Origin of the sequence: Kitasatospora sp. NPDC058032 (assembly GCF_042885845.1) — a bacterium.
Classification (GTDB): domain Bacteria; phylum Actinomycetota; class Actinomycetes; order Streptomycetales; family Streptomycetaceae; genus Kitasatospora.
In genome coordinates this window covers 114,290-227,798 of record NZ_JBHVRK010000001.1, presented here as the reverse complement: position 1 = coordinate 227,798, position 113,509 = coordinate 114,290, and the positions used below count along the sequence as shown (strand labels likewise).

At 75.0% G+C, this 113,509-nt stretch carries 101 protein-coding genes and 1 riboswitch (1 of these 102 only partly in view); of the genes, 60 read left to right on the top strand and 41 right to left on the bottom strand.

The features are described from left to right. Positions 1-259, top strand: the 3' portion of a protein-coding gene (gene aceB, locus ACFVUH_RS01000) for a malate synthase A (protein ID WP_387910289.1). The gene continues 1,418 nt to the left of window position 1, outside the view; 259 of the gene's 1,677 nt are visible here — the last part of the coding sequence; its start codon lies beyond the left edge, outside the window; its stop codon occupies positions 257-259. Between the two features lie 102 nt (positions 260-361). Here the strand turns inward: aceB and ACFVUH_RS00995 are convergent, their stop codons facing one another. Then, positions 362-1,459, bottom strand: a complete 1,098-nt coding sequence (locus tag ACFVUH_RS00995) for an ArsR/SmtB family transcription factor (RefSeq protein WP_387910287.1) — start codon at positions 1,457-1,459, stop codon at positions 362-364. 55 nt (positions 1,460-1,514) lie between these two features. On the opposite strand from ACFVUH_RS00995, the gene ACFVUH_RS00990 reads away from it, so the two are divergent. After that, entirely contained in the window at positions 1,515-2,777 is a 1,263-nt protein-coding gene (locus ACFVUH_RS00990; RefSeq protein ID WP_387910285.1) for an MFS transporter, read from the top strand. 110 nt (positions 2,778-2,887) lie between these two features. Here the strand turns inward: ACFVUH_RS00990 and ACFVUH_RS00985 are convergent, their stop codons facing one another. The 6 genes from ACFVUH_RS00985 to ACFVUH_RS00960 all read right to left on the bottom strand — a co-directional run bounded on the left by ACFVUH_RS00985 (position 2,888) and on the right by ACFVUH_RS00960 (position 6,983). Beyond that, positions 2,888-4,273, bottom strand: coding sequence for an 8-oxoguanine deaminase (locus tag ACFVUH_RS00985; protein WP_387910283.1), 1,386 nt, complete (start codon positions 4,271-4,273; stop codon positions 2,888-2,890). Positions 4,274-4,317: 44 nt separating this feature from the next. Beyond that, positions 4,318-5,235, bottom strand: coding sequence for a factor-independent urate hydroxylase (gene pucL / locus ACFVUH_RS00980; RefSeq protein WP_387910281.1), 918 nt, complete (start codon positions 5,233-5,235; stop codon positions 4,318-4,320). Positions 5,236-5,263: 28 nt separating this feature from the next. Further along, on the bottom strand, positions 5,264-5,599 hold the full coding sequence (uraH, locus tag ACFVUH_RS00975) for a hydroxyisourate hydrolase (RefSeq protein ID WP_355365857.1): 336 nt from the start codon (positions 5,597-5,599) through the stop codon (positions 5,264-5,266). 89 nt (positions 5,600-5,688) lie between these two features. Then, positions 5,689-6,192: a 2-oxo-4-hydroxy-4-carboxy-5-ureidoimidazoline decarboxylase gene (uraD, locus tag ACFVUH_RS00970; protein ID WP_387910279.1), complete on the bottom strand. Its 504-nt coding sequence runs from the start codon at positions 6,190-6,192 to the stop codon at positions 5,689-5,691. Between the two features lie 141 nt (positions 6,193-6,333). Then, positions 6,334-6,714 (bottom strand): helix-turn-helix domain-containing protein, encoded by a 381-nt coding sequence (locus ACFVUH_RS00965; protein WP_355365863.1) that lies wholly within the window; start codon positions 6,712-6,714, stop codon positions 6,334-6,336. After that, entirely contained in the window at positions 6,711-6,983 is a 273-nt protein-coding gene (locus tag ACFVUH_RS00960; RefSeq protein ID WP_387910277.1) for a thiamine-binding protein, read from the bottom strand. The genes ACFVUH_RS00965 and ACFVUH_RS00960 overlap by 4 nt, the downstream gene beginning before the upstream one ends. Before the next feature lie 222 nt (positions 6,984-7,205). Here ACFVUH_RS00960 and ACFVUH_RS00955 point away from each other — a divergent pair, with 222 nt between their 5' ends. The 11 genes from ACFVUH_RS00955 (at position 7,206) to ACFVUH_RS00905 (ending at position 18,621) form a co-directional block, all read left to right on the top strand. Continuing rightward, positions 7,206-8,351, top strand: coding sequence for a glycerate kinase (locus ACFVUH_RS00955; protein ID WP_387910275.1), 1,146 nt, complete (start codon positions 7,206-7,208; stop codon positions 8,349-8,351). Between the two features lie 90 nt (positions 8,352-8,441). Then, a complete protein-coding gene (locus tag ACFVUH_RS00950) occupies positions 8,442-8,924 on the top strand; it encodes a DUF6882 domain-containing protein (protein ID WP_387910273.1) in 483 nt (160 codons plus the stop codon). 114 nt (positions 8,925-9,038) lie between these two features. Beyond that, on the top strand, positions 9,039-10,415 hold the full coding sequence (allB, locus tag ACFVUH_RS00945; protein ID WP_387910271.1) for an allantoinase AllB: 1,377 nt from the start codon (positions 9,039-9,041) through the stop codon (positions 10,413-10,415). A gap of 524 nt (positions 10,416-10,939) precedes the next feature. Beyond that, positions 10,940-11,719, top strand: a complete 780-nt coding sequence (locus tag ACFVUH_RS00940) for an IclR family transcriptional regulator (RefSeq protein ID WP_387910270.1) — start codon at positions 10,940-10,942, stop codon at positions 11,717-11,719. A 207-nt stretch (positions 11,720-11,926) separates the two neighbouring features. After that, on the top strand, positions 11,927-12,841 hold the full coding sequence (locus tag ACFVUH_RS00935; RefSeq protein WP_387910268.1) for a metal-dependent hydrolase: 915 nt from the start codon (positions 11,927-11,929) through the stop codon (positions 12,839-12,841). Between the two features lie 188 nt (positions 12,842-13,029). Continuing rightward, positions 13,030-14,118, top strand: a complete 1,089-nt coding sequence (locus tag ACFVUH_RS00930; protein ID WP_387910267.1) for a PDR/VanB family oxidoreductase — start codon at positions 13,030-13,032, stop codon at positions 14,116-14,118. Positions 14,119-14,132: 14 nt separating this feature from the next. Further along, positions 14,133-15,083, top strand: coding sequence for a M24 family metallopeptidase (locus ACFVUH_RS00925; RefSeq protein WP_387910266.1), 951 nt, complete (start codon positions 14,133-14,135; stop codon positions 15,081-15,083). Next, positions 15,080-16,852, top strand: coding sequence for an SDR family oxidoreductase (locus ACFVUH_RS00920; protein WP_387910265.1), 1,773 nt, complete (start codon positions 15,080-15,082; stop codon positions 16,850-16,852). Before ACFVUH_RS00925 ends, ACFVUH_RS00920 begins: the two co-directional genes overlap by 4 nt. A 77-nt stretch (positions 16,853-16,929) precedes the next feature. Continuing rightward, positions 16,930-17,127, top strand: a complete 198-nt coding sequence (locus tag ACFVUH_RS00915; protein WP_387910263.1) for a type II toxin-antitoxin system VapB family antitoxin — start codon at positions 16,930-16,932, stop codon at positions 17,125-17,127. Then, positions 17,120-17,536, top strand: a complete 417-nt coding sequence (locus ACFVUH_RS00910) for a PIN domain nuclease (RefSeq protein WP_387910262.1) — start codon at positions 17,120-17,122, stop codon at positions 17,534-17,536. The genes ACFVUH_RS00915 and ACFVUH_RS00910 overlap by 8 nt, the downstream gene beginning before the upstream one ends. A 167-nt stretch (positions 17,537-17,703) precedes the next feature. Continuing rightward, entirely contained in the window at positions 17,704-18,621 is a 918-nt protein-coding gene (locus ACFVUH_RS00905) for an SDR family oxidoreductase (RefSeq protein ID WP_355365899.1), read from the top strand. Here the strand turns inward: ACFVUH_RS00905 and ACFVUH_RS00900 are convergent. Beyond that, positions 18,612-19,664, bottom strand: a complete 1,053-nt coding sequence (locus tag ACFVUH_RS00900; protein WP_387910750.1) for a helix-turn-helix transcriptional regulator — start codon at positions 19,662-19,664, stop codon at positions 18,612-18,614. The two genes, ACFVUH_RS00905 and ACFVUH_RS00900, sit on opposite strands and share 10 nt — an antisense overlap. A 116-nt stretch (positions 19,665-19,780) precedes the next feature. Here ACFVUH_RS00900 and ACFVUH_RS00895 point away from each other — a divergent pair, with 116 nt between their 5' ends. Together ACFVUH_RS00895 and ACFVUH_RS00890 are read left to right on the top strand one after the other, a co-directional pair. Then, positions 19,781-19,999 carry a cold-shock protein gene (locus tag ACFVUH_RS00895; RefSeq protein ID WP_380679176.1) on the top strand — a complete coding sequence of 73 codons (219 nt, stop codon included), beginning with the start codon at positions 19,781-19,783 and terminating at the stop codon, positions 19,997-19,999. Between the two features lie 79 nt (positions 20,000-20,078). Continuing rightward, positions 20,079-20,729 (top strand): LysE family translocator, encoded by a 651-nt coding sequence (locus ACFVUH_RS00890; RefSeq protein WP_387910261.1) that lies wholly within the window; start codon positions 20,079-20,081, stop codon positions 20,727-20,729. 25 nt (positions 20,730-20,754) lie between these two features. Here the strand turns inward: ACFVUH_RS00890 and ACFVUH_RS00885 are convergent, their stop codons facing one another. Further along, positions 20,755-21,048, bottom strand: a complete 294-nt coding sequence (locus tag ACFVUH_RS00885; protein WP_387910259.1) for a hypothetical protein — start codon at positions 21,046-21,048, stop codon at positions 20,755-20,757. 180 nt (positions 21,049-21,228) lie between these two features. Here ACFVUH_RS00885 and ACFVUH_RS00880 point away from each other — a divergent pair, with 180 nt between their 5' ends. Then, positions 21,229-21,525 (top strand): hypothetical protein, encoded by a 297-nt coding sequence (locus ACFVUH_RS00880; RefSeq protein WP_355365914.1) that lies wholly within the window; start codon positions 21,229-21,231, stop codon positions 21,523-21,525. Between the two features lie 11 nt (positions 21,526-21,536). On the opposite strand, the gene ACFVUH_RS00875 is transcribed toward ACFVUH_RS00880, so the two are convergent. The 4 genes from ACFVUH_RS00875 to ACFVUH_RS00860 form a co-directional block, all read right to left on the bottom strand. Further along, positions 21,537-22,766: an XdhC family protein gene (locus tag ACFVUH_RS00875; protein WP_387910257.1), complete on the bottom strand. Its 1,230-nt coding sequence runs from the start codon at positions 22,764-22,766 to the stop codon at positions 21,537-21,539. 191 nt (positions 22,767-22,957) lie between these two features. Continuing rightward, positions 22,958-25,330 carry a xanthine dehydrogenase subunit D gene (gene pucD, locus ACFVUH_RS00870; protein WP_387910255.1) on the bottom strand — a complete coding sequence of 791 codons (2,373 nt, stop codon included), beginning with the start codon at positions 25,328-25,330 and terminating at the stop codon, positions 22,958-22,960. Further along, positions 25,327-25,878 carry a (2Fe-2S)-binding protein gene (locus ACFVUH_RS00865; RefSeq protein ID WP_387910748.1) on the bottom strand — a complete coding sequence of 184 codons (552 nt, stop codon included), beginning with the start codon at positions 25,876-25,878 and terminating at the stop codon, positions 25,327-25,329. The genes pucD and ACFVUH_RS00865 overlap by 4 nt, the downstream gene beginning before the upstream one ends. Further along, positions 25,875-26,768, bottom strand: coding sequence for an FAD binding domain-containing protein (locus tag ACFVUH_RS00860; RefSeq protein WP_355365923.1), 894 nt, complete (start codon positions 26,766-26,768; stop codon positions 25,875-25,877). Before ACFVUH_RS00860 ends, ACFVUH_RS00865 begins: the two co-directional genes overlap by 4 nt. A gap of 372 nt (positions 26,769-27,140) precedes the next feature. Here ACFVUH_RS00860 and ACFVUH_RS00855 point away from each other — a divergent pair, with 372 nt between their 5' ends. Then, positions 27,141-28,751: a PucR family transcriptional regulator gene (locus tag ACFVUH_RS00855; protein ID WP_387910252.1), complete on the top strand. Its 1,611-nt coding sequence runs from the start codon at positions 27,141-27,143 to the stop codon at positions 28,749-28,751. A gap of 113 nt (positions 28,752-28,864) precedes the next feature. On the opposite strand, the gene ACFVUH_RS00850 is transcribed toward ACFVUH_RS00855, so the two are convergent. Continuing rightward, on the bottom strand, positions 28,865-29,989 hold the full coding sequence (locus ACFVUH_RS00850) for an alpha/beta hydrolase (protein ID WP_387910250.1): 1,125 nt from the start codon (positions 29,987-29,989) through the stop codon (positions 28,865-28,867). Positions 29,990-30,361: 372 nt separating this feature from the next. Between ACFVUH_RS00850 and ACFVUH_RS00845 the strand changes: the two genes are divergently transcribed. From ACFVUH_RS00845 to ACFVUH_RS00830, 4 genes are read left to right on the top strand one after another with little or no spacing between them, the layout of a single operon-like run. Then, positions 30,362-31,375: a substrate-binding domain-containing protein gene (locus ACFVUH_RS00845; RefSeq protein ID WP_380679236.1), complete on the top strand. Its 1,014-nt coding sequence runs from the start codon at positions 30,362-30,364 to the stop codon at positions 31,373-31,375. Then, a complete protein-coding gene (locus tag ACFVUH_RS00840; RefSeq protein WP_380679203.1) occupies positions 31,372-32,412 on the top strand; it encodes an ABC transporter permease in 1,041 nt (346 codons plus the stop codon). Before ACFVUH_RS00845 ends, ACFVUH_RS00840 begins: the two co-directional genes overlap by 4 nt. Further along, positions 32,409-33,335, top strand: a complete 927-nt coding sequence (locus ACFVUH_RS00835) for an ATP-binding cassette domain-containing protein (RefSeq protein ID WP_387910248.1) — start codon at positions 32,409-32,411, stop codon at positions 33,333-33,335. The genes ACFVUH_RS00840 and ACFVUH_RS00835 overlap by 4 nt, the downstream gene beginning before the upstream one ends. After that, the gene (locus tag ACFVUH_RS00830; protein WP_387790060.1) at positions 33,332-34,438 is read left to right on the top strand and encodes an ROK family glucokinase; all 1,107 of its coding nucleotides are present in this window, start codon (positions 33,332-33,334) and stop codon (positions 34,436-34,438) included. Before ACFVUH_RS00835 ends, ACFVUH_RS00830 begins: the two co-directional genes overlap by 4 nt. Positions 34,439-34,539: 101 nt before the next feature. Here ACFVUH_RS00830 and ACFVUH_RS00825 read toward each other — a convergent pair whose 3' ends face one another. After that, entirely contained in the window at positions 34,540-35,367 is an 828-nt protein-coding gene (locus tag ACFVUH_RS00825) for a hypothetical protein (RefSeq protein ID WP_387910247.1), read from the bottom strand. Positions 35,368-35,594: 227 nt separating this feature from the next. On the opposite strand from ACFVUH_RS00825, the gene ggt reads away from it, so the two are divergent. From ggt to ACFVUH_RS00810, 3 genes are all read left to right on the top strand, one after another. Next, complete coding sequence (ggt, locus tag ACFVUH_RS00820; RefSeq protein ID WP_387910245.1) at positions 35,595-37,385, top strand: gamma-glutamyltransferase; 1,791 nt, start codon at positions 35,595-35,597, stop codon at positions 37,383-37,385. Between the two features lie 146 nt (positions 37,386-37,531). Continuing rightward, positions 37,532-38,335, top strand: a complete 804-nt coding sequence (locus tag ACFVUH_RS00815; RefSeq protein ID WP_355365944.1) for an exodeoxyribonuclease III — start codon at positions 37,532-37,534, stop codon at positions 38,333-38,335. A 217-nt stretch (positions 38,336-38,552) separates the two neighbouring features. Continuing rightward, a complete protein-coding gene (locus tag ACFVUH_RS00810; protein ID WP_355365947.1) occupies positions 38,553-39,203 on the top strand; it encodes a hypothetical protein in 651 nt (216 codons plus the stop codon). A gap of 72 nt (positions 39,204-39,275) precedes the next feature. Here the strand turns inward: ACFVUH_RS00810 and ACFVUH_RS00805 are convergent, their stop codons facing one another. After that, on the bottom strand, positions 39,276-40,046 hold the full coding sequence (locus ACFVUH_RS00805; protein WP_387910243.1) for a lysoplasmalogenase: 771 nt from the start codon (positions 40,044-40,046) through the stop codon (positions 39,276-39,278). A 262-nt stretch (positions 40,047-40,308) separates the two neighbouring features. Between ACFVUH_RS00805 and ACFVUH_RS00800 the strand changes: the two genes are divergently transcribed. After that, positions 40,309-42,150 carry a DUF2398 family protein gene (locus tag ACFVUH_RS00800; protein WP_387910241.1) on the top strand — a complete coding sequence of 614 codons (1,842 nt, stop codon included), beginning with the start codon at positions 40,309-40,311 and terminating at the stop codon, positions 42,148-42,150. Between the two features lie 581 nt (positions 42,151-42,731). Here ACFVUH_RS00800 and ACFVUH_RS00795 read toward each other — a convergent pair. The 6 genes from ACFVUH_RS00795 to ACFVUH_RS00770 all read right to left on the bottom strand — a co-directional run bounded on the left by ACFVUH_RS00795 (position 42,732) and on the right by ACFVUH_RS00770 (position 47,948). Next, entirely contained in the window at positions 42,732-42,917 is a 186-nt protein-coding gene (locus ACFVUH_RS00795; RefSeq protein WP_387910240.1) for a hypothetical protein, read from the bottom strand. 147 nt (positions 42,918-43,064) lie between these two features. Next, positions 43,065-44,708, bottom strand: a complete 1,644-nt coding sequence (locus ACFVUH_RS00790) for a BCCT family transporter (RefSeq protein ID WP_387910238.1) — start codon at positions 44,706-44,708, stop codon at positions 43,065-43,067. A gap of 144 nt (positions 44,709-44,852) precedes the next feature. Further along, complete coding sequence (locus tag ACFVUH_RS00785) at positions 44,853-45,227, bottom strand: MerR family transcriptional regulator (RefSeq protein WP_387910237.1); 375 nt, start codon at positions 45,225-45,227, stop codon at positions 44,853-44,855. Positions 45,228-45,291: 64 nt separating this feature from the next. Further along, entirely contained in the window at positions 45,292-46,104 is an 813-nt protein-coding gene (locus tag ACFVUH_RS00780) for an alpha/beta fold hydrolase (protein ID WP_387910235.1), read from the bottom strand. A gap of 154 nt (positions 46,105-46,258) precedes the next feature. Continuing rightward, complete coding sequence (locus ACFVUH_RS00775; protein WP_355365967.1) at positions 46,259-46,912, bottom strand: TetR/AcrR family transcriptional regulator; 654 nt, start codon at positions 46,910-46,912, stop codon at positions 46,259-46,261. A gap of 127 nt (positions 46,913-47,039) precedes the next feature. After that, on the bottom strand, positions 47,040-47,948 hold the full coding sequence (locus tag ACFVUH_RS00770) for an acyl-CoA thioesterase domain-containing protein (protein WP_355365970.1): 909 nt from the start codon (positions 47,946-47,948) through the stop codon (positions 47,040-47,042). A gap of 147 nt (positions 47,949-48,095) precedes the next feature. Between ACFVUH_RS00770 and ACFVUH_RS00765 the strand changes: the two genes are divergently transcribed. The 5 genes from ACFVUH_RS00765 (at position 48,096) to ACFVUH_RS00745 (ending at position 54,505) form a co-directional block, all read left to right on the top strand. Next, positions 48,096-49,520 carry an SWIM zinc finger family protein gene (locus ACFVUH_RS00765; protein ID WP_387910233.1) on the top strand — a complete coding sequence of 475 codons (1,425 nt, stop codon included), beginning with the start codon at positions 48,096-48,098 and terminating at the stop codon, positions 49,518-49,520. Next, positions 49,517-52,261 (top strand): DUF6493 family protein, encoded by a 2,745-nt coding sequence (locus ACFVUH_RS00760; RefSeq protein ID WP_387910231.1) that lies wholly within the window; start codon positions 49,517-49,519, stop codon positions 52,259-52,261. Before ACFVUH_RS00765 ends, ACFVUH_RS00760 begins: the two co-directional genes overlap by 4 nt. A 276-nt stretch (positions 52,262-52,537) precedes the next feature. Then, positions 52,538-53,062 (top strand): TetR/AcrR family transcriptional regulator, encoded by a 525-nt coding sequence (locus ACFVUH_RS00755; RefSeq protein ID WP_355365979.1) that lies wholly within the window; start codon positions 52,538-52,540, stop codon positions 53,060-53,062. Positions 53,063-53,134: 72 nt separating this feature from the next. After that, positions 53,135-53,494 (top strand): hypothetical protein, encoded by a 360-nt coding sequence (locus ACFVUH_RS00750; protein ID WP_355365982.1) that lies wholly within the window; start codon positions 53,135-53,137, stop codon positions 53,492-53,494. Between the two features lie 63 nt (positions 53,495-53,557). Then, a complete protein-coding gene (locus ACFVUH_RS00745; protein WP_355365985.1) occupies positions 53,558-54,505 on the top strand; it encodes a DUF389 domain-containing protein in 948 nt (315 codons plus the stop codon). Between the two features lie 25 nt (positions 54,506-54,530). Here ACFVUH_RS00745 and ACFVUH_RS00740 read toward each other — a convergent pair whose 3' ends face one another. From ACFVUH_RS00740 to ACFVUH_RS00730, 3 genes are all read right to left on the bottom strand, one after another. Continuing rightward, complete coding sequence (locus ACFVUH_RS00740; RefSeq protein WP_387910746.1) at positions 54,531-55,718, bottom strand: MBL fold metallo-hydrolase; 1,188 nt, start codon at positions 55,716-55,718, stop codon at positions 54,531-54,533. A gap of 297 nt (positions 55,719-56,015) precedes the next feature. Continuing rightward, positions 56,016-56,468 (bottom strand): MaoC family dehydratase, encoded by a 453-nt coding sequence (locus ACFVUH_RS00735; protein ID WP_355365988.1) that lies wholly within the window; start codon positions 56,466-56,468, stop codon positions 56,016-56,018. A 254-nt stretch (positions 56,469-56,722) separates the two neighbouring features. Then, complete coding sequence (locus ACFVUH_RS00730) at positions 56,723-57,154, bottom strand: pyridoxamine 5'-phosphate oxidase family protein (RefSeq protein WP_355365991.1); 432 nt, start codon at positions 57,152-57,154, stop codon at positions 56,723-56,725. Between the two features lie 390 nt (positions 57,155-57,544). Between ACFVUH_RS00730 and ACFVUH_RS00725 the strand changes: the two genes are divergently transcribed. From ACFVUH_RS00725 to ACFVUH_RS00640, 18 genes are all read left to right on the top strand, one after another. Further along, positions 57,545-58,447, top strand: coding sequence for a hypothetical protein (locus ACFVUH_RS00725; RefSeq protein ID WP_355365994.1), 903 nt, complete (start codon positions 57,545-57,547; stop codon positions 58,445-58,447). A gap of 283 nt (positions 58,448-58,730) precedes the next feature. Beyond that, the gene (locus ACFVUH_RS00720; RefSeq protein WP_387910227.1) at positions 58,731-59,210 is read left to right on the top strand and encodes a hypothetical protein; all 480 of its coding nucleotides are present in this window, start codon (positions 58,731-58,733) and stop codon (positions 59,208-59,210) included. After that, positions 59,204-60,148, top strand: coding sequence for a hypothetical protein (locus ACFVUH_RS00715; RefSeq protein ID WP_387910225.1), 945 nt, complete (start codon positions 59,204-59,206; stop codon positions 60,146-60,148). Before ACFVUH_RS00720 ends, ACFVUH_RS00715 begins: the two co-directional genes overlap by 7 nt. 64 nt (positions 60,149-60,212) lie before the next feature. Beyond that, positions 60,213-61,118: an SAF domain-containing protein gene (locus tag ACFVUH_RS00710; RefSeq protein WP_387910224.1), complete on the top strand. Its 906-nt coding sequence runs from the start codon at positions 60,213-60,215 to the stop codon at positions 61,116-61,118. Between the two features lies 1 nt (position 61,119). Beyond that, positions 61,120-62,409, top strand: coding sequence for a hypothetical protein (locus ACFVUH_RS00705; protein WP_387910223.1), 1,290 nt, complete (start codon positions 61,120-61,122; stop codon positions 62,407-62,409). Further along, positions 62,399-64,063: a CpaF family protein gene (locus tag ACFVUH_RS00700; protein ID WP_387910222.1), complete on the top strand. Its 1,665-nt coding sequence runs from the start codon at positions 62,399-62,401 to the stop codon at positions 64,061-64,063. Before ACFVUH_RS00705 ends, ACFVUH_RS00700 begins: the two co-directional genes overlap by 11 nt. Beyond that, positions 64,060-65,103 (top strand): type II secretion system F family protein, encoded by a 1,044-nt coding sequence (locus tag ACFVUH_RS00695; RefSeq protein WP_387910221.1) that lies wholly within the window; start codon positions 64,060-64,062, stop codon positions 65,101-65,103. Before ACFVUH_RS00700 ends, ACFVUH_RS00695 begins: the two co-directional genes overlap by 4 nt. Next, positions 65,100-65,978 carry a hypothetical protein gene (locus tag ACFVUH_RS00690; RefSeq protein WP_387910219.1) on the top strand — a complete coding sequence of 293 codons (879 nt, stop codon included), beginning with the start codon at positions 65,100-65,102 and terminating at the stop codon, positions 65,976-65,978. The genes ACFVUH_RS00695 and ACFVUH_RS00690 overlap by 4 nt, the downstream gene beginning before the upstream one ends. Before the next feature lie 59 nt (positions 65,979-66,037). Then, a complete protein-coding gene (locus ACFVUH_RS00685; RefSeq protein ID WP_387910217.1) occupies positions 66,038-66,316 on the top strand; it encodes a hypothetical protein in 279 nt (92 codons plus the stop codon). A 41-nt stretch (positions 66,317-66,357) separates the two neighbouring features. After that, on the top strand, positions 66,358-66,735 hold the full coding sequence (locus ACFVUH_RS00680) for a TadE/TadG family type IV pilus assembly protein (protein WP_387910215.1): 378 nt from the start codon (positions 66,358-66,360) through the stop codon (positions 66,733-66,735). Continuing rightward, positions 66,732-67,259: a TadE/TadG family type IV pilus assembly protein gene (locus ACFVUH_RS00675; protein WP_387910213.1), complete on the top strand. Its 528-nt coding sequence runs from the start codon at positions 66,732-66,734 to the stop codon at positions 67,257-67,259. Before ACFVUH_RS00680 ends, ACFVUH_RS00675 begins: the two co-directional genes overlap by 4 nt. Positions 67,260-67,417: 158 nt before the next feature. Next, the gene (locus tag ACFVUH_RS00670) at positions 67,418-67,894 is read left to right on the top strand and encodes a hypothetical protein (protein WP_387910211.1); all 477 of its coding nucleotides are present in this window, start codon (positions 67,418-67,420) and stop codon (positions 67,892-67,894) included. Continuing rightward, positions 67,894-72,036 (top strand): LysM peptidoglycan-binding domain-containing protein, encoded by a 4,143-nt coding sequence (locus ACFVUH_RS00665; RefSeq protein ID WP_387910209.1) that lies wholly within the window; start codon positions 67,894-67,896, stop codon positions 72,034-72,036. The genes ACFVUH_RS00670 and ACFVUH_RS00665 overlap by 1 nt, the downstream gene beginning before the upstream one ends. Positions 72,037-72,879: 843 nt before the next feature. Further along, positions 72,880-74,883, top strand: coding sequence for a hypothetical protein (locus ACFVUH_RS00660; RefSeq protein ID WP_387910208.1), 2,004 nt, complete (start codon positions 72,880-72,882; stop codon positions 74,881-74,883). Between the two features lie 36 nt (positions 74,884-74,919). Continuing rightward, complete coding sequence (locus ACFVUH_RS00655) at positions 74,920-75,378, top strand: hypothetical protein (protein ID WP_387910206.1); 459 nt, start codon at positions 74,920-74,922, stop codon at positions 75,376-75,378. A gap of 132 nt (positions 75,379-75,510) precedes the next feature. Next, positions 75,511-76,590: a DUF6183 family protein gene (locus ACFVUH_RS00650; protein ID WP_387910204.1), complete on the top strand. Its 1,080-nt coding sequence runs from the start codon at positions 75,511-75,513 to the stop codon at positions 76,588-76,590. 404 nt (positions 76,591-76,994) lie between these two features. Beyond that, positions 76,995-77,876: a Scr1 family TA system antitoxin-like transcriptional regulator gene (locus ACFVUH_RS00645; protein ID WP_387910202.1), complete on the top strand. Its 882-nt coding sequence runs from the start codon at positions 76,995-76,997 to the stop codon at positions 77,874-77,876. Beyond that, on the top strand, positions 77,873-78,055 hold the full coding sequence (locus ACFVUH_RS00640; protein WP_355374709.1) for a DUF397 domain-containing protein: 183 nt from the start codon (positions 77,873-77,875) through the stop codon (positions 78,053-78,055). Before ACFVUH_RS00645 ends, ACFVUH_RS00640 begins: the two co-directional genes overlap by 4 nt. 51 nt (positions 78,056-78,106) lie before the next feature. On the opposite strand, the gene ACFVUH_RS00635 is transcribed toward ACFVUH_RS00640, so the two are convergent. The 4 genes from ACFVUH_RS00635 to ACFVUH_RS00620 all read right to left on the bottom strand — a co-directional run bounded on the left by ACFVUH_RS00635 (position 78,107) and on the right by ACFVUH_RS00620 (position 82,995). Next, positions 78,107-79,483 carry a S8 family serine peptidase gene (locus tag ACFVUH_RS00635; protein WP_387910200.1) on the bottom strand — a complete coding sequence of 459 codons (1,377 nt, stop codon included), beginning with the start codon at positions 79,481-79,483 and terminating at the stop codon, positions 78,107-78,109. 216 nt (positions 79,484-79,699) lie between these two features. Next, on the bottom strand, positions 79,700-80,458 hold the full coding sequence (gene fabG, locus ACFVUH_RS00630; protein WP_355374715.1) for a 3-oxoacyl-ACP reductase FabG: 759 nt from the start codon (positions 80,456-80,458) through the stop codon (positions 79,700-79,702). Positions 80,459-80,607: 149 nt separating this feature from the next. Beyond that, on the bottom strand, positions 80,608-81,795 hold the full coding sequence (locus tag ACFVUH_RS00625; RefSeq protein WP_387910198.1) for a thiolase family protein: 1,188 nt from the start codon (positions 81,793-81,795) through the stop codon (positions 80,608-80,610). Positions 81,796-81,846: 51 nt separating this feature from the next. Further along, positions 81,847-82,995 (bottom strand): acyl-CoA dehydrogenase family protein, encoded by a 1,149-nt coding sequence (locus ACFVUH_RS00620; protein ID WP_387910197.1) that lies wholly within the window; start codon positions 82,993-82,995, stop codon positions 81,847-81,849. Between the two features lie 125 nt (positions 82,996-83,120). Between ACFVUH_RS00620 and ACFVUH_RS00615 the strand changes: the two genes are divergently transcribed. Next, the gene (locus tag ACFVUH_RS00615; RefSeq protein WP_387910195.1) at positions 83,121-83,825 is read left to right on the top strand and encodes a TetR/AcrR family transcriptional regulator; all 705 of its coding nucleotides are present in this window, start codon (positions 83,121-83,123) and stop codon (positions 83,823-83,825) included. Here ACFVUH_RS00615 and ACFVUH_RS00610 read toward each other — a convergent pair. The 7 genes from ACFVUH_RS00610 to ACFVUH_RS00580 all read right to left on the bottom strand — a co-directional run bounded on the left by ACFVUH_RS00610 (position 83,768) and on the right by ACFVUH_RS00580 (position 92,017). Then, entirely contained in the window at positions 83,768-85,012 is a 1,245-nt protein-coding gene (locus tag ACFVUH_RS00610) for a nitric oxide synthase oxygenase (protein ID WP_387910194.1), read from the bottom strand. The two genes, ACFVUH_RS00615 and ACFVUH_RS00610, sit on opposite strands and share 58 nt — an antisense overlap. Before the next feature lie 116 nt (positions 85,013-85,128). Next, positions 85,129-86,577, bottom strand: coding sequence for a sugar porter family MFS transporter (locus tag ACFVUH_RS00605; RefSeq protein WP_387910744.1), 1,449 nt, complete (start codon positions 86,575-86,577; stop codon positions 85,129-85,131). Between the two features lie 117 nt (positions 86,578-86,694). Further along, entirely contained in the window at positions 86,695-87,669 is a 975-nt protein-coding gene (egtD, locus tag ACFVUH_RS00600) for an L-histidine N(alpha)-methyltransferase (RefSeq protein ID WP_387910192.1), read from the bottom strand. A gap of 91 nt (positions 87,670-87,760) precedes the next feature. Continuing rightward, positions 87,761-88,498 (bottom strand): ergothioneine biosynthesis protein EgtC, encoded by a 738-nt coding sequence (gene egtC, locus ACFVUH_RS00595; RefSeq protein ID WP_387910190.1) that lies wholly within the window; start codon positions 88,496-88,498, stop codon positions 87,761-87,763. After that, the gene (egtB, locus tag ACFVUH_RS00590; protein ID WP_387910188.1) at positions 88,498-89,973 is read right to left on the bottom strand and encodes an ergothioneine biosynthesis protein EgtB; all 1,476 of its coding nucleotides are present in this window, start codon (positions 89,971-89,973) and stop codon (positions 88,498-88,500) included. The genes egtC and egtB overlap by 1 nt, the downstream gene beginning before the upstream one ends. Next, positions 89,970-91,331, bottom strand: coding sequence for an ergothioneine biosynthesis glutamate--cysteine ligase EgtA (gene egtA / locus ACFVUH_RS00585; RefSeq protein ID WP_387910186.1), 1,362 nt, complete (start codon positions 91,329-91,331; stop codon positions 89,970-89,972). Before egtA ends, egtB begins: the two co-directional genes overlap by 4 nt. Positions 91,332-91,552: 221 nt before the next feature. After that, positions 91,553-92,017 carry an SRPBCC family protein gene (locus ACFVUH_RS00580; RefSeq protein WP_355374739.1) on the bottom strand — a complete coding sequence of 155 codons (465 nt, stop codon included), beginning with the start codon at positions 92,015-92,017 and terminating at the stop codon, positions 91,553-91,555. Between the two features lie 166 nt (positions 92,018-92,183). Here ACFVUH_RS00580 and ACFVUH_RS00575 point away from each other — a divergent pair, with 166 nt between their 5' ends. Then, on the top strand, positions 92,184-92,990 hold the full coding sequence (locus ACFVUH_RS00575; RefSeq protein WP_387910184.1) for an SAM-dependent methyltransferase: 807 nt from the start codon (positions 92,184-92,186) through the stop codon (positions 92,988-92,990). Then, complete coding sequence (locus ACFVUH_RS00570; RefSeq protein WP_355374745.1) at positions 92,987-95,104, top strand: EAL domain-containing protein; 2,118 nt, start codon at positions 92,987-92,989, stop codon at positions 95,102-95,104. The genes ACFVUH_RS00575 and ACFVUH_RS00570 overlap by 4 nt, the downstream gene beginning before the upstream one ends. Before the next feature lie 46 nt (positions 95,105-95,150). Here ACFVUH_RS00570 and ribA read toward each other — a convergent pair whose 3' ends face one another. Next, positions 95,151-95,807, bottom strand: a complete 657-nt coding sequence (gene ribA, locus ACFVUH_RS00565) for a GTP cyclohydrolase II (RefSeq protein ID WP_355374748.1) — start codon at positions 95,805-95,807, stop codon at positions 95,151-95,153. 329 nt (positions 95,808-96,136) lie between these two features. Between ribA and gdhA the strand changes: the two genes are divergently transcribed. From gdhA to ACFVUH_RS00545, 4 genes are all read left to right on the top strand, one after another. After that, complete coding sequence (gdhA, locus tag ACFVUH_RS00560) at positions 96,137-97,516, top strand: NADP-specific glutamate dehydrogenase (RefSeq protein ID WP_355374751.1); 1,380 nt, start codon at positions 96,137-96,139, stop codon at positions 97,514-97,516. A 202-nt stretch (positions 97,517-97,718) separates the two neighbouring features. After that, positions 97,719-98,585, top strand: a complete 867-nt coding sequence (locus ACFVUH_RS00555) for a GyrI-like domain-containing protein (protein ID WP_387910181.1) — start codon at positions 97,719-97,721, stop codon at positions 98,583-98,585. A 68-nt stretch (positions 98,586-98,653) separates the two neighbouring features. Beyond that, positions 98,654-99,562 (top strand): NADP-dependent oxidoreductase, encoded by a 909-nt coding sequence (locus tag ACFVUH_RS00550; RefSeq protein WP_387910179.1) that lies wholly within the window; start codon positions 98,654-98,656, stop codon positions 99,560-99,562. Positions 99,563-99,598: 36 nt separating this feature from the next. Next, on the top strand, positions 99,599-100,393 hold the full coding sequence (locus tag ACFVUH_RS00545; RefSeq protein WP_387910177.1) for a VOC family protein: 795 nt from the start codon (positions 99,599-99,601) through the stop codon (positions 100,391-100,393). Here ACFVUH_RS00545 and lnt read toward each other — a convergent pair. Then, the gene (lnt, locus tag ACFVUH_RS00540; RefSeq protein ID WP_387910175.1) at positions 100,345-101,982 is read right to left on the bottom strand and encodes an apolipoprotein N-acyltransferase; all 1,638 of its coding nucleotides are present in this window, start codon (positions 101,980-101,982) and stop codon (positions 100,345-100,347) included. The genes ACFVUH_RS00545 and lnt overlap by 49 nt on opposite strands. A 76-nt stretch (positions 101,983-102,058) precedes the next feature. After that, on the bottom strand, positions 102,059-105,673 hold the full coding sequence (gene cobN, locus ACFVUH_RS00535) for a cobaltochelatase subunit CobN (protein WP_387910173.1): 3,615 nt from the start codon (positions 105,671-105,673) through the stop codon (positions 102,059-102,061). Positions 105,674-105,834: 161 nt separating this feature from the next. Beyond that, positions 105,835-105,920, bottom strand: a riboswitch (cobalamin riboswitch). Between the two features lie 164 nt (positions 105,921-106,084). Between cobN and ACFVUH_RS00530 the strand changes: the two genes are divergently transcribed. The 3 genes from ACFVUH_RS00530 to ACFVUH_RS00520 are packed head-to-tail and all read left to right on the top strand — an operon-like array spanning position 106,085 to position 109,502. Next, positions 106,085-107,353, top strand: coding sequence for a cobalamin biosynthesis protein CobG (locus ACFVUH_RS00530; protein WP_387910171.1), 1,269 nt, complete (start codon positions 106,085-106,087; stop codon positions 107,351-107,353). After that, positions 107,350-107,976 carry a precorrin-8X methylmutase gene (locus ACFVUH_RS00525; protein WP_387910169.1) on the top strand — a complete coding sequence of 209 codons (627 nt, stop codon included), beginning with the start codon at positions 107,350-107,352 and terminating at the stop codon, positions 107,974-107,976. Before ACFVUH_RS00530 ends, ACFVUH_RS00525 begins: the two co-directional genes overlap by 4 nt. Next, positions 107,973-109,502, top strand: a complete 1,530-nt coding sequence (locus ACFVUH_RS00520; protein ID WP_387910167.1) for a precorrin-2 C(20)-methyltransferase — start codon at positions 107,973-107,975, stop codon at positions 109,500-109,502. The genes ACFVUH_RS00525 and ACFVUH_RS00520 overlap by 4 nt, the downstream gene beginning before the upstream one ends. A gap of 45 nt (positions 109,503-109,547) precedes the next feature. On the opposite strand, the gene ACFVUH_RS00515 is transcribed toward ACFVUH_RS00520, so the two are convergent. Beyond that, the gene (locus ACFVUH_RS00515) at positions 109,548-109,973 is read right to left on the bottom strand and encodes a cytotoxic translational repressor of toxin-antitoxin stability system (protein ID WP_387910165.1); all 426 of its coding nucleotides are present in this window, start codon (positions 109,971-109,973) and stop codon (positions 109,548-109,550) included. Then, positions 109,970-110,386, bottom strand: coding sequence for a prevent-host-death protein (locus ACFVUH_RS00510; protein WP_387910163.1), 417 nt, complete (start codon positions 110,384-110,386; stop codon positions 109,970-109,972). The genes ACFVUH_RS00515 and ACFVUH_RS00510 overlap by 4 nt, the downstream gene beginning before the upstream one ends. Positions 110,387-110,529: 143 nt before the next feature. Here ACFVUH_RS00510 and ACFVUH_RS00505 point away from each other — a divergent pair, with 143 nt between their 5' ends. Together ACFVUH_RS00505 and ACFVUH_RS00500 are read left to right on the top strand one after the other, a co-directional pair. Continuing rightward, positions 110,530-111,687, top strand: coding sequence for a cobalt-precorrin-5B (C(1))-methyltransferase (locus tag ACFVUH_RS00505; RefSeq protein WP_387910161.1), 1,158 nt, complete (start codon positions 110,530-110,532; stop codon positions 111,685-111,687). A 149-nt stretch (positions 111,688-111,836) separates the two neighbouring features. After that, positions 111,837-113,366, top strand: a complete 1,530-nt coding sequence (locus ACFVUH_RS00500) for a UDP-N-acetylglucosamine 1-carboxyvinyltransferase (RefSeq protein ID WP_355374783.1) — start codon at positions 111,837-111,839, stop codon at positions 113,364-113,366. Positions 113,367-113,509 lie beyond the last annotated feature (143 nt).

Here is a 113,509-nt window from a genome sequence, read left to right as displayed (position 1 = left end):
CACCGCCGAGATCTCCCGCTCGCAGGTCTGGCAGTGGATCCACAACGACGTCGTCCTCGCCGACACCGGCGAGAAGGCCACCGCCGAGTTGGTCCGTCGGATGGTCGCCGAGGAGCTGATCGCGCTGCGGGCCGAACTCGGCGACCGGACCTACGCCGCCGGGCGCTGGGAGGAGGCCGCGCGGCTCTTCGAACAAGTCTCCCTGGGCGAGGAGTTCGAGGACTTCCTGACGGTGCCCGCGCTGCCCCTGCTGGGCTGAGCCGCCCGGCGGGGCGCGCGGCCCGCCCGGGGAGCGGCGGACCCGGGACCGGGCTCAGGGATGGCCGGGCTCAGGGATGGCCGTGCTCAGGGACGGCCGTGCTCAGGGCCGGCCGGCCGCCAGCGCCTCGCCGAGGCCGCTGCGCCGGTAGAGCACCCGGCGGCCGTGCCGGGTGCGCTCCAGCAGACCGGCGGCGGCCAGTGCGCCCAGGTGCCGGCTGACCGCGCCCGGCGTCACCCCCAGCCGGTGGGCGAGTTCCGTGGTGCTGGCCGGGGCCGCCAGCAGCATCAGCAGCCGCGCCCGGGCCGGGCCGATCAGCCCCACCAGCCCGGCCGGCGCGGCCCGCACACCGGTCGCCACCGCGGCGCCCGCCCCGGCCGTCACCCCGACCCCCATCCCGCCCGCCACCGCGGGCGGACCGTCCGGCCCGGCGGTCCGCGGCAGCCCCTCCGCCATGGTCGCCCTGCCGCGTGCCGGGTAGGTGATCAGCGGCGGGTCGTCCTGGGTGATGTCGGTCTGCGCCCCGAGTCCGGCCAGCGTCGGGATCAGCACCAGCCCCCGCCCGGCCACGTCCACCGTGGTGCCCAGCGCCCGGACCGCCGGATTGTCGTCGATCAGCCGCAGCACGCCGTCCCGCCAGGAGATCCGGGCGTCCAGGTCCGCGAACAGGCCTTCCGCGCCGCGCTCCGACAGCAGCCGCGCCCGGTACGCGAGGTCCGCCTCCAGCACCGACCGCGCCCGCGGCCACCACACGGGGGCCAGGCACCGCCGCCAGTACGCCGACAGCGCCTCCGCCAGCCGGGCGGTCAGCGCGGTCAGCGCCGCCGGGTCGTCGATCGGCGCGGCGAGCACGGGGGGCAACGGGTTCCCGCCGCCCGGGTAGGCGGCGAGCAGGTCCGCCCGCACCACCTCCGGTGGGGTGCACGCCATCCGGGCGACCTCGCTGTCGAAGTCCGGCCGGGGAGCCGTCGGACGGGGCGTCAGGAAGTCGGGCACGAAGGCGTTCGGGGCGATGAGCACGTCCAGCAGTTCGGTGTCCAGGGTGGCGTAGCGGTCCTGCCAGCCGGCGATCCAGGGCTGCTGCTCCGGGTAGTACGACGTCCAGCGGCGGGCGCGCAGGCCCAGCACCGTCTCCTGCAGAGGGGAGTAGGCGAACCAGGTGGCGGCGAGGTCGTCCACGCCGAGTCGGAACTCGAACATTGACCGTAACGGTAAAAGAATTCCGCCCGCCCGGGAACCCCGCTGTGCTGGTGCCATGACCTCCTCCACCGCCGCGGCGGCGCGTCCGCGTGCCCTCGTCCGCCGCCTGCTGCCCACCGATCCGCTGCTGCGCAGGCTTGCGCTGATGACCCTGGTGAACGCCGTCGGCGACGGGCTGTTCGTCACGGTGAACGTGCTGTTCTTCACCCGCTCCATCGGCCTGACGCCCGGTTCGGTGGCGCTCGGCCTCACCGTCGCCGGGGTCTGCGGGGTGTTCGCCGGGGTGCCGATGGGGCGGCTCGCCGACCGGACCGGGAGCAGACGGCTGCTGCTCGTGCTCGGGCCGCTGGAGGCGGCGGCGGTGCTCGGCTACGCCTTCGTGCACTCCTTCGCCGCGTTCGTGGCGCTGGCCTGCGCCGCGACGGTGCTCTCGCGCGGGGCGGTGGCGGTGCGCAGCGCGCTGATCGCGCGGGCGCTGCCGGCAGAGGGGCAGGTGCGGTCGCGGGCGCTGCTGCGCTCGGTGGCGAACGCGGGCCTGGTGGTCGGCTCGGGCGGTGCGGCGCTCGCGCTGCAGGCGGACTCCTACGCCGGGTACGTGACGATGCTCGTGCTGGACGCGGTGGGATTCCTGGTGGTGACGGCGCTGCTGACGGGGCTGGCCGAACCCGCGACGGCCCTTCCCCGCAAGGGAGTTGAGGGGAGAAGCGCGGGCGGGCGCCGGACGGCGCTGCGGGACCGGCGGTACCTGCTGGTCACCGCGCTGCACGCCGTCCTGGAGTTGCAACTCGCGGTGCTGACCGTGGGGTTGCCGCTGTGGATCGTGCTCGGCACCGAGGCGCCGGCGGCGACGGTGGCGGCCGTGAACGTGGTCAACTGCCTGCTGGTGGTGCTGTTCCAGGTACGGGCGAGCCGGGGCGTCACGGACGTCCCCTCGGCGGCGCGGGCCTGTGCGCGCGGGGCGCTGCTGCTGGCGGCCGGCTGCCTGGGGTACGCGGCGGCGCGGTACGGCCCGGCCTGGGCGGCGGCCGCGGCGCTGCTGGCGGGCGCGCTGGTGCACACCCTGGGCGAGCTGCTCACCTCGGCGGGCGGCTGGACGCTCAGCCTGGATCTGGCGGACGCCGGTGCGCACGGCGAGTACCAGGGGGTGTTCCTGAGCGGGCAGGCGGGCGCGCACGTGATCGGGCCGCTGGTGGTCACGCTCACGGCGGTGGACCACGGGGCGGTCGGCTGGGTGGTGCTGGCGGGCCTGTTCGCGCTGGCCGGGCCCGCGTTGCCGGCGGCCGTGCGCGGGTCGGCTTCCGGGCCGCGGGCCTCGTGAGCCGGGGGCGGTGATGCGCGACCGGTGATGTGCGACCGGTGATCGGACCGCTGCCGGCGTCCCACGGGGGTGGGCGCCGGCGCCGGTCCGGCGGAGTCCGGGTGGCGCCGTCAGTTCCTCCGCGCGGCGAGGTCCCTGGCGGCGCGGGCGCAGGCCCGCGCGATCCGGTCCTCGTCCACCGTGGTCAGCCGCCCCCGCTCGACGACGGCCTTGCCGTCGACCAGCAGCAGCGCCAGCGGCGGCAGCGCGCCGAGGGCGAGCGCGGCGACCGGGTCGGCGATCGACGAGTGCATCAGGCCGTCGACCTTCCACAGCGCGAGGTCGGCGAGCTTGCCGGCCTCGATCGAGCCGATCTCCTCCTGCCGTCCGAGCACCCGGGCGCCGCCCATGGTGCCCAGCCGCAGCACCCGGCGGGCGGTGAGCGCCCGCGGCGAGCCGTGCAGGCGGTTGATCAGCAGGGCGTTGCGCAGTTCGGTGCCGAGTTCGCCGGACTCGTTGGAGGCGGTGCCGTCGACGCCGAGGCCGACCGGGACGCCGGCCGCCAGCATGGCGGGCACCCGCGCCACCCCGGCGGCCAGGCGGGCGTTGGAGGACGGGCAGTGCGCCACGCCGGTGCCGGTCTCGGCGAACTTGGCGATGTCGGCGTCGTTCATGTGGACGCCGTGCGCCATCCAGACGTCCTTGCCGAGCCAGCCGACCGACTCGAAGTAGTCGGTGGGGCCCATGCCGAACTGCTCCCGGCAGAAGGCCTCCTCCTGGGCCGTCTCGGAGCCGTGGGTGTGCAGCCGCACGCCCTTGCGGCGGGCGAGTTCGGCGGACTCCCGCATCAGCCGGGTGGAGACCGAGAACGGGGAGCACGGGGCGAGGGCGATCCGCAGCATGGAGCCGGGGGAGGCGTCGTGGTGGCGGTCGACGGCCTCCTCGGAGGCGGTGAGGATGGCGTCGAGTTCCTCGACGGCGTGGTCCGGGGGCAGGCCGCCGTCCTTCTCGCCGCGGTCCATCGAACCGCGCAGCGCGGTGAAGCGCAGGCCGAGTTCGCGTACGGCCTCGATCTCGGCCCCGAGGATGTCGCCGCCGTGCCGGGGGAAGACGTAGTGGTGGTCGGCGGCGGTGGTGCAGCCGGACTTGAGCAGCGCGGCGGCGGAGCCCTGGGCGGCGGCGTGCACCAGCCGGTCGTCGATCCGGGCCCAGGTCGGGTAGAGGGCGACCAGCCAGTCGAAGAGGTTGTCGTCCTGGGCGAGGCCGCGGGTGATCCACTGGTAGAAGTGGTGGTGGGTGTTGACCAGGCCGGGGGTGAGGAGGTGGCCCTCGGCGTCGATCCGGCGCTCCGCGCCGTCCGGCCGGGCCGGGGCGGGGCCGTCGCCGACCGACTCGATCCGGTTGCCGAGGACGACCACGTGCCCGCGGGAGTACTCGGTGTCGTGGGCGTCGACGGTGGCGATCGCCGCGTGCTCGATGACGATCCGTCGGCCGGCGGGCGGGTGCTGGACTGCCATGGTGACTCCAGGGGGAGGCCGGGCGGGCACGGGGCGTCCGCGGGTCAGGCGACCGGGATGACCGGGACGACGCCCTCGCGGTGCACGGTGCCCTCGATGAGGCCGTACATCCGGTCGGCGGCGTAGTAGACCTCGTTGTCGTTGTCGAGGCCGAACGGCTTCAGGTCGACCAGGAAGTGGTGCCTGTTGGGGAGTTCGAGGCGGATCTCGTCGACCTCGGCGCGGTGGTCGAGGACGCGGGTGCCCATGGCGTGCAGGGTCTGCTGCAGCGAGTGGGAGTAGGTGCCGGCGAAGGCCTCCAGCAGGTGTCGTCCGACCTGGGTGTAGCAGTGGTCCCACGGGGGCGGGGCCTCGCCGTCGCGACCGGTGAAGCCGTACTTCCAGCGGGCGGTGATCCGGGTGGAGAGGATCCGGTCGTCCGCCTCCTGGAGGGTGGTGTACCCGTCCTTGAGGTAGCCCCGGAACTCGGAGTCGGTGGAGTTCAGCACGACCAGGTCCTTGAGGCCGGAGACCACCTGGACGGAGCGGCCGTCGTGGACGATCTCGCTGGTGCGGATCTCCTGGCCGGTGCGGACGAAGGAGTGGTCGTGGCCGGCTTGCCCGGGGCCGGAGACGGGGCCGGGGCCGGGGATCCGTTGCCAGGCGTACTCCTCGATCCGGATCCGGGCCCGGTGGACGACGCCGCGCTCGATGTCCTCCACGAAGTGCCGGGCCAGCAGGATGCCGAAGGCCTCGGCGGATTCGATGCCGTACTGCTTGGCGAAGGCGTAGACGGTGTTCTTGGTGGAGTCGGTGGGCAGGCAGTTGGCGTTGGACCCGGTGAGGTGGACGTCCTCGAACTCGCCGGAGAGGGAGACCGAGACGTTCAGGTCCTTGATCTCGTGGCGGCCGGAGCCCCGCTGGACGCGGACGATGCGGTTCTCCGCCTTGCCGTACTGGTTCTGACCGAGCGCGTGGGCCATGACGCGGTTCCCCTGTCAATCGATCGGTCTAGCTTCCGCGGTAGACCGAGTAGCCGAACGGGTTCAGCAGCAGTGGCACGTGGTAGTGGTGCTGTGCGGGCGCGACCGTGAAGACGATCGAGACCTCGGGGAAGAACGGCGGGTCCTCGGTGGTCCGCGCGAAGTACGCGGTGGTGTCGAAGACCAGCCGGACGACCGAGCCCGCCCCGACGGCCGGCAGGCCCGCGGTCCGGCCGTCGGCGTCGGTGGTGGACGTGCCGAGCACCGTCCAGCCGCCCTCGGTGCGCAGGGCGAGCTCGACCGGGACGCCCTCGGCCGGGCGGCCGAGGCTGGTGTCGAGCACGTGGGTGGAGATGCCGGTCATGGGAGGGGTGGCCTAACTGGTGGTGGTGCGGCGGTGGCGCTGCGGGTGCGTACTGCGTGAACTGACGGTACGTCGGAGACGATGGGGCGTCAGTCACCGTCGAGCAGGCGGGTGATGCGGATGTCGTTGATCTTTCGCAGTTCACCCCGGGCGATCTCCGTCTCGGTGGCGGGGTCGTTGGGGTGGCGCTCGCGCAGGGCGGTGAGCATGGCGGCCGGGGTGCGGCCGGTCGCGCAGATCAGGAACACGTGGCCGAACTTGACCTCGTACGCGGCGTTCGCCCGGCGCAGTTCGTCGAGCAGGGCCTCGTCGGCCCCGCGGACCGCGGCCTGATCCCGCCGGGAGGCGTCATTGCCCGGCTCCGGTGCGCCGATCCGGGGGTGGGCGGCCATCGCCTCGTGCAGATCGGCGGCGGAGAGGGCCGCCATCGCCTCGGCGTTGGCGTCGAGCAGGGCCCGGCGGTCCCGCCAGGGGCGGGCCGCCGCGACGGCGTCGGCCCAGGCGGGGCTGGCGCAGACGTCCAGCAGGATCTTCCGCAGTTCGCCGGCGTCGGTGGCCGCCAGGCAGCCGAGCGTGAGGGGACGGTCGGTCACGGGTGGACCTCCTGGGGAGTGGTGCCACCCGCACAAGCTAGATCCGAGGGATCGGGCCGTCAACACTCTGTTGAACAGTTGGCGGTGCGTGTCGCGGCGCGCACCCGTTCGCGGCGGCGTGCGGAGCGGATCGGCTCCGGGTCAGCCCGATTTCGAGCCGTCCTGGCGGTTCAGGTAGTTGTACACGGTGAAGCGGCTGACGCCGAGCGCCGTGGCAACCGTCTCCACGCCGTGGCGGACGGTGAACGCGCCGCGCTCCTCCAACTGTGCGACCACGCGCTGCTTCTCCGAGCGGTCCAGCTCGGCCAGCGGCCGGCCGTCGAACCGGCGGGCCGTCTCGGCCAGCAGACGGTCCAGTGCATCGCCGAGGTGTGGCAGCCGGACGGCCAGCGCCCGCTCGCCCTCCCACTCCAGGACGATGTCCTCGGGCTTCGCCTCGCCGAGTGGGACGGGCGTCGCGCCGACCGCGTCCAGCAGCGGCTTGAGCGCCGCGGCGAGCGGGTGTTGCGGCTGCTCGGTCACGGCCGGCCGCCCGAGGCCGCTTCGTCGTCGCGCTGGCCGAGGGCGCTGACCTGGAGCGAGATCCGGGTCGCGCCGGCGTCCAGGCTCTCCCGGAGCAGCGCGGTCACGGCGGCCAGGACCTGATCGGCCCCGCCCTCGGCGCCGGTGCCGAACGGGCCGACCGAGACGGCCAGTCCGGCCTCGTCGACCGCCTGGCGGGCCGCCACGGCGTGCGGCGGGAATGTGTCCAGTTCGAACGGTTCTGTTGTGAACTCCACCATCAATCGCACCCGCTCACTCTAGCGATCACGGGCCGGGGTGGTGCTTCGCTTCGAGGGACTCGGGCGTTGGGCGGTCCGGAGGGCGCGCGGTGACAGATGACAGAATCTGTTATCTGCTATCTGAAATCTGTCAGCCGTCAGCTGTCAGCCGTCCCAAGGCATCGACCGGGGCCGCCGGGGCTCATGCTTGATGAACCATCGTCGGACCGGTTCGGAATCGAGGCCCACGCCATGCCCGCCACCCCCCACCAGGGCCATGTGGTCGTCGCTCCCGACAAGTTCAAGGGAACCCTGGAGGGCGCCGAGGCGGCAGCCCGGATCGCCGCAGGCTTCCGCCGCGCAGTGCCCGGCACCGAGGTGCGTGAACTGCCCGTCGCCGATGGCGGCGAGGGCACCCTGGCCGCCGCTCTCGCGGCCGGCTTCGCCCGCGTCCCCGCCGAGGTGGCCGGCCCCACCGGCCTGCCGGTGGACGCCGCGCTCGCCGTCCGTGGCACCACCGCCGTCGTCGAACTCGCCCAGGCCGCGGGCCTGGCCCGGCTCCCCGACGGCCGGACCGCCCCGCTGACGGCCGGCTCCTACGGGGTCGGCCAGCTGATCGCACGGGCCGTCGGCCAGGGGGCCCGGCGGGTCGTGCTCGGTCTCGGCGGCAGCGCGAGCACCGACGGCGGGGCCGGTCTGCTCCAGGCGCTGGGTGTCTCCCTGCTGGACGCGGACGGCGCGGAACTTCCTTCCGGCGGTGCCGCGTTGCGCCGGTTGGCGCGAATCGACCCCGGCCCGCTGGCCCGCACCCTGGCGGGCGTCGAGGTCGTCGTGGCCTGCGACGTCGACAATCCGCTGACCGGCCCGCGCGGCGCCGCAGCCGTGTACGGACCGCAGAAGGGCGCGAGCCGCGAGGACCTGGTGGTGCTGGAGGACGGCCTGACCCGGTTCGCCGAGGTGGTCGGCGCCGCGGTCGGCAGGGACGTCCGCGAGGCCCCCGGCGCCGGCGCTGCGGGCGGGGTCGGATTCGCCGCGCTGGCGCTGCTCGGCGCCACCGTGCGACCCGGCATCGAGTTCCTGCTCGACCTGCTCGGTTTCGACGAGGCGGTCCGCGGGGCGCGCCTCGTCGTCACCGGCGAGGGCTGCCTGGACGCGCAGACGCTCCACGGCAAGGCCCCCGCCGGAGTCGCGGCGGCAGCGGCCAGGGCGGGGGTGCCGGTGGCCGCCGTGGCGGGGCGGGTGGAGCTGTCCGAGCGCGAGTGGCGGGCGGCCGGCTTCGTCGCCGCCTACGCGCTCAGCGAACTGGGCGACGGCCCCGCCGACAGCCTGACCAGGGCCGGTGAGCTGGCCGAGGTCGCGGGGGAGCGACTGGCGGCGGCCCTGCTGCTGCGCGCCTAGCTCGGCGTTCGGCATCCGGGGCCGCTGACCTGGGCCGTCAGTCCGAAGGGGAGGATCTGGCCGACCGTTCCGGCGCGAGGAGACACGGCAGTGGACGACCGATCGAAGCACGACCACCGCGCATGGGAGGAGGTCGTGTTCGCAGCTCGCGAACGCGCCCGCACTCGGCAGGCCCTCATGATCGACCGCTTCGGACTGTCGGGTGACGTGCAGGACGAGTGGTCGATGGATGACGCGCGGATCACCTGGTCGCGCGCCGGCAAGGTCTTCCTCGCCGGTCGGCTCACGGTGATCGGCAGTGTCGGCATCCCCCGGCAGTCCTGGCTGCGGACGTGGGCGAACGAGTCACCTCCGCCCGCGGCCCTGGGCGACATCGAGCGGGTTCGGCGGTTCGGCGAGGAGAACGGCTACCCCGTCCTGCCGTGGCCGGGCTTCAACCACCACCCCGAACTCGTCGCCGAGGCCCGGATGGTCGCAGCATCCGTCCTCGACGCGGAAGGGCTGTGGGCGGATTCCACCGACGACGTGCAACTCCACTTCCTGGTCCATGACGTGGATCCCGTCGCCGGATGACGGCATGGGACTCGCCGCACCGCTGCCCGGTCCATTGACGTCCTGTCGAAGGCGGGCCTAGGCTCCGGGCCGTCCTTCGATCCACCCGCCCTCGTCCAGGCTTCGGAGGTCCCCGTGCCCCTGGGTGAAACCGTGGTGATCCGCTCCCGTCGGGTGGTCCTGCCGGACGGCGAACGCCCCGCCGACGTACTGGTCCGCGACGGGAGGATCGCGCGGATCGCCGCGCACGGCTCCGTCCCGGCCGACGGTGCCCCGACGGCCGACCTGGGTGGGACCGCCCTGCTGCCCGGCCTGGTCGACACCCACGTGCATGCCAACGAGCCCGGTCGCACCGAGTGGGAGGGCTTCGCCGCCGTCACCCGGGCCGCCGCGGCCGGCGGCGTCACCACCCTCGTCGACATGCCGCTCAACGCGGTTCCCCCCACCACCACGACCGCCGGCCTGGCGGCCAAGCGGAAGGCCGCCGAGGGGCGGGCCTGGGTGGACCTCGGCTTCTGGGGCGGGGCCGTCCCCGAGAACCTGGCCGACCTCGAACCCCTGCACCGTGCGGGCGTGTTCGGCTTCAAGTCCTTCCTCGCGCCGAGCGGCGTCGAGGAGTTCCCGCACCTGGACGCGGCCGGACTGGAGGCCGCGCTCGCCGAGCAGGCCCGGCTCGGCGCGCTGGCGGTCGTCCATGCCGAGGACCCGGCCGTGCTGGCCGCGGCACCGTGGCAACCCGGCGTCCGCTACCGGGACTTCCTCGCCTCCCGCCCCGCCGCCGCCGAGACCGCCGCCGTCGCCCGGCTGCTGGCGGCGGCTCGCCGCACCGGCGCCCGGGTGCACGTCCTGCACGTCTCCTCGGCGGGGGTGCTGCCACTGCTGCGCCGGGCCCGCGCGGAGGGCGTCGACGTTTCCGCCGAGACCTGCCCGCACTACCTCACCCTGGGCGCGGAGGAGGTCCCGGACGGCGGCACCGCGTTCAAGTGCTGCCCGCCGATCCGCGAGGAGGCCAACCGCGAGGCGCTCTGGGCGGCCCTGGCGGCGGGGGAGTTCGCCGCCGTGGTGTCCGACCACTCGCCGTCCACGCCCGACCTCAAGTTACTTCCCGCGCACGGCGGTAGCGGGGACTTCGCGGCGGCCTGGGGCGGCATCGCCTCGCTCCAGCTGGGCCTGCGGGCCGTCTGGACCGAGGCCCGGCGGCGCGGCCACACCCTCGCCGACGTGGTCCGCTCGATGTCCGCGGGGCCGGCCCGGCTGGCCGGCCTCGACGGGCGGAAGGGCGCCATAGCGGTCGGCCACGATGCCGATCTGGTCGCCTTCGACCCGGACGGCGAGTTCACCGTCCACGCCGCCGAGTTGCACCACCGCCACCCGGTGACCCCGTACGCGGGCCGTACCCTCACCGGCGCCGTGCGCACCACCTGGCTGCGCGGCCGCGTGGTGGACCTTGCCGGCGAGCCCTTCGGCGTCCAGCTCCACCGCCCCGGTTCCGCCCCGGCCCAGTGCGGGTGACCGCGCCCGCGGCCGGGGCGAGTCGGCTCGGGTGCGGTCGGCGACGATCGTCCGCACCGGCTGCACCGCGGTCACGGACCGCCTGCGGTCCGCTGCTGCGGCGGGCGCCCGGAGGCCGCCCGGTCCGGCGAGTGCTTGACGGCCTTCCCGTACAACACCGGGCTGTCGGTTCGCCGCCGGCCCGGCGGCCAGCCGCCCGACGGGCCGTGGGGCGCCGGCGCGATCGGGGGCGCGGTGGTGTTCTGCGAGTGGCCGGGCGTGCCGGCGGGACGGGCTTCGGCTTCCGCGACCTCGCGGTTTCGGAGGCCCGGGTCGGTACGGGCAGCAACGACCCCGTGGTGCCGCACCGCTGATCACCCGTGACCGCAAGGGGGTATGAGGGGGCGCGGTGGGGCATATGCCAGTCAAGTGTTCCACCGGGCCTGCCCGAATATCCCGCGAGGAGGCGATGGCGGCGTCCGCCGGTCGATAGGCTGGACCCTACCCGCCGGTCACGCCGCGGGGGGACATCGGAAGGGGACGACATGTCGACACCAGCCCCGGGCCGTCACGCCGTACCGGAGCAGGGCGTGCCCGGTTCGTTCGCCTCCCTGCAGCACGCCCTCAGACTGCTGGAGGCGGTCGACCGGCACCCCGGCGGTGCCACCCTGGTCACCCTGGCGAGGGAGACGTCCCTGGGGTTGCCGACGGTCCGCCGGCTCGCGGAGATCCTGGAGATCGAGGGCTACCTGGCCTGCCAGGACGGCGGTTGGGTGCTCGGCGGGACGTTCGCGCTGCTCGGCCAGCACAACCGGGAGCAGCTGGTCCGCGCCCGGCTGGACAGCAAACTCGCGCAGCTGCGGGACGAGTTGGGTGCCGCGGTGTACTTCGGCCGGTATCACGAGGGGGAGTTGTCGGTCGAGGCGGTCTCGGCGTCGGACGGCGCTCCGGCGGTGCAGGAGTGGGTGGACTTCCGCGCCACCGCGCACGCGAGTGCGATCGGCAAGTGCCTGCTCGGCCAGCTCGACCACGACGCGCGCCGTGACCACCTCTCGCGCCACCCGGTGGCCCGGCTCACCTCGCGGACGGTCACCGACGCCGACCAGCTGATGCACCGGCTGGAGCGCCAGCCGGCCACCGTGCCGGTGCTGGACATCCAGGAGTACGCCCTCGGCACGGTCTGCGCGGCCGTCCCGGTGACCGCCGGCAGCACGGTCGGCTGCCTGGCCACCTCGATGCCGGTGGACAACGTGCACCGGCTGAAGGCGGCGGCCGAACTGCTCGCCGCCCGCGCCGCGCCGCTGATGCTCGCGATGGCGGTCTGACCGGACCGCGTGCCCAGGGACCCCGCTCCGGCGGGGTCCTCGTGTTTCCGGGAGGCGGTTCGCCGGGCGGCCGGGCGTGGGTCCGTGTCGGGGGACACTTATTAGACTCGATGTCGATAAGGCGTGCCGAAACCCTTGTGGCGAGGGCTACCCGCGAGTACGTTGTGCCGGGTCGAGCCGCCACCCGCAGGTCAGGAGGGCCCTCCCATGCCCAGCCCCACCCCCGTCCCGGCCCTCACCGCGCCCGCCGCCCGGGTGCACGAGGGCCTCGTCCTGGAACCCCGCGACGTCCACTTCGACTGGGCCGGTCTGCCGCTGCACTGGATCCCCGACGAGCCGATGGCCACCCACGTCATCAACGTCCTGCACCTGCTCCTGCCCGAGGGCGAGCGCTGGTTCGTCAAGGTCTTCAAGGAGGCCCTGCCGATGGTCCGCGACGAGCAACTCCGGGAGGAGGTCCTGGGGTTCATCGGCCAGGAGGCCATCCACGCCGAGGCGCACCAGGAGGTCCTCGACCACCTGCTCGGCCAGGGCCTCGACCCGCGCCCCTACGTGCGCCAGATCGCCTGGCTGTTCCAGCGGGTGCTCGGCGACAAGCCCGGCCTCTCCGCCGCCCGGCAGCGCGAGAACCTCATCGAGCGGGTCGCCTTCGTCGCGGCGATCGAGCACTTCACCGCCTTCCTCGGCAACTGGGCGCTCAACTCGCCGGGCCTGGACCGCGCCAAGGCCGACCCGACCATGCTCGACCTGCTGCGCTGGCACGGGGCCGAGGAGGTCGAGCACCGCAGCGTGGCCTTCGACCTGATGGTGCACCTCGACCCCGGCTACGCGCGCCGGATCCGCGGCATGCTGGTCTCCGGGCCGCTGCTGGTCCACCTCTGGGTGCGCGGCGCCCGCTTCCTGCTCGCCGCCGACCCCACCCTCGACGGCCGGCTCAAGCCCACCTGGCGCGAGGCCGGCCGGATCGCCCGGCGCGGCCTGCTGCCCGACCCGGTCCGGTCGCTCCGCTCCGGCCTGCGCTACCTGCGCCCCGGCTACCACCCCACCCAGGAGGGCTCCTCCAGCCAGGCCCTCGGCTACCTCGCGACCTCCCCAGCCGCCCGCGCCGCCGCCGGCCGCTGACCGCCGGAGCCGACGGTCGAGCACCGACCGGGAACGGCTGACGGCCGACAGGTAGCAGATGACAGCTGACAGATTTCAGCTGACGTTATCTGTCAGCTGAAATCTGTCAGCTGTCGGTCGTCAGCCGTCAACTGTCAGGCCCCCAGGACCCGAGCCCGTACCACCCGAGCCCCCAAGGACCCCGCCGGATGGACCTGCGCACCCCGCCCCCCGATCTCTACGGCCGTCCCCGCGCCGACACCTTCTTCCGCTTCCTCACCGCGTTCGGCGACCGCTACGGCCCCGCCCTCGGCGGCCCGCTGCTGCGCCGCAACCCGCGACGCCCCCTCAGCCGCCCGGCCACGGCGCTCCACCTGGTCGTCACCGCCCGCCGGGCCGTCGCCGCCGACGCCGTCGAGCTGACCCTCGCCGACCCTTCCGGCGGCCTCCTCCCGGCCTGGCAGCCCGGCGCCCACCTGGGCCTCACGCTCCCCTCCGGCCGCCGGCGCCACTACTCGCTCTGCGGGGACCCCGCCGACCGCTCGGCCTACCGGATCGCCGTGCGCCGCCTGCCCGACGGTGGCGGCGGCTCCGTCGAGATCCACGACGGCGTGCACCCCGGCACCCGGCTCACCGTCCGCCGCCCGCGCAACGGCTTCGCCTTCTGCGCCGAGCCGGCCGTGCTGCTGCTGGCCGGCGGCATCGGCGTCACTCCGCTGTTCCCGATGGCCCGCGAGGCCCAGCGGCACGGCCTGGACTGGCAGTTGGTCCACACCGGCCGCGGCGCCGACACCCTCCCGTTCGCCGCCGAACTGCGCGCCCTCGACCCCCGCCGGGTCCACCTGCGCACCGACGAGGAGCACGGCGCCCCGCCCACCGGCGCGGAACTTCTCGCCCACGCCCCCCGCGGCGCCGCCGTCTACTGCTGCGGCCCGGCCCCGATGCTCGCCGCCGTGCAGCGGGCCCTCGACGCCTCGCCCGCCGCCTCCCTGCACTTCGAACGCTTCGGCGCCGCCCCGGTCACCGGCGGTGAGCGGTTCACCGTCCGCCTCGGCACCGACGGCCCCGAGCTGGCCGTCCCCGCCGACCGCTCCGCCCTGGACGTGCTCCGCGAGGCCCGCCCCGACCTCGCCTACTCCTGCAAGCAGGGCTTCTGCGGCACCTGCGAGGTCCGCCTGCTGGCCGGCACCCCCGACCACCGCGACCGCCGCCTCACCCCCGACCGGCGCGCCGCCGGCGCCCTGCTGCCCTGCGTCTCCCGCGCAGCCGAGGGCGAGACCCTCGTGCTCGACGTCTAGAAGGGAACCCCGCCGTGCCGCGCACCTCCGCCACCCCCGCCTTCCCGTTCACCGAGCGCGACCTCGCCCGCTTCCGCGAGACCCAGCAGCTCGCCTACGACTGCGCCGAGCAGGTCGCCGCCTGGATCGAACCCGGCGTCACCGAACGCCAGGCCACCGCCGAACTGCGCCGCCGTCTGGTCGCCGCCGGGGTCCAGGACTTCTTCCACGTCCCGTTCGCCTGGTTCGGCGACCGGACGGCGTTCCGCCACTTCCACACCCCGCTGCAGTTCTTCGCCGGCAACCGCCGCCTTCAGGAGGGCATGCCGTACGTGCTGGACTGCGCGCCCGTCGTCGACGGCTACACCGCCGACATCGGCTACGGCGGCAAGGTCGGCGAGAACCGCGTCTGGGACCGCCTCGCCGCCGACCTGCGGGTCTACCGCGAGCTGATCCTCGCCGAGGTCCGCGCCCGCAGGCCGCTCGCCGAGGTGTACGCGGCCGTCGACGCGCAGATCGAGGCGCACGGCTACGACAACCGCCACCGCGTCTACCCGGGCCGGGTGATCGGCCACCAGGTCACCCGGACGACGGCCCGCGGCCCGGCCGGGGTGAACGTCTTCGGCTTCGGCGTGCGCACCCTCCAGACGCTCGGGCGCGAACTCGTCAGCGAGCGCCTGCACGGCCGTTCCCCGCTCTGGGCGGACGGCCGGTCCTCCCGGCACACGCCCACCCCGGGCCTGTGGGCGGTGGAGCCGCACATCGGCTTCCGCGAGGTCGGCATCAAGTTCGAGGAACTGCTGGTGGTGACGGAGGACGACGCCTACTGGCTCGACGACGACCTCCCGCACGTCCGCCGCTGGAATACTGCCCCCATCGCGACCGGGACCGGCCCGACCGGCAGCGGCCCGACCGCGGCCGGCCGGACCAGTCCCGGCCCGACCGCGACCGAGCCCACCGCCGCCCCCGAGGGAGCCGTCCGATGAGCACCCCCACCCGCCGCCGCACGGTCCACTCCGGAGGCCTGCCGCTCGCCGTCCACGAGCAGGGCGACCCGGCCGCGCCCACCGTCCTGCTGGTCCACGGCTACCCCGACACCCACGCCGTCTGGGACGACGTCGCCGCCGACCTCGCCCGCGACCACCACGTGGTCCGCTACGACGTGCGCGGCGCCGGCGCCTCCGGCGTCCCCGCCGACCGGGCCGGCTACCGCCTCGAACAGCTGGCCGCCGACCTGTTCGCCGTCGCCGACGCCGTCAGCCCGGATCGCCCGGTGCACCTCGTCGCCCATGACTGGGGCTCACTGCAGTCCTGGGAGGCCGTCACCGCCCCCGGCGCCGAACGCCGCCTCGCCTCCTACACCACCATGTCCGGCCCCTGCCTGGACCACACGGGCTTCTGGCTGCGCGAGCGCCTGCGCCGCCCCACCCCGCGCCACCTGAGGCAACTGCTCGCCCAGGGCGCCCACTCCTGGTACATCACCGCCTTCCACCTGCCCTTCCTCGCCCCCGGCGTCTGGCGGCTCGGCCTCGCCCGGGCCTGGCCGCGGGTGCTGCGCGACCTGGAGGGCGTCACCCCGCGCCCCGGTCACCCGCAGCCCAGCCTGCGGCGCGACGCGGTGCGCGGCATCGAGCTCTACCGGGCCAACATGCGCCCCACCCTGCGCAACCCGCGCGAACGCCCCACCGAGGTGCCGGTCCAGCTGATCACCCTCACCGAGGACCACTACGTCGGCGGTTACCTCTTCGAGGGCCTGGAGCGCTGGGTGCCCAGGCTGACCCGCCGCACCCTGCGCGCCACCCACTGGTCCGCGCTGCTGGAGAAGGGAGCCACCGTGGCGGCCATGGTCCGCGAGCACGTCACCCGCACCGAGACCGGCGACACCGCCGCGTCCGCCGCATCCGTCGCATCCGGAGCGTCCGGAGCGTCCAGCGCACCCACCGTCGACGACGGCCGGCTGGTCGTCGTCACCGGAGGCGGCAGCGGCATCGGCCGGGCCACCGCGCTCGCCTTCGCCGAGGAGGGCGCCCGGGTGGTGGTCTGCGACCTCGACCTCGACGCGGCCCGCCGCACCGCCGAACTCGCCGGCCTGCTCGGCCCGACCGCGCACGCCTACCGCGTCGACGTCAGCGACGGCGCCGCCGTCGACGCCTTCGCCCAGCAGGTGGCCGCCGAGCACGGCGTGCCCGACGTGGTCGTCAACAACGCGGGCATCGGTCACTCCGGCACCTTCCTGGAGACCACCGAGAAGGAGTGGCAGCGGGTCCTGGACGTCAACCTCTGGGGCGTCATCCACGGCTGCCGCGCCTTCGGCACCCTGATGGCCGAACGCGACGAGGGCGGCCACATCGTCAACCTCTCCTCGGCCGCCGCCTACCTGCCGTCCAAGGCGCTCACCGCCTACGCGACCAGCAAGGCCGCCGTCTTCATGCTCTCCGACTGCCTGCGCGCCGAACTCGCCGGCCACGGCATCGGCGTCTCCACCATCTGCCCCGGCATCGTCAACACCAACATCACCCGCACCTCCACCTTCTCCGGCACCACCGCCGACGAACAGGCCGCCAAGCAGGCCCGCGCCGCCCGCCTCTACGCCCGCCGGGGCTTCCCGCCCGAGAAGGTCGCCGCCGCCGTCCTCGCCGCCGTCCGCACCGGCAAGGCCGTCGTCCCCGTCACCCCCGAGGCCAAGGCCGCCCGTTTCCTCAGCCGCCTCGCCCCGGGCCTGCTGCGCCTGGCCGCCCGCCTCAACGTCACCTGAGCGGCTCCCCAGGCCGTGATATCGGATAGGCTTGAGCCTGATATCGCAGGCGCTGTGCCGCTTCTGGGAGGTCGACCATGGCCCGTACCGTGATAGACGTCAATGACGCTCTGCTGGCCGAGGCCGCAGAGATCTTCGGCACATCGACCAAGGTCGCGACGGTCAACGCCGCCCTCGAGGACGCCGTCAAGCGCCGCAAGGGCAGGGAGTTCCTCGCGTGGCTCGCCGAGGGCGGACTGCCCGATCTCACCGGACCGGTGGACAAGGGTGAGTGAGCGCTTCCTGATCGACAAGTCGGCTTTCGCCCGCTACTCCAAGCCGGCGGTCCGGGTCGTGGTCGACCGGCTGTTCAATGAAGGGCTGCTCGCACTCTGCGGTGCCGTCGAACTCGAAATCATGCACAGTGCGCGGTCCAAGTCCGACGCCGACCGGATCCGCGAAGGCCTTTCCGGCTTCGACTGGCTGGCGACCCCGGACGAGGTGTGGGACCGGGCGATCGAGGTCCAGGCTCTGTTGACCGCCGCCGGCAACTGGCGGGCCCTCTCGGTGGCGGACCTCGTCATCGCTGCTACAGCCGAGCGCCACGGCGCGACCGTCCTGCACTACGACGGCGACTACGACATGATCGCCGCGGTGACGGGTCAGTCGACCCGGTGGGTGGTCCCGCCCGGTTCGGCGGACTGACCGACGGGCGACGGTGATCCGTTGGCGTGGCAGTCGTTCATCGTTCCACGGTTCTCGTCCCCGGTTCTTCCTGGTTCTCCCGGAATCCCGACAGGAGGTGTCGGGATTCCGGGGGAGCATCGGTGGTGACGGGTGGAGACACCACCGGACGCGAGGAAGGGCGAGGGATGACGGAGCAGCCGCTGAAGGGCAAGGTCGCGCTGGTGGCGGGGGCCACCCGGGGCGCCGGGCGGGGGATCGCGGTGGCGCTGGGGGCCGCCGGGGCGACCGTGTACGGGACGGGGCGAAGCGCCGGGGGGCACCGGGGCGAGTACGGGCGTGCGGAGACCCTGGAGGAGACGGCCGAGCTGGTCACGGCGGCCGGCGGGCACGGCATCGCGGTGCGCGCCGACCACCTGGTGCCCGCCGAGGTCGCGGCGGTGGCCGCGCGGATCGAGGCTGAGCAGGGCGGGCTGGACGTCCTGGTGAACGACATCTGGGGCGGCGAGCACCTGTTCGGGTGGGAGGAGCCGGTCTGGGAGCACGACCTGGACAAGGGGCTGCGGCTGCTGCGGCTGGCCGTCGAGACGCACGCGATCACCAGCCACCACCTGCTGCCCCTGCTGCTGCGCCGCCCCGGCGGGCTGGTGGTGGAGATGACCGACGGCACCGCCGAGTACAACGCCACCCGCTACCGGAACTCCTTCTTCTACGACGTCGCCAAGGCCGCCGTGCTGCGGATGGCCTTCGCGCTGGGGCACGAGCTGGGCCCGCGCGGGGCGACGGCGGTGGCGCTGACGCCGGGGTGGATGCGTTCGGAGATGATGCTGGAGCACTTCGGCGTCACCGAGGCGACCTGGCGCGAGGCGACGGCGGCCGAGCCGCAGTTCGGCATCTCGGAGTCCCCGGCGTACGTCGGGCGCGCGGTGGTGGCGCTGGCCGCCGACCCGGGGGTGGCGCGGTTCAACGGCGGTTCGTTCTCCAGCGGCGGGCTGGCGCTGGAGTACGGCTTCACCGATCTGGACGGCAGCCGGCCGGATTCCTGGCGCTACCTGGTGGACGTGGAGGCGGCGGACGGCCCCGTCGACCCGGCCGGCTACCGCTGAGGCGGGCCGTAGCGGGCGGCGGTGCGGGCCGCGGCCTCGGCCAGCCGCCGCCGCAGCTCCGGCGGTTCGAGGACCTCGGCCTCCGGTCCGAGCCGCAGCAGTTCCTCGTAGCCGACGTCCAGCGACTCCACGGGCAGCCGGACCGTCACCCAGCCGTGCGCGTCCGGTGGTCCGGCGGTGGCCAGCGCCTCCTGGACGGCGACCGGTTCGAGCAGGTGCGGCAGCCGGTCGAGGCCGTGCGGGCTGAGCCGGACGGTCACCCGCTCGCGCAGCAGTGAGCGGGCGAACCCGGCGGCCTTGGCGTCCCAGAACGCGGCGAGGTCGAACGCCTCGTCGCGCCGGAACGGCCGGTCGGCCAGCGCTTCGGCGGCGGCCAGCCGGTCGACCCGGTAGACCCGGTGGGCGGCGGCTCCGTCGTCGTCGGGCCGGGCGACCAGGTACCAGGTGCCCGCCTTCAGCACCAGCCCGTACGGCCGCAGCACCCGCATCCGCTCGACCGCGATCGCGTTCGCGTCCGCGTCGGCCGCCGGGGCCCCGGCCGAGGCCGAGGCCGCCTCCGGGCCGGCCCCGGGACGCCGCCGGTAGCCCGCCCGCAGCAGCCGCCCGCCCCACACCGCCCGCGCGACCTCGGCCAGCAGCGGCGGCACGGGCGCGTCGCGGAACCAACCGGGCGCGTCCAGGTGGAACCGCCGGGCCCCGGCGGCCGGCGCCTCGCCGAGTTCGCCGGCCACCTTGAGCCGGGCGGCCAGCGCCGGATCGGCGAGGCCCATGTCCCCGAGCGGACCGGGCAGTCCGGCCAGCAGCAGCACCTCCGCCTCGGTGCGGTCGAGGCCGGTCAGCCGGGTGCGGTAGCCGTCGAGCAGCCGGTAGCCGCCGGCCCGCCCGCGGTCGGCGTACACCGGGACGCCGGCCTCGGCCAGGGCCAGCACGTCACGCTGCACGGTGCGCTCGGAGACCTCCAGTTCGGCGGCGAGTTCGGCGCCGGTCATGCTGCGGCGCGCCTGGAGCAGCAGGAGCAGCGAGATCGCCCGGGCGGTGCGCATCGGCGGGCCGTCCTCCCGTTCGGGGCCGGGGCGCGCGCCCGGCCGGTTCAGCACCGATCATGGGTGCCGGGGGGTGTGCGGGCCCACGCGCCCATCACCGGAATCGAGGAGACCCGATGGCCACCGGCACCGTGCAGTCCTACCACGCGAACCACGGGTACGGTCTGATCACCCCCGACGACGACGGTCCGCCGCTGTACGTGTACTTCGACTCGATCCTGACGGCCGGCGGCGGCGACGGTGACCGGGTGCTGACCGAGGGTCAGCGGGTGGAGTACGACCCGACCGAGCAGGAAGGGCGCCGGGTCGCCGAGCGGGTGCGCCGGTCGGCCTGACCGGCCGCCGTTTTCCTGAGAATCCGCAGGTCAAAAACCGGTGCGGCCGACGATCCGTCCCCCCGTACGATGAGGGTCCATGGAAATGACGACTGCTCTCTGGTCCTTCGCCCTCGTCGTGGGACTGCTGACGCTCACCCCGGGGCTGGACACCGCCCTGATCCTGCGGACGTCGGCCCTGGGCCACCGGCGGCAGGCCTGGGGCGTGGTGCTCGGCATCCAGACCGGCACGCTGCTCTGGGGGACGCTCACCTCCGCCGGGGTGACGGCGCTGCTCACCGCCTCCCGGGTCGGCTACGAGGTGCTGCGCTGGGCGGGCGCCGCGTACCTGGTGTGGATGGGGATCGGGATGATCCGCGCCCGGGCCGGGGACGGCGACGCGGACGGGGACGAGCAGGCGCAGGGGGCGGCCGAGGAGAAGGCCCCGGCGGGCGGACTGGCGTCCGGCTGGCGGCGCGGCCTGCTGACCAATCTGCTGAACCCCAAGGTGGGCGTCTTCTACGTGGCGGTGCTGCCGCAGTTCATCCCGGCGGGGGTCCCGCACTTCGCCGCCGGGGTGGCGTTGACCTGCGTGCACGTCGTGGAGGGCCTGCTCTGGTCGCTGGTGCTGGTGGGCTTCGCCCGGGTGCTGCGCGGCTGGCTGCGCCGTCCGGCGGCGCGCCGGGCGATGGACCGGGTGACCGGTGTGGTGGTGGTCGGGTTCGGCGTGAAGCTCGCGGTCTCCGACTGACGCGGCGGGGCGGGTCTTCGGGGGCTCAGCGGCCCAGCCGCCGCAGGCCCTCGGCCAACTGCTCCGGGTCCATGCAGATGTGCATGTCGACATGGGCGTTGAACTCCAGCCAGAAGGGCTCGCAGACCGCCACCACGGCGGCCTCGTCGGGCACGTCCACGACGATGATCTGACAGCGCCGGCCGTGGCGGGGGAAGGCGTAGGCGGCCTCGGGCTTGAGGTCGGCCATGATCCGGCCGAACTTCTCCGCGACGGCGCCGTCGGCGACGGCCCCGTTGGCGGTCTGGGTGTCGAGTTCGATCTCCAGCAGCACACGCATGGCGGTGCCCCTTCCCGGGCTCGGGCGAGTCCTCGTCTCCAGCCTCCCGCCGCCGCGCGGGGCCCGCAATTCACCCGTTCGGCGGTACCGGGTTGGCCGACGCGGCGGCGAGCGGGCTGCACTGGGAGGCACCGAGCGGCGACGGACCGTCGGGCCGTCGGCAGGAACAGGAGCCGCCCCATGGCGATCATCGCGGTGCTCGACCTCCCCGGGGTGACCCTGGAGCAGTACGAGGAGGCGGTGGACCGGCTGACCGGCGGCGCCGGCCTGAACCGGCCCGAGGACTGGCCGGTGCGCGGCCTGCTGCTGCACGCGGCCGGTCCGACGGAGGACGGCGAAGGCTGGCACGTCACCGACGTCTGGGAGTCGCGGGAGGCGTACGAGCACTTCGCGGCGGTGCTGATGCCGATCCTGCGCGAGGTCGGTGTGCCGACGGCCGCGCCGCTGATCTGCGAGGCCTACAACGTCGTGAGCTGAAGCCGCACCGCTCAGGCGGCGTGCGGCTCACCAGGGCCCTCCGCCCGGCCCTTCGCCCGGCCCGCCACCCGGCCATCCGCCGGACCGTCCACCACCGCGGCGTGGTCGTGGTCGTGGTGGATCGGCCCGTCCCCGGAGCTCAGCGGCAGGCAGCCGCCGCCCCGCCGGTGCGCGACGATCTCGGCGGCGACCGAGACGGCCGTCTCCTCGGGGGTACGGGCGCCGAGGTCGAGGCCGATGGGGGAGTGCAGCCGGGCGAGTTCGGCGTCGGTCAGCCCGGCCTCGCGCAGCTTCGCCTCCCGCTCGCGGTGGGTGCGGCGCGAGCCCATCGCCCCGACGAAGCCGAGCGGCAGCCGCAGCGCGCGCTCCAGCAGCGGGAGGTCGAACCTGGCGTCGTGGGTGAGCACGCAGAGCACCGTGCGGCCGTCCAGCCGGTCCAGCTGGGAGTCCAGGTAGCGGTGCGGCCAGTCGACGACGACCCGGTCGGCCTCGGGGAAGCGCCGCTCGGTGGCGAAGACGGGCCGGGCGTCGCAGACGGTGACGTGGTAGCCGAGGAACCGGCCGATCCGCACCACCGCCGCGGCGAAGTCGATCGCACCGAACACCAGCATCCTCGGCGCGGGCACGTACGACTCGACGAACAGGGTGACGGTGCCCCGCCCGCGCTCGTCGCAGGGGCGCCCGTCGAGGCCGAGGACGAGCCGGCCGGTGCGGCCGGCGTCGAGCAGGGCGCGCGCTTCGGCGACGGCGGCCCGGTCCAGCGCGGTCGACACCGCGGGGGCGGGCGCGAGGGCGCCGTGGTGGTCGTCGGCGGTGACGGCGAGGGTGGCGCCGAGCAGTCCGGCCGGTCCGGCGACGACCCGGGCGAGCGCCACGGGGGTGCCGGCGGCGATGAGCGCGATGCCGGCGTCCAGCGCCGGGTCCGCGCCGGGCACGACCGGTTGGACGAGGACGTCCAGGGCGCCGCCGCAGGTCAGTCCGACGGCGAAGGCGTCCTCGTCGCTGTAGCCGAACCGTTCCAGCACCGGTTCGCCGGAGGCGAGGGCGGCCCGGCACAGCTCGTAGACGGCCCCCTCGACACAGCCACCGGAGACGCTGCCGACGGCCTCGCCGTGCGCGTCGACGGCGAGTGCGGCGCCCGGGTCGCGCGGGGCGCTGCCGGTGACCCCGACGACGGTGGCCACGGCGAACGGGCGGCCGGCCGCGTGCCAGGCCAGCAACTGCTCGGCGATGTCCTGCATGACGGGAGCTCCTTCGCGCTGTCGAGGGTGGGCGAACCGGGCCACCGGGGGCACCGCCGCCGTACGGGAGAACGATCCCGTACGGCGGCGGGCACCCGGGCGGCCAGGTCGCACCGTCCCGGCACCGGCCGTCCGGCGCCCGCACCGTCCCCGCGCCGTACGCTGCACCGGCGCCCGCGACCTCCCCGCGCCTACGCCGTCCCGGGCCGTTCGGTGGTCAGGTGCTCGGGCCGCACCGGGATCCGGTTCAGGGCCAGCCCGGTGGCCGCGCGGACGGCCGCCACGATCGACGGCGTGGCCGAGACGGTCGGTGCCTCGCCCACCCCGCGCAGCCCGTACGGGGCGTGCGGGTCGGGCAGTTCGAGGATCTCGACCGGGATCGGCGGGGTGTCCAGGATGGTCGGGACGAGGTAGTCGGTGAAGGAGGCGTTGCGCACCTTCCCGTCCCGCAGGACGATCTCCTCCATCACCGCGAGCCCGAGCGCCTGGGTGCAGGCGCCCTGGATCTGGCCGACCACCGCGAGCGGGTTGACCGCCCGCCCGACGTCCTGGACGGCGCTCAGCTCGACCACCTTGACCAGCCCCAGTTCGACGTCCACGTCGACCACCGCGCGGTTGGCGCAGAAGGAGTACTGGACGTGGCCGAAGCCCTGCCCGGTCTCCGGGTCGAACGGGGCGGTGGGGCGGTGGCGGTGCTCGCGGGTCAGGTCGATCGCCTCGTCGCCGAGCAGGTCGGTGATGGGGACCAGCGGCCCGGCCGACGCGGAGACGACCTTGCCGTCGGCGAGCGTGAGGTCGTCCCCGGTCCAGCCGTAGCGGCGCCGGCCGCGCTCGATCAGCTCCCGCCGCACGGCCTCGGCGGCCAGCTTGACCGCGCCGCCGGTCATGTAGGTCTGCCGGGAGGCGGAGGTGGAGCCGGCCGAGCCGATCCGGGTGTCGGCGGGCTGGATGGTCACCTGCTCGACGCCCAGCTCGGTGCGGGCGATCTGCGCGTGCACGGTGACACCGCCCTGGCCGACCTCGGCCATCGCCGTGTGCACCAGGGCGACCGGCTCGCCGCCGATCACCTCCAGCCGCACCCGCGCGGTGGAGTGGTCGTCGAAGCCCTCGGAGAAGCCGACGTTCTTGATGCCGACCGAGTAGCCGACGCCGCGCACGACGCCCTCGCCGTGCGAGGTGTTGGACAGCCCGCCGGGCAGCCGGCGCAGGTCGGGGTCCCGCGCCTCCAGCGGCGGGGGCAGCGGCATGTCCTTGACCCGCCGCAGCAGTTCGGCGACCGGCGCGGGCGCGTCGATCTCCTGGCCGGTGGGCATCCGGTCGCCCTGCCGCACGGCGTTGAGCTGGCGGAACCCGACCGGGTCCATGCCCAGTTCGGCGGCCAGCCGGTCCATCTGGCTCTCGTAGCCGAACGCCGCCTGCACCGCGCCGAAGCCGCGCATCGCCCCGCAGGACGGGTTGTTGCTGTACAGCGCGAGGGCGTGCATCCGCACGTTCGGGATCACGTACGGGCCGTTGCCCAGCGAGGCCGCGTTGCCGACCACGGCGGGCGAGGTGGAGGCGTACGCGCCGCCGTCCAGCACGATCCGGGCGTCGGAGTAGACCAGCCTGCCGTCCCGGGTGGCGCCGTGCTCGTAGGTCATCCGCGCGGGGTGGCGGTGGACGTGGCCGAGGAACGACTCGTCCCGGGAGTAGACGATCTTGACCGGTCTGCCGGTGCGCAGCGCCAGCAGGCAGGCGTGGATCTGCATCGAGAGGTCCTCCCGGCCGCCGAACGCCCCGCCGACTCCGGCCAGGGTGAGCCGGACCTTCTCCTCGGGCAGCCCGAGCACCGGCGCCATCTGCCGGCGGTCCGCGTGCAGCCACTGGGTGGCGACGTAGAGGTCGACGCCGCCGTCCTCGGCCGGCACCGCCAGCCCGGATTCCGGGCCGAGGAAGGCCTGGTCCTGCATGCCGACCTCGTAGCTGCCGCGGACCACCACGTCCGCCATCGCCCGCACCTCGTCGGTGACGCCCAGGCCGTGGACCAGCCGCTGCTCGTGGCAGATGTTGCCGTGGGCGTGCGAGCGGTACTCGTGCGGTTCGTGCACGTAGCCGTACGTCCGCGGGTCGAGGCACTGCTCCTCGGTGACGATCGGGGTGAGCACCTCGTAGTCGACCTCGATGTTCCGGGCCGCGCGCCGGGCGGTCTCCGGGTGGTCGGCGGCGACGAGTGCGACGGGCTCGCCGTGGTAGCGGATCCGGTCGATCGCCAGGGCCGGCTGGTCGGGGACGTCCAGCCCGTAGTACTTCTCGCCGGGGATGTCCTCGTGGGTGAGCACCGCGAACACGCCGGGCACGGCGAGCGCCCCGGAGACGTCGACGGAGCGGATGTTCGCCCGGGCGTGCGGCGAGCGCAGCGTCGTGCCCCAGAGCATCGACTCGTGCCACAGGTCGGAGGAGTACGCGAACTCGCCGCGCACCTTCAGCGTGCCGTCCGGGCGCAGCGGTGAGCCTCCGACACCGTGCGGGCTGCTCTGCCGGATGTCCTGCAGGTTCTTCTCGCCCTGCACGGTCCGCGCGCTCATCCGGTCACCGTCCCCTCGGCCGGGTCCGGCCGGTCCGGCCGGACCGCCCGGTCCGCCCCGTCGGCCCCGGCCCCCCGGCCCGCGCGGGTGCGGGCGGCGGCCAGCCGCACCGCGTCCATGATCGTCTCGTAGCCGGTGCACCGGCACAGGTTGCCCGACAGCGCCTCGCGGATGTCCGCGTCGCACGGCCGCGGGTCCCGGGCCAGCAGCGCGTCGGTCTGCACCAGCAGGCCGGGCGTGCAGAAGCCGCACTGGACGGCGCCGGCGTCCAGGAACGCCTGCTGGACGACGCCCAGCCCGCCGTCCCGCGCGCCGAGGCCCTCGACGGTGCGCACCTCGCGGTCCTGGACCTGGCCGGCCGCGACCAGGCAGGCGCAGACCGGCAGGCCGTCCAGGTAGACCGTGCAGGAGCCGCACTCGCCCTGCTCGCAGGCGTTCTTCGAGCCGGGCAGGCCGAGGCGCTCGCGCAGCACGTACAGCAGGCTCTCGCCCTCCCACACGTCGTCGGCCTCGACCGGCCTGCCGTTGGCGGTGAACGTGACCCTCATGCCCATGCCGCGCTCCCGGTCCGCTCGCGGTAGTCGTTCCAGGCCCAGGTGAGCGTGCGCCGCGCCATCACGGCGAGCGCGTGGCGCCGGTAGTCGGCGCTGCCCCGGACGTCGTCGATCGGGTCGGCGGCGGCGGCGACCAGCTCGCCGAACCGCCGGAGCTCCTCGGCGCCCGGCGGCTCGCCGCTGTCCCACCGGCCGCGTTCGGCGAGCACCTCCCGCAGGTACTGCTCGGCCTCGACGGCGCGCCGCGGGGTGGGGGCGGCCGAGCCGAGGCCGGTGCCGACGGTGCGGGTGCGCGGGTGCAGCGCGAGGGCGAACGCGCAGACCGCGATCACCATCGCGTTGCGGGTGCCGACCTTGGAGAACTGCTGCGGGCCGTCGGCGACCGGGATCCGCACGGCGCGGATCAGCTCGTCGGGTTCCAGGGCGTTGCGCTTCACCCCGCGGTAGAAGTCGTCGATCGGGATCAGCCGGGTGCCGCGCACCGAGTCCGCCTCGACGAGCACGTCCCGTCCGGCCGCCAGCAGCGGCGGGTGCGCGTCGCCGGCCGGCGAGGCGGCGCCCAGGTTGCCGCCGACGCTGCCCCGGTTGCGGATCTGCGGGGAGCCGACGGTGCGGGCGGCCAGCGCCAGACCGGGCAGCGGCCCGGACAGCTCGCCGATGATCCGGCTGTAGGGGACGGCGGCGCCGAGCCGGACCACCGCGCCGTCCCGCGACCACTCGGCGAGCTCGCCGACGCGGTTCAGGTCGAGGACCGCGGGCGGCCGGCGCAGACCGAAGTTCAGCTCGACCATGACGTCGGTGCCGCCGGCGACGGGCAGCGCGGCCGGGTGCTCGGCCTTCGCCGCGAGCGCCCCGGCCCAGTCGGAGGGGCGAAGGAACTCCATCCGGATGCCTCCTCACGTCGTCCCGTCCCGGCCCGGCAGGATCCGGCCGCGGGGCGTGTCCGGCACTGTCCGGCCAGTGAACCCGGTGACCTCCGCCGGGGGCAGTCACCGATGGCATGAATCCCCGGCGGCCGTGCCGTCCGGCATCCTGTACGTTCCTCCAAGGGGCCCGCGCGCGGGACGGCCGCCGCGGCCCGGCGTCCCCGCGGTCCCACCTACGACCGTAGTCCGCCCGTGATTCCCCGGCCACGGCCCGCGACCCGGGCACCCCGCGGACGTCACGCCGAGCACGGATGTTCGGGCAGACTGTGACCGCGGACCGAGCGCTCGGACCACCCCCACCCCACCCCCTGCCCCTGAAGGAGCCCGCGGATGCGTGTCCGTGACCTGCTCGCCCCCGGCGCCCCGCGCCTGCGCCTGCTCGCGGCCGAGGAGGAGCTGGACCGGCAGGTCAGCGGTGTGATGACGACCGACCTGCACGACCCCGGACGGTACCTGCACGGCGGCGAGCTGGTCCTCACCGGCATGCTCTGGCGCACCGCCCCGGCCGACTCCGAGCGCTTCGTGCGCACCCTGGCCGCCGGCGGCGCGGTCGCCCTGGCGGCCGGCGAGGCCGAGGTCGGGCCGGTCCCCGAGGACCTCGTCGAGGCCTGCCGCCGGCACCGGATGCCACTGCTCGCCGTGCCCGACGACATCGCCTTCGGCACCGTCACCGAGTTCGTCGGCCGCCAGGTCTCCGCCGACCGGGCCGCCGACCTGGCCGCCCTGGTCGACCGGCACCGGCTGCTGGTCTCGGCGGCCGGCGGCGGGGGCCTGGACGCCGTGCTCGACCTGCTCGGCGGCGACCTCGACCTCGACTGCTGGGTGCTCGGCCCGACCGGCGCGGTGATCGCCGGCCCCGCCGAACGGCTGCCCGCCGGGGACCGCGACCAGCTGGTCCGCGCCCACCTCACCGCCCGCCGCCAGCACCGCCGCCCCCCGCACCGGGTGCGCCTGGCGGCCGGCACCTACTCGCTGCTGCCCGCGCCCGCCGCCGCGCCGGCGCCGTCCACGCCGGCCCCGTCCCCGCTCGCCGACTGGGTGCTCGTGGTCGCCGGCGACGTCACCGAGTGGACCGCCAAGCGCCAGCAGCTCGCCGAGAACCTCGCCCGGCTGGTCGCCGCCGAGCGCCACCGCCGCGACGAGGGCCGCCGGCTGCGCCGCCGTCTCGCCGACGAGCTGCTCGCCCTGCTGCGGCGCGACGCCGAGCCGGCCGAGATCGGCCGCACCCTGTACGCGTCCTCGGCGATGACCGCCCGCGACGAGGGCCCCGGGTCCGGGGCGACGGCGGCGGCCGGCGCCTGGCTGGTGCTAAGCGCCGAGGGCACCGGCCTGCCCGAGGGCGCGGTGCGGGCCGTCCTGGAGGAGGCGCTGGACGGTGCCGCCGACCGCGCGCTGGTCGCCGGCGCCGGGACCGGTGCGGTGGTGGTGATGCCCGCGCCGCAGGACGGCCCGGTGGCCGCCGAGGCGCTGCGCGAGCTGCTGGCCCCGCTGGAGGCCGGGCTCGGCGCGGAGGGCCGGATCACCCTCGGCGTCTCCGCCCCCGCCCGCGAGGCGGCCGGCCTGCGCGGCGCGCTGGAGGAGGCCCGGCACGCCGGCCGGATCGCCGCCTCCCGGGCCGGCCGGGTCCGGGTCGCCGGGCCGGAGGAGCTGGCCTCGCACGTGCTGCTGCTGGCGGCCGTGCCGGACGAGGTCCGCCGGGCCTTCCGCAGCCGGCTGCTGGACACCGTGCTCGCCTACGACCTGGAGCACCAGGGGGACCTGGTCCGCACCCTGGAGGCGTTCCTGCGCTCGGACGGCTCGTGGACCAGGTGCGCCGCCCAGCTGCACGTCCACGTCAACACGCTGCGCTACCGGATCGGCCGCATCGAGGAGTTGACCGGCCGCGACCTGTCCCGCCTGGAGGACCGGGTGGACTTCTACCTGGCGCTGGAACTCGCCTAGCCGCCCGGCGGGAACGACGGCGGCCCCGGAGCGCGAGGACGCTCCGGGGCCGCTTCGCCTCGAACGGGCCGAACGGGCCGAACGGGCCGACCGGTCCGACCGGCCCGACCGGGCTACTGGACCGGGATGACGCCGGTCAGCCACTCGAAGACGCCCGGCACCATGTCCTTCCACACGTCGCTGGAGTGCGGGCCGGTGGTCTCGACCACCTGCACGGTGGTGGGCGCCTTGGCGGCGGCGGCGATCGCCTGGCCGTCCTCGTAGCCGTCGCCCTTGTTGCCGGAGACGTACAGCGAGACCTTCGGCGGCTGGGCGGAGCCCTTCAGGATGCTGACCGGGTTGTTGGCCTCGCGCAGCTTGGCGTCCTTGCCGACCAGCGAGTCCTTCTCGGTCGCCGGGTCGTTGTAGCCGGAGAGGCTGACACCGGCCCGGTAGCGGTTCGGGTGCGCCAGCGAGAGCTTGGCGGCGCAGTGGGCCCCCGCCGAGTAGCCGGCGATGCCCCAGCGGTCGGCGGACGGGTCGGCCCGGAAGTTGTCCAGGATCATCTGCGGCACGTCCCGGGTCAGCCAGGTGTCCGCGTTGACCTTGCCCGGCACGTCGGTGCAGCCCGCGTCGGTGTGGTTGCCCAGCAGCAGGGTGCGCGGGGAGACCAGGATGAACGGCGCCACCTTGCCCTGCTGCATCAGCGGCTTCAGCTGCTCGGAGACCTTGAGCGTGCCGTACCAGGTGGAGGAGGAGCCCGGGTAGCCGGGGATCAGCTCGACCACCGGGAACTTCTTGTCCTTGAACGCCGGGTCGTTGTACTGCGGCGGCAGCCAGACCAGCACCTCGCCGTCGACGCCGGACAACTGGCCCTTGAGATCGGTCTTCTGGACGTCGCCCGGCACCTTCGGGTCGTCCACGCCGCGGAAGGACTGCTGGACCTTGTTGGCCGCCGGGTGGGCCGCGTCGCCCGCCGGCGCACCGCCACCGCCGCCCGCCGGGGCCGCGGTGCCCTGGCCCGCCGCGGCCGGCTCCTGCGGCGGGACGGGGGGCACGGCCCGCACGTGGTTGCCGGTGCCGAGCAGATCGTCCCAGTTGCCGTAGATGAGGTTGGCGTTGTTGACCATGACGAACACCATGACCACCGCGGTGACCTGGCAGAACACCAGCATGGCGAGCCTGGACAGGACGCGCACCGGCTCGGGGCCCTTGACCCGGCCCCAGAACCACATCGCCACCGCGATGGAGATCGGCACGAGAACGACCGTGCAGATGAAGAATGGCGTACCTGTCAGTTGCATGAAGTTCTCGTATCCGGGTTCGAAGCCGCCCGGGCCCCACTCGCCCGGACCGCCACCTCAATGGCATCAGACGGCCTGAAACGGGGATCGGTTGCCGTCGGAATCTGTGCGGAACCTGAGAGGAACATCACGTTCACGCGAAGCCCCCCTTTTCGGGTCCGCCCTAGTCTGCCATCCTGGCGGGCTCCACCCGGACGCCGTACTCAGCGGACTCCCAGGAATCCCCCCGCAGGGCACGATACCGTCCGGACGGATCGGCCCGCCGGGCGAGGCGGTGCGAACGCGCGTCCGCGGGGAAGCGAGACTATGGGGATGAGCACAACCCGCATGAGTCCCGTCCGCCGGCTGAGGCCCGCCGCCGCCGCGCTGGCCGTCCTGGCCCTCACGGTCGCCGTCGCCGGCTGCAGCAGCACCGGAGGCAGACGCGCCGAGGAGGCCCGCGCCAAGGCCGCGGCCGCCGCCGGCGGCGCCGTCACCACCCCCCGCTGGAAGGTCGCGATGGTGACCCACGCGGGCGCCGGCGACGCCTTCTGGGACACCGTGCGCAAGGGCGCCGAGCAGGCCGCCGCCAAGGACAACATCACCTTCCTGTACTCCAACGACGCGCAGACCCAGAACCAGGTCCAGCTCGTCCAGGCCGCCATCGACCAGAAGGTCGACGGCCTGCTGGTCACCCTCGCCAAGGGCGACGCGATGGCCGACGTGCTGGCCAAGGCCAAGGCCGCCGGCATCCCGGTGATCACCATCAACTCCGGCCAGGAGTTCTCCGCGAAGTTCGGCGCGCTCACCCACATCGGCCAGGACGAGGCCACCGCCGGCCGGGCCGCCGGCGGCGCGCTGTCCGAGCGCGGCCGCAAGAACGTGCTCTGCGTGATCCACGAGCAGGGCAACGTCGGCCAGGAGCAGCGCTGCTCCGGTGCGCAGAGCACCGCCGGCGGCGCCTTCCAGGTGCTGTACGTCGACGGCGTCAACATGCCCGACGCCCGCGCCGCGATCTCCGCCAAGCTGCAGGCCGACCCGGCGATCGACACCGTGCTGACCCTCTCCGGCCCGATGGCCGCCACCGGTCTGCAGGCGATCCAGGACGCCCGCCGCCCGGTCGAGCTCGACACCTTCGACCTGGGCACCCAGGTGGTGGCCGGCCTGAAGGCGGGCACCGTCGGCTTCGCCGTCGACCAGCAGCCCTACCTCCAGGGCTACGAGGGCGTCGACCTGATCTGGCTCTACCGCTTCAACCTCAACATGCTCGGCGGCGGCCAGCCGGTGGCCACCGGCCCGCAGATCCTCACCAAGGAGAACGCGGACGCCCTCGCCGAGTACGTCGCGAGGGGGACCAGGTGAGCAGCACCGACGTCCTGGCCGCCGAGCGCCGGGAGCGCCCGGCCGCGCTGCGCCGACTGGCCGGCCGGCCGGAACTGGGCGCGCTGATCGCCGCCGCCGCGGTCTTCCTGGTCTTCGCCGCCGTCGCCGAGCCGTTCCTGCGGGTCTCCTCGCTGGGCACCGTGCTGTACGCGGCCTCCACCATCGGGATCATGGCCGTGCCGGTGGCGCTGCTGATGATCGGCGGCGAGTTCGACCTGTCGGCGGGCGTGCTGGTCACCACCGCCGCGCTGACCTCCTCGATGGTCTCCTACCAGCTCACCGCGGTGACCTGGGTGGGCGTGCTGGTCTCGCTGGCCGTCACGCTGGCGGTCGGCCTGTTCAACGGCTGGATGCTGGCGCGCACCAAGCTGCCCAGCTTCATCGTCACCCTCGGCACCTTCCTGATGCTGACCGGCGCCAACCTCGGCGTCACCAAGCTGGTCTCCGGCACCGTCTCCACCAAGCCGATCTCCGACATGCAGGGCTTCGCCTCCTGCCGCTGGCTGTTCGCCTCCGAGGTCACCGTCGGCGGGCTGACGATCAAGGCGACCGTGTGGTGGTGGCTGGGCCTGCTGCTGGCCGGCAGCTGGGTGCTGCTGCGCACCCGCTTCGGCAACTGGATCTTCGCGGTCGGCGGGGACGCGGCCGCGGCCCGCGCGGTGGGCGTCCCGGTCGCGCGGACGAAGACCGTGCTCTACCTGTTCGTCGGCTTCGGCGCCTGGGTGCTGGGGCAGCACCTGCTGTTCTCCTTCGACACCGTGCAGTCCGGCGAGGGCGTCGGCAACGAGCTGATCTACATCGTCGCGGCCGTCATCGGCGGCTGCCTGATCACCGGCGGCTACGGCTCGGTGGTCGGCTCCGCGCTGGGCGCGCTGATCTTCGGCATGGTCAGCAAGGGCATCATCTACGCCCAGTGGAACCCCGACTGGTTCAAGTTCTTCCTGGGTGCGATGCTGCTGCTGGCCGCCCTGCTGAACTCCCTGGTCAAGCGCCGTGCCGAACGGGGGCCCCGATGACCTCGCCCACCGAGTCGGCCTCGCCCGCCGCGCCGACCCCGCCCGCCGAGCTGCTCGCGCTCACCGGCGTCGGCAAGACCTACGGCACCGTGCGCGCCCTGGAGGACGTCTCACTGACCCTGCGGGCCGGTGAGATCAGCTGCGTGCTCGGCGACAACGGCGCCGGCAAGTCCACCCTCATCAAGATCATCGCCGGGCTGCACCGGCACGACGAGGGCACCTTCACGGTGGGCGGCGAGGAGGTTCGCCTGGACTCCCCGCGCCAGGCCCTGGACCGCGGCATCGCCACCGTCTACCAGGACCTCGCCGTGGTGCCGCTGATGCCGGTCTGGCGCAACTTCTTCCTCGGCTCCGAGCAGGGGTACAAGCGCTGGGGCGGGCTGCGGATCGACGCCGACGGCATGCGCGCCACCACCCGCCGGGCGCTCGCCGACATGGGCATCGACCTGCCCGACGTCGACCGCCCGATCGGCACCCTGTCCGGCGGCCAGCGCCAGTGCGTGGCCATCGCCCGTGCCGTGCACTTCGGCGCCAAGGTGCTCGTCCTGGACGAGCCGACCGCCGCGCTCGGCGTCAAGCAGTCCGGGGTGGTGCTCAAGTACGTCACCGCTGCCCGGGACGCCGGCCTCGGCGTGGTGCTGATCACCCACAACCCGCACCACGCGTACCTGGTCGGGGACCACTTCACCCTGCTCAAGCGCGGCCGGATGGCCGGCAGCCACCCCAGGGCGGAGATCGGCCTCGAACAGCTCACCACCGAGATGGCCGGCGGCTCCGACCTCGCCGAGCTCTCCCACGAGCTGTCCCGGGCCGACGCCCCCGGTCCCGGCCCCGTCGGCCCGACCGCAGGTCCCGTCGCCCCGACCGCCGATCCGACCGCCGGCCCGACCACCGATCCCGGCAAGGAGCGTCCGCAGCCGTGACCAGCCCCCACGGCGGCAACCGGCCGCCGGTCCTGCCCACCCTGCTCGGCCTCGGCCCGCGCGCCGAGCGCCGCCGCCGGGCGCTTCCCGCCGGCGTGCTGCGGCTGCCGACCATCGGCGTCGACATCGGCGGCACCAAGGTCGTCGCGGGCGTGGTCGACGGCGAGGGCAAGGTGCTGGAGAAGCTGCGCACCGACACGCCCCACAAGTCCAAGAGCCCCAAGGTGGTCGAGGACGTCATCGTCGAGCTGGTGCTGGAGCTCGCCGACCGGCACGACGTGCACGCCGTGGGCATCGGCGCGGCCGGCTGGGTCGACGCCGAGCGCTCCACCGTGCTCTTCGCCCCGCACCTCAACTGGCGCGGCGAACCGCTGCGGGAGGCGCTCAGTGCCCGGCTGCGGTTCCCGGTGATCGTCGAGAACGACGCCAACGCCGCCGCCTGGGCCGAGTGGCGCTTCGGCGCGGGCCGGGGCGAGGAGCACATGGTGATGCTGACCCTCGGCACCGGCATCGGCGGCGCCGTCGTCCGCGACGGCTACGTGGACCGGGGCAAGTACGGGCTGGCCGGCGAGTTCGGGCACATGCAGGTGGTGCCGGGCGGCCACCGCTGCCCGTGCGGCAACCGCGGCTGCTGGGAGCAGTACTCCTCCGGCAACGCGCTGGTGCGCGACGCCCGCGAGCTGGTCGCCGAGGAGTCCCCGGTGGTCCAGCCGCTGCTGGCCCGGGCCGGCGGCGCCGTCGAGGGCATCACCGGCCCGCTGGTCACCGAGGCCGCCCGGGCCGGCGACCCGACCGCCACCGAGCTGCTCTACGAGGTCGGCACCTGGCTCGGCGTCGGCATCGCCAACCTGGCCGCCGCCCTCGACCCGGGCCGCTTCGTCATCGGCGGTGGCGTCTCCGAGGCCGGCGACCTGCTGCTCGGCCCGGCCCGGGACACCTTCCGCCGCACCCTCACCGGCCGCGGCTTCCGGCCCGAGGCGGCCATCGTGCACGCCGCGCTCGGCAACGAGGCCGGGCTGGTCGGCGCCGCGGACCTGGCCCGCCAGGTCGCCCGGCGCTTTCGCACCATCAAGCGGCGGCGGGTGGAGCGCGCCGTGCCGTAGCGGCGGGGCGGGTGACAGCCGGCGAGTAACGGATAACAGCTGACAGATAACAGATGACGTTAGCTGTCAGCTGTTATCCGTCAGCTGAAAGTTGTCAGTTGTCAGCCGGCGCGCTGCCAGCGGTTGCGGCCGTTCGCGTCCGGGCCGCAGACCATCGGCGTGCCCGCGGTGGTGACGCCGGTCGCTCCGGCCGGCGCGCAGAAGGAGCCCTGGTGGACCGTCCCGGCGCTCCCGCCGGTGGACGAGCCGCCGGTCGTCGAGCTGCCGGGCGTCGAGCCGCCGGACGAACCGTCACCGCCTGTGCTGCCGCCCGTGGTGCCGCCGCTGGAGGTGGAACCGCCACCGCCCGTACCGGAGCCGCCGGTGGTGCTGCCGGCGCCTCCGCCGTCGGCGGGCGGGGCGGTGGGGGCCGCCTGGGTAGGCCTGGGGGCCTTCGAGGTCGGGGCGGGCGCTGCGGGCGGCGCCGGGGTCTGCGGGTGCGCGGCCGAGGTCGGTGCGGCCGGTGGGGCCGGCGGCGTTGCGACCGGCGGGGCGGTCGGCGTCGACTCCGGGGTCGGCTCCGGCGCCGCCGTCTCGGCGGGCGCGGGTACCGGGGCCGGGGCGGCCGTCTCGGTCGGCACGGCCGTCGGCGTCGGCGTCTCGGTGGGAGAGGGGCTCGCGGACGCGGTGGCGGCGGCCGGGGCCGACGGCTGCTCGGCGGGCTTGGGGTTGGTCACCGCGCCGATCCAGGCCAGGCAGCAGAACGCCGCCACCGCACTGCTGAGCAGCTTCCGCCAGAGCGGCCGGGCGGGCCGGGTCCAGGCGATCAGGAAGCTCGCGAAGGGGAAGACGAGGAAGCTCGCGACGTGCACGCCGCGCCGCTGCCACCAGGGGCGGAGCGGCACCGGGGGTGCGGCAGGCGGGAACGGCGGCGGAGGAGGGGGGTACACGGGGAAGTCGCGTCCTTCGGGTGCGGAAAGCGTGCGGTGCGAGCACAAGCTATCGCCCACATGAGCAGCTGTTCATTTCTTCACTCGTTTGGGTTTGAAATGTGATCGGCTGTTCGGTGAGTTCTCCCCGGGGTTGTCAACTACCCGTTGGTAGTGACGCGGCACGGTTGTCGGGGCCATGCCTCCTGTGAAACAACGGAGTTGACGTCGACTCAGAGGAGTATCGGATGAGAGCACTGGCCCGCATCGCCCCGCCGCTCCTGCTCACCACCGCCCTGGTGTGGTCCACCGCCGGACCCGCCGGGGCGGCGCCGCCGCCGGCCAAGGTGCCCGAGGCGGTCGGCTGGGGCGGGGCGGTGGCCAGCGTGGACGCCGACGCCACGGCCGCCGGCATCGAGGTGCTGCGCAAGGGCGGCAACGCCGTGGACGCGGCGGTCGCGGTCGCGGCCGCGCTGGGCGTCACCGAGCCGTACTCGGCCGGCATCGGCGGCGGCGGATACTTCGTCTACTACGACCACGCCACCGGCCGGGTGCACACCATCGACGGCCGGGAGACCGCCTCCCGCAAGGCCGACACGTCGCTCTTCCTGGAGAACGGCGCACCGCTGCCGTTCGCCGACGCCGTCACCAGCGGCCTGTCGGTCGGCGTGCCGGGCTCCCCGGCCACCTGGGAGACCGCCGTCGGACTCTGGGGCCGGCGCAGCTTCGCCGAGGCGCTGAAGCCCGCCCAGCGGATCGCCGAACAGGGCTTCACCGTCGACCAGACCTTCCAGGACCAGACCGCGCTCAACCAGGCCCGGTTCAAGGACTTCCCGGACACCGCCAAGCTCTTCCTGCCCGGCGGCGCGCTGCCCGCCGTCGGCTCCACCTTCCGCAACCCCGACCTCGCCGCCACCTACCGCCAGCTCGGCAAGGAGGGCACCGGGGCGCTCTACCGGGGCGCGATCGGCGAGGACATCGTCCGCACCGTGCAGCACCCGCCGGTCGACCCCGCCTCCGGCCGGACCGCCCGCCCCGGCCAGGTCGACGCCGCGGACCTGGCCGCGTACCGGGTCCGCCGCCAGCAGCCCACCCACGTCGCCTACCGGGACTACGACCTCTACTCGATCGCCCCCTCCAGCTCCGGCGGCACGACCGTCGGCGAGGCGCTCGGCATCCTGGAGGACGGCGAGGTCGCCGACTACGACGCCACGCAGTACTACCACCACTTCCTGGAGGCCTCCCGGCTCTCCTTCGCGGACCGCAACCGCTGGGTCGGCGACCCGGCGTTCAACGACGTGCCGACCGCGGAACTGCTGTCCGCGCGCTACGCGGCCTCCCGCGCCTGCCTGATCAGCCCCGACCGCGCGCTCACCAGCCCGGTCGCCCCCGGTGACCCGCGCCACCCGGCCGGCTGCCCGGACGCCGCCCCGGCACCCGCCGCCGAGCCCTACGAGGGCCTGAGCACCAGCCACCTCACCGTGGCCGACCGCTGGGGCAACGTCGTCTCCTACACCCTCACCCTGGAGCAGACCGGCGGTAGCGGCATCACCGTCCCCGGCCGCGGCTTCCTGCTCAACAACGAGCTGACCGACTTCAACTTCACCCCGCTGTTCCCCGGGGTGCCCGACCCCAACCTGCCCGGCCCCGGCAAGCGGCCGCGCTCCTCGCTCTCGCCGACCGTCGTGCTGCGCGACGGCGAGCCCCTGCTGGCGGCCGGCTCGCCCGGCGGCGCCACCATCATCACCACCACCCTGCAGGTGCTGCTCGGCCGCCTCGACCGGGGCCTGAGCCTGGAGCAGGCGATCGCCGCGCCGCGCGCCAGCCAGCGCAACACCGCCGCCACCCAGGCCGAGCCGGCCTTCCTGGCCCTGCCCGAACGGGCCCGGCTGGAGGCGCTCGGCCATGTGTTCACCGGCACGCCGGAGATCGGCGCCGCGACCGGCGTCGAGCGGCTGCCGGACGGGCGCTGGCGCGCCGCCGCCGAACCGGTGCGCCGCGGCGGCGGCTCGGCGGCGGTGGTCCGGCCCGCGCCGTGACGCCGGGCGGGACTGTCGGTGCCGTTCGGTAGATTCGGGGTGGGCGTCCATCGGGCCGCCGGTGCACCGGGGCAGCCGCCCACGGGCCGGCCGTCCACGCGGGCGTCCACCCCTGTACCGAACCGCCACCGGGAAGGCCGCCCGCCGTGACCGTCCGCATTGCCACCTGGAACATCAACTCCGTCACCGCGCGGCTGCCCAAGCTCCTCGAATGGCTGGAGAGCGCCAAGCCCGACGTGCTCTGCCTCCAGGAGCTCAAGTGCGCCGCCGACGCCTTCCCGTACGAGCCGGTCCGCGAGCTCGGCTACGAGACCGCCGCGCACGGCACCGGCCGGTGGAACGGCGTGGCGATCGTCTCCCGGATCGGCCTCGACGACGTGGTGCGCGACCTGCCCGGGCAGCCCGGCTACCTCGCCGACGACGCCCTGCTGCCCGACGTCGAGCCCCGTGCCGTCGCGGCCACCTGCGGCCCGGTCCGGGTCTGGTCGGTCTACGTGCCCAACGGCCGCGAGGTCGACCACGCCCACTACCGCTACAAGCTGGAGTGGCTGGAGGCGCTGCGCCTCGCCTCGCTGGAGGACGCGGCCGGCGAGCGCCCCTTCGCCGTGCTCGGCGACTTCAACATCGCGCCGAGCGACGAGGACGTCTTCGACATCGCCGCCTTCGAGGGCCTCACCCACGTCACCCCCGCCGAGCGGGCCGCGCTCGCCGCCCTCGACGCGGCCGGGCTGCACGACGTGGTGCCGCGCCCGCTGAAGTACGACCGCCCCTACACCTACTGGGACTACCGGCAGCTGGCCTTCCCGAAGAACCGGGGCATGCGGATCGACCTCACGTACGCCAACAAGCCCTTCGTGGACGCCGTCACCGACAGTTACGTCGACCGCGAGGCGCGCAAGGGCAAGGGCACCTCGGACCACGCCCCCGTCGTCGTCGATCTGGACCTCTGACCTGCTCCTCCGGCCTGATCCGCCGGCCTGGTCCGGGTGACGGCCGGCGGGTGACGGCTCGCGGGTCGCGGGGTGCCCGCGTCTCGCTCGAACGGGCCAGAGCGGTGGCCGGGTGTGGAGCGGGTGCCTACCGTCGGTGAGTGACCGGGTGCGGTTGATCGATCACGGGGACGTCGGAGTCCCCGGCCGCGCCCGAGAGAATTCCGGAGGTTCCGGTATGCGCCCCACGCGTACGGCCGCCGCCGCCCTGATCGGCGCGACGCTGCTGACCGGCCTGACGGCCCCCCTCGCGCTGGCCAAGGACGGCGCCGCCTCGGTCAGCCCGTCCCAGGCCGCACCGGGCCAGACCGTGACGGTCACGGTCGCCTGTGAGAAGTCCGACAAGCCCAACGCCAAGACGATCACCGCCAACTCCCAGGCCTTCGAGGGCGGCCCGGCCACCCTCACGCTCGGCTCCGACGGCAAGCACACCGGCTCCGCCCGGCTGGCGGACAAGTACGGCGGCGACAACAAGGTCGACGGCACCTGCCCCGACGGCGCCGTGTTCGCCACCAACGTCACGGTGACCACGGTCTCGGTGTCCACCGGGTCCGGCGGCTCCGGTGCGCACGGCGGGTCCGGCGCGGCCGGCGGTTCCGCGCCCTCGGGGATCGGCGGGTGGAGCCAGGCGGCCGGTGAGTGGGCCGGTTCGCTCGGGCAGTCCGGCGCCGGCAGTCAGCAGGTCGCCCCGCACGGTGCGGTGAAGACCGGCCTGGGCGGCTCGATCGCGGCGAACCCGGTGGAGCTGGCGGGCGGCGCGCTGCTGGTCGCGGGCGGGGTCGGCGGCTTCTGGCTGCTGCGGCGCCGCGCGGGCGCCGGGTCCGCCTGAGGGAAGGCGCCCACGGGTGCGGCCCGCGGGCGGGTGCCGCCGGACGAACCGTCCGGCGGCACCTTCGCGCGGTCAGACGGTCTGCTGGGCCTCCCGCGCCCGACGGTCCTCCTCGTCCTCCCGGCCCTCCCGGCCCTCCGGGGACTCCCGGTCCTCCTGGGCCTCGGCGGCCCGCAGCGCACCGGTCGCCAGCAGATACTGCGCCAGGATGTACGTGGCCATGATCCAGAACTCGTGGCCCGGCAGCTCCCGCCAGTGGGCCAGCTTGGTGGCGATCAGGGTGTCCGAGAGCAGGAACAGCGCCCCGCCCAGCCCGGTCCGCACGCCCAGCCCCGCCGAGGTCACCGCCGTCGACGCCAGCAGCAGGCTGTACCCGGCCACCGGGATCCGCAGGTCCCCGAGGTCCGGCCAGAGCAGGGCCACCATCGACGCCCAGGCCGTCGCGTACGCGGCTGCGACCACCAGCGTCCGGCGCCGGTCGGTCAGCGCACCCTGGCCGGCGAACATCGTCACGTAGCAGACGTGCGCCGCCGCGAACGAGCCCATTCCGGCCAGGAACGTCGCGTCCTGGCCGAACTGGAGCAGCACGTCCCCGCCCGCGCTCGCCAGCAGCGCCGGCGCCAGCAGCTTCGGTGCCTTCCGGCCGGCCGCGGCGGCACTGGCGACGCTCTGCGCGGCCAGCAGCGGCATCAGCGCCGGCTTGGTGGCGTGCCGCAGCGCCGGGGTGTCGCTCAGCAGCGCCCCCAGGTGGACGGCCGAGGTGGTGGCGAAGCCGGCGAGCAGGCCGGAGGCCGAGCGAAGCCGGCCGCCGAGAACGGCGCGGGTGGTCGTACGGATGCTCATGCGGCGGTGTCCTCCGGACGGGTGGGGGAGCGGGTGGTGGGGGCGGGTGGCCCGTGCCGGGCACGATAGGGGACGGGAAAGGGGTTCGGAAGAGATTGTTACCCGTGCGTAGGGCGGGCGGGGCCACCGGGGTGACGGGTCGCCGTCCTTCCGCCCTCCTCCTGCCGTCCTCCCGCCGTCCTCCCCGCCTCCGGCCGGATGTCGCCGCGCGTCGGGCGGCTGCCAGCGGGGGCCGCGCCCAGCGTCTAGTCTGGTCCCCGACATGAAGCAGCAGGAGTACGCGACCGGCGCCGCACGGACGGCCGGTGGCACGTCGGACGGACGCACGGGCGGGGCGGGGCGGAGCACCACCGACGCCGTCGTCGCCGTACGCGAACCCGCCTGCGGCCCCGTACCCGGCGCCGCGACCGGAGCTGACGCCCCGCAGGACCCGGACGCCCCGGCCGCGCCACCCGGGGAACTCTCGCCCGACCCGGCGCTGCTCCGGCTCGCACGCTGGTTCGCGGAGGCCGACCCCGGCACCGCCGACGACCTCTGCGCCGCCTCCTTCGGCCTCTACCCGGCCCGTCACTTCGGTGCCCCCGCCGAACCGTCCGCCGCCGAACCCGCCGGTCCCACCGCTCCCACCGATCCCTCCGATCCTGCGGAACCGTCCGCCGCCGAGGTCAGCTGGTGGCACGGCCCCACCGCGCACACCCCCGCGCCGCTGCGCACCCGCGAACCGCGCACCGCCCCCGGCCTGCGCCGCGCCCGCCGCGACGCCGCCGCGCTGCCCGTCGTGCTCTCCGGCGCCAAACCGGGCAGGCCCGGGCGGCACCGCAAACCCGAACAGTCGCGGGCCGCCGCCGCCGTCGTACCGCAGGATCGTTCCGCCGTCACCACCGCCTCCGAACGCCGGATCGCCGCCCGGCTGCTCCTCGCCCACCCGCTGGTCACCGCCTCCGGACCGCACGCCGACGGCTTCCCGCTGATCCGCCGTCACCGCGACTGGCTCACCGAGCGCTTCGACACCCTGCTCGGCTACCCCCTGGTGGTCGGCCCCTGGCACGCCCGTCTGCACAAGGCCGGCCCCGGCCCCGGCGCCGTCCGCCGCCTCGAACACCCTGCCACCGGCGCCCCGTTCACCCCCGGCGGCTACGCCCGGCTCGCCCTGGCCCTGGCCCTGCTGGTGGACGCGCCCGAACGCCTCCCGCTCGGCCGCCTGCTGGCCGCGATGGACGCCGCCGACCCCGGCATCGGTCCGGGCATCGGTCCCGGCCCGTCGACCGGGCCCGCCGACCTCGCCATGGCGTTCGCCGTGCTCGCCGACTGGCAGGTGCTCACCGACCTTCCGGCCGACCTTGTCACCGGCCACGCCACCGGCCTCGCCACCGGCCCCGGCGATGCCTCGGGCGTCCTGACGGTCGACCGGGAGCTCGCCCGCGCCGTCCCGGCCGGCCCGCCCGCACTCGCCGACGACGCCGCCGACCTCATCCGCCGCGCCGCCGAGGCCGAGCCCGGTACCGCCGTCCGCCGCCGCCTCGCCGAGACCCCCGCCGTCCTGGCCGCCGACCTGCCCGGGGACCAGCGCGCCTGGCTGCGCGACCACCGGCACTCCGGCCCCGCCGCGCTCGCCGACTTCCTCGGCCTGGAGGCGGAGCAGCGGGCCGAGGGCGTCGCCCTCCTCGACCCGGCGGAGGAACTCACCGACCTCGCCCTGTCCGGTGCCGGGACGGCCGCCCAGGCGGCGCTGCTGCTGGTCGAGCGCCTGGTCGAGGAGGTCCGCCCGCTGCCCGGCGAGACCACCGGCGCCGACGTGCCCGTCCCGGACGCGCTGATAGACGGCGTGCTCGGCGACATCGCCGACGAGTACGGCCTCCCGGCGGGCTGGCGCCGTGACTACCTCGCCGACCGCACCGCCCTGCGCCGCGACGCCCTCGACCTGCTGCACCGCATGGGTCTGATCACCACCCGCCCCTCGGGCTGGCTCCTGCGCGCCCCCGCCGCCCGCTACGCCCCGGCCCCCGATCTCCTCCCCACCCCGGGCACCGGCCGCCACTCCCGCCCCACCCCGGACATCACCATCCCCGCCCCTGCCGCCCCCCGAGCCGGCCAACCCGCCTGACCCCCCACCCGGCCCCGGCCGCCCGAGGCCCCGGGGCTCTGCGGCCCGAGGGCTGTCATCTGTGCCTCCGCGCCCGGCCGGATTCGGCCGGCCTGCCTGCTGGCGCGGCCCACAGCGCACCGTCGGCGCCCCGGTATCCCACTGGAGTCGGCCTGCTCGTCCGACCTTGCCGTTGAGTGGCCGGTCGCGGCGGGGCGGCCACGGTCCCGGGGCGGGGGCACCGTTGCGACCTCGGCTGCCATGTCTCGTTGCAGCCGCCGCCTTCGCGTCCGGTCCGTCAGGGCTTGTCGGTACGGTCCCGGTTGCCATGCCTGGTGCGGGCCGAGGGGCGCCTCTGGGGCCGGCGGGCCCGCCGGCCCCCGGTCGCCTCACTTCGCCGACGGCCGGGCCCGTCGCTGTGGCCCCGGTCGTGCGGGGTGGGCGGCTGGGCACCCTGCCGGGCTTGCCGGCGGTCGGGCAGCGGCTGTTTTCTCCCGGTGCCGTGTGCGCCCGTTCTCGGCTGCCGGTGGCGTTGCGGGGGCGGTGTCGTTGCTCGTGCCCGGCGGGGAGGGGGCGGTGCGGGCGGCGCGGCGCGCGGGTGCCTACTTCTGCACGGTGGCCGTGGCCGTGGCGACGGTGCCGTGCTGGACGGTCTCGACGGTGGCGGCGACGCCGAGGGTGCCGAGGGCGACGGAGGCGAGGACGGCGGCGCAGGCCAGGAAGCGGCGGTGGCGCTGGGGCATGGGGAAGCGCGGTTCCTGGAGGGTCGCCGTGAGGTTGGCGTTCATGTCACGGAGGGTTCCAGGCCGGTGTGAACGATCGCTACGTGCGGGTGAAGTCCGGATGGGAGGCGGGCGTCACTTTGGGCGAAATGTGCACCATGGCAGGTCATGGCCCCCGGGGACTGGCCCGTGGGGCCGTCCCCGGAGGGGTTTTCACCCGGTCGGGGGACGCTGGTTGCCCCGTCGGACATCGGCCAGGGCCTCGCCGACGGCGACCCGGACGGCGTCCCGCAGGCCGTGGGCGGGGTGGAAGCGGGGCGGTCCGGCGGAGGGGTCGGAGCGCAGTTCCTTCACCAGGGCGACGCACAGCAGCAGCATCACCACGACGAACGGCAGCGCGACCAGGATGGTGGCGTTCTGCAGTGCGGTGAGCCCGCCGGCGAGCAGCAGCGCGGCCGCGACGCCGCCCATCAGCACACCCCACACCACCACCAGCCAGGTGCGCGGGTGCAGTGAGCCGCGGCTGGAGAGCGAGCCGAGCACGAGGGAGGCGGAGTCGGCGCTGGTGATGAAGAAGGTCATCACCAGCAGCACCGCGACCACGCTGGTCACCGCGCCGGCCGGGAGCGCGCGCAGCATCTCGAAGAGCGAGGCCTCGGCGCCCTGCGGGATGGTCGCGACGAGGTCGGCGGCGCCGGTGGTGTCCAGCCGGATCGCGGTGCCGCCCATCACGCAGAACCAGATCACGGTGGCCCCGCTGGGCACCAGCAGCACGCCGAGCAGGAACTGCCGCACGGTGCGGCCGCGCGAGATGCGGGCGATGAAGGTGCCGACGAACGGGGCCCAGGAGAGCCACCAGGCCCAGTAGAAGATGGTCCAGGTGCCGAGCCAGTCCTCGTCGGTGAAGGCGCCGGTCTGGGTGGACATCACGGTCAGGTTGGAGAGGTAGCCGCCGACGGTGGAGGGGATGGTGTCCAGCACGAAGACGGTGGGGCCGACGAGGAACACGAAGACCATGATCAGCGAGGCCAGCACGACGTTGGCGGTGGAGAGCCACTTGACGCCCCGGTGCACGCCGGAGAAGGCGGAGACCACGAAGGCGGCGCTCAGCGCGCCGATGATCACCAGCTGGGTGCGCTCGCTGTTGCTGACGTCGGAGATGTGGCCGAGCCCGTCGGCCACCTGGAGGGCGCCGAGGCCGAGGCTGGTGGCGGAGCCGAAGACGGTCGCGAACACCGCGAGCAGGTCGATCGCCCGGCCCTTCCAGCCGTTGGCGCCGCGCTCGCCGATCAGCGGGACGAAGGCGGCGGAGATCCGGTTGCCCCGGCCCTTGCGGAAGGTGGTGTAGGCGAGCGCGAGGCCGCCGACCGCGTAGATCGCCCAGGGGTGCAGGGTCCAGTGGAAGAGCGAGAACTCCAGGGCCTGCCGGGCGGCGGCCGCGGACTCGGGTTCGAGGCCGGAGCCGGGCTGCGGGGCGGCGAACAGCTGGAGCGGTTCGCCGACGCCGTAGAACATCAGGCCGATGCCCATGCCCGCGCTGAACATCATGGCGACCCAGGCGGTGGTGGAGAACTCGGGTTCGTCGTCGTCCCGGCCCAGCCGGATCCGGCCGAACCGGCTGAAGGCGAGCAGGACGGTGAGGACGAGGAAGACGTCGGCGGCGACGACGAAGAGCCAGCCGAAGTTGTGCAGGACCCAGCCGAGGGCGGTGCCGGACGTCCGGCCGAGGGAGTCCTCGGCGAAGACGCCCCACGCGACGACCCCGAGCACCGCGACGGCGCCGACCCCGAACACGACCCGGTCGACGGGGAGGGTGGCGGCGGGCTCGTCCGGCGGCCCGGGCGGCTGACTGGTCATGGGGTACCTCTCGCGGCGAACTGGCGGGCCGACGGCGTGCAGGTGTCGACGACATGATCGAAATAGGAATACATGTCGTACTATGTCCAGTTCTCGCCGGGAGAGGCGGCAGGGCGCGCCGGAGAGGCGCGACCTGGGCGGGCGTCAGGCGGCCGCGTACGGGCGGGACGGCGGCACGGCGGCGTCCAGGTACCCGGCCAGGGCCCGCCGGCTGCGGGTCAGCTCGGTGATGCGCGCGTCGAGCTCGGCCAGTTCGCCGCGGAGGGTGCCGAGCAGATCGGGGCAGGCCTCCAGGGCGGGGAGCGGCCCGGTCGCGCAGGGGAGGATCCGCGCGATCACCCGGGTGGGCAGGCCGGCCGCGAGCAGGCTGCGGATCTGGCGGACCCGGACGGTGTCGCCCTCACCGTACTCGCGGTAGCCGGCGGCCGAGCGGGTGGGTTCGAGCAGGCCCTGCTCCTCGTAGTACCGCAGCAGGCGGGTGGACACCCCGGTCAGGCGGGCGAGCTCTCCGATGCGCATGACCGGGCAACATCGCCGCCGGGCCGGGTGTTCCCCTCCGCCGGGCCACCGGGCCACCGGGCCGTCAGGCCCGGGCGGCGTCCAGGCCGCCGTCGGCGTCCGCCAGGAAGCCCAGCAGCAGGTCCCGCAGCTCGGGCAGCCGCTCCACCATCGGCAGGTGGCCCGCCGTCAGCTCGGTCAGCCGGGCGCCGGGGATGCCCAGTGCCAGCGCCCGGTGCTGCTCCGGCGGCACCAGGCCGTCCTCGGTGGTGGAGACGACCAGGGTGGGCACGGTGACGCGGGCCAGCTCGGCGCGGACGTCGGCGCGGCCGGCGAGCTCGAACTGCCAGCGGAAACCCGCCGGGGCCGGTGTGGCGGCCAGGGCGGCGCGCAGCTCGTCGAAGCGCTCGGCGGGCAGCTCCTCCACCCAGGTGCGGCCGAAGGTGACGGCCAGCGAGTGGTCGGCCAGCAGCGCGGGGTACGCGGTGAGGGCGATGGCCTGGTCGGCGAGCAGCCGCAGCCGCCGCGAGCCGCCGGCCACCCCGGCGAGCAGCAGCAGCGAGCGGACCCGGCCGGGGTGGCGGGTGGCGATCCGGACGGCGACGGCGGCGCCGAGGGAGTAGCCGGCGAGGTCGAAGTCGGCGAGGCCGGCCGCGTCGGCGGCGGCCACCAGGCGGTCGGCCAGTTCGTCGAGCGAGTGCGGTGTGCCGGGCTCGTCGGGGCTGTCGCCGGAGCCCGGGTAGTCGGGGGCGACGACGGTGCGGTGGGCGGCGAGGTCGTCGAGCAGCGGGCCCCAGTTGTCGTGGACGCTGCCGCCCGCGCCGTGGGCGAGCAGCAGCCCGGGGCCGGTGCCCCGGACGGTCCGGGCGAGCGGAGCGGGGGCGGGGGGCGTGGCCATGGGGTCCTCCTGGGCGGACGGGGGTCCGGGGGGTTCGGGGATCGGGCCGTGGTCGACCCGCTCCGCACGGTAGGACTTCACATCGGTGTGAAGGTCAAGCCCGGGGAGCGCCACGGCCCCGGTCACCCGGTCACCCGGCCGGCTGGACCCGTGGTCAGGCCTTGGACGGGACGTCGTACGGGGCCGGGTAGGCGGTCTCGTACGGGGTCAGCACCAGCCGCACCACGTCCTCCAGTCGCCGTCGGGCGTCCCCGAGAGTGGTGCGGCCGGTCACCCAGGCCGTCAGCTCGCCCTGCCAGGCGTGGCCGACGATGTGCCGCACCAGGTCGCTCGCGGCGGCCGGCACCTCGTCGGCCATCACCGCCTGGAGCGCCGCGCTGTCGGCCCGGGCCATGCCCTGCAGGGCCTCGCTGGCGAAGGGGTCGGTGGAGGCGGCGACGGCCACCCGCAGCCGGGCCAGTTCGGGCTGGCGCTGGTAGGCCCGCATGCCGCCGCGGACGAACCGCACCACCCGGTCCGTGGCGCCCAGGCCGGCGCGCGGTCCGCGCAGCTCCGCCACCAGGTCGGCCAGCAGCAGCCGGTGCCATTCGGCGATCGCCGCCGCCAAGAGGTGGTCCTTGGAGGAGAAGTAGCGGTACGCCGTCCCCAGGGCGACTCCGGACCGCTCGCAGACCTGTTTCATCTGCAGCCGTTCGACGCCGATCTCGTTCACCAGGGCGAGCGCGGTCGCGATCAGGCTTTCGCGGCGTTCGAGCTGACGCGGAGACATCGCCTCCACCGGTCGTGGTGACAGGTCAACCTTGGTCACCCGCACCATGATACGGGCCGGGGCCGCTCAGGAATATGACGCCGACCGGCCGCCCGCCGTTCGCCCCCCGGCCACCGGGTGGTGGCGGGGTCCGGCGGGCGGCCGGCGGAAGGCCGGTCGGCCGTGGTCAGCGCGGTGCGACCAGGCGTTCGCGGATCAGCGCCTCCTGGACGGCGGAGGCCACCAGCCGGCCCTCGCGGTCGTAGAACTCGCCCAGCGCCAGCCCGCGGCCGTCCGAGGAGGAGGGGCTGCGCTGCGCGAACAGCAGCCACTCGTCGGCCCGGAAGGGGCGGTGGAACCACATCGCGTGGTCCAGCGAGGCCATCAGCAGCCGGGGCGGCTCGGTGCGCTGGAAGAAGTTCGGCTGGACGTGCAGTCCGGCCGTCGAGGCGAGCGTGAGGTCCGACAGGTAGGTGAGCGCGCAGACGTGCAGCAGCGGGTCGTCGGCGGGCAGCGGCGAGCCGGTGCGCAGCCAGACGAACTGCTGCGGCATGCCGGGCACGGCCGGCGGCACACCGGGTGCGTCCGGCGGGACGAACCGCATCTCCAGGTCGCCGAAGCCGCTGTCGGTCAGCGCGGCGCGGGCCTCGTCGTCCCAGGCCGAGAAGACGTCCGGCAGCTCCTCGGGGCCGGGCAGCCGCGGCACCTCGCGGTGCCGGTCGGCGGCGGGCTCGGGGCGCTTGAAGGAGGCGGAGAGGCTGAAGACGGCCTCGCCGCGCTGGACCGCGGTCACCTGCCGGGTGGCGTAGGAGGTGCCCTGGCGCACCCGGTCGACCCGGTACTCGATGGGGCGGCTCGGGTCGCCCGGGGTCAGGAAGTAGCCGTGCAGCGAGTGCACCGAGCGCTCCGCCCCGATCGTCCGTCCGGCCGCCGCCAGGGCCTGCGCGGCGACGTGCCCGCCGAACGCGCGCATCGGCGCACCGGCGTGGCAGCGGCCGCGGAACGTGTTCTCGTCGAGGCGCTCGATCCGCAGCAGTTCGGCGAACGGGCCGACCGTGCCGGTGGCTCGTCTGTCCTGTTCGGTCAGCTCTGTCACAGGCCCATACTGGCAGACGCGGGCCGTGCGCCGGTGTGACCTGGGTAACCTCGGACCCGAACATGCTTGCTAGAACGTGTTCCATTATTCGAAGACCGGGGGGTGTTCCGAGGTCGACTGTCAGTCCCCTGACCTAACGTGCTCGGCATGTCGCAATCCGCACACGCGTACGCCTATCTGCGCCCGTCCGCCGTCCTCGACGGCGAGGCCGGCCGGCGCCTCGCCCTGGAGACCTCCGGCGGCACCACCCCGCTCGGGGCGGCCGCCCATCCGCGCTTCTTCGCGGGTTTCCTGGCCGAGCCCGCGCCGGCCGCCGCCGCGCTGCTCGCCGTCGCCGACGTCGCCGCCGCCCGCTACTACCAGCCGCAGCTGCGCGCCTCGCTCGATCCGGTGGTCACCGCCAACGGCGACCGGCTCCGCTTCGAGTCCTTCTCCGGCTGCTGCGGTGTCTACGCCCGCCTCGACGTGCTCGCCGCGGGCCTGGACGGCGACGAGATCGGCCACGGCACCACCAACGTCGACGTCAACAACCCGCTGCGCGAGGCGCTCACCCGGATCGGCCCCGCCGAGCCGCTGCACCTCGCCGTCGGCCCGGACGCCCTGGAGGTCACCACCTTCGACGGGCCGGTCGTCGAGAAGAAGGTCCCGCTGCCGGAGCGCTGGCTGCGCGGCTTCGCGGAGACCCAGGTCACCGCCGCCGGGTTCGACCTGCGCGCCGAGCTGCCCGCCGTCGAGGCGGTCCGCTTCCTGCGCTCGCTGCCGCGCGGCGGGCGGGCCGGTGCGCGTGTCGCGCGGTGGGTGGTGCCGGCCGGGCGCACGCTGCGGCCCACCACCCGGCCGGTGCCCGGCGCGGTCTGCCTGCCCGGGCCCGAGCGGCTGGCCGCCCTGCAGCGGGTGCTGCGGCACGCGCGGGCGCTGCGGGTCTACGGCCCGCCGGTCGCCGGGGGCGGTCCGGCGGCCTCCGCCTGGGAGGTCGAGCTGCCCGGGATGCGGCTGACCCTCACCCTCTCGCCGGACGCCTCACGGGGCTTCAGCGGCGAGGGCGGGGTGCTCGGCGCGCTCGCCACCGGCACCGCCGAGCAGGACGCCGACCTGGTCGCGGCGCTGCTCGCCTGGGAGCCGCGGATCGAGATCGCCGAGCTCGCCGACCAGTCCGGGCTCGGCGCGGCCCGGGTGCGGGCCGCGCTGACCCGGCTCGGCACCGCCGGGCAGATCGGCTACGACGTCGCCGAGGCCGCGTACTTCCACCGGCAGCTCCCGTACGACGCCGGGCGCGCGGAGGCGGCCAACCCGCGGCTGAAGGCGGCCCGGGCGCTGGTCGAGGCCGGGGCGGTGCGGCTGGAGGAGGGCGGCGCGACGGCCGTCGTCACGGTGGACGACCACGTCCAGCGGGTGCGTGCGGACGCGGGCGGCGCGGCCGGCTGCACCTGCCTGTGGTGGGCGAAGTACCGGGGCGGGCGCGGGCCGTGCAAGCACGTGCTGGCGGTGGACATGGTCCGCGAGGCGCGGGCGCGGGGCGGGGCGGTCGACGGACTTCGGGAAGACGGACTTCGGGAAGGGACGGCGCGATGAGCACCGCAACGGCGAAGAGCACGGACACGGTGGCGCCGGCCGCGGCGCCGGACGCGGTGGAGGCCCTGCTGGCGGCGGTCCGCGAGGGCCGGACGGGCGAGGTGCCGGTGCTGCTCACCGCCCTCGGGCCGGCCGAGCGGCGCTCCTGCCTCCCGGCCCTCAAGGAACTGCGCCGGACCAGCCGCGGCGACTGGTCCAAGGAGGCCAACCGGCGGATGGGCGCGCTGCTGGTGGCCGGCGCCGGCTGCCACCCCGGTCCGGCGGGCGCCGCCACCTGGATCGGCGCCCGGGACTTCACCGGGCGCTCCTGGGCCCGCCACCCCGCCCTCGCCGACGTCGTCGAGGCCCAGCCCGTGGAGTGGCAGACCGAGGTGGTCGCCCGGCTCGCCGCCAAGCGCGGCAGCGGCTGGAGCTGGGACCTCTACCCGCTGATCGAGCGCGTGGTGCGGCGCACCGGCTGCACGGTGCCGGCCTCCGACGACTTCGTCACCGAGTGGCTGCGCTCGGCGGCCGGCGCGGACCGCGGCCCGCGCGGCACCGCCACCACCCTGCTGGAGCGGCTGCGGACGGACACCTTCACCCCCGTGATGCTCCCCCGGCTGTTCGAACTCGACGACGTCTCCTGGCCGCTCGACAACACGTACACCACCCGATCGGGTGACAACTGGCCGGCGGCCATCGCCGGACTCGCCGAGTCCGGGCACTTCGGTCGCGAGGAACTGATCGACCTCTGCCTCGCCCGGCTGGTGCGCGGCGGAAAGACCGCCGACCAGCGCTCGTTCCTCGCCGTGCTGACCGCCTTCGCGCCCACCCCGCAGGAGTACGCGGCCCGGGTCCGCGACCTGCTGGTGCTGCTCGACGGGCCCTCGGCGCTGGCGGGCCACGCCCAGCAGGTGCTCACCGGGCTGGACGAGGCCGGGCTGATCGAAACGGAGGCGGTCGTCGAGGCCTCGGCGGTGGTGCTGTTCCGCAGCGAGAAGAAGCTGGTGCGGGCCCAGCTCTCCTGGCTGGAGCAGGCCGCGAAGCGCACGCCCGAGCGGTCGGGACCGGCGGTGCTGGCCGCCGCCGGGGCCTTCGGACACCCCGACAGCGCCCTCCAGGAGCGGGCGCTCAACCTGGTCGCCCGTCGGCTCAAGGCCGCCGGCGAGGCCGTGCTGCCGGAGCTGCGGCTCGCCGCCGAGGCGCTCAACCCCGCCCACCACGCCCGGGCCGGCGAGCTGTTCGGCGCACCCGTCGGCGGCGCGGCGGAGGACGACGACACCGCCTGGGCCGAACTGCTGCCGCCGGTCCCGGTGCCCGCCCCGCTCGGCGAACCGCTCGCCGGCCCGGTGGAGGTCGCCGAGGAGCTGGCGGTGCTGCTGGCCGGCGGGCGGCCCGACGTCGCCGTCTTCGAGCGCGTCCTGGACGGCCTGGTCCGGCACGCCCACCGCGACCGGACGGCGCTCGCGCGGGCGCTGGAGCCGGTGCTGCGGGTGAACCAGTGGCAGGACGTCGGCCGCTGGCGGGACTGCGGCCCGGGTGACGTGCTGTACCTCGCCGTGGTGGTCGCCGGGAAGGCCGACCCGCACCGGCCCGGCTCCGTCTTCCGGCACAAGGGCCGCAACCCGCTGCGCGGCACGCACAACACCGAGTACGGCAACGCCCTGGCCGCCCGGATCGGCGAGGCCGCCGAACGGGTCACCACCGCGGCCCCGCCGTACCTGCTCGCCACGCCGACCGACACCACCGGCGCGATCGCCGCGACCGTACTGGTGGAGCGCCTTGCCGGGTACGAGACGGCGGGTGTCACGCCCGGCCCGGCGGACCTCAGCGCCGCGCTGCTGCGGACCGCCCCGACGGCGGACCCGTCGGTGCGGGCGGCGGCCGACCGGCTGACCTCGGCGGCCGGGCGGTGGGTGGCCGCCTGGCTGTGCGACGGCGGCCTGCCGGTCCAGGTCTCGGAGCGGGTGCTCTTCGCACCCGGCGCCGGGTACGAGCGCAAGCGGCGCTACTGGGACCGCTGGTGGGAGGAGCTCCGGCGGATCGTGGTCACCCAGCGCGGCAGCGCCGGCCCGGCCGGCCCGGCCCGCGAGCGGCTCGCCGCCGAGTTCCGGGTGCTGCTGGAGGGCACCACGCCCAGCGTGGCCCGGGTGCGGCGGGCGGACGAGTGGCTCAGGGAACCCACCGTGCACTGGGCCGCGATGCTGCCGCACCACCGGGAGGAGCTGGCCGCCCGCTGGCTGGACCGGTTCGCCGACTGCGCCGACCGCGACCGGCGCGGCACCGCCGGGATGCTGGTCGTGCTCGCCGAGGCCGGCGGCCCGGCCGGGCTCGCCCTCCACCTCGCCCTCGGCTACGGCCTGGGCGCCCGCCACCCCGAGGACCGCGCCGCCGCCGTCGACGCCCTGCTCGTCCTCGCCGCCCGCGGCGACCTGGACGGCGCCCTGCTCGGGCGTGAACTGGGCGAACTGGTGACGCTCGGCACCGTGAAGCCCGTCCGCCTCGCCCAGGCCCTGACCGCCGCCGCCGACACCGGCGCCCACGCCACCGTCTGGTCCGTGCTGGCCGCCGCCCTGCCGTCCCTGCTCGCCGGTGAGGCGCCGCGCGGCGCCGCGGACCTCCTCGCCCTCGCCGCCGACACCGCCCGCCGCAGCGCCGCCCGCGGCCCGATCCCCGAAGTCACCGCCACCGCCGCCCGCCCCGGTACCAGCCGCCTCGTGAAGGAGTCCCGCACCCTCCGCGACCTCCTCGCCACCCCCTGATCCCGCCCGCACCTGCCCGCGCTCGGCTCCGCCCGTCCGCCCACCGGCGGCATCTGCCAAACGGCTCCGCCCGACGGGCGGAGCCGTCGGGGCGGCCCCTGTGGTGACGGGGTTGGGCGGGGCCGCAGTGGCGCCGGCTGTCTACCGCTCGGGGTGCCCGGGATCCGCGCTCCTGATGGACCACCAGTACCGCCGCCGTCCCCCGACGCCGCGGTGGGACAAGTTTGAGAACGGTCGTTCTTGACCGGGCGTTCTCAAACTCGTAGAGTCCTCGGCATGGGAAGACCACGCGCCTTCGACGAGGAACAGGCTGTGCGGGCGGCGGCGGAGTTGTTCGCCGTTCGCGGGTACGAGGGGACCTCGGTGGACGATCTCGTCACCGGGCTCGGGGTGCACCGGGGGAGCCTCTACAAGGTGTTCGGGAGCAAGCGCGGGCTGTACCTCGCCGCGCTGCGCCGGCACCTCGACGAGGAGGTGCTGCCGCTCGCGGCGGCGCTGCGGGAGGCGGACGGGCTCGGTGCGCTGCTGGCGCAGGCGGTGGCCGCGTTCGACGGCGGGCCGGCCGCCGGGTTGCTGCTGTCGGCCGCCGTGGAGCGGGCCGGGAGCGATCCGGAGGTCGGCGCGCTGGTCGGCGAGGGGCTGGCCGCGCTCGACGACGCGGTCGAGCGGGCCGCCGGCACCCCCGCCTCCACTGCCGGGGTGCTCGCCGCGACCGTCCTCGGCCTGCGGCTGCGGGCCCGCGCCGGTCTCGGCGGACCGTCCCCCGACGCGGTGCTGGCCTTCGCCGAACGCGTCGGCTGACCTTCGGCCGGCGCCGATCGGAAACAGATCATCCACCAGTCATCCAATCCACCAGTGGGAGGAAGCAGTTCCATGGCCCGTGTCAGCACCACCGACCAGAACCTCGTCGTCGAGATCGAGGGCCTCGACCGGCTCTGGGCGATCCGCAGCCGCATCGAGATCCCGCTCGCCAACGTCCGGGGCGCGACCGTCGACCCCGGGATCCTCCGCGAGCCCAAGGGGCTCAAGGTCGGCGGCACCCACTTCCCGGGGCTGATCACCGCCGGCACCTTCCGCTCGGGCGGCGAGTGGGTCTTCTGGGACGTCAAGAACCCCGCCAAGGCCGTGGTGATAGAACTCGCCGACGAGCGGTACAGCCGGCTGATCGTGGAGGTCGACGACCCGCGTGCCACCGTCGACCTCGTCGAGCACGCCAAGCGGCCCGCCGCCTGACGGGGCAGTCGATCCGTCTAGGGTGATCGGAACCCTCCACCGCCTCGCCCGTCCGGAGCACCCGTGCTGCACCTGCGTCTGATCGTCCCCGCCGACCTGCGCGACACCGTGCTGACCTGCCTGGACGACTGCGTCGGCGTGACCCATGTGGTCCTGCTGCCCGACGCGGCCGTCCGGCCCACCGGGGACGTGGTGCTCTGCGACGTGGCCCGCGAGTCGGCGGACGAGGTGCTGGCGGGGCTGCGGGCGACGGGCCTGACCGAGCGGGGCGCGATCGACGTCCAGGAGGTCGAGCTGACGCTCTCGGCCGCCGCCGACGAGGCCGAGCGGCTCGCGCCCGGCGAGGGCGCCGACGCGCTGGTGTGGGAGTCGGTCGCCGAGATCACCCACGAGGAGTCCACCCTCACCGGCGTCTACCTGGCCTTCCTCACCGTGGCGACGATGCTGGCCGCCTGCGGCGCGGTGCTGGACAGCGCGATCCTGGTGGTCGGGGCGATGGCGGTGGGGCCGGAGTTCGGGCCGCTCGCCGGGCTGTGCGTGGCGCTGGTGCAGCGGCGCGCGCGCCCCGCGCTGCGCTCGCTGAACGCGCTGGTCGCCGGTTTCGCGGTGGCGATGGCGCTGACCGTGGCGTTCTCGCTGCTGATGGACGGCCTGGGGCTGTTCAGCCACGGGAGGTTCGACGGGGCGCGGCCCAATACCTCGTTCATCTGGCAGCCCGACGCCACCTCGTTCGTGGTGGCCTTCCTCGCGGGCATCGCCGGTCTGCTCTCCCTGACCTCGTCCAAGGCCGGCATGCTGGTCGGCGTGGCGATCTCGGTGACCACGGTGCCCGCCGCCGCCAACGCGGCGGTCGCCCTCGGGTACGGGGACTTCCGGCAGTTCTGGGGCTCCAGCCTCCAGCTGCTGCTGAACATGGCGGGGATCGTGCTGGCCGGGGTGCTCACGCTCCTGGTGCAGCAGGGCGCCTGGCGGCGCATCCGCCGCCAGGCCGCCGCCCGCGGATCCGCCTGAACGGCGGCGCGAGGGCGCGGCCCGCTCAGACCGGCACGCCGTCGCCCTCGGCCGCCGCCCGGGGCCGCGACCCGTCGGCCGCGCCGGCCGGGCCGTCCGGCACCACCAGCGCCGCGCCCTCCCGGGGCGGCGCGGCCACCGCCCGCCACCAGCGCCGCAGCGCGGGCGGCTCGGCCGGCTCGAAGGGCTTGCCGGGACGCGGCACCGCCAGCCGCGCGCCCTGCGCCCGCGCGGCGGCGACCACCCGTTCGGCGGGCTCCTCCCACGGGTGCGGGGCGAGGTTGAAGGTGCACCAGTGGATCGGCAGCAGCACGTCGCCGCTCAGGTCGAGGTGGGCCCGCACGCCCTCCTCGGGCGTCATGTGGACGTCGGGCCAGAAGTCGCTGTAGGCGCCGACCTGCATCATCGTCGCGTCGAACGGGCCGAGCCGGCGGCCGATCTCGGTGAAGCCGGCGAAGTAGCCGGTGTCCCCGCTGTGGAAGACGGTGCGCCCGCCCCCGGCCACCACCCAGGACGCCCACAGGAAGAGCGGGCTGGTGCGCGGACCGCGGCTGCAGTAGTGGCGGGCGGGCGTGGCGGTCAGGGTGAGGCCGGCCACCTCCGCCGACTCCCACCAGTCGAGCTCGACGATCCGCTCGGCCGGCACCCCCCAGTGCTCCAGGTGCGCCCCGACGCCGAGCGGGACGGCGAACGCCGCGCCGGTGCCGATCAGGGCCCGGACGGTGGCCATGTCGAGGTGGTCGTAGTGGTCGTGGGAGACGGCGACCACGTCGACCGGGCCGAGTTCGGCGAGCGGCAGCGGCACCGGGTGGAGGCGCTTGGGACCGGTCCAGGAGAACGGGGAACAGCGCTCGCCCCAGACCGGGTCGAACAGCACCCGTCGGCCGCCGATCTCGGCGAGCACCGTGGCGTGGCCGAGCCAGGTGAGCCGCAGGCCGGAGGCGGGCGGTTCGGCGAGGTCGGCCGGGAGCAGCCGGTGCAGCGGCACGGCGGCGGCGGGCGTGCGCCGGGCCCGGTCGGCCGCCAGCTGGGCGCGGGCGATCTCCAGCGGGCTGCGCGTGGAGACCAGTCGGCGGGTCGGTACGGGGTTGCGGAAGGCGCCGTCGGTGAACTGGGGCGAGCGGCGGATCCGGGCCAGCCGTTCGCCGCGCGGCTCGGCGCCGAAGGCGTCCGTCCGGACCCGGTGCCAGGCCGCCCGGGGCAGTTCGGCCAGGTGGGCGGACGTGCCCAGGGCGGAGGTCGCCGAGGCCGCGGCGGAGGTCGCGGCGGACGTCGCCGCGGAGGCCACGGTCGAGGTCAGGCCGAGGACGCGGGAGTACCACGGGGCGGCTGGGCGGGGCACGGCACCTCCAAGGACGGCAACGGATACCTGGCATGCCGGGGCGCGGACCGTGCCGACCAGAGCGCCGGTTCGGTACGACGACCATCTCGTCGGAGATTACTCGCGGTCGGCTCTCCGGACCCGGCGAGCGGCGGCCGCCCTCCGCCGACCAGGGGCCTTCCCCCGTGGTCAGGCGTAGAAACGGGTGATCGTCTCCGCGACGCAGTGCGGCTTGGCGCTCTCCGCGCTGGTGATGGTGAACCGGACCACCGCCTGCACGCCCCCGGGCACCTCGGTGGCGGAGACCAGCTCGGCCGTCGCCCGGATCGCCGTGCCCACCGGCAGGGGGGCGGGGAAGCGGACCTTCTCCGATCCGTAGTTGAGGGCCATCCGCACGCCCTCGACGCCGTAGCACTCCTTGGCCAGCACCGGGATCATCGACATCGTCAGGTAGCCGTGCGCGATGGTCGAGCCGAACTGGCTCTCCTTCGCCCGCCGCGGGTCGACGTGGATCCACTGGTGGTCGCCGGTCGCCTCGGCGAACAGGTCGATCCGGGCCTGCTCGACGGTGTGCCACTGGCTGGTGCCCAGCTCGGTGCCGACGGCGGCGGTCAGCTCGGCGAGGGATGCGAAGGTCGTCACGGAGGCACTCCTGGGGCAGGCGGGACGGTCGGCGGTGCGGCTGCTGCTGCGAACTCCGCAGAGTATGCCTACTCGTCGGTCACCTGTCAGGGGCTTCCCCGGAACGGCCCGGGAACGGTCGACGGCCCTCGAACCGGCGTTCCCCGGGGCGGCCGGCGGGGTTCACGCGTGCGGTTCCGGAGTGCCGTCCGGGGGTGCGGTTCAGCGAGTACCGCCCGGGCGTGCGGCCCGGGCGCGGGGACCGGGCGCGCGGTTCAGGAGTGCGGGACGGGGCGGCCGGCCGCGGTCAGCCGGCGGCCGCTGATCAGTTCGGGCACCAGCGAGACGAACATCGGGTCCGGATCGCCGACCCAGGGCCGCAGACCCGAGCGCAGGGCGCGGCGGACCAGCTCCGGATCGCGCAGGACGTCCGCCCGGCCGTGCACCAGCACGCTCCAGCCGGTCCGGGTGACCGGGTCCACCTGGTCGGCCTGGAAGGCGACCACGGTGCCGTCCAGCCCGCGCGCGGTCGCACTGCCCCGGCGCACGGCCAGCAGCAGGCGCCCGTCCGGCGCGACCTCGAAGGAGACCGGCAGGACGGCCGGCAGCGCGTGCTCGGTGTACACCACGCGTCCGACGGGCACGGTGCTGAGCAGGCGCAGGCACGTGTCCGCGCCGAGCTCCTCCAGGGGATCGTCACGCTCCATGGGTCCGATGGTCCCGCGTCCCGGCGCGTTCCGACAGGGCCCATGGTCCCTGTACGACAGGGCCTTGCGGCCGTCCCGGGGCACCGGGGGAGGGGCCGGGGAGGGCCGCGGGGAGGGGCCCGGGGAGCCGGCGGGGAGTCGATCGCACGGCGGCCGGACGTGGGATCCGGCCCCGGAACGCAGGCGGAAGGCCCGACCGCGACGGCGCGGGACGGTAGCCTGCCCGGCGGTGGCACCGGGGCGCGCCGGGCGTGCCGGGACCTGAACGGCGCCGCCCGAGAAGGCCGGACGGCGCGGGGCAGGGCCGGAGCGAACGGCGCGGCGCACGGTGCGGTGGATGGCGGAACGGTTCGGCGGCCCCGGAAGACCGGGGCCGGGCAGGAGGGGGCGGTGCGGGTGGTTAGCGGCTTCGATCTGGTGGTCATCGGGGCGGACGGCGGGCCGGACCGCGCCTTCGGCGGGTCCGCGCAGGCCGCCGAGGGCGCCCGCGCACTGGCCGAGGTGCTGCCGGGGATGTGCTTCGACGCCGGCGCGGCCGGCAGCCGGGTCGCGGTCGTCGACCCCGGCGCGGACGCCAACACCATGCTCACCGCCGTCCGGGAGGCCGCCGCCCGTCCGGGCCGCTGGCTGCTGGTCTGCCTGGTGGGCCAGTTGGTGGCCGACCCGCGCGGCCGCCGGCTCGCCCTGGTGACGGCGGGCTCCACCGCCGACAACGCCTACCGGCGCGGGCTGGCCTGGGACTGGGTGGTCAGCGCGATGGTGCACGGCGACCAGGAGGAGGCGCTGCTGCTGGTCGACGCGGTGGTGGACAAGGACACCTGGGCGGCGCTGGAGCGCGGCGGCGGCGAGGACGGCGCGGGCGAACTGCTCAGCTACTCGCGCGTCCCGCTCTGGGGCCGGATCGGCCGGCACGCACCCGGCCGCTACACCCCCGGCCGGCGCGGCCGGGACGCCGTCCTGCCGGGCGGCCCCGGCTCGTTCAGCCAGTCGCTCACCACGGTGCTGCGCCAGGGCGTGCCGGGCGCGCCCGCGGCGGTCGGACCGCACGAACTGCAGCCGGCCGTCGGCGCGCTGCTCGACGGCGGCGCCCCGCACGACGCCGGTGGAGCCGGTGTGCCGTCGAACCAGCCCGACGCGCCGGGTGTGCGCCTGCTCGTACCGCCGGAGGGCGGGCGCCTTCTGATGCGCAATCGGGCGGCGGTTCGGGGGGCATTGGCCGGATTGTCGCTTTCCGAGGAACTGTTGGCCCTTCTGTGGCGGGAAAGTGCTCCGACGGATCCTCCCTCCGCGTAAGGTCAGGGGGCCCCAGGTGTTGCCGTGAAGGCCCGGTTTGGCGAAGAATCGATCCCCGCGGGGGGAACACCGGCGGCACGGCGGAGTTCTTCTGGCGGCCCCGGTCCACACCCGGGGTCGGCTGCGACGAGGTGGGGCGATGCGGCAGCGCGGAATGGTGTTGCGCCCTGGGGCCGTTGGGGCCGGAGGGCTGGTTCTGGCGTTGCTGCTGGGCGGTTGCGCGAGCAGCGGGGCCGATGGTTCCACCGATCGCCTGGGGACGACTGCGCCCACGGTCGCGGGGGTGAGCGCGCTCCCTCCTTCGGGTGGTTCCGCAAACGTCGGGAACGCGCCGACCGACGGCCCTGAAGGGGCCGCCGCCAGATCGGCTCTGAGCACCTATCAGGACTGGTGGCAGGCTCAGATGGAAGCGTTCGGACAAGCCGACTCGGACGGTTCCCGGTTCGACACCTTCGCTTCAGGGAAGGCGCTGACCGAGGCACTGGTGAATCTCCGTCAGTTGCACGAAGCCAAACTTGTGATGACGGGTGAGCCGCGGACTTCCGCGGTGGTGAAGTCCGTCGACCTGAACGCAGATCCGAACACCGCCGTGATCGAGGACTGCCTGGACGTGTCCGGGTGGCACCAGGCGGACGCCGTCACGCTCGCGGTGAAGGATCCGCCCGACCGGCTCAACCGGTACGTGGCGACCGTTTCCCTGCGACTGTTCCAGACGCGCTGGCTGATCAACGAGTTCAAGCGGGAGGTGGGACGCACATGCTGAAACCGGTACGGCGATTGGTGATCGGCACGCCGTTGTTCGCCGGATTACTCCTGGCGCCGGCGGGTCCTGCGGCGGCTGATCCCACCCCCGCGGACACGGGGGGCGCCACGCACTGCGAGAACACCGTCATCTGCACGGGCGGCGGCCACGCCGGCAGCACACCGCCTCCTTCGGGCGGTGGCGGCGGAGGGGGAGGAGGCGGCACCTCGGGGCCGCAGCTCTGCAGCTGGAACGGTCAGGTCTTCGCCTGCACCGACCCCGAGCTGGGCTGGTTCAGTGCCACCGACGGCTGCTACTACCGGGTCATCAACCCGCAGCCCGAGGCGGGGGATACGCGCTGGGAGGGCCACGACCCCAAGGACGGGGCGGTCTACAACGTGACCTGCCGCTTCTCCGACGGCTCGATCGGCCGGCCCGAGCCGAGGTTCCTCGCCCAGGCACCCGTGCCCGCGCCGCCGGACCCGGGCGCCATGGCTGCCGCCTACGTCAAGGACCGGCTGGAGTTCAAGCCCCCCGTGCTCGGGGTCGCCCCCAAGAAGGACCCGGTGGTGGGCGGCAACGTCTGGCTCTGGCTGGCGGACCCGAAGAAGCCGGCCACGGAACCGCTGCACGCCGGCAGCCTCACGGTGACGGTCACCCCCCGGGTGGCCTCGGTGAAGTGGGACCTCGGCGACGGGACCAGCGTGACCTGCAAGGGCGCCGCCGCGGTCGGCACCCCGTACGACGTCAAGTACGGCGCCGGCCCGTCGCCCACCTGCGGCCACGTCTTCAAGACCGGCTCGGGCACCAAGAAGAACGGCCTGTTCACCGGCGACGTCGAGGTCGTGTGGATGAACGACGTGACGGTGTCCGACGGCACGAAGGTCAACCCGATCGAGATCCGGGTCTACGTGCGGAACGTCAGCTACCGGGTCGCCGAGGTCCAGGTCCTCAACTAGCCCGCCGGACACGGCGGCACGCACAGCACATCCCGACGAACGATCCGAGGAAGGCCGAAGCCCGGTGGAGAACCGTACAGTTGCCACGCCCGGCCCCGGCGCGTCCGCCACGGCGACCGCGGCCACCGCCGCGACCGCCCCGGCGGCCGTGCCGGAGCAGCGGCGCGGGGTTCCGCGCGCGCCCGGGCGGACGCTCGGCGCGCGGCGCCGGCGCCCCGCCGTGCTGGCGATGGCGGTGGCGCTGATAGCCGCCGGCGGGCTCGGCGGCGCGGTGCTGTACAACAGCACCGGTCAGCGGGTCGCGGTGCTGGCGCTCGCCCGGGACGTGCCGTGGGGGCAGGTGCTGAGCGAGTCCGACCTGGTGGTCGTCCGGATCGCGAGCGACCCGGCGCTCAAGCCGCTGGACGCCGCCGACCGGACCAAGGCGATCGGGATGCGGGCCACCACCGACCTCCACCGGGGCGGGCTGCTCACCAAGTCCGACCTCGCGCAGTCGCTCGTCCTCAACCCCGGGCAGCTGCTGGTCGGCGTCTCGGCCCGGCGCACCCAGCTGCCGGCCACCCGGCTCCAGTCGGGCCAGCCGGTGATCATCGTCTACACCCCGGACGGCTCGCGGGCCGAGACGCTGGCCGCCACCGTCTACACCGTGGGCCGGGTGGACACCGACGGCAGCCAGGTCTTCGACGCCGTGGTCGACCAGGCGGACGCCGGCAAGCTCGCCGCGTGGGTGGCCACCGGGCGGATCCAGGTCGTGGTGGCGCCGCGTGCGGCGGCCGGTGCGCCCGCTCCCGCGGCGGGCGCTCCCACCGCGGGGGCACCGGCCACGGGCGCACCGGCCACCGGGGCCGCGGCCTCCGGCACTCCGGCCGCCGCTGCCCCCGCCTCCGGTGCCCCGGCCTCCGGGGTCCCCGCCGCCGGCCGTCCCGCGACGCCGGCGGCCGGTGCCCCGACCGGGGCGGGTGGGAACTGACATGGCCGTCATCGCGGTGGTCGGCGCTCCGGGGGCACCCGGCGCGACCACGACGGCGCTGGCGCTGCTGCTGGCCTGGCCGCTGCAGCCCGGCCGCCGCATCCTGCTCGTCGAGTGCGACCCGGACGGCGGCGCCGTCCTGGCCGGCGCCCTGGAGGGCCGGGTCGAGGCGGTCTACGGGCTGCGCAACCTCGCGGTGGCCGACCGGCGCGGGCTGCTCGCCCAGGGCCTCTGGGAGCAGCTGATCGACATCTCGCCGGACGGCAACGCCGAGCGCCTGCTGCTGCCCGGCCTCACCGACCCGGTCCAGGCCCCCGGCCTCGCCTACACCTGGGAGCCGCTGGTGGAGGTGTTGCGCGGGCTGGAGCCGCAGGGCTACGACGTGATCCTCGACCTCGGCCGTTCCGGCGCGACCGGCACCAGCGCGGTGCTGGCCCGCCGGGCGGACGTGGTCGCCGCCACGGTGCGCACCACTCTGCGCGGGCTGAGCGCCGTCCGGCCCCGGCTGGCCGCGCTGGCCGAGGACCTCGCCACGGCGGGCACCGGCTCGGACGCGCTGGGCCTGCTGCTGATCACCGAGGGGCCGTACTCGGGGGCCGAGGTGTCCCGGGAGCTCGGGCTGCCGGTGCTCGGGACGCTGCCGCACGCGCAGCGCACGGCCCGGGTGCTGTCGGACGGCGGGGACGTCACCGACCGGCGGTTCATCCGCTCGGAGCTGATGCGGACGGCGCGTTCGGCGGCGGACGAGATCCAGTTGACGGTCCGTCGGCGGCGGCAGCGGCTCGCGCCCGCCCAGGCGCAGCCCGCGCAGCTCACGGCGACGCCGCCGGCCCCGGCGCCGGGACCGGCCGCCCCGGCCGCCGGGTACGACTACACCCACCCGGGGCCGGTCGGGCCGGTCGGGCCGACACAGCCCGCGCCGCCGTCCGGGCCGTCGTACCAGCAACAGCCCCAGCAGCAGCCGCAGCAACAGCAGTCCCACCCACAGCCCCAGCAGCAGCCGTACGGCCCGGTGCCGCCGGTGATCACCACCGGTCCGGTGGCGCCGCTCGCCGGGCTGGCGCCGCAGCCGGCCGCCCCCGCGCCGTTCCCCGGGCACGGCGCGCCGCCGCACCCGGGCGCGGACGCCGCCGCCCAGCGGTACCCGAACGCCCAGTCGTACCCGAACGCCCAGTCGTACCCGGGCCCGCAGCCGTACCCGGGACAGCCCCACCCGAACGCGCAGCCGTACCCGAACGCCCAGCCCCACCACCACGAGCCCGTCGACGGGGAGGTGCTCCGTGCGCGGTAGTCCGCTGCACCAGCAGCCCGCCACCGACCCTGCGGCGCTGCCCTGGACGACGCCGTTGCCCGGCCCGGTCCACCCGCTGACACCCGGCCGGGTCGCCCCGTCCGGCCCGCCACCGGCACAGCCGCAGCCGCAGGCACAACCGCAGCCGCAGTCACAACCGCGACCGCAGGCCGCCGCGGCCCACGTGCACGCCCAGGCACAGCCCCAGGGCCCCACCGCCGTCCCCTCCCAGCTGCCCTCGCTCGACCTGCGCGGCGCCGGCACCCGCGCGGCCGTCGATCCGCAGGTCGCGCGTGAGATCAAGCGCCAGGTCGCCGCCGAACTGCACCAGCAGATCTCCCGGCTGACCGCCGGTTCCGGCACCGAGCCCGACCGCGCCACCCGCCGCCAGCGCGGTCGCGCGCTGATCGAGGAGGCCGTCGCCCGCTGGTCCGACGCCTACGCGCAGACCCACGGCATCCCGCCGACCCGGGACCAGGACCGCGCGCTCGCCGAGGCCGTCTTCGACCTGCTGTTCCGGGCCGGCCGGCTCCAGCCCTACCTCGACGACCCGGAGATCGAGAACATCCTGATCAACGGCTGCGACGACGTCTGGGTCTCCCGGGTCCACCAGCCGCTGCGCCAGGTCCCGCCGGTCGCCGACAGCGACGCCGAACTCGTCGAGCTGCTCCAGGACCTCGCCCGCCAGCACGGCGGCGGCGAGCGCACCCTGTCCACCGCCAGCCCGACCCTCGCCCTGCGCCTGGAGGGCGGCATGCGCCTCCAGGCGCTCACCGAGGTCACCCCCCGCCCGTACGTGGCGATCCGCCGCCACCGGGTGGCCTCGGCGACGCTGCCCGAGATGGTCCGGCTCGGCACCCTGGACACCACCCTCGCCGAGTTCCTGGCCTCGGCCATCCGGGCCCGCAAGAACGTGATGATCACCGGTACCCAGGGCGTCGGCAAGACCAGCCTGCTGCGGGCGATGGCCGCCGAGATCCCGCCGGACGAGCGGATCGGCACCCTGGAGTCGGAGTTCGAGCTCTGGCTGCACACCCTCGGCCACCTGCGCCAGGTCGTCCCGATGGAGGCCCGCGAGGGCAACGGCGAACGGGTGGACGGGCGTTCGGCGGGCGAACTGACCATCGGCGACCTCATCCCGGCCGCGCTGCGGATGACGCTCTCGCGGATCATCGTCGGCGAGGTCCGCTCCGGCGAGGTCGTCCCCATGCTGCGCGTCATGACCAACGGCGAGGGCGGCTCGATGTGCACCCTGCACGCACGCGGCCCGCACATGGTCGTCGACCGCATCGCGGAACTCTGCCTGGAGTACGGCTCGCACATGACCGACGCGCTCGCCTACCGGCTCACCGCCAACGCGGTCGACCTCATCGTGCACGTGGCGATGGTCGACGAGACGGCCGTCGGCGGGCGCCGGCACCGCTTCGTCTCGCACGTCCTGGAGGTCGCCGGCCTCGGCGAGAGCGGCCGGCCGGCGCTGAACACCGTGTTCGGGCCGCGCCCCGACCTCGGCGAGCCGCGCGCCGTCCCGCACACCCCGCCGCAGTGCCTGGACGACCTGCGCCGGGCCGGCTTCGACGCCGCGCTGCTCGGCTCCCGGTACGGCGCCTGGGCCGCCCCGCTGCACCTGCGGATCGGCGGTGGGGCCCGATGATGCCGCTCTTCGTGCTCTGCGGACTGGCCCTCGCGGCCGGCCTGGTCGCCCTGGTGCTCTGGGCGCGCGGCAGCGAGCCGGCCGAGGAGGGGTCGGGGGAGGCGGCGGAGCTCAACCCGCTGGCCTCCCGGCTGCACGTGTTCTGGTACGGCGCGCCCGGCACCGCCTCGCACCGGGTCGCCCGGATCCGCCGCATCCAGCTGCCGATCGCGCTGATCGGGGCGCCGCTCGGCTGGCTGTTCACCGGCATCCCGCTGAGCGTGCTGCTGGTGCCGCTGGCGGTGTTCGGGCTGCCCTGGCTGTTCGACGCCACCCGCTCGGACACCGACCGGATCGAGCGGCTGGAGGCACTCTCCGAGTGGACCCAGCGGATCGCCGACGTGCTGCTGCTCGGCGTCGGCCTCAACCAGGCGATCGTCACCAGCCGGCGCACCGCGCCCGCCGCGATCGAGGCCGAGGTCGGCGAGCTGGCCGCCCGGCTGCAGGCCCGCTGGCGCCCGGAGGAGGCGCTGCGCCTGTTCGCCGACTCCATGGCCGACGCCACCGCCGACAAGGTGCTCGCCGCGCTGCTGCTGCGGGCCGGGGACAGCGGGCCGGGCCTGGCCCGGGCGCTGGCCGACATGGCCGAGTCGGTGCGCGAGGAGGTCCGCCAGCGGCGCACCATCGAGGCCGACCGGGCCAAGCACCGCACCACCATCCGCTGGCTGGTCGGCATCATCCTGCTGGTCGTGGTGGTGGGCTCGTTCAACACCGAGTACACCCGCCCGTACAGCACCGTGCTCGGGCAGGTCGTGCTCGGCATCGTCTGCGCGCTGTTCGTCGGGGTGATCGCCTGGATGCGGGCGCTGGCCTCGTACCCGCCGGTGCCGAGGCTGCTGGAGGCGGACCGGCGCAGCCGGACCGGCCGGCGGCTGCTGCGCCGACGCGCCGAGGGCGGCACGGCCGCCGAGCCGGGCGCGGACGGCGCGGGCGACGGGTCCGAGCCCGGCGCGGTGGCCGGGGCCGACGGCGGCGTGCGACTGTTCGGGGAGGCGCGATGATCTCCCCGTGGTCCGTGCTGGCCGGCGCCGTGGCGGCAGGCGGCGTCGCCATGCTGATCGCCGAACTCCGGCCCGCGCCGCCCGACCTGGGCCAGGCGCTGGACCGGCTGCACCGCACCCCGGCCGAGCGCCCGATCGACCCGGACGAGCGGCCGCGCTGGTTCGACCGGATCGGCGAGCGCTCGATCGGCCTGCGCGGGGTGCGCGTCCCCGAGCGGGAACTCGCCCTGATCGGCCGCACCCCGGCCCGGTTCATGGCGCACAAGCTGCTGTTCGCCCTGCTCGGGCTGGTGCTGCCGCCGTACCTGGTGGTGGCGGCCCTGCTGATGGACCTGAGCCTGCCGTTCGCGCTGCCGCTGCTGGTCGGGCCGCTGCTGGCCGCGATGCTCTGGTTCGTCCCGGACGCGATCGTGCGCGGCGAGGCCAAGGAGGCGCGGGTCGAGTACCTGCACGGCATCGCCGCCTACCTGGAACTGGTCGCGATGGAACGGGCCGCCGACCTCGGCCCGGCCGAGGCGCTGCGCAGGGCCGCCGCGGTCGGGCGGGGCGCGGTGTTCCGCCGGATCCGCGACGCGCTGGACCGGGCCGCCACCGACCGGCTGCCGCCGTGGGCCGGGCTGGACGCGCTGGCCGTGGAACTGGGCCTCACCCCGCTCCAGGACCTGGCCGACATCATGCGGATCTCGGGCACCGACGGGGCCGCCGTCTACGACACGCTGCGGGCCAGGGCCAAGGGCCTGCGCGGCGAGCTGATGGCCGAGGACCTCGCCAGGGCCAACGCCGACAGCGAGCGGATGGTCGCGCCGGGCTCCGCCCTGACGCTGCTGATGACTCTTCTGATCATCTTCCCCGCGCTCTACAAGATGCTCAACTGAACCGTCCCGTCGCGGAGGTCAGCGCCTCCGTCATCACACCTCACCGTTGGGAGAACCCGATGAACCATCAGCTCAAGTCACTGGTCGGACGATTGGCGGGCACCATGCTGCTGCCGTTCCAGTTCGCCCTGATGCTGTTCCACTTCCGGATGGGCCGCGCCAAGGCCGCCCGGGCGCGCGGTGACAAGGGTGCGATCAGCATCGAGCTCGCGCTGGCCGTCATCGCCCTGGTGTTCATCGCAGGTCTGGTGACGGTCGCGCTGGTCAACCTGAAGGACAACGTCGTCAAGAAGGTCGAGGAGAACCCGAACTACCCGCACGGCGGTGCGGCCACCTGATGATCCTCCGTCGTCGCCTCCGCCGTTCCGACCGAGGGTCGATGAGCCTGAGCCTGGCCATCGTCTTCCCGGTCGTCCTGATCCTGGTCCTGACGGTCGCCCAGACCGGGCTGTGGTGGTACCACCGCCAGCTCGCGCTGAGCGCTGCCCGCGAGGGCGTGGACGCCGGGCGGATCCAGGGGAACCGGACCGACGAGCAGAAGAACGAGGCCGCGCGCCGGCAGGCCGGGGACTTCCTCGACCGTCAGGGGGATACGGACCACCGCGTCGTCACGGACGGCAGTTCGCCGGTGCTGATCCGGGTCACCGTGGAGGTGAAGGCGCCGGTGATCGTGCCGTTCATCACGCCTCCGACCGTCACCCAGTTCGCCGAGGCGCCGCGCGAGCGCTTCGTCCCGCCGACGGAGGCGCGGCCGTGAGCGCCCGGGTGCGGAACCGGGCCGCGCGCTCGGCAGGATGGTCGGACGGGTGGCCGGCCGGGTGGGTGCGGCGGTTCACCGTCCGCCGTCCCACCCGGTCGGCGCGCCGGAGCGACGGCGGCAGCACCGCCGTCGAGGCGGCGATCATCGCGCCCGCCGTGGTCGCGCTGATCCTGGTCGCGGTCGCGGCCGGCCGGGTGCAGACCGCCGGCGGCACGGTGGAGGCGGCGGCCCGGTCCGCCGCCCGGACGGCGTCGCTGGCGCGCAGCGTCGACGGGATGGACGGCGCGGCGAAGGCCGCCGCCGAGCACGCGATGGAGCAGCAGGGCGTGCACTGCCGGACCAGCAAGGTGGAGGTCCGGCACGGCGAACTGGTCAGCCACGGGGCGACCTTGGCGACGGTCGAGGTGACGGTGCGGTGCGAGGTCGGGCTGGGCGATCTGATCGGCGGGCCGGACGTGCCGCTGACGAAGACGCTCACCGGCTGGTTCGTCTCGGTGGTCGACCGGTACCGGGGCCAGTGAGGCGTGGACGGGGTGGAGATGTGTCAGGTCGTGGGTCGGGTGGTGACGGGATCGTGAGCACGAGCGGGCCGGACGGGGATTGGGGAGCCGTCGGGCGGGGGAGACGCATGCGGAGGGCGCCCGGGGGAGGGCGGACGGACCGGTGGGGAGGGAACGCCATGGCACGCGGACGCGCGGTGCGGCGGTTCCGTCGCGCCCGGCTCGGCGGGCCGCTCGGCGGGCGTGACGACCGGGGCGCGCTGTCGATCTTCGTCGCCATGTGCGCGGGCTACGTGGTGCTGGTCATCGCGCTGGTCATCGACGCCGGCGGCAAGCTGCGGCTGGCGGAGCAGGTGGACGGCTACGCCCAGGAGGCCGCCCGGGTGGGCGGTCAACAGCTCGACGAGGCGGCCCTGTTGCAGGGCCAGGGGTACAAGGTGAAGCGGACGTACGTCGAGGAGGCGGCCAACGGCTACCTCAAGCTGTACGGGCTGAGCACCTCCAAGGTGGATTTCCTGGACGGCGGCGCCACCGTCGAGATCACGGTGCAGGCCGAGTTCCGTCCCGTCATGCTGGGCGAGCTCGCGAAGCGGAAGGTCACGGGCAAGGGGAGAGCCACCCTCGTCCACGGAGTCAAGGAAGCGGAGACCGACTGATGGCCGCGCCACGCGTCAAGGACCAGACCCGTGCCGGGCGTCCGGCCCGGGGTGTGCCCGCCACCCCCGCGTCCGGCCGGCGGCCGGCGTCGCAGCCGTCCCATCGGGCGGGCGGCGGCGGACGGGGCGGCGGCGGACGGGGCCGGGGCGGCGCCGTGCTCGCCGCGCTCGCGGCCCTGATCACCCTGCTCGGCCTGCTCGTCGGCGTCCCCGCGCTGCTGCTGTACGGCACCGCGGCGGTGGCCGACATGGGCCCGGTCGCCCCCGACGGCCTCGGCTCGCTGCTGACCAGCCCCGACGACGGGCGGCTGTTCCTGTGGCTGCTGGTCGTGGTCGGCTGGGTCGGCTGGGCCTGCTTCGCGCTCTCCGTGCTGCTGGAGATCCCGGCGCAGCTGCGCGGCCGGGTGGCCCGGCGGATCCCGGCCTTCGGCTGGAGCCAGCGGGCCGCGGCCGGTCTGGTCGGCGCGGTGATCGCCCTGCTGCCGGTGGCCGGTGGGGCCTTCGCGGCCACCGCCGAGCACGTGCCGTCGGCCACCGCCGCGACGGCCCAGGTGACGGCCGGTGTGCAGCGCGCCGCGCTGACGGCCGCGCAGGACGCGCCGTCGATCGCGCCCGCCGCCGACGCGCAGGCGAGCTACACGGTGCGCGACAGCCGGCCCGCCGACAGCCTCTGGTCCATCGCCGAGCGCCAACTGGGCTCCGGGGAGCGGTGGACGGAGATCGCCAAGCTCAACGACGGCCGGACGATGGACGATTCGGGCACCCGGTTCGACGCGGACCGGCCGATCCACCCCGGGTGGAAGCTGCTGATGCCGGCCGACGCCAAGCCCGACGCGGCCTCGGCCCCGGCCCCCGCGCCCGCACCGGCCCAGGCCCCGGCCGGGACGCCGCAGACCGGTGCGTCCGGCGGTGGCGGCGGTGCCGGCGGTGGCGGCGGCGCGGCCCAGGGCGGCGGCACCGTCACCGTCAAGGAGGGCGACAGCCTCTCGGCCATCGCCGAGCGGGCGATGGGGGACGCCGAGGCCTGGCCGCAGCTGTTCGAGGCCAACAAGGGCGCCCAGGCGCCGGACGGCGAGCGGCTCACCGACCCGGACGTCGTGGCGCCGGGCATGGTGCTCACCCTGCCCGGTACGCCCGCCCAGGCCCCCGCGCCCGCGCCCGCCCCGGCGCCGGCCCCCGACCAGGCGCCCGCGCCGACCGCGGAGCAGGCCCCGCCGCCCGCCCCGACCCCGCCGCCGCCCGCGCCGGGCACCCAGGCGCCCGCCGCCGAGGCGCCCGCGCCCGCTGCCCAGGCCCCCGCGCCCGCGCAGACCCCGGCGCCCGGCCAGCCGTCCGCGCCCGCCGCGCAGACCGACGCCCAGGCGCCCGACGCCCAGGCGCCCGCCGCCCACGCCGAGCAGGCCCCCGACGACGACTACACCGTGGCCCTCGCCGCCTCGACCGTCGGCGTGCTGCTCGCCGCGATCATGGTCGGCACCGTCGCCCGCAAGCGCGGCGGTCAGCTGCGCGGCCGCCGTCCCCGGCACCGCATCGCCCTGCCCACCGCCCCCGCCGCCGCCTTCGAGGCGGAGCTGAAGGCCCGCCAGGACGACGCCGGCCTCGACCTGCTCGACCGCGCCCTGCGCAGCATGGCCCGCAACACCGTGCGCGGCGGCAAGCGGCTGCCCGCGATCGTCGCCGCCCGGATCACCCCCGGCCGCACGGTCGAACTCCACCTCTCCGGGGCCGCCGCCCCCATCGCGCCGTTCCGCGCCGCCCACGCGCCCAACATCTGGTGGTGCGCCGCCGACTCCGACGGCCTGCTCTCGCCCGGCCAGGCCCGCAAGACCGCCGCCCCCTACCCGGCGCTGGTCACCCTCGGCTCGGCCGCCGACGGCTCGGTGGTCCTCGCCGACCTGGAGACCGTCCGGCTGCTGCACCTCTCCGGCCACCCGGACGACGCCCGCGACGTGCTGCGCACCCTCGCGCTGGAACTCGCCCACAGCCCGCTCGCCGACCGCCTCCACCTGCACCTGGTCGACCTCGCCGAGGAGGTGCCGATCAGCGGCCCCGCCGCCGAGCGGATCCACCGTCACACCACCCTGGAGGCCGCGCTCGCCGCCCTGGGCCCGCGCACCGCCAAGGCCCGCGCGACGCTGGTGGCCGCCGAGGCCGCCAGCCCCCGGGACGCCCGCAGCCGCGGCCTGGCCGACGAGTCCTGGGTCCCCGAGATCGTGCTCTGCGCCCACCAGCCCGGCGGGGAGGTCCCGGCGGAGCTGGGCCGGCTGCTCGACGCCCGCCCCCGCACCTGCGTCGCCGTGATCACCCGGGCGCCCGAGCGCGGCACCGGCCCGGTCGCCCGCTGGACCCTCCCGGCCACCGGCCAGGCCGTCATCCCCGGCCTGAACGTCTCCCTGGAGCTGCAGCGCCTGACCACCGGCCAGTACGAGCAGGTCACCGAGCTGCTCCGGAGCGCCGACGACACCACCCAGCACCCCGCCCCCGCCTGGACCCTGGACGGCGAGGAGCTGGAGCCCGCCGACCTGCCGGTGCCCGTCCCGGTGCTCGCCGGCGTCGGCGCCGCCGCGGGCCCGGGCGCGGACGGCCCGGCGGGCGGCTTCTCGCTCGCCGCGCTGGACGCCGCCCTGGGCGGGCCGGACGACGGGGACGACCCGGACGAGGACGCCGACGGCGGTCCCGGGGCGGCCGCGCCGCGGCTGCTGGCCCGGGTGATCGGTACCGGCGCCAGCCCGTTCGCGGGCGCCGGACCGGCCGCGCTGCCCGCCCCGCGCCACCTGATCAACGGGCTCGGCCGCCAGGCCGGCGCCGCCGCGGTGCCGACCGGACCGGCGGCCGCCTTCCCGGTCACCTTCCCGGTCGCGCCGGTGCCGGTGGAGTCGGTCGTGGGGCCGGTCGTGGGGCCGGTCGTGGGGCCGGTCGTGGAACCGGTCGCGGAACCGGTCGTGGAGCCGGCGACGGAGGATCCGGACGGATCGGGCGGCTTCGACGGGGACGAGACCACGCAGAACCTCGGCCTGCCCGGGCCCGTCGCGCCTGTGGTTCCCGCTGCTCCTGGTGTTCCCGCTGCTCCTCCCGCTGAGCCCGCTGAGCCCGTCGCGCCCGTTCAGGCGGTGGCCCCGGTGGCCCCGGCGCCCGCGCTCGACGCCGCGCCCGTCCCGGTGGCGATCCCCGGGCCCGCCCCGGTCCCCGCGCCCGAGCGGGTCCCCGAGCCGGTGCCGACGCACGACCCGGCCCCGGCCCCCACGGGCGCCGACCCGCGCGTGCCCGCCCGCCCCGAGCCCGGCCCGGCCGCGTCCGCCCCGGTCGCCCGCACCACCTCCGGCCGCAGCGACAGCGACGACCTGCTCGCCATCCTCCGCTCCCCGGAGGCGCACGCCACCCGGGCCACCCCCCGGATCCGGCTGCTCGGCCCGGTCGACGTCGCGGGCACCGGCGGCAGCGCCGAACCCGGCGCGGTCGTCCGGCTCACCGAACTCGCCGCCTACCTGGCCCTGCGCCCCGGCGCCGACCACAACGCCCTCGACCACGACCTGCACCCCGGCGCGGCCCACCTCGACCCGCACCCCGCCGCGGTCGACGGCGGGAGCCCGCTGCCCGTCAAACTCGCCGACCTGGCCGCCTGGCTGGGCACCGCCCCGGACGGCCGGCCGTTCCTGGCCACCGACTCGGCCGAGGGCTACACCTTCGCGCCGGCCGTCACCTGCGACTGGGACGAGTTCCGCAGCCTCTACCGGCGCGGCATGCGCAGCACCAGCGCCACCGCCGACGCGGCCCTCGCCCACGCCCTCGCCCTGGTCCGCGGCGCCCCGTTCGCCGAGGCCCCGCCGGCCGCCTACGGCTGGGCCGAGAGCGAGCGGCAGGACATGATCGCCGCGATCGTCGACACCGCCCACGAACTCGCCGCCCGCCGCCTCCAGTACGGCGACCACCGCAGCGCCGAGGCCGCCGTCTTCCGCGGCCTCGCCGTCGCCCCGGACGTCGAACTGCTGCACCGCGACCTGTTCTACGCCTACGCCTCCGCCGGCGCCCGCGACCAGCTCCTGCGCGCCGTCAACCGCCTCGACGCCCTCAGCCGCCGCACCGGCCGCGACCTGGACGCCGACACCGTGGCCCTCCTCCGCGACCTCCTCGCCGGCTCCTGACCCCCGGAGTAGGAAGTCGGTGTAGCCGACTTCCTACTCCGCCGCCCGGCCGCTTCCCCTGTTTGATGGGCTGGCTGCAGGGTTGGCTGAGGGAGTGAAAAGTCGGCGTCATCGACTTCCCACTCCACCGTCATTGAGAGGCGATACCTTTCTGCCCCTTTTGCGCCCACCCTGCTGCCCGGCGTGCCGGGGTCTGCTGGGAGTGGGAAGTCGGCGGCGCCGACTTCCTGTTCCGCCGCCCGGGAGGCGATTCCTTTCTGCCCGCTTCTCGGCTGCCCTGGTGCCCCGCCTTGCTGGGTGCGCCGGGATTGGGAGGTCGGTGGGGTCGACTTCCTGTTCCGCTGGCGGGGTGCTTTCCCTGCTTGGTGTGCTGGCTGTCGGGTTGGCCCGCGGAGTGGAAAGTCGACGGCGCCGACTTTCCACTCCGCCCGCCGGGTCCTGTGCGCCCGCTGCGGGTTCGGGGGCCGCTCTGATGTCGTGACTGTTGGGGGTTGGCCCGGGGGTGGGAGGTCGGCGGGGTGGTGAGACCTTTCTACTTGCTCCGCGCCGGCTTCGGGGGTGGGAAGTCGGGGTGGGTCGACCTTTCGCTCCGGTGGCCGGGTGATGAAACCTTTCTGCAGGCGCCTGCCTTGACGGTTCGCCTGGTGTGCAGGGCTCGGGCCCGGGAAGTCGGCGTGGCCGACCTCCCACTCCGGGGGGACGGGTGGGTGGAACGCCGACCCGGCCTGGATCGGGTGTGGCGGGATCTCGTAGGGTGGCGCACACGGGTGTGGTGACCGGCACCACGCGGGGTACGAGGCAGCAGAACGCCGCTGGGCGGCGGGGCGGGGCGGTGACCTGGAGATGGCGGAGACGAAGGCGGTCCCCGGAGGTCCGGAGCCCGTACCGGACGCGGGTCCCCGGGACGCCGTACCGCCGCCGTCCGCGCGCAACGCCTACGAGGAGCACCCGCCCGGCCCGGCCGCCCTGTACGAACCCCCCGCCCCGCTGCCCGCGCCCGGCCCGGTGCCCGGACCGCCCGCGCCGTCGACCGGATGGACCGTCACCGGCATGCCCGCCATGGGTGGTGCCCCCGGCGGAACGGCCGCCCCGCCGCCGTACACGGCTCCCGGCACCACCCCCGTGCACGGCCTGCCCGGTCCCGGCGGCCTGGGCGGCGGGCCGCGAGGACGGATCCTGGTCGTCGAGGGCGGCTACGGCACCTCCGGCCGCCGCACCTGGGGGCGCGGCGGACCGGCCCAGGCGCCGGTGCTGTCCGCGATGCTCGCCGCCGTCTCCCCGCAGGTGCTGCTCGCCGCCGACGCCGTCGACGCCGTCCACCTGCCCGGCGCCAGCGACCCGCACACCGTCCTCGCCCACCTGCGCGCCGCCGCCCGCCACCCCGGACCGCTGCTCGTCCACCTCGGCGGCCACCTGCTCGCCGACAAGCGCGGCGGCCAGCTCCACCTCACCCTGCGGGACTCCAAGCCCGGCAGCATCCGTCAGGACGGCCTCGCCTGGCAGGCGGTCGCCGGTGAGCTGCGGCACCGCCCGGCGGAGTGGCAGACCCTGGTCATCGCCGACCTGAGCGCCGACCAGAACGCCTGGCCGCTGCTCCAGGGCACCGTCTCCTCGCTCGGCGACGGCCTGCCGCTGTGGGCGGTGGTCAGCCCCGACCCGGAGCAGATCGGCACGTTCACCCGCGCGCTGATCGAGGCCCTGCACGGCGGCCGTCCGGGCGCCGAGGCCGTCCTGGCGCCCGAACAGCTGCGCCAGCAGGTGTACTCGGTGCTGCGCCCGGACGTGGTCGTGTTCAGCACGCACGCGCCGGACCTCCCGTTCTTCCGCAACACCGCCCGGCGCGGCGAGGGACCGTTCGCCGACGCCGTCCCGTACGAGGGGCCGAGCCCGGCCGCCGTGCTGCCCCGCCCGGTCGCCGCCCACGAGGAGACGGCGTGGACGGACGAGCGGCCGTGGGGCGAAGCGCCGCGCGACGCGGTGCCGCGTCCGGCCGTCGTCCTGGACAAGCCGGCCGCCGTCGTCGCCGCCCCGGTGCCCGATCGACCGCTGCCCGATCGACCGCTGCCCGATCGACCGCTGCCCGATCGACCGCTGCCCGAGGGGCCGGTGAACCTGCTCAAGCCCGGCGTGCCGCCCACACCGCCGCTCCCGCCGCAGCCGGTCGACCTCGTGAAGCCGGGGGCTTGGCAGCCACCGGCCCCCGATCCGGAGCCCGAGGCGGAGGCGGAGGCTGAGCCGGTGCCGGTCGACGAGCCCGCTCCCGCGTCCGCCGACGAGCGCGCCGACGAGCCCGAGGTCGAGGCTGAGCCCGAGCCCGAGCCGGTGGCGGTGGCCGTGGTGGTGGCGACCGAGGAGTCCGGCCCCGAGGCCGAGCCCGCTCCCGAGGCGGACCTCTCCCAGCCCCGCGCCGACTACCGCGAGGTGATCGGCCGGATCGTCCACAGCGCTGACGCCGGCGACCACGCGACCGCCACCGACCTGGCCTTCGCCCTCGAACTGGAGGCGATGGCCGAGCACGGTCCGGACTCCGCCCCGGTGCTGCAGGTCCGTCAGGTCCGCGCGCACGTCTCCCGCCTCGCGGGGCGGCCCGCCGAGGCAGCCGACATCTACCGCGAGGTCGCCCTCTCCATGCTCCGCAGCCACGGGGTCGAGCACCCGGAGACCCAGCACGCGGCGACCAACGCCGAGGCCTGCTGGCGGGCGATCCCGGACCGCACGGAGGCGCTCCGGATCGCCCCGGAGATCATCGAACTGCGTGCCCACCTCCCGGGCCCCGACGGCCGCAAGCTCCGTGCCGCCGAACGCCACCTCGCGACCCTCGCCGCCACCCATCCCGGCTCCGCCTGATCCGGGATGGGCGCCCTGTCGGCGATCACGAACGCCTTGGCCCGGTGGCAGGAGAATCGCCGCCACGCCGAACGCTCCCTGCGGACCGGCGGGCCCTGGCCGCCGACGGACGTGGCGGAGTTCGTCGCGGAGGTCGAGGCGTCGGGCCTGTTCGAGGAGGTGGAGGTGGTGCCGGTCGCTCCGCCGCGATCCTTCGACCTCCGTCTGGGGGCCTCGGAGGACCACTTCTTCATCGTCATGCTGGTGGACGGCGGTGACTCCTGCCGGATCATGTTCGACTCCTACGTCTTCGACTGGGTGCCGACGTGCCTCGCGCTCGACTTCCTTCGGGCCGTCATCGCCGGTGAGGTCGAGGTGACCCAGTCGGGCCGCCGCCTGTTGGTGGGCGTCCCGCTGGCCGGGGAGGGGACCTGGCGGGATTCCCGGGTTTTCCGGGGCGGGCTCGAACCCTGGGAGGCCCGGGCGATGGCCCGGGACCGGGCACCGGAAGACTGAGCGACCGGGAAACCCGGGCGACCGCACCCCGGCGGCTGCCTATGCTCACCGCCGTGGACGATGCGCTGTCGAAGATCCTGACGAAGCCGCTGACCAGCCGGAACGCTCGGAAAATGGAGAGGCTGGCGGGCCGTGGCCTCAAACACGGCGAGGCGGCCTTCGTGGCGGAACCTCGGCATCGGGCTGGCGCGGCACCATCGCTCGGCGGCGGAGTTCGACAGGCTCTTCGACCGGCTGGTGCGGCTGCTCGCGGTGACGCCCGGCGCCGGGCACGTCGGGCAGCTGCTGCGGATGCTCGCCGCGGCCGGGCCGGACGATCCGGAGCGTGACCGCTACCTGGCGTCGGTGCTGGCCGCGTGCCGGCGGCCGGCCGATCTGGCCGTGGTGTTCGACGACGGGGACACGGCCGCGGTGGTCTCGGAGGAGCTGCGGGCCTGCCTGCTGCACGAACTCGTGCTCAGGGGCGTCCCGGTGGAGGAGATACCGGGCATCGCCGGGTGGGTGACCTCGCCGCACTGGAACGGTCACCCCCTGGGCGGCCTGCCGCTGACGCCGATGGTGGCGGAGTCCGAGCCCGATCTCCCGTACTACTCGGTTGACGGCAGCAGTTGCGGGCTGCCGTACGGGGGTCCGGAGGACCGCCACCCGGCGCCCCGGCAGGCCGACAGGGTGCCGGCGGCGGTGGAGACGACAACCGCCGCGATCGCCGAGGCCCTGGCGGCACCGGTGGCCAACTGGGTGGACGAGGGTGAGCAGTCGGAGGCCCGCGTCGAGGCGCGGACCTTCGCGTTCGCGGAGCCCTTGGAGCCGGGAGCGGTGCCGTACGCCCTCGTCGGGCTGAGTCCGGATTGCCTGGCCGACCTGGGGGAACTGCCACCGCCGGGAAGGGCGACCGCGTTCGGTGTGGTCGCCGTCGAGCCCGCCGAGGTCTGGCGGGTACTGTTCGCCGCGGCGTCCACCGGCGGCCCGTACGAGTCAGGCTGTTACGGCGCGTACGGCCAGCTTCACGCCTGGCGCGCGTTGGCCGCGCTCGCCGGGGCACGGGCGGACGCGTCGCCGGGCGAGGTCGAGGAGCACGTCCGCCGCTGTGCCTGGTACCGGTTCGGTGCGGACACCCCGTGGTTCCACCGGGTGGTGTGGGACCTGGGGGTGCTGGCCGTCGGCCCGGACCGCCGCAGGCTGGCCTTTCTCGCCGCGACGGCGACCGACTGACGGAGTGGGAAGTCGGCCGGTCCGACTTCCCACTCCGGCATGTCCGCCAACGGTCGTCGACGGTCGCGGAGCACGGTGGTGCACGCCCGGCGCGTGGAGGTGAGCGCGAGGTGCGACGCGAATCCACGCCCCGGTGTGTGCCGTTGGCGGCCGGCTCCGCGAGTGTGACCCAGTGCGGGTGGAAGCGCCTCCGGTGCAGGGGAGTTGAGCATCGGGACGGCCGCCTGTGGTCCGGCGGGGCGACTCTCGGAGGTGGAGGGCGGCCCCGGGGGTGCCGAGGGGGACTGCGGATCCTGGGGGAACGGGCTTTCTCCCGGACTACGCTGACGATGCATTCGGTGGGCACGGTGCGTGCTTGCATGTGTGCGGACAGTGCGGCGTGGTGGAGATCAGGGGAGGCCGAGATGGCTGAGGTTCGGGGCGGCGGCGAGAGCGGCGATGCGCGGCCGCAGTTGGACGAGGACCTGTCGGAGGTGTCGGACTTCCTCCGGGCGGTCGGGCGGCAGATCAAGATCCTGCGTGAGCTGGCAGGGATGACGCAGAAGGAGTTCGCCAAGGAGGTCGGCTACACCGAGAGCCTGATCGGCGCGGTGGAGCAGGGGAAGCGGACGCCGCAGCGGGAGTTGCTGGAGGCGTCGGAGCGGGTGTTGGACGCGAGAGGGCTGCTGATCGCCATGGCGGGCGACATCGAGCGGGCGAAGGCCAAGGCGCGAGTGCGGCACCCCGAGTGGTTCCGGAACTATGCCGGCCTGGAGGCCGAAGCCCTCGAACTTCACGACTGGAGCGCCTATCTGGCGCCGGGGCTCCTCCAGACGGAGGACTACGCCCGGGCCGTGTTCCGGATGCGGCAGCCGTTGTTGACGGAGGAGACGGTCGAGACTCGGGTGGCAGCTCGGATGGCGCGACAGGAGATCCTCACGCGCTGGCCCCGGGCTGTCTTCAGCTGGGTGATCGACGAGAGCGTTCTGTTTCGACGGCTTGGTGGTCCAGAGGTGCACAGGGCACAGCTCGAAAGGTTCTTGGAGATCGGCAACACCCGTGGCATGACGCTTCAGATCATGCCGGTGGACCGGGCCGAGAATGCCGGTATGGACGGTTCTTTCAAGCTGTTCACGCCCAAGGGGCGTCCGCAGACCGGCTACTTGGAGGTTCAGATGAACGGTAGGCTCATCACGGACGCTGAGGAAGTCCGCCTCCTGAATGCGCGATACGGCACCCTCAGGGCGCAGGCACATTCCACGCAGGAGTCCCTGTCCTTGATCGAGAAGATGCTGGGAGAGCGATGAGCGGCGATCTGGTGTGGTTCAAGAGCAGCTACAGCGGTGGCGAGGGCGGAGACTGCGTCGAGGTCGCCGAGACGGCGGGGTCGGTGCTGGTGCGTGATTCCAAGGACAAGTCCGGTCCTCGGCTCGGCTTCTCCCCGGCTGCTTGGAAGTCCTTCGTCGAGTTCGCGCAGGCGATCTGACGAACAGCGCCGAAAGCGGCCGTCCCCCGGTGGGGACGGCCGCTTCCTGTTCTACCGTCCGGCGAGGGCGTGGACGAAGCGGGCGGCGTCGATGGTGCCGAGGCCGCTGGCGAGGTCGTAGCCCTTGGTGGCCTGGTAGCCGGTGACGCTGTCCCAGGAGTTGTCGCCGGTGGTCACGTCGACCAGGCCGCTGCGCTGCGCGGGGAGCAGATCGAGGCCGTAGAGGCGCCAGTTGAGCTGGCCGAGGCGGCGGCCGGCGAGCTGGTCGGCGAGGGCGACCACGCCGGAGAAGATCGGTGCCGCCTCGCTGGTGCCGCCGGTGAGGTGCCAGCCGGTCCGGGTGGGGTCGTAGGACTCGTACGTCCACGCGCCGCCGTCGACGGCCGCGCTCATGCTGATGTCCGGGGTGCCGCGGTGGTCGCCGGTGACCTTGGCGACGCCCGCCTGGTACAGCGGTCGCCCGAACACACCGGAGACCCCGCCGCCGCCCGCGCCGTAGGCGTCGTGCCAGACCTTGTCGGGCGCGGTGCGCCTGCCGGCGTCGTCGAGGGTGAGCTGGGTGCCGCCGATCGAGGTGACCAGCGGGTCGGAGGAGGGCCACGAGTTGACCCGGTAGGGGTAGAGGTCGGTGCCGTTCTCCTTGGCGTCGGTGGCGCCGTTGTCGCCGGAGGAGGCGAGCACGGTGACGTCGTGGGCGGCGGCCTCCTTGAAGGCGTAGCGCAGGTCGGTCAGCGAGCGGAAGTCGCCCTTGTCGAAGCCGGGGAAGGTGTTCTCGGTGGCGCCGAAGCTCTGTGAGATGACGTCGGCCCGGCCGGAGCGGATGAGGGCCTGCTCGGCGTCCATCATCTCGGGCAGGCCGGTGGTGCCCTCGGTCTCGGCGACCCCGGTCTCGACCAGGATGATGTGGGCGTCCGGGGCGACGGCGTGCGCGTACTCGACGTCGAGGGTGGCCTCGCCGGCCCAGCCGGTGTGGTCGGGGTTGGTGGGGTCGAACGGCGGGACGTTGCCCCACTTGACCACCTCGACCTGGGTGTCCGGCAGGCCCCACTGCTTGTCGAAGACCTCCAGGTCGTGCTGGATGGTGGGCGAGCCGAAGGAGTCGACGATGACGATGGTGCGGCCCTTGCCGGTGACGCCCTCCCGGTAGAGGGCGTTCAGGTTGTAGGCCTCGCGGTACTGGAGCGGGGAGTAGCAGTGGATGCCGAGTTCGCTGACGCACTGCGAGGTGGTCAGCGGCGCCGTGCGGCCGGCGGCGTTCACATGGCCGGCCGAGGCGGGGCGGACGTGGACGCCCGCGGCGCGGTGGGTGACCGGTGCGCTCGCGTCGGCGGACGTGGTGGTGCCGGCGGAGACGGTGCCGGCCGCCAGGGCGGTGGCCCCGACGGCGAGCAGGGCCAGGGCGCGGCGGAGGGAGTGGGAGCTGCCCATGGGACTCCTCGGGACGCTGGGCCCGACCGGGATCGGTCGGGGTGGTCCGGCCATCCCATCGAGAGCCGCATGATCATGCCATAGTCATTTCATGCTGTCGGCATGGTCGCCTTCGGCCACCGGAAAAGGTCAAGGCCGTCCCAGGCGAAGGTAACCCAACACCGGGGACGGCTTGCTGACTGACCGTCAGAAGTGTTCGCCGTGTCAGTGCCCGGGTCAGCGGGCTCCGCCGTTGACGTACAGGGTCTGGCCGCTGACGTACGAGGCGTCCTCGCTCGCCAGGAAGACGACCACCGAGGCGATCTCCTCCGGCTGCCCCACCCGCCGCAGCGGTGTGCGGGCGGCCACCTCGGACTGGTGGTCCTCGGCCGTGGCGCCGACCCGGGCGGCGGTCGCGGCGGTCATCGGGGTGGCGATGTAGCCGGGGGCCACCGCGTTCACGTTGATGTTGAACGGGCCCAGCTCGATGGCGAGGGTCGCGGTCAGGCCCTGGATGCCGGCCTTGGCGGCGGCGTAGTTCGCCTGGCCGCGGTTGCCGAGCGCCGAGCGCGAGCTGAGCGAGACGATCTTGCCCCACTTCTGCGCCACCATGTACTTCTGCGCCACGTGGCTGCAGTTGTAGGCGCTGGTCAGGTTGACCGTCAGCACCGCGTCCCAGTCGGCCTTGGGCATCTTGAAGAACAGGTTGTCCCGGGTGATCCCGGCGTTGTTGACCAGGATGTGGAGGCCGCCGAGGTCCTCGGCGATCCGGGCGAACACCTCCTCCACGGCGTCGTAGTCGGCCACGTCGCAGCCGTACGCCCGGGCCGTGCCGCCCTTGGCGACGATCTCCTCGGCCGTCCCGGCGGCCCGCTCGGCCGAGAGGTCGACGACGGCCACCGTCGCGCCCTCCTCGGCCAGCCGGCGCGCGGTGGCCGCGCCGATGCCCTGCGCCCCGCCGGTGACGACGGCGACCTTGCCTGCGAAACGAGTCATGCTGCGTGCTCCTCGGGGGATGGAGGTCCGGCTGACAGCTGGCAGAATCTGTTATCTGTTATCTGTTATCTGAAATCTGTTCGCTGTCATCTGTCAGCTGAAATCTGTCAGTCGTCAGTTGTCAGTCGTCGAAAGCCGGCCGCCCGCCGTCAGGCGGACTCCACCAGCACCGCCGTGCCCTGCCCGACGCCCACGCACATGGTGGCCAGGCCCCGGCGCCCGCCGGTGCGGCGCATCCGGTGCAGCAGGGTGGTGAGGATCCGGGCGCCGGAGCCGCCGAGCGGGTGGCCGAGCGCGATCGCGCCGCCGGTCGGGTTGACCAGCTCCGGGTCGATCCCCAACTGGTCGACGGAGGCCAGCACCTGGGCCGCGAAGGCCTCGTTCAGCTCGGCCTCCTCGACCTCGTCCAGCGCCCAGCCGGCCCGGGCGAGCGCCTTGCGGGTGGCCGGCACCGGCCCGATGCCCATCACGTCCGGGTGCACGCCCGCCGAGGCGCCGGCCACGTACCGGCCGAGCGGCTCCAGGCCGAACTCGTGCAACGCCTCCTCGCTGACCAGGACGAGCCCGGCCGCGCCGTCGTTCATCGGCGAGGCGTTGCCCGCCGTCACCGTGCCGCCGGGGCGGAAGGCGGGCTTGAGGCGGGCCAGCTTCTCCGGGCTGGTGTCCTCGCGGATCGACTCGTCCTCGGTGACGCTCACCCCGTCGGCCCGCTCGACCGCGATCAGCTCGGCGTCGAAGCGGCCGTCCTTGCGGGCGGCGGCGGCCCGCTGGTGGCTGCGCAGCGCGAAGGCGTCCTGGCGCTCCCGGGTGATGCCGTACCGGCCGGCCACCTCCTCGGCGGTCTCGCCCATCGAGAGCACGCCGTGCAGCTCGGCCATCCGCGGGTTGGTGAGCCGCCAGCCGAGCCGGGTGTCGTGGGTCTCGATCCGGTGCGGCAGCGCCTCGTCGGGCCGGGGCAGGACAAAGGGGGCGCGGGTCATCGACTCGCAGCCGCCGGCGAGCACGACGTCCGCCTCGCCCGAGCCGATCGCCCGGGCGGCCATGGTGACCGCCTCCAGGCCGGAGGCGCAGAGCCGGTTGACGGTGGCGCCGGGGACGCTGTCGGGCAGGCCGGCGAGCAGGACGGCCATCCGGGCGGCGTTGCGGTTGTCCTCGCCGGCCTGGTTCGCGGCGCCCCAGTAGACGTCGTCGATCCGGGCCGGGTCGAGGGCGGGCAGGTCGGCGAGCAGGGCGCGCAGCACGGTGGCCGAGAGGTCGTCCGGGCGGACCGTGGCGAGCGCTCCGCGCAGCCGGCCGATGGGTGTGCGGCGGGCGGCGGCGAAGTAGACAGGACGCACGACGTCGGGCTCCTTGTCGAGAAGGGGGACGGTGGGTCAGAAGCCGGTGGGTCAGAAGGCGTTGACGCCGGTGAGCGCGCGCCCGATGAGCAGCTGGTGGATCTGGCTGGTGCCCTCGTAGAGGGTCATCACCCGGGCGTCGCGCAGGTACTTGCCGACGGGGTACTCGTCGATGAAGCCGTAGCCGCCGAACACCTGGAGGGCGTTGTTGGCGGCCCGCACCGCGGCCTCGGAGGCGAACAGCTTGGCCACCGAGGACTCGGTGGCGAAGGGCAGGCCGCGTTCGATGTGGTCGGCGACCTTCCAGGTGAGCAGCCGGGCGGCCTCGACGTCCACCGCGATCCCGGCGAGCAGTTGCTGCACCAGCTGGCGCGAGGCGATCGGCGCGCCGAACTGCTCGCGCTCGCCCGCGTACCGGACGGCGGCGTCCAGGCAGGCCCGGGCGATGCCGACGCAGCCGGCGGCGACCGACATCCGGCCCTTGGCGAGCGCCGCCATGGCGACGGTGAAGCCCTTGCCGAGCTCGCCGAGCCGGGCGTCGTCGGGGATGCGGACGGCGTCGAGGGCGAGCTCGGCGGTCGCCTGGCCGCGCAGGCCGAGCTTGCCGTGGATCTCGGTGCGGGTGAAGCCGGGCAGGTCGGTGGGGACCAGGAAGGCGGTGATGCCGCGGTGGCCGGGTCCGCCGGTGCGGGCGAAGACGAGGGCGACGTCGGCCCAGGTGCCGTTGGTGATGAAGGTCTTGCCGCCGCTGAGCAGCCAGTCGTCGCCGTCGCGCACGGCCCGGGTGGTGAGGTTGGCGGCGTCGGAGCCGGTGCCGGGTTCGGTGAGGGCGAAGCAGCCGAGCGCCTCGCCGGAGGTGAGCCGGGGCAGCCAGTGCCGCTTCTGCTCCTCGGTGCCGAAGGCGTTGACGGACTTGGCGACCAGGCCGAGGGAGACCGAGACGATGCCGCGCACGGCGGAGTCGCCCCGGCCCAGTTCCTCCAGGACCAGGCAGTAGGCGAGGTGGTCGCCGCCGCTGCCGCCGTACTCCTCGGGGATGGTCAGGCCGAGGAAGCCGACCTCGCCCAGCCTGCCGACGATCGCGCGGTCGACCGACTCGGCGCGGTCCCAGGCGGCGGCGTGCGGCACGATTTCCCGGTCGGTGAAGGAGGCCGCGAGTGCGCGGACGGCGGCCTGTTCCTCGGAGAGTTCCAGGTCCATCGGGGCGCCCCCAGTTAAACTAGCGCTGCAAGTTTTATGAGGGGACTGTAGTCCCGACCGGCCGCGCTGGGAAGGGGCACCTGCCAGAATCGGTCCACCCCCACCCGACCGGAGGAACCGAGCCGATGCCCCGCCCGCGCACCCCCCTGCTCAGCCGCGAGCGCATCGTCGCCGCCGCCCTGCGGCTGGTCGACGAGGAGGGGCTGGCCGCGCTCTCCACCCGCCGCCTCGCCGGCGAGCTCTCGGTGAGCGGGCCCTCGCTCTACAACCACTTCGCGACCAAGGACGAGCTGCTGGACGCGGTGGTGGACGGCGTGATGGGCGAGGTCGACCTGTCGATGTTCGCCCCCGGCGCGCCCTGGCCGCAGGCGCTGCGCGACTGGGCCCGCTCCTACCGCGCCGCGCTCGCCGCCCACCCCCACATCGTCCCGGTGCTCGCCCAGGGCCCCGGGCGTCGGCCGAACGCGCTGCGGCTGGCCGACGCCGTCTTCGGCCACCTGGTCGAGGCCGGCTGGCCGCGCGGGCAGGCGACCAGGATCGGCGCGCTGATGCGCTACTTCGTCACCGGCTCGGCGCTGGCCTCCTTCGCGGCCGGCTTCCCGGAGGACGCCGGGGTGTACGACGCGGCCGACTACCCGCACCTCGGCGAGGCGCACCGGCTGGCCGAGCACCGGGCGGCCGTCGACGAGGGCGCCTTCGAGACGGGGCTGGAGGCGCTGCTCGACGGGCTGGAGCTGCGCTTCGAACGGCTGCGGCGGCCGACGGAGCAGGATCACCAGGGCTCGCGGGCCACGAACGCCGGGCGCAGCGCGGGGTCCACCGGGTCGTAGTACCGGTGGTAGACGGGGGTCAGCCCGCCGGAGACCGGTGGCACGATCCAGCTCCAGTCGGCGGGCGTCGGCCGCCCGGCCCGCTTCTCCCGCGCGACGTGCCGCAGGAACCGCTCGGACTCGCCGTGGTGGTCGGCCATGGTCACCCCGGCCCGCTGGAAGGAGTGCAGCACCGCGACGTTCAGCTCCACCAGCGCGCGGTCCCGCCAGAGCGTGCGGTCGCTGGAGGTGTCCAGGCCGAGCCGTCCGGCGACGGTGGCCAGCATGTCGTAGCGGTCGGCGTCGGCCAGGTTGCGGGCGCCGATCTCGGTGCCCATGTACCAGCCGTTGAACGGTGCGGCGGGGTAGCGCACGCCGCCGATCTCCAGCGTCAGGTCGCTGATCGCCGGGACCGCGTACCAGCGCAGGCCCAGCTCGGCGAACCACGGGTGCTCGGGGTGGGAGAGCCGGACCTCCAGCGTGGTGTCCTCGGGCAGCTCGTACCACGCGGGCCGCTCGCCGGGCCGTTCCTGGACGAGCAGCGGCAGCACCTCGAACCGCTCCTCGCCGCCCTTCCAGCCGAGGTCCCGGGCCCGGGCGGTGAGCCGGCCGCCGGCCGGGTCGCCGGTCCACCGGCCGTCCGGGCCGAGGTGGCCGGCGTAGCGGACGAGCTGCTGGTTGAGGATCCGGGCGGCCGGACGGCCGGGCCGGTCGGGGGCGAACACCGAGACCACCGGGCGGATCCGGCCGCCGTTGGTGGCGGCGCGCAGGTGGGCGAAGCACTCGGTGGCGATGTCGTCGGCGGCGGACAGGTGGCGCAGGTCGCGCACCACCAGGCTGCGCCAGTAGAGCCGGCCGATGCAGCGGGCGGCGTTGCGCCAGGCGAGCCTGGCGCCGTGGGCGAGCTCGTCGGGGGTGTGCTCGTAGGTGCCGGTGCGGTCGATCTCGTCGAGGACGGCGCGTATCCGTGCCTCCGGGTCGCCGGCGGCGGGCTGCTCGGTGTGGAACTGCCGGATGAAGTCGGCGGCCTGCCGGGGGTCGGTGAACGGCCGGTCGGGTTCCGCCGGCGGAGCGGGCGCTCCGGGGGGCTCCTCCGGTACCAGGTGGCCGTGGACGTGGGCGTGCGAGTAGGGGCAGGCGCCGCCGGGCGCGGTGGCGGCGGATCGGCGCGTGCTGCGGGTGCGAAGCCGGTCGAAGATCAAGGACATCCCTCCTGCCGGACAGGGATACCGGAGGTGTCCGGGGCGCCGCAGGGAGTGAACGATTCGGCCCCCGCCCCCGGCGTCTTCGCGCTAGGGTGCGGGGGCCGACGGGCACGCCCGGCCTATCCCATGTCCTCCAGGCGCACGCCCTTGGTCTCCTTGAGGAAGCGCGCCACGAAGACGATGGACAGCGCCGCGAACACCGCGTACGCGAGGTAGGTGGCGGCGAGGTTCCAGCGCGAGAGGGCCGGGAACGACACGGTGATCGCCCAGTTGGCGAGCCACTGCGCGGAGGCGGCCAGCGAGAGCGCGGCGGCGCGGATCCGGTTGGGGAACATCTCGCCGAGCATCACCCAGACCACCACGCCCCAGGAGAGCGCGAAGAACAGCACGAAGGCGTTGGCGGCGATCAGCGCCACGGTGCCCTGGAGGTCGGGCAGCACGACGTCGTCGCCGCTGCCGGTGGCGGAGGAGAACGCCCAGGCGCAGGCGCCGAGGGCGACGGCCATGCCGGCCGAGCCGATCAGGGCGAGCGGCTTGCGGCCGATCCGGTCGACCAGCAGGATCGCGATCACGGTGCCGAGGATGTTGATGACCGAGCCGACGAAGCTGATCAGCAGCGAGTTCGACTGGTCGATGCCCACCGACTGCCAGAGGATCGACGAGTAGTAGAAGATCACATTGATGCCGACCAGCTGCTGGAAGACCGACAGGCCGATGCCGGCCCAGACGATCGGCAGCAGCCCGAAGCGCCCGCCGAGCAGGTCGCGCAGGCGCGGGCGGTGGTCGGAGTCGATCAGGCCGCGGATCTCCTCGATCCGGGCGTCGGCGTCGGTGTGCGCGCCCTCGACGTCGGCGAGGACGGCGCGGGCCTCGTCCAGGCGGCCGGCCGCGACGAGGAAGCGCGGCGACTCGGGGATGGTCGAGGCGAGCACGAAGTAGACGGCGGCCGGCACCACGCAGATGCCGAGCATCCACTGCCAGGCCTCCAGGCCGAGCAGGTGGCCGCGGGTCTCGCCGCCGGCGGCGTTCGCCAGCAGCCAGTTGACCAGCTGCGAGATCGCGATGCCGAGCACGATGGCGGCCTGCTGGAAGGAGGCCAGCCGGCCGCGGTACTGGGCCGGTGCCACCTCGGCGATGTAGGTCGGGGCGATCACCGAGGCGATGCCGATGGCCGCTCCGCCGAGCACCCGCCACAGGGCGAGGTCCCAGGCGGCGAAGGGCAGCATCGAGCCGACCGCGCTCACGGCGAAGAGCAGCGCGCCGGCCTTCATCACGGTGGTCCGGCCGTAGCGGTCGGCGAACCGGCCGGCCAGCGCCGCGCCGACGGCCGAGCCCAGCAGCGCGGAGGAGACGATCAGACCGGTCACGCCGTCGCCGACACCGAACTTGTCCTGGATGCCGGAGACCGCGCCGTTGATGACGGAGCTGTCGTAGCCGAACAGGAAACCGCCGAGGGCCGCGGCGGCGGTGATGAAGACGACGAAGCCGAGCCGGCCGGACGGGGCCGGCCCGGCTTCCGCCTCCGAAGGCCCCGGGGCCTTCGCGGACTGCGGGGTGACGCTCACGATCTTGACTCCTGGTACTCAACGCTGAGTGCGGTAGCCGAGAGATCGTAACCCGTCAACGTTCAAGTCTTGTACATCAGATGACGATCAAGCCCCTTTCGCTATTAGTAAAGTGAACGATCAAATAGCCGGCCGGGCCAGCGACAGCCCGAACCGTCCCGGCTCGTCCGTCCACCAGGCGGCGAGCTCCAGCCCGGCCGCCGACAGCTCCTCGGCGACCCGCTCCCGGCGGAACTTCGCCGACACCTCGGTGCGCACCTCCTCGCCCTCGGTGAAGTGCACCGGCAGGTCCAGCGCCGGGATCTTCACGGTCTGCGAGACCAGCGACCGCAGCCGCATCTCGATCCACTCCTGCTCGGCGTCCCAGCGCGCCACGTGCGCGAAGGACTCCGGCTCGAAGTCGGCGCCCAGCTCCCGGTTCAGCACGGCGAGCACATTGCGGTTGAACTCCGCGGTCACCCCGGCCGCGTCGTCGTAGGCGGCGACCAGCACCGCCGGGTCCTTCACCAGGTCGGTGCCGAGCAGCAGGAAGTCGCCGGGGTCGAGCGCGGCGCGCAGCCCGCGCAGGAAGACGGCCCGCTCGGGCGGCAGCAGGTTGCCGAGGGTGCCGCCGAGGAAGGCGACCAGCCGGGGACCGCCGGCCGGCGGCAGGCCGAGCCGGGCGGTGAAGTCGGCCAGCACGCCGTGCACCGCGAGGTCCGGGTACTCGGTGGCCAGCGCCTCGCCGGCGGCGGTCAGCGCGCTCTCGCTGACGTCCACCGGCACGTACGCCTCCAGCGTGCCGAGGTCGCGCAGCGCGTCCAGCAGCAGCCGGGTCTTCTCGGAGGAGCCGGAGCCCAGCTCCACCAGGGTGCGGGCCCGGGTGGCGGCGGCGATCTCGCCGGCCCGGGCGGTGAGGATGGCCCGCTCGGCCCGGGTCGGGTAGTACTCGGGCAGCCGGGTGATCTCCTCGAACAGCTCGCTGCCGCGCGCGTCGTAGAACCACTTGGGCGGCAGCGTCTTGGGCTCGGCGGTGAGGCCGGTCCGGACGTCGTGCCGCAGGGCCGTGCTGAAGTGGTCGGCGGGCAGCAGCCGGGTGAGATCGAAGGTGCTCATGACAGGTTGATCCTCTGTTCAGGAAGTGAAGGCGTGAAGACGTGAAGACGTGACGTCGGGCGAACCGGGCGCCGGCTCCGGGCCGCCGCGCTCAGAGCGGCTTGACGGTCACCCCGTCCGGCCCGGCCAGCAGCAGCGACCGGTCCGGCACGGTCGTCCAGTCGGGGTGGTCGTCGGAGGGCTCGGAGGCGACCAGCACGCCGAGCCCGGGCACCGTCCGGTGGTGCAGGGTGTCGCCCCAGGCGGTGGCGGCGATCTCCCGGCCGTCGGTGAGCAGCAGGTTGATCCGCCCGGTGGTGTGCGCGACGGTCCGGGCGACGGTGTCGGCCAGCGCGTCGCCGAGCCCGGCGCCCGCGCGCAGCCGGTGCAGCGCGAGTGCCCACAGCAGCGCCGAGTCGGTGCGGGCCACCAGGCCGAGCAGTTCCTGCGGCGGCAGCAGCGCGGCGAGCGCGCCGGTCCGCTCCGGCCAGCCGGCCAGCGCCCCGTTGTGGCTGAACAGCCAGCGCCCGGCGGCGAACGGCGCCGCCGCCTCCTCGCCCGCCGCGCAGCCCTCGGTGGCCGAGCGGACCGCCGCCAGCAGCGCCCGGGTGCGCAGCACCCGGGCGAGGTCGGCGAACGACTCGTCCGCCCAGACCGGCCCGGCCCGGCGGTAGCGGGCCGGCACCTCGTCGCCGTCTGCGTACCAGCCCAGGCCGAAGCCGTCCGCGTTGACCGTGCCGTACTGCTGCAGGCGCGGCGCCCAGGACTGCCGGTAGAGCCCGGACGGCGGCTCCACCAGCAGGGTCCGGGGCGCCACCGGCTCGCCCAGGTAGGCGAGGTGGCGGCACATCAGCCGGCCCCCGCGCCGGACCGGTCGCGGCCGGAGCCGCCCGCGCCACCCGCACCGGGCCGCCCGCCGTCGCCGGCGTCGACATCGGCGGCGGTGCGGAACCCGGCGAAGATCTGCCGGCGCACCGGGTAGTCCCAGTTGCGGAAGGTGCCCCGGCAGGCGACCGGCGCCACCGCGAAGCAGCCGCCGCGCAGCACCTTGTACTCCGGCCCGAAGAAGACCTCCGAGTACTCCCGGTACGGCCAGGCCCGGAAGCCCGGGTAGGGCCGCAGGTCGCTGGCCGTCCACTCCCACACGTCGCCCATCAACTGCCGCACCCCGTACGGCGACCGGCCGTCGGGGTAGCTGCCGGCCGGGGCCGGGCGCAGGTGCCGCTGCCCCAGGTTGGCGTGCTCGGGGCCGGGGGCGCCGTCGCCCCACGGGTAGCGCCGGGAGCGGCCGGTGGCCGGGTCGTGCCGGGCGGCCTTCTCCCACTCGGCCTCGGTCGGCAGCCGGCGCCCGGCCCAGCGGGCGTAGGCGTCCGCCTCGTACCAGCTGACGTGCAGCACCGGCTCGTCGAGCGGTACGGGCTCCAGCACGCCGAAGCGGCGGCGCAGCCACTGGCCGTCCTCGTGCTGCCAGAACAGCGGTGCGCTCAGCCGGGCGCTCTGCCGGTGCGCCCACCCCTCGGGCGTCCACCAGTGCGGTTCGTCGTAGCCGCCGTCGGCGAGGAACCGCAGATAGGCGGCGTTGGTGACCGGGGTGGTGTCCAGCCGGTAGGCGGGCAGGTCGACGCGGTGGGCGGGGCGTTCGTTGTCCAGGGCCCACGGCTCGGTGTCGGTGCCCATGGTGAACGGGCCGGCCGGGATCAGCACCTCGGCGGGCAGTGCGGCGGCGTCCGCCGGGGCGGGCGGCGGCGGGGGAGCGGCCAGCGCGGGCTCGCCCCTGCGCAGCTGGTGGGTGATCAGCATGGTCTCGTCGTGCTGCTGCTCGTGCTGGGCGATCATGCCGAAGGCGAAGCCGGCATCCAGCAGCGGGGCGCCCTCCAGCGGGCTGGCGGCGAGCAGGTCGAGCACCCGGCCGCGGACCTCGCCCGCGTACGCCCGGGCCTCGGCGGGCGGCAGCAGCGGGAGGGCCGGCCGTTCGGCGCGCGGGTGCTGGAAGGCGTCGTAGAGCGGGTCGATCTCCGGGTGCATCGGGTCCCGGCCGCCGACGTTGCGCAGCAGCCAGAGCTCCTCCTGGTTGCCGATGTGCGCGAGGTCCCAGACCAGCGGGGACATCAGCGGGGAGTGCTGGGCGGTGAGGTCGTGGTCCTCGACGCAGTCGGTGAGCGCGGCGGTGCGGGCGCGGGCGGCCAGCAGCTCGACGGCGATGGCCTCGCGCAGCACCTCGGGCGACACGCTGTCCGGTGACACGCTGTCCGGCGACACGGTCTCCGGCGGGGGCGCGCCCCCGGCGTCGTGGGCGGTCCCGGCCTCGCGGGCGTCGTCGATCATGGTGCGGCCTCCTCCGGGGGAGTGCGTCGGGTGCCGGAGCGCAGGGCGTCCAGCTGGTCGTCGGCCGGGCAGCGGCCGCGCGCGGGGTAGCGCTCGGCGAAGGCGGCGACGGTGGCGCGCAGCCGTTCGGCACCGGGCAGCCGGCCCAGCGCGGCGTCGGCGGCGGCGAAGCAGGCGAGGGCGGCCCGGCGCAGCGCGGGGTCGGCGGTGGCCAGCACGGCGGCCCGGCACCACAGGTCGCTGCGCGGCGGGCGCGGGTCGTCCGCGCCGTGCGGCGGCTGCAGCGGTTCCAGGGCGGCGAGCGCGGCGTCCGCGGCGAGCGGGTCGTCCAGCAGCGCGGTGACCAGGGCGGTCGGCACGATCCAGCCGTCGCCGGGCTGGGCGTCGATCATCCGCAGCTCCAGGTGGCCGCGGGGGCGCACCGGGGGGAAGAGCGTGGTGCGGTGGTAGTCGAGGTCGTCCAGGGTGGGCGGGTGCTCGCCGGCGCCGCGCAGCCAGTCGCGGAAGGTCATTCCGGCGGGCGCGGTCCACGGGCGGTCGTCCTGGCGGCGTACGCAGAGCACCTCGGCGTCCAGCACGTACCCGGCCCAGGACTCGCGCGGGTCGCCGTGGTCGGGCGCCGGGGCGAGGGTGCGGGTGGGGTCCATCCGGGACCAGACGGTCTGCCGGGTGGACCGGTGCCCGGTGGGGCGGCCGTCCAGCAGCGGCGAGTTGGCGAAGGCGGCGACCAGGACCGGACCGAGCCGGTGGGCGAGCAGCCAGCGGCGCCGGTAGGCGTGCGGGCCGTCCTCCGTCCCGGAGTCCAGGCAGACCTGGAGGGAGGCGGTGCCCGTCATCATGATCCGGCCCCAGGGGCCCGCCGCGTCGAAGTGGCGCTCCATCGCGAGGTAGCGCGGATGGTCCAGCACCATCGTGCGGGGGCGGTCGAGCGGGTCGGTGCCGGTGCCGGTGAGGCGAAGGCCCTGGGCGGCGAAGGCGGCCCGCAGGGCTCCGAGATCGCGCCGGGCGTCGGCGACGCAGGTGGTGAGGCTGTCGGCGGGCGGGGAGCTGAGCTCGACCTGACCGCCCGGTTCGAGGGTGAGGCGGGATCCGGAGGGGAGCGAGGTCCCGTCGGGGCCGCCTAAGGGCAGTGCTTCCAGTGCTGCGTGCAGCCGTTCCGGGGGGACCGGCCGGTCGGGACATCGGTCGTCGTGGACGAACCACTCGGCCTCGACGCCGACCAGCCGGGGCGGGCCGATCTTGAAGCAGACGCCCGACATGTGGCTGCGGGCGGCCGACTCGGTGAGCGGGGTCACCGCGTCGGCGCGCGGTGCGGTGCTCTGCCGGTCGGTGGGGTTGGGCGGTCGAAGGGGTATCACCGGACTCACCATCCTTCTGGACACGGGTGCGGCCCGGTCTACCCTGCCCAGTCTGCCCCGGACCATGCGGGGTCGCCGCGCAAACATCGGGCGAAGGCGCATCGCCGCAGGCCGGGGCGATGCGAAAGGGTGAACAGTGGGTGAACCCGGGTGGGTCGGGGTGCGCGAAGGCCTGTGCGGGGGCGCGGAGGTGCGCGGGGAGGTGTGCGCGGGCGTGCGCCTCAGCCGCCCGGCGCGCGGCGGGCGGCCAGGTGCGCCGCCAGGCCGCGCCGGCCGCGTCGCATCATCACCGCGTGGTTGGCGCGGAAGAGCGGCCGGGCGGGCAGCGCGAGCCGGCGCAGCAGCGGCCTGGCCGGGCGGGTGTCCTCCTGGAACAGGGCCAGGGTGCCGCCCGCGCCGTCCTCGGTGACCGTCCAGCGCGACCAGCCGGTGAGGTCCCCGTGCATGGCCGCCTCCAGCACCCCGGCGCCGGGGTCCCGCCGGACGGCGGTGAGCCCGATGACCAACCGGTAGGGGAGCAGCGCGCGCACCAGTACCTCGCCGCGCTCCGGCCCGGTCTCCCGGACGGCCCGGATCTCCGGCCACCAGCGCGGGTACCCGGCGACGTCGGCGAGCGCCTCGAACACGTCCCGCGGCGGCGCGGCCAGCCGCCACACTCCGTGGAACCGGTAGTGGTTGGGGTCCACGGGACGCACTGTAGTGGCGCGGGCCGGGTGGAGTGGGTCACTCCGCTTGCATGCGTTCGGCGTGCAGAGGAGGATCTTTTGTGCTTGTAGTCTCATCAGTCACAGCTGCCACATTCGGCGGCTGGTCCACCAGATCCACCGGATCCGGAGCGAAGGAGTCCCGAGGATGCGGCGACCGAACTGGGTACCGGAGGGCACGGACCTGGACAAACCGAACGCCGCACGCGTCTACGACTACTACCTCGGGGGCTCGCACAACTTCGAGGTCGACCGGGAGATGGCCCGCAAGGCCATCGCGCTGTGGCCGGAACTGCCGCAGATCATGCGCTCCAACCGGGCCTTCCTGCGCCGCGCCGTCCAGTTCGCCGCCGAGCGCGGCATCGGCCGCTTCCTGGACATCGGCTCCGGCATCCCCACCTTCAACTCCGTGCACGAGATCGCCCGCGCCATCCGCCCGGAGGCGCAGGTCGTCTACGTGGACCGCGACCCGGTCGCCGTCGCGCACAGCCGCCTGCTGCTGGAGGACGACCCGGGCAGCTCCGTCGTCCAGGCCGACCTGCGGGACGTCGAGGACCTGATGTCCCGCCCCGAGGTGACCGCCCTGCTCGCCGCCGGCGAGCCGGTGGCCGTCCTGCTGGTCGCCGTCATGCACTTCGTCGAGGACGCCGAGGACCCGTGGAAGCTGGTCGCGGTGATCCGCGACGCCCTCCCGCCGGGCAGCGCCCTCGTGCTCTCCCACGCCTCCCTGGAGAGCCGCCCCGACCAGGCCGAGGACCACCAGCGGCTGTACCGGATGACGCCCACCCCGCTGACCATGCGCACCCACGAGCAGATCGCCGCGATGTTCGAGGGCTTCGAGCTGGTCGAGCCCGGCATCGTCCACCTGCCGCAGTGGCGGCCGGAGCAGCCCGGGACGGTCGGCGAGCACCCCGAGCGGATCGCCGGCGTGGCGGGCGTGGGGCTCCGTCCGTGACGGAGGCACCGGACCCGGGCAGCAGCGCCGAACGGTTCCACGAGGACTGGGCGCGGCTGCTCTCCGGTGACCACGGCACGGCGGTCCACCCCGGCCTGCTCGGCCGGCTCGTCTCGCGGACCGCGGGCCTGCTCCACCGCGCCCAGCTCGACCACCCCTTCGAACCCCACCTGGCCTCCACGGCCGGGGCCGAACTGGTCGACGCCCACTTCACCGACCCGGTGGTGCTCGCCCGGGCGGTCGAGCTGCTCCAGCGCCAACCCGCCGCCGACGGCCGCGGCCCCGCCCTGAGCGGCGCCTTCGCGGCCGGCTGGGCGGCCGCGCTGCGCGAGCGCACCCTGCGCGAGCAGGAGGCCATCCGCACCGCCGCCGACCTCGCCCGCAAGGAGGCCGAGCGGGCGCTGCGCGCCTCCGAGGCCCGCTTCCGCGCGCTGTTCGAGAGCGCCGCCATCGGCATCGGCATCGGGGACACCGGCGGCAACATCCTGGCCGCCAACAAGGCCCTCCAGGACCTCTTCGGCGCCGGCCCCGAGGACATGATCGGCCGCCGGGTCGGCGACCTCGTGCACCCCGAGGACACCGACGGCGTCTGGGAGGCCTACGAGGAGCTGATCAGCGGCAAGCGCGACTACTTCCAGTTCGACAAGCCGTACTACCGCCAGGACGGCGAGATCATCTGGACCCATCTGACGGTCTCGCTGATCCGCGACGACGACGGCGTGCCGCAGTACCAGGTCGCCATGCTGGAGGACGTCACCGACCGCTACCGGCTCCAGGACCGGCTGCGCCACCAGGCCACCCACGACCCGCTGACCGGCCTGCCCAACCGGGCCGCGTTCTTCGAACGGCTGGAGAAGCTCTTCGAGGACCCGGACCCGGGCGCCCGGTTCGGCCTCTGCTACGTCGACCTCGACGGCTTCAAGGTGGTCAACGACAGCCTCGGCCACGACACCGGCGACGAGCTGCTGTGCGCCGTCGCCGCCCGGCTGAAGGCCGCGCTCGGCCCGCTCGGACACCTGGTCGCCCGGCTCGGCGGTGACGAGTTCGTCGTCCTGCTGGAGAACAGCCGCGGCGAGCAGGAGGCGGTCGCCGCCGCCAAGACCGTGCTGAAGGCGCTCTCCGGCCCGGTGCTGATCGGCGACCACAAGCTGGCCGTCGGCGCCAGCGTCGGCGTCCTGGAGCGCCGGGTCTCCACCACCAGCCCCGGCGCCGCCGTCCGCGCCGCCGACCTGACGCTCTACCGCGCCAAGGAGGCCGGCCGGGGCCGCTGGATCCTCTTCGACCCCAAGGAGAACGCCCGCGCGGTCTCCCGCTACGCGGTCTCGGTGCGGATGCCCGCCGCCCTCGACCGCGGCGAGTTCTTCATCGACTACCAGCCGCTCTACGCGCTCGCCGACGGCCGGCTCACCGCCGTCGAGGCGCTGGTGCGCTGGCGCCACCCGCAGCTCGGCGTGCTCGGCCCGGACGAGTTCGTCACCACCGCCGAGGAGACCGGGCTGATCATGCCGCTCGGCCGCTGGGTGCTGGAGCAGGCCTGCGGCCAGGCCGCCGAGTGGATCAAGCGGTTCGGGGACGCCGCGCCCCAGCTCAACGTCAACCTGGCGGTCCGGCAGGCCCGCAGCGCCGCCCTGGTCGGCGACCTGGGCCGGATCCTGGACACCACCGGCCTCGACCCGGCCCGGCTCCAGCTGGAGATCACCGAGTCCACCGTGGTCGGCCCGGAGGACGAGGCGCTGCGCACCCTGCACGGCCTGGTCGGCCTCGGCGTCTCGCTCGCCGTGGACGACTTCGGCACCGGCTGGTCCAACCTCGCCTACCTGCGCGACCTGCCGGTCTCCGGTCTGAAGATCGCCGGCTCCTTCGTCGGCGACCTGCACGACCCGGCCAAGGACGAGGAGACCGGCTGGCGGATCGTCAGCGGGCTGGTGTCGATGGCGCACGCCCTCGGACTGACCGTCACCGCGGAGGGCGTGGAGACCGGCCGGGACGCCGAGCGGCTGCGCGTCATCGGCTGCGACTGGGCGCAGGGCTGGCACTTCGGCCGCCCGGTGCGCCCGGCCGAGATCGCCCGCCGGATCACCGAGGAGCCGTCCGGCCGCCCGGTCGGCGGCTGAGCGCCCGCCCGCCCGGCCGAGATCGCCCGCGGGGCCGAGGGGCCGCTCAGCCCACCAGCCGGGACAGCTCGATCGAGTGCCCGGTCCGCTCCGCCTTGGCGCGCAGGTAGTGGACGTTGCTCTCCGACACGTGCACGCCGGTCGGCACCCGGAGTTCGACGGTGACGCCGAGGGCGGCCAGCTGGGCGGCCTTGTCGGGGTTGTTGCTCAGCAGCTCGACCCCGCCGACGCCGAGCGCGCCGAGCATCTGGGCGGCGGCGGTGTAGTCGCGCCCGTCCTCCGGCAGGCCGAGCGCGGTGTTGGCGTCGTAGGTGTCGAGGCCGGAGTCCTGCAGGGCGTAGGCGTCCAGCTTGTTGTACAGGCCGATGCCGCGCCCCTCCTGACGCAGGTACAGCAGGTACCCGCCGGCGGTGGCGATCCGCTCGACGGCCTCGCGCAGCTGCGGGCCGCAGTCGCACCGGGCGGAGCCGAAGACGTCGCCGGTCAGGCACTCCGAGTGCAGCCGCACCAGCGGCGTCGCGCCCTCGGGCACCGTGCCGAGCGCCAGCGCCAGGTGCTCGGCCCCGTCGGCCAGCCCGTGGAAGGTGAAGACCTCCGCCTCCGTGCGGTACCCGTCCGGGAAGGCGAGCGGTATCCGCACCCGGGCCCGCACCCGTACGGCGCCGGCGGCCTGGGAGGAGTCGTTCTGCTGCAGCTGCGGCATGGCCGGGCCTTTCGTGACGGACGGTTCGGGTGGGGCTCGACTGTCGACGGTACTAGGTAGTTCCAATTTGAACAACATCCGGAAGGGGGTCCACGCGGGGTCGGCGCAGCTCACGAACGGGTTGCGGGCGGAGGTCCGCAGGGGCAGGGGCGGACAAACAGGGGGTTGCAATGAGAGACTGTGCCCGCGCGAGCGGTCCAGGAGTTGCCGCGCTGGTGTTTTTTGCGCCGTGACGCCCTCAATGGCGAGGGGACCGCCGGTGCCTTTTCCCCCGGGACTACGGGGGAGGCGCCCTGTCTGTCGATTCAGACCATGGAAGGTCCTCAGAGATGTCGGCTACCCCCGTGCCCGTTGCGTCCCACGACGCCGGGAACCCCGCCATTGAGTCGCTGTACGCCGAGGTGCTCCGCCGCAACCCCGGTGAGCCCGAGTTCCACCAGGCCGTGCACGAGGTCGTGGAGACCCTCGGCCCCGTCCTGGAGCGCCGCCCCGAGCTGGCGGACGCCCGGATCGTCGAGCGGATCGTCGAGCCCGAGCGCCAGGTGATCTTCCGCGTGCCGTGGACCGACGACCAGGGCCGGATCCACGTCAACCGCGGCTTCCGGGTGGAGTTCAACAGCGCGCTCGGCCCCTACAAGGGCGGCCTGCGCTTCCACCCCTCGGTGAACCTCGGGATCGTGAAGTTCCTGGGCTTCGAGCAGATCTTCAAGAACGCCCTGACCGGCCTCGCCATCGGCGGCGGCAAGGGCGGCTCCGACTTCGACCCCAAGGGCCGCTCGGACGCCGAGGTCATGCGCTTCTGTCAGTCCTTCATGACCGAGCTGTACCGCCACCTGGGCGAGCACACCGACGTCCCGGCCGGGGACATCGGCGTCGGCGGCCGGGAGATCGGCTACCTGTTCGGCCAGTACAAGCGGATCACCAACCGCTACGAGTCGGGCGTGCTGACCGGCAAGGGCATCGGCTGGGGCGGCTCGCAGGCCCGCACCGAGGCCACCGGCTACGGCTGCGTGATCTTCACCCAGGAGATGCTGCGCGCCCGCGGCGAGGAGCTGGACGGCCTGCGGGTCTCCGTCTCCGGCTCCGGCAACGTCGCCCTGTACGCGATCGAGAAGGCCCAGCAGCTCGGCGCGACCGTGGTGACGGCCTCCGACTCCACCGGCTTCGTGGTGGACGAGAAGGGCATCGACCTCGACCTGCTGAAGGAGATCAAGGAGGTCCGGCGCGGCCGGCTCACCGAGTACGCCCGGCTGCGCGGCGGCCACGTCCGCTACCAGGAGGGCACCGGCGTCTGGAGCGTCCCGGTGGACGTGGCGCTGCCCTGCGCGACCCAGAACGAGCTGGACGAGGCGGACGCGCTGGCGCTGGTCCGCGGCGGCGTGCGCGCCGTCGCCGAGGGCGCCAACATGCCGACCACGCCGGAGGCGGTCCGGGTGTTCCTGGAGGCCGGCGTGGCCTTCGGGCCGGGCAAGGCGGCCAACGCGGGCGGCGTCGCCACCAGCGCGCTGGAGATGCAGCAGAACGCCTCGCGCGACGAGTGGTCCTTCGAGCGGACCGAGGAGCGGCTGGCCGAGATCATGCGGAACATCCACACCGCCTGTTACACCACGGCGGAGAAGTACGGCCGCCCCGGTGACTACGTGCTGGGCGCCAACATCGCCGGCTTCGAGCTGGTGGCGGACGCCATGCTGGCGCAGGGCCTGATCTGACCCCCGGCCGCGAGGCCGCCGCACCACCGCACGACCACCCCGCCTCCCCGACCGGCCCCCGCGGCGCCGGCCGGGGAGGCGGCGCGCTTCCCGGTGGACGGGCCGGGCCACCCGACCGCGGCGGGCACCGGATGTCGGGTCCGGGCGGGTGGCCGCCGCCTACGGTGAGGAGCGTCAGAGGGAAGGACGGGGGCGGGGAACGGTGCTGGACCGGCTCAACGAGGCCATGGAGTACATCGAGGCGCATCTCGACCAGGAGGTCGACACGGCCGAACTCGCCCGGATCGCGGTGACGTCGGAGTACCACTTCCGGCGGCTGTTCTCGGCGCTCGCCGGGATGCCGCTCTCCGAGTACCTGCGCCGGCGCCGGCTCACCCTGGCCGGCGCCGAGGTGCTGGCCGGCGAGCGCACGCTGCTCGACGTCGCGGTCCGCCACGGCTACGGCTCGGGCGAGGCGTTCGCCCGGGCGTTCCGGGCGATGCACGGGGTCGGCCCCGGCGAGGCCCGGCGCTCCGGCGCGGTGCTGGTCTCCCAGCCCCGGATGTCCTTCCGCCTCATCGTCGAAGGGAGTAGCAGCATGGAGTACCGGGTCATCGAGCGGCCGGCCCTGCGGATCGTGGGCCGGCGGGCCCGGGTCCCCCTGGTCCACGAGGGGGTGAACCCGGCGATCGCCGCGTTCGTCCAGGGCCTCGGGCGGGCGGAGATCGACCGGATCACGGCCCTGTCGGAACAGGAGCCGGAGGGCATCGTCGCGGTCACCGAGTTCTTCTCGGACAGCCGGGAGGAGGGCGTACCGCTGGACTACTACCACGCGGTGGTGACCGGGGCGGAGAGCGAGGCGCCGGCGGACCTCGACGTGCGCGAGCTCCCGGCCGGCACCTGGGCGGTGTTCGCGAACAGCGGGCCGTACCCGCGCGCGCTGCAGGAGCTGTGGCGGGACGTCTTCACCCAGTGGTTCCCGTCCAACCCCTACGAGTTCCGGCACGGCCCGGAGATCCTGCGGGTGCGGCCGGACGGCGACCGGGCCGAGGCCGAGCTCTGGATCCCCGTCGTCCGGGTGGCCCAGTAGAACCGCCTCCGGGCGGCCCCCGCCCGCATGCTGGGGCGGGGGCCGTCGAGCGGAGAGTGGGAGCGGGGATGGCCAAGGCGTTCGGGTTCGTCGACTACGGCGGGCCGGAGAAGCAGGAGTTCCTGGACCGGCCGGTGCTGGAGCCCGGGCTGGGCCAGCTGGCGATCACCGTCCGGGCGGCCGGGGTGAACCCGGTCGACTGGAAGGTCCGCCGGGGCTGGCTCGGCCAGGTGCGCGAACTGCCCGCCGTGATGGGCACCGAGGCGGCCGGCGTGGTCGAGCGCGTCGGCCCCGGCGTCACCGGGTTCACCCCGGGCGACGAGGTGTTCGGGATCGCGGCGGCCGGCGCGTTCGCCGAACAGACGCTGCTGGCCGCCGCGTCCAGCGCGGTGAAGCCGGCCAAGGTCGGCTTCGACCAGGCCGCGACCCTGCCGGTGGCGGCGGCGACCGCCGACGACGCGGTCCGCGACGTCGGCGTGGGCGCCGGGCGGACCCTGCTGATCCTCGGCATCGCCGGCGGCGTCGGCAGCATGGCCGCCCAGATCGCCCGCAGCCGCGGCGTGCGCGTCATCGGCACCGCGGGCGACGCCAACCGGGAGTACGTCACCTCACTGGGCGCGGTGCAGCTTCGCTACGGCGACGGCGTCGCCGACCGGATCCGGGCAGCCGCGCCGGACGGCGTGGACGGCATCCTCGACCTGGTCGGCGGGGACGACGCCCGGGCGGCCGCCGTCACCCTGGACGACCGCTCCCGGCTGGTGTCCACCTCCGACCCGACCACCGCGCAGGAGCTCGGCGGCCGCTACATCACCCGGTCCACCAGCCCGCAGACGCTGGCCGCGCTGGCCGAACTCGTGGCGGCGGGCGAACTGGACCCGCACATCGCCGGCCGCTACCCGCTGTCCCGCGCCGCCGAGGCGGTGGCGCTCGTCGAGTCGGGGCACGCGCGCGGCAAGGTCGTCCTGGACATCGGCTGAGACAGGGCCGCGGGACAGGGGCAGAGGAAGGTCACGATGAAGCAGCAGACGGTGACGACCGGCGGCCCGTGCTGGGTCGAGCACGGCAGTGCCGATCCGGTGGCCGCCCGGCGGTTCTACGGCGAGCTGTTCGGCTGGCGGCCGGAGCCCGACGAGCGCCCCGAGGCCGGTGGCTACACGTTCATGCGGCTGGACGGCGCGGTGGCCGCGTCCGTGGCCCCGCTGTACGGCGAGGGCCAGCCGACCGCCTGGAGCGTCTCCTTCCTGGTCGAGGAGGCCGACGCCACCGCCCGCAGCGTGGTCGCGGCGGGCGGCAGCGTGGTCGTCGAGCCGATGGACGCGCTGGACTACGGCCGGTTCGCGATCGTGGCCGACCCGTCCGGCGCGGTGTTCGGGCTCTGGCAGGCGGGCCGGCTGCGCGGCGCCGAGGTGCTCAACGCGCCCGGCGCGCTCGGCTGGGTGGAACTGCTCACCCGGGATCCGGACGCCGCCCGCGCCTTCTATCCGGCGGTGTTCGGCTGGAAGGCCGGCCCGTCCGCGCAGTACACCCAGTGGGGCCTGGCCGACGGGGACTTCGGCGGCATGCTGACCATGGGCGAGGACTTCCCGTCGCAGGTGCCGCCGCACTGGCTGCCGTACTTCTCGGTCGCCGACGTGGACGTCTCGGCCGCCCGGGCCGGCGGCCTGGGCGCGCGCGTGCTGATGGCGCCGGTCGACGTACCGGGCGGCGGCCTGCGGATCGCCGTGCTGCGCGACCCGCTGGGCGCGGCGTTCGGCCTCTACTACCGCTCGGAGACCAGGGGCGCGGCCGGGGGCGCGACCGGGGGCTGACGCCGGCGCAGCGCGACCGCCGCCGCGCCGGCCGTCACCAGGACGGCCGCCAGCGGCACCGCGTCCCCCACCCGCAGGTACCAGGTGGACGTGGCCGGCGCGGTCAGCGGCACCCGCACGACCAGGGCGCCGGTGTCGTCCGTGCCCAGCCGCGCCAGCTCCCGCCCCTGCGCGTCGAAGGCCGCCGACACCCCGGTGAGCGAGGCCTGCACGGCCGGCCGGCCGGTCTCGGCGGCCCGGATCGCGGCCAGCGAGACGTGCTGCTCGGGCGCCCAGCTCCGCTGGAAGGTCGAGGTCGACGACTGGTAGACCAGCACCCGGGCGCCCTCGCGCGCCGCCGTCCGCGCCATGTCGGGGAACGCCGACTCGAAGCAGACCAGCGCCCCGACCGGCAGCGCCCGCCCCTCCCGGTCCACCGCCGGCAGCAGGTGCTGGTCGCTGCCGGGCGCCCGGTTCTCGCCCGCCGCCCGGCTGACCCCGGCGACCCAGCCGAGCACCGGCCGCAGCGGGATGTACTCGCCGAACGGCACCAGCCGGATCTTGCGGTACCGGTCGACCACGCCCTGCGGCGACACCAGCACCGCGTCCTTGGAGATCCGCCCGTCCGGCTTGCGCGCGTCCTCGCCCGCCAGCAGCTCGGCCCCGGTCGCGGCGGAGAGCGCGCGCAGCCGCCCGAGCGCCGCCGGATCGCGGTCGAGGTCGGCGGTGGTGCTGGACTCGCCCCACACCACCAGGTCCACCGGGTGCTGCCCGACCAGCGCGGCGGTGGCGCGGGCACCGGCCTCGAAACGGGCCTGCGGATCCTCGACGATCCCGGGCTGGACCAGCGCGATCCGCACCTCCTCCGCCCCCTCCGGGGCGGCCGGTGGCGCCGGCCGCAGCGCGAACAGCAGCGGCCCGGCCACCAGCGTCCCGACGGCGAACAGCGCCGCGGCGGCCCGCGGGCGCGGGTCGACGGCCGTGAGCACCACCAGCACGGCGGTGTTGACCGCCACCACGGCGGCGCTGACCAGCCAGATCCCGCCGGCCGAGGCCAGCGCCAGGACGGCCGGGTGCTGCCACTGGGTGGCGCCGAGCAGCGCCCACGGCCCGCCCAGCGCCGGCAGGGAGCGCGCGTACTCGGTGGTCAGCCAGACCGCCGCGACCACCGGCGGCGCGAGCAGCGCCCGGCGCACCGTCAGCGGCGGGCGCAGCAGCCGCCAGACCGCGAGGCCCACCCCGGCCTGCAGCGACCCGAACACCACGGCGATCAGCGGCAGGGCCGGCCCGACCGAGGACAGCAGCCAGGACATCCCGGTCAGGATGAACCCGGCGCCGAACCACCAGCCCCGCACCGCCGCCTCGCGCGGCCCCGGGGCCCGCTGCATCAGCAGCAGGCCGGGGACCAGCGCGACCCAGGCGAGCGCCGCCACCCCGGGCGCGGGGAAGGCGAGCACCGGCACCGCCCCGGCGGCGAGCGCCGCCAGCCGGGGCCGGTAACGGGCGGCGGCGGCCCGGCCGGGGCGGGCGGCGCGCCGGGCGCCGGCCGCCGTCGGGGTGACGGGACCGGAGGGGCCGTCGGGGCCGGTGAGCAGGGGAGGGCGCGGCATGATCCGTATTGTCCGCTTGGCGCGGCCCCGTCACCAGCCCCGTGATCACTCGAACGGCCTACGCCTTCGGCACGGGCTACTCGCCGTCGCCCTCCAGGTCGCCCTCGGTCTCCAGGAACGCGGCCTGCAGCTGCTCGATCAGCTCCGGGTCCGGCCGCTCCCACAGCCCCCGGCTCGCCGCCTCCAGCAGCCGCTCGCTGATCCCGTGCAGCGCCCACGGGTTGGCGCCCGCCAGGAACTCCCGGTTCACCGGGTCCAGCACGTACTCCTGGGTGAGCTTCTCGTACATCCAGTCCGCGACCACGCCGGTGGTGGCGTCGTACCCGAAGAGGTAGTCGACGGTCGCGGCCATCTCGAACGCGCCCTTGTAGCCGTGCCGCCGCATCGCCTCGATCCAGCGCGGGTTGACCACCCGGGCGCGGAAGACCCGGGCCGCCTCCTCGGTCAGGGTGCGGGTGCGGACCGTCTCCGGACGGGTGGAGTCGCCGATGTACGCGGTCGGCGCCTTGCCGGTGAGCGCGCGCACGGTGGCCACCATGCCGCCGTGGTACTGGAAGTAGTCGTCCGAGTCGGCGATGTCGTGCTCGCGGGTGTCGGTGTTCTTCGCGGCGACGGTGATCCGCTTGTACGCGGTCTCCATCTCCTCGCGGGCCGGGCGCCCGTCCAGCCCGCGTCCGTACGCGTAGCCGCCCCAGACCGTGTACACCTCGGCGAGGTCGGCGTCGGTGCGCCAGTCGCGGCTGTCGATCAGCTGCAGCAGGCCCGCGCCGTAGGTGCCGGGGCGGGAGCCGAAGACGCGCACGGTGGCCTTGCGCTCGTCGCCGTGCACGGCGAGGTCGGCCTGGACGTGGGCGCGCACGTAGTTGTCCGCCTCGGGCTCCTCCTGGGCGGCCGCCAGCCGGACGGCGTCGTCCAGCAGCGCCACCACGTGCGGGAAGGCGTCCCGGAAGAAGCCGGAGATGCGCAGCGTGACGTCGATCCGCGGGCGGCCCAGCTCGTCGAGCCCGATCGCCTCCAGGCCGGTGACCCGGCGCGAGGCGTCGTCCCAGACCGGTCGGACGCCGAGCAGCGCGAACGCCTCGGCGATGTCGTCGCCGGCGGTGCGCATCGCGCTGGTGCCCCACAGCGACAGGCCGACCGACGGCGGGTAGGCGCCGTCGTTGTCGGCCCGGTAGCGCTCGACCAGCGAGGCGGCGAGCGCCTGCCCGGTCTCCCAGGCGAGCTTGCTGGGCACCGCCTTGGGGTCGACGGAGTAGAAGTTGCGGCCGGTCGGCAGCACGTTGACCAGCCCGCGCAGCGGCGAGCCGGACGGGCCGGCCGGGACGAAGCCGCCGCGCAGCGCGTGCAGCACGGCGTCCAGCTCGCCGGTGGTCGCGGCCAGTCGCGGCACGACCTGGCCGGCGGCGAAGTCCAGCACCTCGCGGACGGCCTCCGGGAGTCCGGCGGCGACCTTCTCGACCGCCTCCGGCGCCCAGTCGGTGGCCTCCATCGCCTCGACCAGCTCGCGGGCCTTCGCCTCGGCCGCGTCGGTGGCGCCGAGGGTGGGCGCGGCCTCGTCCAGCCCGAGCGCCTCGCGCAGGCCGGGCAGCGCGCTGACGCCGCCCCAGATCTGCCGGGCGCGCAGGATGGCGAGCACGATGTTGACCCGGTCGGTGCCCACCGGGGCCTGGCCGAGGACGTGCAGGCCGTCGCGGATCTGGGCGTCCTTGATCTCGCAGAGCCAGCCGTCGACGTGCAGCAGGAAGTCGTCGAAGCCGTCGTCCTCGGGGCGCTCCTCCAGGCCGAGGTCGTGGTCGAGCCTGGCGGCCTGGATCAGCGTCCAGATCTGGGCGCGGATCGCCGGCAGCTTCGCCGGGTCCATCGCGGCGATGTTGGAGTGCTCGTCGAGCAGCTGCTCCAGGCGCGCGATGTCGCCGTAGGAGTCGGCGCGGGCCATCGGCGGCACCAGGTGGTCGACCAGGGTGGCGTGGGCGCGGCGCTTGGCCTGGGTGCCCTCGCCCGGGTCGTTGACCAGGAACGGGTAGACCAGCGGCAGGTCGCCGAGCACCGCGTCCGGGCCGCACTCGGCGGACAGCGCGGCCGTCTTGCCGGGCAGCCACTCCAGGTTGCCGTGCTTGCCGAGGTGGACCACGGCGTCGGCGCCGAAGCCGCCGTCGGACTGCGCGGCGGCGATCCAGCGGTAGGCGGCCAGGTAGTGGTGGGACGGCGGGAGGTCCGGGTCGTGGTAGATCGCGACCGGGTTCTCGCCGAAGCCGCGCGGCGGCTGGATGAGCACCAGCAGGTTCCCGGAGCGGATCGCGGCGAGCACGATGTCGCCGTCCGGGTTCTGCGAGCGGTCGACGTACAGCTCGCCGGGGGCCGGGCCCCAGTGCTCCTCGACCCGGGTGCGCAGGCCCTCGGGCAGACCGGCGTACCAGCGGCGGTAGTCGGCGGCCGGGATGCGCACCGGGTTGCGGGCGAGCTGGTCCTCGGTGAGCCAGTCCTGGTCGTAGCCGCCGGCCGCGATCAGCGCGTGGATGAGGGCGTCGCCCTCGTGGCCGTCGTCGGTGTCGGTGTCCAGGCCCGGCAGGTCGTCGCCGAGGTCCATGCCCTGCGCGCGCAGCGCGGTCAGCAGCCGGATCGCGCTGGCCGGGGTGTCCAGGCCGACGGCGTTGCCGACCCGGGCGTGCTTGGTCGGGTACGCGGACAGCACCAGCGCGAGGCGGCGCTCGGCGGCCGGGACGTGCCGCAGCCGGGCGTGCGCGACCGCGGTCCCGGCGACCCGGGCGGCGCGCTCCTCGTCGGCGGCGTAGACGGTCAGGCCGTCCTCGTCCAGCTCCTTGAAGGAGAACGGGACGGTGATCAGCCGGCCGTCGAACTCCGGCACCGCGATCTGGGTGGCGGTGTCCAGCGGGGACAGGCCGTCGTCGCTGGCCTCCCACTGGGCGCGCGACCAGGTCAGGCAGAGCGCCTGGAGGATCGGCCGGTCCAGCGCGGCCAGCGCGCCGGCGTCCCAGGCCTCCTCGTCGCCGCCGGCCTGCGCGTCGGCGGGGCGGGTGCCGCCGGCCGCGAGCACGGTGGTGACCAGGGCGTCGGCCTCGCCGAGGGCGGCCAGCAGCTCCGGCTCGGCGCCGCGCAGCGAGGCGCAGTAGTACGCCCGGGCCTGCGCGCCGCGGTCCTCGATCGCCCGGCAGAGGGTCTCCACGAAGGCGGTGTTGCCGCTCATGTGGTGGGCGCGGTAGTAGAGCACCGCGACGGTCGGGCCCCCGGCGGTGCGGGCCTCGCGCTCCAGCGGGCCCCAGGCCGGGGCGGAGGCGGGCGGGGCGAAGCCGTGGCCGGTGAGCAGCACGGTGTCGGAGAGGAAGGCGGCCAGCTCGGCGAGGTTGGCCGCGCCGCCGTGCGCCAGGTAGGCGTGCGCCTCGGCGGCGATGCCGGCCGGGACGGTGGACAGCTCCATCAGCTGGGCGTCGGGGGCCTGTTCGCCGGTCAGCACGACCACCGGGCGGGGGCCGGCGAGCAGCGTGTCCAGGCCCTCCTGCCAGGCGCGCCGGCCGCCGAGCAGCCGGACCACGACCAGGTCGGTGCCCTCCAGCAGGGCGGGCAGGTCCTCGGGCGTCAGCCGCGCCGGGTTGCCGAGCCGGTAGCGGACCGGTCCGTCGGAGGCCCGGGCGCTCAGCAGGTCGGTGTCGGACGTCGACAGCAGCAGGATCATGCGAGGGCCCTCCCGGCCTCTCCGGCGGACATGGGGGCCGGCACGGGGGCGGGTGCGAGGGCAGGCATGGGCATGGGCGACCGCGGGATCGCGGGCATGCGGCGGCGCATGGCATCAAGCCTTCCTCGGGGTCCGCGCCCCGGGCCGGTGGAGGACGGCAGGAGTTCCTGGCTCCCGCGACTCCCCGGACTCCCGGTGAACCGCGGTCACAGTGGCGGGACCGCACCGGGTTCGCACCGGTTTCCTCCCCTGCGCCGTCGCTGGCGTGCGGACGGTCCGCGGGACCGTCCGCGAGCATCGTACGGGGTGCGGCGGGCCTGGGGGAGTGCAGGTCACGGGGCGCCGGGCGGGGCCGGACGTGTGATCGACGGTACGGCGTCAACCCGACGGAGCATCTGTATGCTCGCCGCCATGCCTCCCGAACCCGACGCCGCCGCGCCGGGCGCCGCCGTGCCCGACCGGGCGCTGACGGACGCCTGCCCCGGGGCCCTTCGTCTGCACCCGGCCGACGACGGCGCCCTGGCCCGGGTGCGGCTGCCCGGCGGCATGCTGACGGTCCGTCAGGCGCTCGCGCTGGCCGACGCGGCGCAGGAACTGGGGGACGGCCGGCTGGAGATCACCTCGCGCGGCAACGTCCAGCTGCGCGGCCTGGCTTCGGACTGCGGCGGCGAACTCGGCGGACGGCTGCGCGCCGCCGGCCTGCTGCCCTCCGACACCCACGAACGCGTCCGCAACATCGTCGCCTCGCCCGGCCCCGCCCCCGGCCTCGCCGATGTGCACGCCTGGGCCCGCGACCTCGACCTGGCGCTGTGCGCCAGCCCCTGGGCGACCGGCCTGTCCGGCAAGTTCCTGTTCGCCCTGGACGGCGGCGGCGGCGACGTCGCCGCGCTGGACGCCGATGTGACATTGATCGCAGGCCCGGACGGCACCGCCCTGCTGCGCCTGGGCCGGGCCGCCACCGTGCGGCCGGTGCCCGCCGGGTCCGCGCCCGCCGCGGCCCTCGAGGCCGCCCGCGCCTTCCTGGAGGCGCAGCGCGCCGCCGGGGTGCGGGCCTGGCACCTGCGCGAGGTGCCCGAACTGCTGGCGCCCGGCCCGCTGCCGATGCCCGTGCTGCCCGGGACCCGCCCACCACTGGGCGCCGTGTCCGGCGGCGGCGCGTCCACAGGCCCGAACGCCGGTCCGCACGGTTCGCACGCGGGCCTGCACGTCGGCCTGCGTTTCGGCCTGGCCACGGCCGGGCAGTGGCGGACCCTGGTCGACGCCGCCGAGGGCGGGCTGCGGCTCACCCCCTGGCGCGGCGCGGTGCTGCCCGGCGCCGGCGCCGGACGGCTGGCCGGGCTGGCCGCGGCCGGTTTCCGGACCGAGGCCGGGACGGCCTGGGACGGCGCGAGCGCCTGCACCGGGCTGCCGGGCTGCGCGAAGTCGCAGGCCGACGTCCGGGCCGACGCGGCCCGGGCGCTGGACGGCGCCCCGGCGGGCCCCGGCGGCCTGCCGGTGCACTGGTCGGGCTGCGAGCGCCGCTGCGGCCACCCCGCAGGCCGCCGGGTGGACGTGCTGGCGACCGGGCGCGGGTACCGGGTGGCGGTGGAAGGTGCGCCGCAGGGGCGGGACACCGCCGTGGAAGTGACGAACGAGGAGATGGCCGCGGCGGTCGCCGCGGCCCGGAGGACCACCACGTGATCGAGTACGAGAAGGACGGCGCGTCCATCTACCGCCAGTCCTTTGCCACCATCCGGGCCGAGGCCGACCTCGCCGCGCTGCCGGCGGACGTCTCCCAGGTCGCGGTGCGGATGATCCACGCCTGCGGCATGGTCGACCTGGTCGAGGACCTGGTGTACTCGCCGGGCGTGGTCGCCTCCGCGCGCGCCGCCCTGCGCGCCGGTGCGCCGATCCTGTGCGACGTCAACATGGTCGCCAGCGGCGTCACGCGCAAGCGGCTGCCGGCCGGCAACGAGGTGATCTGCACGCTCGCCGACCCGTCCGTGCCCGAGCTGGCCCGGGCGATGGGCAACACCCGCAGCGCCGCCGCGATGGAGCTGTGGCTGCCCCGGCTGGAGGGCGCCGTGGTCGCCGTCGGCAACGCGCCGACCTCGCTCTTCCGCCTGCTGGAGCTGATCGAGGCCGGCGCCCCGCGCCCGGCCGCGGTGATCGGCGTACCGGTCGGCTTCATCGGCGCGGCCGAGTCCAAGGAGGCCCTGGCCGCCCACCCGGCCGGCCTGGAGCACCTGGTGGTCCGCGGCCGGCGCGGCGGCAGCGCGATGGCCGCCGCCGCGATCAACGCGATTGCGAGCGAGGAAGAATGACGGATCGTCAGATGGAGGACCGGAGCACCACCGGCCGGCTCTACGGCGTGGGCCTCGGTCCCGGCGACCCCTCGCTGGTGACCGTCCGCGCCGCCGAACTCATCGGCCGGGCCGACGTGGTGGCGTACCACAGTGCCCGGCACGGCCGGTCCATCGCCCGGTCCATCGCCGAACGCTATCTGACGGGCAGTCAGATCGAGGAGCCGCTGGTCTACCCGATCACCGTCGAGACCACCGACCACCCCGGCGGCTACCGGGGCGCGCTGGACGACTTCTACGAGGAGGCCGCCGCCCGGCTGGCAGCCCACCTGGACGCCGGCCGCGACGTCGTGGTGCTCGCCGAGGGGGACCCGTTCTTCTACGGTTCCTACCAGCACATGCACAAGCGCCTGGCGCACCGCTACCCGACCGAGGTGGTGCCCGGCGTGACCTCGGTCAGCGCCGCCGCCGCCCGGCTCGGCCAGCCGCTCACCGAGGCCGAGGAGACGCTCACCGTCATCCCCGGCACCCTGCCGGAGGAGGAGCTGACCGCGCGGCTGGCCGCCGCCGACTCCGCCGTCGTGATGAAGCTCGGCCGCACCTTCCCCACCGTGCGCCGCGCCCTGGAGCGGGCCGGCCGGCTGGCCGACGCCCAGTACGTCGAGCGGGCGTTCATGGCCGGTGAGCGGACGGCGCCGCTGGCCTCGGTCGACCCCGAGGGCGTGCCCTACTTCTCGGTGGCCGTGCTGCCCAGCAGGGTCGCCCCGCTGGAGCCCCCGGCGCCCGACCTGAGCGGACCCGGCAGCGTCACCGTCGTCGGCACCGGCCCGGCCGGCCCGCTCTGGCTCACCCCCGAGGCCCGCGGCGCGCTGTCCGCCGCCACCGACCTGGTCGGCTACACCACCTACCTGGACCGGGTGCCGGTGCGCCCCGGCCAGGCCCGGCACGGCTCCGACAACAAGGTGGAGTCCGAGCGCGCCGAGTTCGCCCTCGACCTGGCCCGCCGCGGCCACCGGGTGGTGGTGGTCTCCTCCGGCGACCCGGGCGTCTTCGCGATGGCCACCGCCGTCCTGGAGGTCGCCTGCGAGGAGGCCTACCGGGACGTCCCGGTGCGGATCGTGCCCGGCATGACCGCCGCCCACGCGGCCGCCTCCCGGGCCGGTGCCCCGCTCGGCCACGACTACGCGGTGGTCTCGCTCTCCGACCGCCTCAAGCCCTGGGACGTCGTCGCCGCCCGGCTGCGCGCCGCGGCCGCGGCGGACCTCGTGCTCGCCCTCTACAACCCCGGCTCGAAGTCCCGCACCACCCAGGTCGGCCTCGCCCGCGACCTCCTCCTGGAGTACCGGGCGCCCGGGACCCCGGTGGTGCTGGCCCGCGACGTCGGCGGCCCCACCGAGCGGGTGCGCACCGTCCGCCTCGCCGACCTCGACCCCGCCGAGGTCGACATGCGCACCATCCTCCTGATCGGCTCCTCCCAGACCCGGCACGTCCCCCGCCCCCCGCACCCGGACGTCACCTGGACCCCCCGCCGCTACCCGGAGGCCTGACCCGGCGCGGGCCCGGGCCTCCACGCGGGCCCGGGCCGGCCGTACTCAGCTGCCGTCGGTCCAGTACTGCTGCAACCTGGCCAGGGCCTCCTCCCGGGAGAGCCCGGCCACGGTCGCCTCGGTGAGCCCGACCCGATGGAGCAGCAGGTAGACGAGGTCGGCCGGCAGGGACTCCTTGGGCGGCTCGGGCGCACTCCGGCCGGGAATCCGGCCGAGCTGCACACAGTCCCAGAACTCGTCCTCCGTGACATCGAGTTGGTCGCGGAGGATGTGGCTCCACATGGACGGGCCGTAGGCCGTCCGGTCCACCGGGTGGGAGATCCGGGTTCGCAGGATCCGGCCGTCGCGGAGCGACAGCTCGTACGTGACGTGATGGGTGCCGGTCCGTCCGCGCGCGTCGCGGACCCGGTCCCAGCCTTCGGTCCGGCAGAACCGGTCGTGGCGTTCCCGGTCGGGCTGCGGGTGCGTCACCGCTCGACCCCCACCAGCCAGGCGGCGAGCTGATCGTCGTCGCTCAGCGAGACCAACTGCACCAGCCCCCAGTGGTCCAGGTGGTTGGGGGCGGTCCGCAGCCGGTCCTGCCAGTCTTCGGCGTACTCGCGCAGCGCCTGCACCATCTCCGCTATGGCCTCGTCGAAACTCGCCCCGTCGGCTGCCACCGGCAGGCCGGGGATGAACACGGACCAGCCGTCGGCCTCCGCCACGACCTCGGCCTTCGACGGGCAGACCGTCGCGAGGTAGTGGCGCAGCCGTTCGACGTCCACCACTGCCGCTCGGCCGGACTCCCGCCGCACTGTCGCCACCCGGCCCTCGGCCGCGGCGTCGAGCAGGTCCTTGAGGTGCGTACGGGCCTCGGTGTAGCTGTCGAAGTGGACTGCGGACATGGCTGCCTCCTCGGTGGTCCTCCGTCCAGCGTGCACATGCACGGGGCGTACGTCAAGTACTTGAGGTACGCCGGGCCGGGGCGGGCCGCGAACCCGGCCGCGCCACAGGTCGGGCGGCAGGGGAGGATGGAGCACGTTTGCGGATGCGATCGGGATGCGAGGAGACCGTCGTGAGCGAGGTCGGTGGGCGGGCCGGGCAGCTGAGGAGCAGTGGGCTGAGGCACGGCTGGACGACCGGGGCGTGTGCCACGGCGGCGACCAAGGCGGCGTACCGGGCGCTGCTCACCGGGGAGTTCCCGGACCCGGTGGAGATCGTCCTGCCGAAGGGGCAGCGGCCGGCGTTCGCGCTGGCGGCGGAGGGGCTGACCGAGGACGCGGGCGGCCGGCGGGCGATGGCCGGGGTGGTGAAGGACGCCGGGGACGACCCCGATGTGACGCACGGCGCGCTGGTGCGGTCCACGGTGTGGGCCGGGGAGCCGGGCACGGGCGTGGTGTTCCGGGCCGGGCCGGGCGTGGGCACCGTCACCAAGCCCGGGCTGCCGCTGCCGGTCGGCGAGCCGGCCGTCAACCCGGTGCCCCGGCAGCTGATCCGGGAGGCGGTCGCCGAGGTGGCGGCCGAGTGCGGGGGTGGCGGGGACGTGGTGGTGGAGATCTCCGTCGACCACGGCGAGGAGATCGCCCGCTCCACCTGGAACCCCCGGCTGGGCATTCTTGGCGGGCTCTCCATCCTCGGCACCACCGGGATCGTCGTCCCCTACTCCTGCTCCGCCTGGATCGACTCGATCCGGCGCGGGGTGGACGTGGCGCGCGCCGCGGGCCGCACCCATGTGGCCGGGTGCACCGGCTCGACCTCGGAGCGGACGGCCGTCGCCGTGCACGGCCTGCCCGAGGACGCGCTGCTCGACATGGGCGACTTCGCCGGCGCGGTGCTCAAGTATCTCAAGCGCCACCCGGTGCCGCGGCTGACCATCGCCGGCGGCTTCGCCAAGCTCTCCAAGCTCGCCGCCGGCCACCTCGACCTGCACTCGGCGCGCTCCCAGGTGGACAAGGGCTACCTGGCCGCACTCGCCCGCACGGGCGGCGCGGACGAGGAACTGGCGGCGGCGGTCGCGGCGGCCAACACCGGGCTGGAGGCGATCCGGCTCTGCCGGGCGGCCGGGGTGCCGCTGGGCGACCTGGTGGCGGAGGCGGCGCGGGCCACCGCGCTCGGGGTGCTGGTGGGTTCGCCGGTGGTGGTGGACGTCATCTGCATCGACCGGGCCGGGACGATCGTCGGCCGGGCGGAGCCGCTCGGGGCGTGAGCGCTCCGCCTTCGTGTCTCAGGTCTGTCCCAGGAACTTCGCTGTGATGTGAAGATCTGACGCTCATACGGGGTGAGAAACGGACAAAAGTCACGCCACGCCAGGGGTCGGTTCTGTCGCTATCTCAGCCATGAGATATGGTCTGGCGAGTGACAGGCGACTACCTCACCCGTATCGGCACCCTCATCCGTACCGCGCGTCAGCACCGCGGCTGGTCCCAGGCTCAGCTCGGCGAGGCCCTCGGCACCAGCCAGAGCGCGGTCAACCGCATCGAGCAGGGCAAGCAGAACGTCAGCCTTGAGATGATCGCTCGCATCGGCGAAGCGCTCGACAGCGAGATCGTCTCCCTCGGCTACGCCGGCCCGATGCACCTGCGGGTCGCCGGCGGCACCACCCTCTCCGGCGCGATCGACGTCCGCAGCAGCAAGAACGCCTGCGTGGCCATCCTCTGCGCCTCGCTGCTGACCACCGGCCGCACCACCCTGCGCAGCGTGGCCCGCATCGAGGAGGTCTACCGGATCCTCGAGGTGCTCACCAGCATCGGCGTCAGGAGCCGCTGGATCAACGACGGCCGCGACCTCGAACTCACCCCGCCCGCCGAGCTCGACCTCGCCGGCATGGACGTCGAGGCCGCCCGCCGCACCCGCAGCGTGCTGATGTTCCTCGGCCCGCTGATGCACCGGGCCGACACCTTCGCCATCCCCTACGCGGGCGGCTGCGACCTCGGCACCCGCACCGTCCAGCCGCACCTCACCGCGCTGCGCCGGTTCGGCCTGGAGGTCGCCACCACCGGCGGCGCCTACCACGCCTCCGTCCAGCCCGGCGCCCCGCTGGACCGCCCGATCGTGCTGACCGAGCGCGGGGACACCGTCACCGAGAACGCCCTGCTCGCCGCCGCCCGCCACGACGGCGTCAGCGTCATCCGCAACGCCTCGCCCAACTACATGGTCCAGGACCTCTGCTTCTTCCTGGAGAAGCTGGGCGTGCGGATCGAGGGCATCGGCACCACCACCCTCACCGTGCACGGCGTCCCGCAGATCACCTGCGACGTCGACTACACGCCGGCCGAGGACCCGGTCGAGGCGATGAGCCTGCTCGCCGCCGCCGTGGTCACCTCCTCCGAGCTGACCGTCCGCCGGGTGCCGATCGAGTTCCTGGAGATCGAGCTCGCGGTGCTGGAGGGCATGGGCCTGGACTACGACCGCACCCCGGAGTACGCCGCCCACAACGGCCGCACCCGGCTGGTCGACCTCACCGTGCGCCCCTCCAAGCTCACCGCGCCGGTCGACACCATCCACCCGATGCCCTTCCCCGGCATCAACATCGACAACGTGCCGTTCTTCGCCGCCATCGCCGCGGCCGCCCACGGCACCACGATGATCCACGACTGGGTCTACGACAACCGCGCCATCTACCTCACCGAACTCACCCGCCTCGGCGCGGACATCAAGCTCCTCGACCCGCACCGCGTCCTGGTCCAGGGCCCGACCCGCTGGCGCGCCGCCGAGATGGTCTGCCCGCCGGCCCTGCGCCCCGCCGTGGTCATCCTCCTCGCGATGCTCGCCGCCAAGGGCACCTCGGTCCTGCGCAACGTCTACGTCATCAACCGCGGCTACGAGGACCTCGCCGAGCGCCTCAACTCCATCGGCGCCCAGATCGAGACCTTCCGCGACATCTGATCCGGATCCGGTTCCCCCGGGGCCGGGGGCGGCCCCCGGGGGGCCCCGCCCGGCCCCGGGGAACCGCGCACCGGCCCGGCGAACAACCCCCCCCCCACGGCGGGGGGGGGGGTGGCCCCCGGCGGCCGGGCAACCGGGCCCCC

Coding starts and splice junctions, on each gene's coding strand:
- ACFVUH_RS00810 (WP_355365947.1), top strand. CDS start 38,553: ATGCGCCCCACGCGTACGGCCGCCGCCGCCCTGATCGGCGCGACGCTG.
- cobN (WP_387910173.1), bottom strand. CDS start 105,673: ATGATCCTGCTGCTGTCGACGTCCGACACCGACCTGCTGAGCGCCCGG.
- ACFVUH_RS00760 (WP_387910231.1), top strand. CDS start 49,517: ATGAGCACCGCAACGGCGAAGAGCACGGACACGGTGGCGCCGGCCGCG.
- ACFVUH_RS00875 (WP_387910257.1), bottom strand. CDS start 22,766: ATGCAGGACATCGCCGAGCAGTTGCTGGCCTGGCACGCGGCCGGCCGC.
- ACFVUH_RS00750 (WP_355365982.1), top strand. CDS start 53,135: ATGGCCCGTGTCAGCACCACCGACCAGAACCTCGTCGTCGAGATCGAG.
- ACFVUH_RS00990 (WP_387910285.1), top strand. CDS start 1,515: ATGACCTCCTCCACCGCCGCGGCGGCGCGTCCGCGTGCCCTCGTCCGC.
- ACFVUH_RS00900 (WP_387910750.1), bottom strand. CDS start 19,664: ATGCGCACCGCCCGGGCGATCTCGCTGCTCCTGCTGCTCCAGGCGCGC.
- ribA (WP_355374748.1), bottom strand. CDS start 95,807: ATGCCGCAGCTGCAGCAGAACGACTCCTCCCAGGCCGCCGGCGCCGTA.
- ACFVUH_RS00530 (WP_387910171.1), top strand. CDS start 106,085: ATGCCTCCCGAACCCGACGCCGCCGCGCCGGGCGCCGCCGTGCCCGAC.
- ACFVUH_RS00790 (WP_387910238.1), bottom strand. CDS start 44,708: ATGACCAGTCAGCCGCCCGGGCCGCCGGACGAGCCCGCCGCCACCCTC.
- ACFVUH_RS00890 (WP_387910261.1), top strand. CDS start 20,079: ATGGAAATGACGACTGCTCTCTGGTCCTTCGCCCTCGTCGTGGGACTG.
- ACFVUH_RS00645 (WP_387910202.1), top strand. CDS start 76,995: ATGGCTGAGGTTCGGGGCGGCGGCGAGAGCGGCGATGCGCGGCCGCAG.
- ACFVUH_RS00640 (WP_355374709.1), top strand. CDS start 77,873: ATGAGCGGCGATCTGGTGTGGTTCAAGAGCAGCTACAGCGGTGGCGAG.
- ACFVUH_RS00880 (WP_355365914.1), top strand. CDS start 21,229: ATGGCGATCATCGCGGTGCTCGACCTCCCCGGGGTGACCCTGGAGCAG.
- ACFVUH_RS00885 (WP_387910259.1), bottom strand. CDS start 21,048: ATGCGTGTGCTGCTGGAGATCGAACTCGACACCCAGACCGCCAACGGG.
- uraH (WP_355365857.1), bottom strand. CDS start 5,599: ATGACCGGCATCTCCACCCACGTGCTCGACACCAGCCTCGGCCGCCCG.
- pucD (WP_387910255.1), bottom strand. CDS start 25,330: ATGAGCGCGCGGACCGTGCAGGGCGAGAAGAACCTGCAGGACATCCGG.
- ACFVUH_RS00705 (WP_387910223.1), top strand. CDS start 61,120: ATGGCCGTCATCGCGGTGGTCGGCGCTCCGGGGGCACCCGGCGCGACC.
- egtB (WP_387910188.1), bottom strand. CDS start 89,973: ATGATCGACGACGCCCGCGAGGCCGGGACCGCCCACGACGCCGGGGGC.
- ACFVUH_RS00575 (WP_387910184.1), top strand. CDS start 92,184: ATGCGGCGACCGAACTGGGTACCGGAGGGCACGGACCTGGACAAACCG.
- ACFVUH_RS00505 (WP_387910161.1), top strand. CDS start 110,530: ATGCGATCGGGATGCGAGGAGACCGTCGTGAGCGAGGTCGGTGGGCGG.
- ACFVUH_RS00550 (WP_387910179.1), top strand. CDS start 98,654: ATGGCCAAGGCGTTCGGGTTCGTCGACTACGGCGGGCCGGAGAAGCAG.
- ACFVUH_RS00680 (WP_387910215.1), top strand. CDS start 66,358: ATGAGCCTGAGCCTGGCCATCGTCTTCCCGGTCGTCCTGATCCTGGTC.
- ACFVUH_RS00800 (WP_387910241.1), top strand. CDS start 40,309: ATGAAGCAGCAGGAGTACGCGACCGGCGCCGCACGGACGGCCGGTGGC.
- ACFVUH_RS00670 (WP_387910211.1), top strand. CDS start 67,418: ATGGCACGCGGACGCGCGGTGCGGCGGTTCCGTCGCGCCCGGCTCGGC.
- ACFVUH_RS00635 (WP_387910200.1), bottom strand. CDS start 79,483: ATGGGCAGCTCCCACTCCCTCCGCCGCGCCCTGGCCCTGCTCGCCGTC.
- ACFVUH_RS00765 (WP_387910233.1), top strand. CDS start 48,096: ATGTCGCAATCCGCACACGCGTACGCCTATCTGCGCCCGTCCGCCGTC.
- ACFVUH_RS00615 (WP_387910195.1), top strand. CDS start 83,121: ATGCCCCGCCCGCGCACCCCCCTGCTCAGCCGCGAGCGCATCGTCGCC.
- fabG (WP_355374715.1), bottom strand. CDS start 80,458: ATGACTCGTTTCGCAGGCAAGGTCGCCGTCGTCACCGGCGGGGCGCAG.
- ACFVUH_RS00780 (WP_387910235.1), bottom strand. CDS start 46,104: ATGGCCACGCCCCCCGCCCCCGCTCCGCTCGCCCGGACCGTCCGGGGC.
- ACFVUH_RS00795 (WP_387910240.1), bottom strand. CDS start 42,917: ATGAACGCCAACCTCACGGCGACCCTCCAGGAACCGCGCTTCCCCATG.
- ACFVUH_RS00845 (WP_380679236.1), top strand. CDS start 30,362: ATGAGTCCCGTCCGCCGGCTGAGGCCCGCCGCCGCCGCGCTGGCCGTC.
- ACFVUH_RS00660 (WP_387910208.1), top strand. CDS start 72,880: ATGGCGGAGACGAAGGCGGTCCCCGGAGGTCCGGAGCCCGTACCGGAC.
- ACFVUH_RS00545 (WP_387910177.1), top strand. CDS start 99,599: ATGAAGCAGCAGACGGTGACGACCGGCGGCCCGTGCTGGGTCGAGCAC.
- ACFVUH_RS00930 (WP_387910267.1), top strand. CDS start 13,030: ATGGACCTGCGCACCCCGCCCCCCGATCTCTACGGCCGTCCCCGCGCC.
- gdhA (WP_355374751.1), top strand. CDS start 96,137: ATGTCGGCTACCCCCGTGCCCGTTGCGTCCCACGACGCCGGGAACCCC.
- ACFVUH_RS00730 (WP_355365991.1), bottom strand. CDS start 57,154: ATGGAGCGTGACGATCCCCTGGAGGAGCTCGGCGCGGACACGTGCCTG.
- ACFVUH_RS00855 (WP_387910252.1), top strand. CDS start 27,141: ATGCGTGTCCGTGACCTGCTCGCCCCCGGCGCCCCGCGCCTGCGCCTG.
- ACFVUH_RS00915 (WP_387910263.1), top strand. CDS start 16,930: ATGGCCCGTACCGTGATAGACGTCAATGACGCTCTGCTGGCCGAGGCC.
- ACFVUH_RS00865 (WP_387910748.1), bottom strand. CDS start 25,878: ATGAGGGTCACGTTCACCGCCAACGGCAGGCCGGTCGAGGCCGACGAC.
- ACFVUH_RS00510 (WP_387910163.1), bottom strand. CDS start 110,386: ATGTCCGCAGTCCACTTCGACAGCTACACCGAGGCCCGTACGCACCTC.
- ACFVUH_RS00940 (WP_387910270.1), top strand. CDS start 10,940: ATGTCGACACCAGCCCCGGGCCGTCACGCCGTACCGGAGCAGGGCGTG.
- ACFVUH_RS00835 (WP_387910248.1), top strand. CDS start 32,409: ATGACCTCGCCCACCGAGTCGGCCTCGCCCGCCGCGCCGACCCCGCCC.
- ACFVUH_RS00920 (WP_387910265.1), top strand. CDS start 15,080: ATGAGCACCCCCACCCGCCGCCGCACGGTCCACTCCGGAGGCCTGCCG.
- ACFVUH_RS00805 (WP_387910243.1), bottom strand. CDS start 40,046: ATGAGCATCCGTACGACCACCCGCGCCGTTCTCGGCGGCCGGCTTCGC.
- ACFVUH_RS00690 (WP_387910219.1), top strand. CDS start 65,100: ATGATCTCCCCGTGGTCCGTGCTGGCCGGCGCCGTGGCGGCAGGCGGC.
- ACFVUH_RS00860 (WP_355365923.1), bottom strand. CDS start 26,768: ATGGAGTTCCTTCGCCCCTCCGACTGGGCCGGGGCGCTCGCGGCGAAG.
- egtD (WP_387910192.1), bottom strand. CDS start 87,669: ATGAGCACCTTCGATCTCACCCGGCTGCTGCCCGCCGACCACTTCAGC.
- ACFVUH_RS00695 (WP_387910221.1), top strand. CDS start 64,060: ATGATGCCGCTCTTCGTGCTCTGCGGACTGGCCCTCGCGGCCGGCCTG.
- ACFVUH_RS00785 (WP_387910237.1), bottom strand. CDS start 45,227: ATGCGCATCGGAGAGCTCGCCCGCCTGACCGGGGTGTCCACCCGCCTG.
- pucL (WP_387910281.1), bottom strand. CDS start 5,235: ATGGCCCACGCGCTCGGTCAGAACCAGTACGGCAAGGCGGAGAACCGC.
- ACFVUH_RS00755 (WP_355365979.1), top strand. CDS start 52,538: ATGGGAAGACCACGCGCCTTCGACGAGGAACAGGCTGTGCGGGCGGCG.
- ACFVUH_RS00935 (WP_387910268.1), top strand. CDS start 11,927: ATGCCCAGCCCCACCCCCGTCCCGGCCCTCACCGCGCCCGCCGCCCGG.
- ACFVUH_RS00715 (WP_387910225.1), top strand. CDS start 59,204: ATGCTGAAACCGGTACGGCGATTGGTGATCGGCACGCCGTTGTTCGCC.
- ACFVUH_RS00520 (WP_387910167.1), top strand. CDS start 107,973: ATGACGGATCGTCAGATGGAGGACCGGAGCACCACCGGCCGGCTCTAC.
- ggt (WP_387910245.1), top strand. CDS start 35,595: ATGAGAGCACTGGCCCGCATCGCCCCGCCGCTCCTGCTCACCACCGCC.
- ACFVUH_RS00995 (WP_387910287.1), bottom strand. CDS start 1,459: ATGTTCGAGTTCCGACTCGGCGTGGACGACCTCGCCGCCACCTGGTTC.
- ACFVUH_RS00905 (WP_355365899.1), top strand. CDS start 17,704: ATGACGGAGCAGCCGCTGAAGGGCAAGGTCGCGCTGGTGGCGGGGGCC.
- egtC (WP_387910190.1), bottom strand. CDS start 88,498: ATGTGCCGCCACCTCGCCTACCTGGGCGAGCCGGTGGCGCCCCGGACC.
- ACFVUH_RS00985 (WP_387910283.1), bottom strand. CDS start 4,273: ATGGCAGTCCAGCACCCGCCCGCCGGCCGACGGATCGTCATCGAGCAC.
- ACFVUH_RS00895 (WP_380679176.1), top strand. CDS start 19,781: ATGGCCACCGGCACCGTGCAGTCCTACCACGCGAACCACGGGTACGGT.
- ACFVUH_RS00685 (WP_387910217.1), top strand. CDS start 66,038: ATGAACCATCAGCTCAAGTCACTGGTCGGACGATTGGCGGGCACCATG.
- ACFVUH_RS00610 (WP_387910194.1), bottom strand. CDS start 85,012: ATGTCCTTGATCTTCGACCGGCTTCGCACCCGCAGCACGCGCCGATCC.
- ACFVUH_RS00620 (WP_387910197.1), bottom strand. CDS start 82,995: ATGGACCTGGAACTCTCCGAGGAACAGGCCGCCGTCCGCGCACTCGCG.
- lnt (WP_387910175.1), bottom strand. CDS start 101,982: ATGCCGCGCCCTCCCCTGCTCACCGGCCCCGACGGCCCCTCCGGTCCC.
- ACFVUH_RS00665 (WP_387910209.1), top strand. CDS start 67,894: ATGGCCGCGCCACGCGTCAAGGACCAGACCCGTGCCGGGCGTCCGGCC.
- ACFVUH_RS00955 (WP_387910275.1), top strand. CDS start 7,206: ATGCCCGCCACCCCCCACCAGGGCCATGTGGTCGTCGCTCCCGACAAG.